The sequence below is a fragment of the Flavobacterium ardleyense genome (genome assembly GCF_042686085.1).
GTDB classification, from domain to species: Bacteria; Bacteroidota; Bacteroidia; order Flavobacteriales; family Flavobacteriaceae; genus Flavobacterium; species Flavobacterium ardleyense.
Genome location: NZ_JBHUOL010000021.1, coordinates 57,672 through 143,227, shown reverse-complemented (window position 1 = coordinate 143,227; position 85,556 = coordinate 57,672). Strand labels below are relative to the sequence as shown.

Below are 85,556 nucleotides of genomic sequence, written 5' to 3'. Positions count from 1 at the left end.
AGAAATGGAAGTCACCTTACAAAAGCAAAGGTTGTTTTAGTTTTAAAACGAGTTATTACAGCCATTATTACGGCTTTAATGAAAAAGAGTTACCAATTGCAACCTAAAAAATAGTGTACCGTAGAACGAAGGTATTGAAGTTTACAAGAGCTTTTAAAAGCAAATTGTGAAAAAACAAGGTTTTTTCACAGCCTGACGTCGTTTTGCGGCTAGCCGAAGCCACAAAGATTTAAGACTAACCATTTCAAATATAAACAAATTTTTGAATTATTAAGAAACTTTCCAAAAATAGACCAAGCGTTTGTGGTTTTAGCTAACCGCTGTGTGTGCCCTGCATCCGCAGGACACACTCTGTAGTGTCGATTTAAAATTCGAAAATACAAATTTTCGTATTAAGAATCAAAATTATGGAGTGTTATTTTTCTAGAAGGTGTAAGTCCTTTCCCGAGAAATCGGGACAAGCATGGGCGGACTAAAAATTCGAACCATTAGCACGTCGCAAGGTGGTTTATCGTGAGCTATGCACTGAAGGAAGCGCAACGGCAAAATCCGGTACTGACGAACAGAAATGTCATATGAGGCAAGTTAAAACGGATAAGCGTCCACAGCAACGTAACGTCCAAAGATTACCAAAGTTTTAATTTGTAGATGATGCAGGAATTGGAGGAAAGAAAAAGCGGTTACCAGGGGAGATCTTGACAACTACGAGTTGGTTAGGTCAAGAAGTCAGCAGAGGTCATAGTACTTGTGGTAAACGAGGTGCAAACAGAAATTGCACAGGTCTCACAAGCAAGGAAGGACTGAACGTAAAGAGGTTTTCAATGGCTAAAAGAATCGCAAGATAGCTTTAGCTAACGAAAACAGATTGAAATAAAACTAAGATGATTGAACGCGTAGTACATCCTTATCAGCTTGAAAAAGCATTGCGTCACGTTATTGCTAACAAAGGTAGTGCGGGAGTCGATGGCATTTCTGTGGGTGAAATTCGCAATATATTCACTGAAATGAAACTGCAATTTATCGAGCAAATCAAAACAGGAAACTATCAAGTTCAACCGATCTTAGGGATTAAAATTCCAAAAGGAAACGGGAAAACCCGATTATTAGGTATTCCTACAACAACCGAGCGGGTATGGCAACAAAGCGTGGCACAAAACCTTGCAGTACTATTTGAATCCGAATTTAACGCCCACAGTTATGGATTTAGACCCAATAAAAATGCCCGACAAGCCGTTGGACAAGCACGGGACTACATCCATCAAGGGTTAAATCACATTGTAGATACGGACTTGAAGAATTTCTTTGACGAAGTAGACCATTGTTTGTTACTGAATTTAGTGTTCCAAAAAGTCAAATGCAAAACCACGATGCAACTCATTCGGAAGTGGCTCAAGGCACCCATTAAAATCAACGGAAAACTACAAAAACGAACAAAAGGCGTTCCGCAAGGAAGCCCATTAAGTCCGTTACTGTCAAATATTTTGCTCCATCAATTGGACAAAGAATTGACAAGAAGAGGACACAAATTCGTTCGTTATGCCGATGATTTTAGTATTTATTGCAAAAGCCATAATCAAGCGAAAGCTATTCAAGTTGCTGTTGAGAAGTTCCTAAAGAACAAGCTTAAACTAACAGTCAATCAAGAAAAGAGCGGTGTTAGAAAACCCGTTAACTTCACGATTTTAGGCTTTAGTTTTGTTCCTGTTTACAAAAAAGGGAGCAAAAATCAATACCAATTAGTAGTAGCAGAAAAGGCATGGAAACGACTCAAGGAACGGCTTAAAAGCATTACCCGAAAAACCACACCAGCAAAATTTGACGAGCGAATAACTAAGATAAAAGAAGTGCAACGGGGATGGTTAACCTATTTTCGAGGTACAAAAATCATGGGAAAACTGCGAGATATAGACGGCTGGCTACGCAATCGACTACGCTACTGCATTTGGCACGACTGGAAAAAACCCGAACGAAAGAGGAAAAACCTCATACGATTGGGCATTGACCACCACCACGCTTATGCTTGGAGCAGAACGAGGAAAGGAGGGTGGGCAATCGCACAAATCCCAATTTTAGCAACGTCCATAACTTTAAAACGCTTGAAGAAAAGAGGATGCCTATCTTTGACCGAACTTTACATCCAGCTCAATCCTTCTCTTTGCGAACCGAGTAGTACAGCCTGTCCCTATTTTTATCGGAGTGATTTGTGGGCTCGGTGGTGTTAGAGGCTCTCCCTGCTAGTTTCTAGTGGGGCAGTCTACTCGGTGTGGCAATGTTATCTGTATTCAATCTGCCTGGTCAATTTGTATTTATAATCATAACCACTACCGCTTTCTTTTTTATAAAATGTTTTGGATATCCAATTTCCATTTTCATCATATTGATAAGTATAAGCATTATGTTCTCTAAGATAATAATCAGGATTTTCATCAATAAATAACAAAAATGATTTTATATTTTCCTCATCATTTCCAGATGGTAATTGAGACGTGTGTTTTAAATATTCATTTAATACAACTACATCCCCTTGTAAGTTGTATTGATAAATTTTTGGATTTATATAAATTAAAACACCTTCAGTATAGTCAAGTTTTATTTCTTTTACTAATCTACTTGATGCATCATAAATATATTTGGTAATCCATGTAATATACTCTGAGTTTATTTCTTTTTTCTCTATTCGAATATTTTTGGTGTTATATTTATACGTGAATAATGTATTTGATTCAATTGTCGAATTATTCTTTAAATTAAGAATCTCGCCTTTTTCATTATATTCATGAGGGTTTTTATATATTTTTGAAATTATTTCAGTTAAATTATTTTTATCATCATAGATGAAGTTCAATTCATTTTCATAACCGAATCGTTGTAATAATAAATCGTTTTTATAAATTTCTTTTAAATTAAATGATAATTCCATTTCATTTGGAATGTCATTTTGGTTATTCCACCAATATCTCTGTATAAATAGTTCTTTTTGTTGGTTTGGTTTATCTTGGTAATAATATGTGTCAATCCCTTTTCTGTTTCCGTATTGTAACATTGACCGATCTTTAGTTCTTCCAATGGAATCTATGTTATAGGTGCCAGTTCTATAAAAATTAAGAAATATTGATAGTGATTCCTTGTAATTTTCGCTTTGGCTATCATAATCAAAATTAGTGTAACTAATTCTTGAAGGAGTTCCAATTATAAAATGGTTATCATTTATGCTTTTTTCAATCCAATTTTCAAGTCCTTCTAGATGTCTTAATTCAATCTCTTGCGAGTATGATTTCTGGAATAGAAGAATTATTATTAACAAAACAAACTTACTTTTCATGTGTTTTTTTAAATATTGCTTAACGTAGTGCTTGTTGCGCAACTATCAAATATACCTAAAAATATTTGGATAAAACGATGTTTTTTGTAATTTTAATCACGCGAGGAAAAAAGAATTTTGCACCTCAATTATTCGTTTCGGTTTCCAGAATCCATGTAACGTCTTTGTAGGTTCTTGCTCCCCTCCTTCGGAGGGGTTGGGGGAGGCTTCCGCAATACACTTCCACACAGTTTGTCATCCTGAAAGGATTCCACGCAAACCACTTCCAGAATCTACTTCATATCTTATTTAGGTTGTTGCTCACCTCCTTCGGAGGGGCTGGGGGATGCTTCCACAACCCACTCCCACACAGTTTGTCATCCTGAAAGGACCCCACACAAACCACTTCCACAAACTATTCCCGTCTAGTTTGTCATCCTGAAAGGATCCCACGTAAACCACTTCCACAAACTATTCCCGTCTAGTTTGTCATCCTGAAAGGATCTCACGCAAACCACTTCCACAAACTATTCCCGTCTAGTTTGTCATCCTGAAAATATCCCACGCAAACCACTTCCACAATGCACTTCAAATTAAAACTTAAAACTTACAACCGTCAACTTACAGCCAACAACTTAATACATTACCTATAAGAGACCCTTGACAGGGTGACAAGATTGTGGGTAACTTTAGTACAAGTGAAATCCGCACCCTTTCACACAAACTATTCCCGTCTAGTTTGTCATCCTGAAAATATCCCACGCAAACCATTTCCAGAATCCACGTAATGTCTTTGTAGGTTCTTGGTCCCCTCCTTCGGAGGGGTTGGGGGAAGCTTTTTCCACAAACTTGTCATCCCGACATCGGAGGGAACCCACTCGTATCTCCACAATCCACTTCCGCAATCCACTTCAACCTACAACTTACAACCTACAACCTACAACCTACAACATTACCCATAAGAGACCCTTCACAGGGTGACAAGATTGTGGGTAAGTTTAGTATAAGTGAAATCCACACCCTTTCACACAAAGTTTCGACACACAGTTTGTCATCCTGAAAGGATCCCACGCAAACTACTTCCAGAATCCACTTAATGTCTTTGTAGGTTCATGCTCCCCTCCTCCGGACGGGTCGGGGGAGGCTTTTCCAAACCACTTCCACACAGTTTGTCATCCTGAAAGGATCTCACACAAACCACTTCCACAAACTATTCCCGTCTAGTTTGTCTTCCTGAAAGGATCCTACGCAATCCACTTCCAGTATCCACGTAATGTCTTTGTAGGTTCTTGCTCCCCTCCTTCGGAGGGGTTGGGGGAGGCTTCCGCAATCCACTTCCACACAGTTTGTCATCCTGAAAGGATCCCACACAAACCACTTCCACAATCCACTTCAACTTTCAACCTACAACCAAAAACACCAACAAACACGTTTTGATGGCGTCCTTGACGTATAACTTAAAGAAATATTTGCGATTTGTCGTTAAAAAATCCACACAACATTTGCAACAAATGCAACTAGAATTGCAGAAAGCACACAGCTTACTCAAAACGCATTTTTATGACCTAAAAATAGACTTTTTAAGCAGTTCATATTTTTTCTAAAAACGACACAAAACGTAAAAACCAACCTCGCTTAAATGTCTTTAAATGTGGTTGGTTTTATTGATTTTATCAAGAAATTTGATTTAAAATGATGTTGTGCAACGGTCACCACTGTTCTGTGTTCGTTGTTTTTTTAAACCGATATTGGATTAACAGTTACTTGTCCACCGACTGCTTTTAAAACTTTTACAATTGTTGAAAATTGAGGTTTAGCTCCGTCAGATAGTGCTTTGTACAAACTTGGTCTACTTAATCCTGATTTTTCAGCAATTTTAGTCATTCCAATTGCTTTAGCAACATTTCCGATTGCCGTAATTAAGTCATTTTCGTTTCCGTTTTCTAAAATTTCATTTAAATATTCAGCAACCATTTCGTTACTATCTAAATAGTCGGCTATGTCAAATTTTGATGTTTCCATTTTCTAATTTTTTAATAATTTACAAATTTCCTTTGCCTTTTCTATGTCACTTTGTTGAGATGATTTGTCACCACCAATTAGTAAAACTATAATTTTTCCGTCTTTTTCCTTGAAATAAACTCGATAACCTTTCGCATAGTTTATTTTAAGTTCTTTTATACCGTCTCCAACTGATTCGCATTCTCCAAAATGTTCATCTTGTTCTAATTTTTGTACTCTCAATAAAATTTTCGCTTTGGCACGCAAATCTTTCAATTTTCTCAACCATTTATCAAATTCTGATGTTTTTTCAATAAAGTACTTAATTTAACTGTATTCATTCGGATACAAATTTAGTGATTTATTTTGGTTTGATTGTAAAAGATTTTCTGTTTTTTAGTTTTTTGCGGCAAAATGTCGCCCAACGCATATTTACACAAACCATTAAATTTTAAAAATCCGTAAACACTTGCTTTTTAAATGGTTATAAAAATACAGTCAAAAAAGCGATATTCGTGCTATTTTTTAAAATATAAATTCTTTACGAATATAATTGAAATTTTTATAGTTATCGAAATTTTATTTTACTACTTGTTCTTCTTCCAATCATCCTTTTTAGTACTATCCATTTTGGTCCTCTTAGATTTGGCTATAAAGCATAAAAAAGATGTAAAAGCATCTTTTTTATTTATTTTTCATAAAATTCAATTCATTACTTTATATTAGAGTTCTCTTCGATGAACTTATCAATATCAATTTCTACATTTAAAATTTTAAACTTCTTTAAGTTAAGAGCTTTTAAATGGAAGATAAATTTTTCTAAAGTTGGATTAGCTTCTCCTCTTTCAATTGTACCGATAAAGTATTTAGTCAAACCAATATTTTTGTCAGCTAGTTCTTGTTGAGATATATGCAAATTATCATACTCAGAACTTGGAGTGTTTTCTCTAAGTTTTCTTAACTCGTTTCCTAATTTTTCTTTTTCCGTCACTTTTTTATTATCTAATGATAAAATTCACTCTTCTTCATGAAATAAATGGTATGATATATCATACTATTAAATATTTTTTATTATGTTTGTATGATAATTACATATAAAATGTAATTTTGCGATTCTTCATTTTAAATATTGAAGCATTCGCTTTGAATCTCGCGTCGAAAAACTGGTAATTTAAGCAACGAGAAGATAAGTACGATGCTCACGTCTATGGGCGTGGGCTCTCTTATTGTTGCACGGTATACCAGTACCTTCGGCGCATTAAGTTGAGTTCCACGCTTTTTTTATGCCCTTAACTCACCCAATTCTTAGCCTTGTTTCCATTTTAAAAATTTCGCAAGCAAATCATTTTTATTGATTTAGTTAGTTGGAAGGGCATTGCCTGCGCTCAGCTGCAACAAGCAACGGCAATGGATCTTCCTAAATTTTAAACCCTGAAAAAAACAATGCGTATGGTGTAGCAATCAACTTAATGCCTAATAGCCTAAAAGGCACTAAAACTAAGGCGAAAAAAAAGGCCCTCTAAATCTTCTTGGCGGACGAATAGAGGACCGGACTAAACAAAACTAATGTTTCATTTAACTAATCAAAAGTATGAATAAAAATTCATTTTTTAAACGATTGGGTGCACAACTACTGCCTCAATATGTAACACTGTTGCTGCTCTGCTGGGCATCAGTAGGTTACGCACAAACCGCAACAATAACAGGAACGCTAACAGATGCTATGGGTGTTTTGGTCGGGGCTACGGTTCAGGTAAAAGGCAGCAAAACAGCCACGCAAACCGATTTTACTGGAAAATATACCATTAAAGCTGCACCAAAGGACGTACTGATTTTCTCATTCTTAGGGTACAAAACCATAGAACAACTTGTAGGAGAGCAACAAATAATAACGGTCCAACTCACGGAAGATACCACGATGCTCAAAGAAGTTGTGGTAAATGCCGGATACTACACGGTTAAAGAGAAAGAACGAACGGGTAGTATAGCAAAAGTAAAATCCAAAGAAATAGAACAGCAACCCGTTGCTAATCCACTAGCAGCGATGCAAGGAAGAATGACTGGCGTGTATATTACTCAAGAATCTGGAACTGCAGGAGGGGGTTTCAAAATCAGGGTGCGGGGTACTAATAGCATTAGAAACGAAGGAAATGAACCCTTGTATATTGTAAACGGTATGCCATACGCAGCTCAAACCTTGGGGAATACCAGTTTAATAGCAGGGATTCTACCCAATACTAATAATCCTTTAAACAATATTAACCCAGCGGATATTGAAAGCATTGAAGTGTTAAAAGATGCTGATGCAACAGCAATTTATGGTGCAAGAGGCGCAAATGGGGTAGTGTTGATTACAACTAAAAAAGGGAAACAAGGAAAAACACAATTCACAGGGCAGGCTTTTACAACGGTGGGTACCGTAACAAAAAAGATGGATTTGATGAATACTAGCCAGTATTTGGCTATGAGACGAAAAGCTTTTGTGAATGATGGGATTACTAGTATTCCCACAAATGCTTATGATATAAATGGGACGTGGGATGAAAACCGATATACCGATTGGCAGAAAGAACTAATAGGAGGTACATCCATCATCAATAGTATGCAAGGAACAGTATCGGGAGGCAGTGGTCAAACGCAATACCTCATCGGGGGAACTTTAAGAAATGAAACTACGGTGTATCCAGGTGAAAACGTTTACAAAAGAGGAGTAATAAATACACACATAAATCACGTTTCTGATAATAATAAATTTAATGTACAATTGAGTGCTAATTATAGCGCAGATAAAAATACATTGCCAGGGGTAGATCTTACTCGGTATGCTTACACTTTAGCACCAAATGCACCAGCATTGTATCACGATGATGGCACACTAAACTGGGAAAATGGCTCTTTCGAAAATCCACTAGGTTTTTTAAACTCAAAATACCAATCGAACACGAATAATCTAATCTCAAATCTTCAATTAGGTTACAAGTTGCTGCCGAATCTAGAATTAAAATCTAATGTAGGCTATACGGACACCCGAATAGTAGAACGCAGAACAATCCCAACCACAATGTATAATCCATTTGATGCAATTACAAATGACAGGGCTACTTTGTACTTAAACAACAGCAACAGACAGTCATGGATTATTGAGCCACAAGTAAACTGGAATTACAATTGGAATAAGCTAAAACTGAATACATTAATTGGTACTACTTTCCAAAGGGACTTAGCGCAACAATTAGTGCAATCGGGATCAGGTTTCACTAGTAATGCACTAATCAATAACTTAGCGGCAGCAAGTATCAGAGAAATAATTAATCACGATGAAATTATTTACAAGTACAATGCTTTTTTTGGAAGATTCAACTGCAATTGGGACGAAAAATATATAATAAATTTCACAGGTAGAAGGGATGGTTCAAGTCGCTTTGGTCCCGGAAATCGTTTTGCGAATTTTGGAGCAATAGGAGCTGCTTGGGTATTTTCAAATGAAGAGTTTATTAAAAATAATATAGAAGTAATAAGTTTCGGAAAACTAAGAGCAAGTTTTGGAACAACAGGAAATGACCAAATAGGAGATTATCAATTTTTAGATACTTATAATAGTACAGCAAACAATTATCAAGGGACTATTGGCTTGCAACCCACCCGATTATTTAATCCTAATTTCGGTTGGGAAACCAATAAAAAGATAGAAATAGCTTTAGAAGTAGGGCTTTGGAACGACAAGGTTTTTTTTACCACTGCTTATTTTTCAAATCGCTCTGCTAATCAATTAGTGGGTGTGCCACTTCCAGCAACAACAGGCTTTCCTACAATACAAGCTAATTTTGACGCAACCGTTCAAAACACTGGGCTTGAAATCGACTTAAGAACAGTAAACATAAGCAATCAGAATTTTAAATGGGTAACAACAGTAAACTTTACTCAACCTAAAAATGAGCTAATAGAATTTAAAAACTTGGAGGGATCTACGTATGCTAATTCATTAGTAGTAGGACAACCTTTAAACATTATAAAATTATACAACCTCACTGGTTTTGATCCAATTTCTGGAGCCTATCAATTTCAAGATTATGATAACGACGGACAAATTGCAGCACCAAATGACCGCCAAGTAATTGGCAATTTAAATCCAGAATGGTTTGGAGGGCTAGGCAATCAAATTAGCTATAAAAATTGGGAAGTAGATTTTCTATTCCAATTTGTAAAACAACAAGGGAGAAATTTTGGTTATTTCTTTCCAGTGGCAGGAAGTTTTTCAAATCAACCAATAGATGCTCTAAATAATTGGTCAGAAAATGGTGCTAACGCAACTTCCCAAAGCTACACTTCAGGAGCTAATGCACCTGCAATGCAAGCCTATTCCCGTTACATCGATAGTAATGGAGTTTTAAGTGATGCTTCATTTGTAAGATTAAAAAGCGTTAGTCTTTCTTATAATTTACCAAAGCAATGGACAAAATCATTTTCAGGACGTATTTATTTACAAGGACAAAATGTACTAACATTTACAAAATACCAAGGGGCAGACCCCGAGAATCAAACTTCAGGATTTTTACCTACACTTAAACAATGGACACTTGGTGTGCAATTCAATTTATAATCTAATACAATCAACTTATGAAAGCAATATATAAAATGACATGGCTTACAATTTTTACTGTAATGTTTTTAGGCAGCTGTGATAGTTTTACAGAAATTAATGTGCCACAATCACAACTTGTAGGACCTGTTGTATTTGAGGATGTCAATACAGCCACGGCAGCTGTACTAAACTGTTATGCGAGACTTCGCGAAGAAGGAATGATAACAGGAACCGCCTTTGGTTTGTCACATATTATGGGAAATTATGCAGATGAACTGTCTTTCTATGGAAGTAATGCCACTTTTCAAAGTTTCAACGACCATACAATTGTGCCTAGCAACTCTTTTATTGCAACTCTTTGGAATTCAAGTTATAGCCAACTGTACGATGTGAATTCGATTATCGAAGGTTTAGAAGCTACTAATGCAATCCCACAAATGGAAAAAGATAAATTAATGGGGGAAGCTTTGTTTTTAAGAGCTTACATTCATTTTTATTTAACCAATTGCTTTGGAGAAATTCCATACATCACTACTACGAACTACCTGCAAAATGCAATAGTTTCTAAAAACAGTTTAGCACAAATCAAGCAATACATAGTACAAGATTTAGAAGATGCAGAAGCATTGTTGCCTTCAAATTATCCATCAGATGAGCGTGTTAGAGCTAATAAAAATGTGGCGAAAGCTATGCTAGCTCGTCAATATTTGTATGTGGACAATTGGGAACAAGCAGAATTATATGCAACGGATGTGATAAATAGTGGGGCTTACAGTTGGGAATTGAATATTCCTAACGTTTTTTTAAAAGAGAATCCTGGTATAATCTGGGTCTTACATCCGGGTATTGCAGGACTTAATACTAAAGATGCAAGAACATTTGTTTTCTCGGCGGGACCACCAATTAAACCTGCTTTGGCACTAGATATAGTTAATGCTTTCGAACCAAATGATTCTAGAAAAACCAATTGGACACGAACGATTGCAAATGGATCTCAATCGTGGAACCATAGTTATAAATACAAAAAAACATTAAATACAGGTACATCACAAGAGTATACTATTTTATTTCGTTTGGCAGAAATGTACTTAATAAGAGCAGAAGCAAGAGCAGAACAATCTAAAAATAGTGAAGCCCTACAAGATCTTAATAAAGTACGAAATCGAGCAGGACTTCCTAATAGTTTGGCTACCACAAGAGAAGGAATTATAGAAGCTGTCATGCAAGAAAGGAAAGTTGAATTATTTACGGAACAAGGGCATCGCTGGTTCGATTTAAAACGTACCGCAAGAGCTGCGGCAGTATTAAGTCCTATCAAGCCAAACTGGCAAAATACGCAGGTGGTTTTTCCAATTCCTGAAGCGGAATTACTGCGAAATCCTAATCTTTTACCACAAAATGGAGGATATTAAATGAAAAAAACAACCCTAGATAGAAAGATCATTTTAATTATTTTCCTAGGTTGCCAATTGGCTTTTGGTCAAAGTACAATAATAAATAGTACTGAAAAAGGCTATGAGCGCTGGCATACTTTAGAAGAAGAAAATGTGGCACCCAACGGTAAATGGATAACTTTTGTAGTACGTTATGAAAACGGTAACGATACTTTGGTAGTAAAAGAAAGTAAGGGCAAAAAGCAGTTTGTTTTTCCAAACAGTGTCAATGGGCAATTCAGTTCCGATTCTAAATGGTTTACATTTCTAAATAGTACCAATCAGCTATTAGTTTTTAATTTAGAAAAATGTACTAAAGAGGCATTCAAAGAGGTTAAGAAATATCAAATAGATCAACTTGCCAAAAATATTGCAATACGTACAAACAACGATACTTTAATGATAATGCAATTAAAAACCAAAAAGCTACTTCATATACCAAAAGTAAAAGAGTTTGAGTTTAGTCCAAAGGGGGATTTAGTGGTGTTAAAGGAAACATCGGTGGTGCTTTTTGCCGCAGATAATCCTTTTCTCGAAATACCCGTTGCTACGAACATATATGGCTTTAAAAATGTAGTTTGGAATCAAAACAAAGGATTTGCTTTTCTTGAAAATCTTGAAGTAATCGCTAGTACCAATCAAAATCATAAAATTGGATATTACGATTTAGCAACAAAAAAGTATTACACCATTCAGGCTAATGATTTTCCTGAATTAAAAGGGAAAAGTATAGTCAAACCTTTTGGTCAAAAAGGGATAGTGCTAGAGCTCCATGAGGATAAAGTATTTTTTTACTTTAACAACAGAGAGAAAGCAAAAAAAGAGGAACTGAAAATGGAGGTTTGGGAATATGACTCACCTCTTGAATATCCATCGCAGATAACGGAAGGTGATTTTGAAAAAAAAGACAAATTAGCAGTTTGGTGGCCACAAAAGAATAAAATTAGTTTACTAGGTTCAAAGGATAAGCCAAAAACAGTTTTTTGTCCTGACAGCAATTATATAATATCTTTCAATCCGTTAGATTACGAACCTCAATACGAACTTTCGGGTCCAGTGGATGTTTATTTAACTGACTTAAATTCGAATGAATCCACTTTGTTATTAAAAAAACAAGCACAAAAAGTGCAAACCTTTGGAGCATCATCACAAGGAAATTACCTGCACTATTATAGAGATCAAAATTGGTGGGTTTACGACATTAAAAAGAAAAGGCACACAAACATCACAAAAAAATTACCGTATCCAGTTGAAAACTTCAAAAATGACGAAGCGGGACCTAAGTATGGTTTTGGGTGTGCAGGTTGGTCATCGGATAACAAACACATTTTTATTTATGACGAATATGACATTTGGAAAATTTCCCCTGATGGTAAAGAAAAAGTAAGAATTACAAACGGAAGGGATTCATCGACCGTTTTTAGAATTGAAGAAGATTTGTATGTTAATAAGTGCTATCGAGGGAGTGTAGAGTTTTTAACGTACACGTTTGATAAAAAGGAAGGAATTATCATTGTGGCATTAGACAAAAATAAAAATTGGGGATATTATCGTTGGACTGAAAAAGAAGGTATAAACAAAATCATTCACAATAATTCGAAATCAAGCAGAATTAAAACCACTGCCAAAAGTCAGGAAATGATTTGGATTGAAGAAGATGTAACAACTCCTCCGAGAGTAGTATTTAAATCAAAAAAAGATATTAAATCAAAAGTAGTCTATCAGTCTAATAAGCATTATACAGAATTCGGATTAAGAAAAGCAGCATTAATTCAGTATAAAAATTCGAAGGGAGTTTCATTAAATGGAGTGTTGTACTATCCTATAGGGTATGATGAAACTAAAAAATATCCCATGATTACTTTCATCTATGAAAAATTATCGCAAAGACTTCATCAATATGAAAATCCAACGCTTTATAATCCAGGTGGTTTTAATATAGCAAATTACATGCAGGACGGGTATTTTGTTTTATTTCCAGATATTGTTTATGAGGTGGGAAATCCTGGACTTTCGGCAAAGGATTGCGTGGAAAGTGCAGTGAATGAAGTTTTAAAAATGAATCGAGTTGATAAAAACCGCATAGGAATATATGGGCATTCTTTTGGAGGATATCAAGTGGCCTCTATTATTACACAGACAGATATTTTTAAAGCAGCTGTAATGGGTTCAGGTATAACAGATTTAAATAATCTTTATGTGCAAATGAATTGGTCATGGAGTAGAACACAAGCATGGCGATTCGAATCACAGCAAATGCGTATGGGATCGAATCCATTTGAAAACAGTGAAGGGTATAAAAATAACTCTCCAATTGCTAATGCAGCCAGAGTAAATACCCCTGTTTTAATTTACACCGGTAAAGAGGATTATAATGTAGATTGGAATCAAAGCATTTATTTTCACATGGCATTAAGACGATTGAAGAAGATAAACAAACTGTTACTTTTTCCAAAGGAAGGCCATACAATCAATACACAAGAAAACCAAGTGGTGCTAACGCATGAAATAAAAAAATGGTTTGATTTTTATCTAAAAGAGTAGTAAAAGAACAATGCCGGAGATTTATTTCCGGCATTGAATTACTAGTATACATTACAAATTAATGTTTTCTATAAAGTGGTTCAGGACAAGCAGTTCCAGCTGCGTTTAAGCGATAAAGCAACTGACCACTTTCTTGACATTTTTGAACATCAAATATAGTGCTACATACTGTAGATGATTCCTCACAAGCACCTGGGACAACACCTATCATGTCAACATTCATACTTGAATCTTTCGGAGCTTCATTGAAAGCGAAAGCACCAAAAACGGCTAATAATAAAGTAGCCATCGGTAAAACGGATTTTAAAATTTTCATAATATCATAATTTAAAGTTATTGATCTACTCTTTTACAGGTTTTCGATCGTTACCCTGACACTGCAGTATGAGTTTATTTCTAAGAATTAGAATGGTGATTTTAGTTGATATACAGTCAAATATTGACCATTTATAGCTATTATTTTAGAATCAGATATCGAAAAATTACGCAATGCCTTACCTTTTTGATGAGGTATATAAAAACTAAATTGATAGCTTCCATTTAAAAGGGAGTAAACATCTATAGTAGAGGAAGTGTTCCAGGTATCTTTTGGTTCATAATTTCCAATGATGCCACTTTGAATCAGTACATAATCCCTTGAGCACGTAGAGTTTTTATTTACAGTTAAAGGTTGCGCAGCCAATACTTTTCTGTTTTTTTTCTTCAATGTCACAGTTTTTACTTGCGCGATTTCAGTTTGGTCAATAGTTTTATAGTTTAAATGGGACTTAAAGCTTGGTGAAATAACTATAAATTCATTTCTATAAAAATAGGTATAGACTAATTGTTTATTAGCAGAATTAAAGGTCATAATCCCGTCAGTATCAAAAACACCATCTACTTGTTTTTCTAATATTTTTGGATATAAGCTCACATTTACGGAATCTTTCTTATTGATTAGGCCTAGTACATTTTCATTTGTAGAATTACTTAAGGCTTTTATGGCAATAGTTGAAGAATCTATAGGGATCATGTGAGTGAAATAGGCAACATTATACAACCACTGACTGGCCTTCCAATTAGTTATTGAACCTCTAAAGACAACAGAGGTTGTGCCGTCATAAAAATAAAAGTAGGGACCAGCCACAAGTAATTTTAAAGAATGAAATCTTAAATTGCTTGTAGGTAAGTTAATAATGTAATTTTCTTGTTGATAGGTATGAATATCTATCACTTTAACAGATAACGGCGCAGTAACATTACCCAGATATATTTTGCCCTCTTGAAATCCAGCAAGGTAATAGGAATTATATTGTAAATCCATTTGCCCTGCTAATTCAATAGGATGGTGTGGATAGTGTCTAATAAAATGCTGTAGGGCTACTTTTTCTTCGTCAGTTCTAAAATATTGAAGAGTAACGAACCCCAGACTAATAACAAACAGAGTTAGTAAAATTTTAAGTTGTGATTTGACGGGTATAGTTTGTTGAGTACCATATATTCGGATAGCTATTATAGCCAATATGACAAATAAAATATTGAATAATAGATGTGCTTCCCAGCCCATTTTTTCTAATATACCACCGCATGAACAGGGGATATAATCACTATATGTGATAAGAATGAACAAATAAATTGAAAAAGAGGTCATCAAACCAAAGGCACCATACAGACCAATTACTTTTGTTTTTGGAAAAAGGAGTAAGGACGCTAAAACTAATTCAAGGACCGGAATACCGTAAGATATGGAGAGTACAAATTCTCTAAGCATTGGCGATTGCCCAAGTTGCACTTGAAAATTTTCAAAATCCAACAATTTACTAACTGCAGCATATACAAAAAGTAAGATATAAAGCAAACAAATAAGCTCCAAAATTATAAACCGTATGTTAACTGATAGCCGCATCTCGCAATTGTTTTAATTTAATAAAGTAAAGTTCACATTTAAAAAATTTAAACAGTTGTCTAATCGGGAAGGTTTTTTGTCTAATTTGGATAAAATTTTTTGATAGCTATTTTTTAAGTTGAAAGCCTCAATTAAAAGTGCGGGGCACTTCCTTCGGTGAAACACCAAATTGTTTTTTAAAAGACTTAGAAAAAGTCGGATAATCTCCAAAACCATTCATCGATGCTATATTTTTTAAAGGTATCGAGGTTTCTTGAATCAACAAAAATGCTCTTTTCAAACGCTCAACCGTATAAAATTTATAAATACTGGTTTTGAAAAAATAACGAAATCCATCTTTCAATTTATACTCATTAGTACCAAAATACCGTGCTAATTCTTTCAAAGAAGGTAAAGGCTCTTCTAAATGAGCGAGAATATAATCATATACTTTTTGAATCAAATAGGTGTCTTCCTTTCTGGATTTTGGAAGTTTGTCAAATGAATCGCTATTTTTTTCCGCGATTGGATAAGCTAAATTTTGAGAAATTGATGTTATAAAACTCAAAATTAGTTCATCACGATTAATCAAGGAGGTAATAGAGCAATCCGCAACAATTAGTAATTGATCTTTAGTAATGAATTGAAGTGATAATATTCTTTGTTTTAAATTTGCATCATCAACAACAGCTTGAATACAACTTAATTTTTCATAAGAATTAGGTGTAATAAAATGCTGTAGAGAAGTACCTAACAGATCATATTCTTTATAGCCCAGCAGGGTAATTAAGGCAGGGCTAAAGCTTTGTATAGTAAGCATTTTGTTCAAAACTAAATTGGTATTCGTTAAGATACAATAGGTATTGTGTGGATTTACATATCCAGAATAAAAAATAGTCTCTTTCATTTCTTCAGCTACCATATTTACTAAAACAACCAAGGTTTCTAACTCGTCATCATACAAGCTTAAGGGAATTCGATTACTAAAATTCCCTCTAGCCATTTCAAACAACATTTGATGTAAAGCTGCTAGACGGTGTTGATTGTATTGTTTTTCCATAGTGCTAATTTACTAACGTTTAGAGGTATTGTTTCAGGAAATTAATAGCGTCGGCTTCGCCAGTAAAGAGTTCAGTGGGTACTGTGGGCTTGCTAATCTGCATATAAAAAGTACTAATAGTAATGGAAACTCTCTGGTGTACCAACAAACCAACGGCTTTTGTTAATAGGGAGCCTGATTGAGCTAAATAATCTCGACCAGCTTTATCAGTTTCAATTATCCCTCGCGTATCACAAAGCACAGGATAGGACTTGTCATTTTGAAACTGAATGCGTGCAGCAACAACTTGCTTTGCAACATCTAGATTAATAATGACATCGGATTTATATTTAAAAAAGAGAATACCACTTTCTATCCAAAAGATGGCGTAATCATTCTCATAAAGTGCATGAGCTGCAATCATGTTTTATGGAGTTTTGGTGTTAAAATTTAGCAAAAATAAGAACAATATTAATTATTATAATTGTCAATTTGGGATAATTTGGTGTAAAAAAGTTAATTCCTTGTCAATTTGGGAATTTTGTTTGTCATAAATGGAGTAATAACTATTCTAATGCAAATCATATCAAAATTTATAATGAATTTTAATAAAATAATCTGAATTACAGCTATTTATTAAAAAAAATAACCAAATCTAACAAACAAAAAATGGCAAAAATCAAACACAACAATTTCATCGACACAGTGGACGATGTGCTTTCTGACGCAAAAGATGCAGGAATTTTACACCTAAATGCAGAAGATAAAAAACTAACGGGCAGGACAATTCAAATCAAAGGAAAAGAAATGTATCATTTTGGTACAACGGGTTGCCTATGCTTGGAACAAGACAATAGCAATAAAGAAGCAGCCAGTCAATCCATAAAAAGGGCAAATGAACTAAATTTTCCTCAAATCGATTTTGGTGTTTCAGCGTCTTTCGAAAAAAGAAAACTAGGTGCTGTAATTATTCCAAAAGTTGCCTACATACAAGCGCGCGATAATTATACTATGGAAGTAATGTATACGACACAAAACGACTATAAGGCTTTATTGTAAAGTGAATTAACCTATCTATAACCTAATTTTCTTATGATGTTTAAAAAAACAATAGAATCATTTAATACCAATTGCAACGAAATTTTAGAATCTAATGATACAATGCTCACTAAAGCTACTAAAGGAATTATCTTGTGTAACGAAGCATTATCACTTTTAAAAGATGTAGTCGATAAGCGGGACTTTAATACGGTTCCTGAAGAGATTGAATTCTTTAAAAACAATAAACCAGTTCCAATGAGTTTATTGATTTTCTTTACCGAAATTCGGTCGTGTGAATTGAGGATGCCTAAAGCAGGAACCAAGTATAAAGTAGATTTTTTACAAAAAGAGCTTAGAAAAATAAATAAGTTTTTTTATAAAAATGCAGACTTTGTGCATTACATGGAACAGGGGTATAGCTATTTAGATCATCAGTTCTTTACCCGAAACCATCGAAATAATTTCCCATTCACTCCAATGACGGATTATTATCAGTTTCCAGAATTTTCTACAGCTCAAGATATGCTGTGGGCAAAAGTAAAAGCAATGTACCGGTTTATACATTATATCCGTCAGGCCTTAAAACGCTTAAAAGTAGATGATGCCGATATTTTTGAAGAAAAGAAACATAAAGTAATCGTCTGGACAGGACCGAAAACGGCATTGACTGAATTAATTTATGCCTTATTTTCTAATGGAGCCATCAACCATGGTGCTGCCGACATCAATGCGATTACTTCAGCATTTGAAGACTTTTTTAATATAAAATTGGATAATGTATACAAAACATACACAGAAATCAAGGCACGGAAAAGTAGTAAGACTAAATTTTTAGAGGAACTAACACTCAACTTGCAACAAAAAATGGCAAGAGAGGATATCGATTAAATACGTAACTACGAGAACGAAAAGCAGTAAAACCTAATAAAAAATAGGTATTTACTGCTTTTTTTTTGCACATATACACATAATAGTAGTGAAGTAGTTGATTGTTGCTTCAGAGTATAATGCAAAGGCTACCAAATCAAAACTAAGAAGTCAGATGCAGTCTGACTTCTTTTATTTTTAGTGTTAAATTTTATCGGTACTACGAAGCGTATTGGGATAAATTCAGATAAAATAGAAGGTATTTTGCAAGCATAAAACAAGTAGTAACAATTAAAATCTAATCCTATGACACTAGCAATCTTAACAAAAGAGGATCTTCAAGAATTCAAAACGGAACTTCTAGCAGATATAATGAAAATTGTAAAAGCTGATGATAACACAACATTAAAAAAATGGTTGAAATCAAAAGAAGTAGTCAAACTGCTTAACATTTCCTCAGGCACACTTCAGACCCTCCGCAGTAACGGAATACTAACCTTTTCAAAAGTAGGTGGAACATATTACTACGCGAATGAAGACATTGAAAAACTAATGAACAGCACAAAAAAAGCAGCAAACCTAAACCTATTCCGTTAATCCCAACTTTAAACTCTTAAACGTTTAAACTTTTAAACTTTTTTTTAATGAACTACATCAAACACCTAACGGGCTTCTTCGAAAAAGTAAGTACCGATTACGACCTCAACCCAACACACATTAGCCTATACATGGCCATTTTTCAACAGTGGAATCAAAACCGGTTTCAAAACCCAATCAGCATTTCAAGAGATGAACTCATGCGCATCAGCAAGATAGCCTCAACCGCAACCTATCACAAATGCATTAAAGAGTTAAACGAAAGGGAGTACGTCAGCTATAAACCATCATTCAACCCATTTAAAGGATCAATTTTGGAAGTACGCAACTTAGATTTTTACACCAAACCGGTTCCTAAAAAGGAATTAAAAAAAGGGACAAACGAATCAAAAAATGAACAGGTAATTGAACAAGTACTAAACAAGAAGCAAACAAGTACTAAACAACTACCTTATATAAACATAATAAACAATGAAAACAGTTTAAACATAGATAAGCAAGAAGTTTCAAAAATTGAAAAAGAAATAAATTCACAAAATTTAATTTTTGAAGAGGGTATAGAGTCAGATTTGAAATTTGAAGAAGAAAAAAAATTGCGCGAAAAAAAGAACAGTACTGCGGATGTCAATTCGAGCGATAGCGGGTCGCAATTTTTCGAAATAGAAAAAACTATTGCAAAAAACCTAAAGCCGGTACTCGACCAAACAGAAAGCTATTTCCTGGAAAATGGTTTTTCGGAAATCGAAGCGCAAAAATTTTACAATTACTTTGAAAGCAATGGGTGGTTGGTAGGCGGGAGAACCAAAATGAAAGATTGGCAAGCCGCCGCAAGAAATTGGATGTTAAACGCAAAAAAGTTCTCCCAAAATGAAAACAAAAACGCTACCCTGTCAGTTCGAGCGGAGTCGAGAACCGTTAATTTAAATCCAAAACACCTTCACGTAACAAATCAAAAAAATTATGGAGAAGCACTTTAAAAACATCCAAGATACTTACGTCATTCAAAACGGAGTCAAAGGCTATAACTTTGAGTATTGCCTAAATTTTATTGAGGTTCAGGGGAAAATAAAATATGGACGTTACTTTAAAATTGATACAAACGACTACAACGCCATTCTCAAGTTAGTCATTTATGCCATTAGAGACGAAAAAGCAGCACAGGATTTAAAGATAGACCTCAATAAAGGTATTTTATTGACGGGGCCAATTGGATGCGGAAAAACATCTATTATGGCTTTAATACGCCCTTTTTTTTATGCGAAACAAGATTATAAAATTAAAACCTGTCGTGAAATATCGTTCGAGTTTGCTAAAAATGGTTTCGAAGCCCTCCAAAATTATACCCAAAAAGAACACCAACAAGCGCGATTGCCCGGCTACTGTTTCGACGATTTAGGAGCCGAACAAAACATAAAACACTACGGAAACGACCTCAATGTAATGGCAGAAATCATCATCTCACGCTACGAAGATTTTGTCCAAAATCAATCCATATCCCACATCACCACAAACCTCTCCGCCAGTGAAATCGAAGCCCTCTACGGCAACCGCCTCCGCTCCCGAATGAGATCAATGTTTAACCTAATCACCTTCAGCAATGAATCCAGAGACAAAAGATAATTGCTCAATATAGCATAGCATGATTTGGTGATGCCACTGTTTTGTCATACTAAGCTTGCCGAAGCAACTCCTACGAAGTAGACCAACCGTTTAAGCACAGCTTAAAACCACCGTGACAACCGACAACCGATAACAACAAAAATCCGTTCAACCCGCGCTTGAAAATCCGCTTCATCCGCGTGCCGATAAAGTGCAACATAAAATCCAGAAAAAATGGACAAATAACTAAACCCTCGTCAACAAAAAACAATCTAAAAATTCTGGAGATGTTTGCAAGATAACGAAAAAACACTTTTTTTCGCAATAGCAAGGGGCCTTAATGAAGAAGAAGTGATGAAAAACTTTGATAGAAACCTCAACTACATCTTAAAAAGGTTAACGCTTGCACTAAGGGATGCAAAGGAGAATGATAACAAATTTAACCTGTTTTTCTCAGCAAGGTTCAATAGGACATTATTCCCAAAACTTAACAGCAATAAAAGAATATGCACAAAAATTAAAACATTTTATGATTCATTCATTTATTAAACCTTATTCAGTTGAAAAGGATACTTTTTTAAATGAAAGTAGAACTAAAAAATTGAAAAATGCACAGATAAAATTGGAGGATTATAACACAGTTTATGACGCTCAAAATAGTGGTTGTAGCATCTGGTGGATTTTGTCATTCCGTTTTTACGAATTACTAATTTTAAACACGAATTTTCGGCTAAAGCTAAACTAATGATGGAGGAACTCTAAGCAGAGGTCAAGCAAATGTGGAAGCGCTAAAACTTAAAGCAATTTAACGAGAATATAAAGCTCATTTATTATTTGCGCAAGGCTATTGTAAACCGTGTTAGTAATAAATAAAAGTAGGAAACAAAAAAAGCCTAGTCTAAATTTAGACTAGGCTTATACCCACTCGGCAAAGGTGACCAATTAGAACCGAGTTTATTTTTTCTTTGCTGTAAAGCGCCTTAACAACAACGTTACAGTAAAGCTCACAACTGCTCCAACAAAGGCCAAAACCATGGTTCTTAAGACATCAGCTGAGGTTAAATTAGGAATAACACTCAAAGCCAAGCCGCCAACTGTTCCAGTCTTTAAAGATAACGAATTGTCCACTCCGTCCAGCAGACTTGGTGGAACTTGTTTACTATCTTTCATCAGTTGCTTGTTGTTTTTTTGCGCTGTCTTCAACAGTAATTTGACTTACTGCAGATAGAACACCACCAACAACGGCTGCATAACCAGCGACAGACACGACAACAGCTGGCAAAACTACTGGAGCGGCAACAATACTGCCGCTTACTGCTAATAAAGCCAGTCCAATGGTACGAAGTACTTTAAAAAATTTTGGTGTGGGTGCTTGTGCACGTTCTAATACATTCATATTTTCTCTTTTTTTGTCATCCTGTTAAGGAGCTATTGAACAATCAATTCTACAATTTCTTTTCGGTCTAAAGCAGTATAGACAAGGTCTTTTAAAGCGGTAAACGCTTTTCTTGACATCAAGCCTAAACCAGGACCAGAAAGTTTTGTTACGGGACCAATACAACCTTGCAATTCTTTAAGCGCATTGTTAGCTGGATGAAACAGAATATATTTTCTATCGGAAACATCCATTACTTCTAAATGCCACTTATATTTGACGCTGTATCGCTTTCTAATAAAATACCTCCCTTCCGGAATGCAGGAAACGCCTCCTTCATTTTTCTTCCAAGGCAATTCAATGGTGTTACAAATGATTTTGCCCTCACATGGGAGAATTCCGTTGGTTCCTTCAGGGAAATAAGTTCTTGTTAAAAATAAAATCATTTTTCTAAATTCTAAATTCAGAATCTAAATTTTATCTTACACGCCAGATACCTTAGCAATCGATAATGGGTTAAAAGATCCGTTTTTAAGCGGATACATTTGCCCATTGATCTCTTGGTAAAACTCAAGCCCCAATGTTAAAAACAAGGGTTTAGTAGAGTTCGCAGTAACCACGTTCACTTGACTAATTGCCGTTGTTGGTGTTGAATCCCAAGGTAAAATTGCAGTTTCAGACGTAGCTAAAACAAAAGTTTCTGCCTCAAAATCCACAGCTGCACCTCCAGAAATAATCTTAAAGTGAGTAGTTCCACTCGGAGCTGCCAACATATTTGCTGGAACAAAGGACGCAACATCCACTTTAATTTCGCCCGTAACGCGGTCAATGCTTGCCACAAAAGGGGCGTACAGTGAAGTGCCCAACTTCCCACGGATATTGAATTCAAAACCAAACAACAATTCGGCTTCTCCATCAACCACGTTTCTTAATCCTCTTACACTAATCAAATCGGCCTGTATAACTTTTATCATACTTTGCGTCAAACGACTCACCATTCTGCCATCCGCAGCATTCAAAAGCAACGGTCTAAAAGCGGTTCTCAAAAGCTTTCCAGCTTTCCCTGCTCTACCAAACTCTGAACCATTCTCACGCGTCCGCTGAAACGCAGGATCACTAGCAATTCTACTAGCGTCGATGCCGCCTTTTTCTCGCGCTAAATGTCCGTCTTGGGTTTTGTAAAAGGTAATATCCCCGATAGTACCTTTTAACTTAATTATGCCTTTCTGTCTAGCCATACCATTTAAAATTTAGAGTTAACATTCATTTTTTTTAATCAACTATTCAAACCAGGTTGCAACACTTTATAAATCATTGACAATGCAAACTTGCAAAACAAATCAAAGAACAAAACGGCGTGCTATACCAGATGTCCTATAGTGACATAGTTGTCTTAAAATGTCTCAAAAACAGAATGCTAATCGATGTTAAAGACAACGCTTAATGAAGTAATTTTAACCTATCTTATAGCTAACTCAAAAAAAAGTATTAAGTATGAGTCAAACATCAAAAAGAGTGTGTATCTATCCGAAAGATATTCAATGCATTACAGGTAAAAGTTATCGACAAAGCACAAGAATATTAAATCAGATAAGAAAATCGTTTAGAAAGCCTAGAAAAAGCCTTGTGAGCATAGAAGAGTTCTGTTCTTATACTAGTTTAAATATTGAACATGTGGTCAGAGCAATTCGCGACTAATGGTCACTTATTGAACAAGTTTGTATCGCTTTTATGCTGTTGTTTGTCTATCTGTAACAGAATCAAAAGAAGCTAAAACGGAATAAAAGCTGAAGGGTACAAATCGGGCTACTTTAAAAAAGCTAGGAAATATAGGGGGTGTAGCGTTGAGTTCGACGCCCATCTTCTTATTTTACTTAATTTTTCTATTCCATTCGAAATTACGCGCGCTTTTATTGGACTTATAGGCGAAATAGTGTATTTTTATAGCATAAAATAAAATCCCCCAGATTTTTATGAGTAAACACGAATTTGCAGCGCCTGAACCAAAGCTTGATGAACATCAAGAATGGGATGCTGTTATCGAAGCCAAACATTCCCTTTTCGCTATTAACTTTAAAGAGTTATGGCATTACCGCGATTTGCTGGTTTTGTTTGTACGTAGGGATTTTGTAACTGTTTACAAGCAAACCATTTTAGGACCACTGTGGTTTTTTATTCAGCCGATTTTAACCACTATTACATTTACTATTATTTTTGGGAATGTAGCGCAATTATCTACCGATGGTGCTCCGAAAGTAGTATTCTATATGGCGGGTATTACGCTTTGGAATTATTTTTCAACCTGTCTTACTTCAGTTTCAGGAGTCTTTAATGCCAATGCTGGAATTTTTGGAAAAGTCTATTTTCCTCGATTAATTATGCCGTTGACCATTGTCATTTCGAATTTAATGAAATTTGGAGTGCAGTTTTTATTATTCATCTGTTTTGTTTTGTACTTTGTTTTTCAAAATCAAATTCAACCGAATGTCTGGATCTTAGCACTACCTTTAGTTATTGTATTTATGGCGTTAATTGCTATGGGAATTGGTTTGATCTTATCGACCATGACTACGAAATATAAGGATTTGAATCAATTGATTTCTTTTGGAATGCAGTTGTTTATGTATGCCACACCAGTAATTTATCCAAGTTCTGCGATACCAACAGATTATCAGTGGCTTGTGAACATGAATCCTTTAGTAGGATTGTTTGATTATATGCGCTATGCCTTTTTAGGAGTGGGATCATTTGCTTTTTCAGATTTTATTTATCCAGCAGTTTTTTCGATAATAGTATTATTTTTTGGTATCTTAGTATTCAATAAAGTACAAAAAACGTTTATGGATACAGTGTAGGAAGTCTCGCCGAGACCCTCCGAACGAGTAGAGTAAATTGCGGAAGTAGATAAGGTTGAGGATAATGCAATTAAATTTATTTATAATGCCTTATACATAATACCCTTATTCCGTTAGGAATCTTTCCACTGACTTATATGCCTTATATGTTTAAAAAAATAGATTATTTAAATCAGTGTTGCGTTTGAAGTTGATAAAAATAAAAAATGAGTAAAGTAGTTATAAAAGCCGAAAACATTTCAAAACAGTATCGTTTAGGTCTTGTGGGAACAGGTACCGTGCGAGACGATATGAAACGCTGGTGGCATAAGGTGCGCGGCAAGGAAGATCCATTTCTAAAAATTGGAGAAGCAAATGATCGCAGCAGCAAAGGCGAAAGTGATTATGTGTGGAGTTTGCGCGACATCAATTTTGAAATCAATCAAGGAGATTCTGTTGGGATTATTGGTCGCAATGGTGCTGGAAAATCAACTTTGTTAAAAATATTGAGTCAAGTTACACAGCCGACTACTGGGAAAATATATACCAAAGGTAGAATTGCCTCGTTACTAGAAGTAGGTACTGGTTTTCATCCCGAAATGACAGGAAGAGAAAACATCTATCTAAACGGTGCTATTTTAGGTATGCGGAAGCACGAAATCACCCGTAAATTTGATGAAATTGTAGCTTTCTCAGGAGTTGAACGCTATATTGATACACCTGTAAAGAGATATTCTTCTGGAATGTATGTGCGTTTAGCCTTTGCAGTAGCAGCACATTTAGAATCTGAGATTTTAATAGTAGATGAAGTCTTAGCGGTGGGTGATGCTGATTTCCAAAAGAAATGTTTAGGAAAGATGAATGATGTGAGTAAAGGCGAAGGGAGAACGGTTTTGTTTGTGAGTCATAATATGGCAGCTATTCAAGAACTTTGTTCTAAAGCAATTATATTAGAGAATGGAACGGTAAGTCATTATGGAGGTGTCGGAAAAAGTATTGATCTTTATTATCAAACGCTTCAAAAGGATAATTCAACTAAGATAAAGTTTGCAATAAAATATAAGGATGATATTAAACATTGGAAAATTGATGAAAAACTCGAATTAAAATTAATTTTTGAAAAAAAATATATAGGATATTTTGTTGATATTGCTTTTTATGACAAGAATAGTGTTAAACAATTTTCATTAGAAGGGAAATACACAAAAAAAAATGAACTTCAGTTAAATGATAATTCCGAAATAAATTTAATTATAATTAATCCTGGATTTGTTAATGGAAGTTTATCAGTAGATATCGGTTTAAAGAAAGACCATTATTCTAATTATGAATTATTAGAAAGTAGCATCGGGAATATAATTACAGAAGAAATATCTCCTTCTTCAATAATTAACGGTATGGTTTTACCCAAAATATATATATATGAAAATGAAATTGACAGAACAAAACTATTGGGTTAATGCTCAAGGGAATATTAATTTAAATCTTGCTGATAATAATCCTATTAAGGTTTGGATAGAAAACAATTTTAATTTTTCCAAAATAAATAATTGTATCGAAATAGGTTGTTTTCCTGGAAGGTATTTAACAATTTTCGGGAATCAAGGCATAGAAGTAAATGGCTTGGATTTTATCCCAGAAATAGAAATGTTAAAGACTGTTTTTGAAAATAACAACTATTTAGCAGGGCATTTTATAAATGCTGATTTTACCAATTATAATCCAAAGAAAAAATATGATTGTGTGGTTAGTTTTGGTTTTATAGAGCATTTTAAAAACTGGAATGTTATATTTGAGAAGCATATTGACTATGTAAATGAAAATGGATATATAATAATAGAGGTTCCAAATTTTAGAGGATTTTTTCAACGTTTACCACGTTACTTATTTGATTTTGAAAATTATAAACGGCATAATATTGAATCAATGAATATAGAAAGCTGGAAAAAAATTCTTATCAAGCATAATTTTGAGATAGTTAATGCTGAATATTTTGGAGGTTATGAACTGTGGAATGAAAATAATAATAAAAACAGATTTTTTCTTACATTAAAATTTATTGTTGAAAAAGCATTGTTGAAAATCAAAAGATTAGTGTATCCGAACATTTCTGATCATAGAAATTTCTCTTCGTATATGGGTATAATAGCAAAAAAAAATGTTTAAATTCTATAAATTTATTTTCTTTTCGATTCCCTACCATCAAATTGGTGGTGCAGAACGTGTACACCTAAATATTATTAAATCTTTGAAAAATAAACCTTTTGTTTTTTTTGATAATTGTAATTCGGAGGAAATTGGACAAGAATTTAAAGATAGTGCTTATTGTTTTTCAATAAAATCTAATAAAAGTAAAAAATATGCACTGCAGTTTATTCATGTAATTTCTGTTGTGTTTAGGGTGACCCTTTTTGGTTGTAATACAGTTACATTTTATAATTTCATTGGAAGTCTCAAAGGAAAAGTTAAAGCAATAGATTTAACACATGCATTTTCATTTCCAGAAAAAGGCATGGAAATTACTTCCTTGCCTTTTGTTGATTTAATCGACAAAAGAGTAGTTATTAATGAAAAAACAAAAAAAGATTACGAAAATTTATATAAAGAAAACCATATCGATTTAAAATTGTTAGAACGGATAGTAATTATTCCAAATGGCATATTAATTTCAGATTTTGAGAACACTATTGAAAGTCGATTTGAGAATTTTACCATAGGTTTTGTCGGTAGAAATTCGCAAGAAAAACGGCCTGAATTATTTTTTGATATTGTAAGAAATTTAAATTGTAAAGCCAAGGTAATTGGTGATAATTTTGAAATTTATAAAAATGATTTTCCAAAGGTTACATATTTTGAGAATTGTAATATTCCAAAAACCATCAGAGAAGAATTTTCTACAATTTCAGTACTAATTGTTTCTTCATCACGTGAAGGATTTCCTTTGGTGATAATGGAAGCAATGGAGCTTGGAATTCCAGTTATCGCAACAGATGTAGGTAATATTGCTGAACATGTTATAAATGATAAAAATGGTTTCGTTGGTCCAGTTGACGCAAAAGAGTTTTTAAACTTCTCTAGTTTTCAGATTAAAAAACTCATCAACAATAAGGAATTATACGTTTCTTTGTCAACAAATGCCAGAGAATATGCAGTTGTCAATTTTAACATAGAAAACTTTAAAATAGAATATAGAAAATTATTTTATGAGTAATCCCTTGATCTCCATAATCGTTCCCTGCTACAACCAAGCCCAGTTTTTACCCGAGGCTCTGCAATCGGTATTGGATCAAACCTATGAAAATTGGGAATGTATTATTGTCAATGATGGAAGTCCTGATAATACCCACGAAGTAGCTCATGAATGGTTAGCAGAAGATTCTCGATTTAAATACATTCAAAAACTAAATGGAGGTTTAAGTAGTGCTAGAAATGCTGGCTTAGATGTAGCTATTGGTGATTATATTCAGTTTTTGGATAGTGATGATGTTTTGAACAAATTCAAATTAGAAAAATCATTCAATAGCATTAATGTAAATAACGCAAAATTAGTTGTCTCAAATTTTGAAATGTTTACAACAGAGTTAACTATAACCAGCAAACCATACTGCGTTTTAAAGCAAGAATACTTAAATTATAAATCTATTTTATATGATTGGGATGTGTTGTTTTCGATACCAATTCATTGCGGGCTTTTCAAGCAATGTTTTTTCAATAATTTTAGATTTCCGTTGGAGCTTAAAGCAAAAGAAGATTGGATAATGTGGATATCAATTTTTCAAACCAATCCTAATTACGTTTTTCTTAACGAAACTTTAGTTCTATATAGAATTCATTGCAGCAGCATGACAAAGGATTTAGATTTAATGCAGGAAAATCTTTTAAAAGCGTTAATTTATCTCAAAAATCATTTGAACATAGTAGATTTTGAGCAGTTATTTATTTGTAAATTCAAAGCGATGTATTTACAAATAACTACTTTAGAAACAGAGATTAAATTTCATAAGAATAAATTGTCTGTGTTGAAAAATTCAATTACATTTAAGTTGGCCATCAAAATCGTTGCTTTTTTAAAAGTGATAGGATTCTTAGGTTTTTTAAAATTTATTAAAAAAAAACCTTATAATTTATGTTAGCAATTATCATCCCGTTTTATAAACTAACTTTCTTTGAGGCTACTTTACAGTCGTTAGCCGATCAAACAGATAAGCGCTTTAAAGTCTATATTGGCAATGATGCCAGTCCAGAAGACTGCACTTTTTTGCTTAGAAAATATGAAGGAAGTTTTGATTTTAAATACCATCGTTTTGAAAAAAATATAGGAGGAGCTACTTTAACAAAGCAATGGGACCGCTGTATTGCTTTATCAAATAATGAAGAATGGTTGATGGTTTTATGTGATGATGATACACTTAATAAACACTGTATTGCAGATTTTTATAAAAACATGCCATCAATAATTAATTTTAGATGCGATGTAATACGTTTCGCAACTATAACATATAATGAAAAGGATGAACTTTTTTCTAGTCTTTATACACATCCCAAAATCGAAAAGAGTACTGATTTTTTTTACAGAAAGCTAATGGATCAAACACGAAGTTCATTGTCCGAATATATATTCAAAAGAAATAATTACGAACAACATGGCTTTAAGCATTATTCTTTAGCATGGCACTCTGACGACCGAGCTTGGCTTGAATTCTCAGGTTTTCAAAACATTTACACTATTAATTCATCAAGTGTTAGCTTTAGAATAAGCGAAGAGAATATTTCTAGAGCTAATTATAAAACAGAAGAAAAGATAAATGCCAAGGTGGATTTTTATAGATTTATTGTTTTCAAGCATATTAATAAATTTCGACGATTCCAACGAAGAGATATATTGTTGCAATATGAACAACTAATTTATAAAATAAATCAGGTTGATTCTATTTTCTTTTGTAGAGTAAAATTTTTATTTTTTGCAAATTTTTATTTTTTGCAATCAATAAAATTCACAAGACGTGTAGTAATATATTTAAGAAAAAATGTCTAAAAGTCCAGCAGTTTCAATTATAATTCCTGTCTATAATAGAGCAAATTTATTATCTTTTACACTGGATAGTATTGTTAAACAAACATTTACTGACTGGGAATGTATACTAGTTGATGATCGAAGTATGGATAGCTCTTTTAGTCTTATTAAAGAATATCAGATTAAGGATAATCGTTTTAAAGTTTATAAAAGACCTAGTAAATTAAAAAAAGGTGCGAATGCGTGTCGTAATTTTGGATTTACCAAAGCTACAGGCACCTATATAAAATGGTTTGATAGTGATGATATCATGTTGCCTAATCATCTAGAAATTGCCCATGATACATTAATCAAAAATCAGTTAGACTTTGTTGTTACGGAAACAATAAATTTTGATCACGAAACTAAAGAATTATTAGATTCTCCAAATACATTGTATAAAGCGAATGTTGATTTTACTGCAGAAAATATTGCATTATATAGGATAGGATGGATTACAGATGATTTTTTAGGACACAGAAAAATAGTAACAAATATTGTATTTAATGAATCAATAACTGACGGAGATGAATATAATTTTTTCATTAAAGTATTTCAGCAACATTTAAATGGTATTTTTATAAAAGAAGTAGTAACACATAGAAGATTACATAAAGATTCGATTTCAATTAAAAATAAACTAGACAAGACAAATTACATGTTAATTTTTGCTAATTTAAAACTTGAAACTGCAAAAGATTTGATGGTGTATAATGATCTAAGATTAATAAAATGGTTTTTATCTGGATATATGCAAGTTTCATTTGATTTAGCACTAAAAAAAAAGAAAACATATAATACTGATGAAGGATTCAAAATGATTTGTAAATACTTTTCTTTTAATAAAGGTATTGCTTTTTTCCTCGCTTTTTATCTAGCGTATTATTTCAAGAGAGGATATGTAATTATGAAATATGCACGAACTTAATAGTTAATCAAAATGAATTTAGTTTCCATAATTATCCCAGTTTATAATCAGGAAAAATACTTAACAGAAACATTAAATTCTGTTTTAAGCCAAACATATTCTAATTGGGAATGTGTTTTGGTTAACGATGGAAGCAGTGACAATTCTGTTAGTATTCTAAGCGAATATGTTTCTAAGGACAATCGTTTTGTTTTTATAAATTCTGAAAACAAAGGGGTTAGTAGTGCTAGAAATTTGGGATTGAAGCGTGCAACAGGATATTTTATTTTATTTCTAGATGGCGATGATTTAATTCATCCCGATAAAATTACTTTAGCAATTTCTAGTTTTCAGAAAAATATTAATTTAGATATCGTATTTAATTGCACTAATTATTTTCAAAACACTGTTGATAATACTTTATATCCCATAACATTAAATTCTAATTTGCTTAATTTTAATGATTTATTGTTGTTTTGGGGCGATAGAATAATAATCCCAATTCATAGCGCCATCATTAAAAAAGATTTGTTTGATGGTATTGAATATAATTGTGACCTTACGGCCCAAGAAGATTGGTTAGTGTGGTTGCGTTTGTTTCAGAAAAATCCAAAAACATTGGTTTTGGATAGTGTATTAAGTTACTATAGAAAACACAATGAAAGTCGAACACAAAGTCGTTCATTTGAAGAAGATCATTTTAAAGCAATGGAGATTTTCGAAAAATACATGGATTTAGAAAGTTATAAATCACTACTGCTACATCAAACAAAAAGATATTATAAAAGAGCTTACGATAATGCAAATAAATTAAATGAAATAAAAAGAAGCAAAACATTCAGAGCTGCATTTTTTGTAAAAAGTAAGCTAAAGAAATTTAGATTGTTATCTATAATTAGTTTTTTAAGCGCTAATTTTTTTAAAGATGAAAAATAATTTAGCCATAGTAATTCCATATTATAAAATAGATTTTTTTAAAGAAACGTTAGATTCTTTAAAAAATCAAACCAATAAAAATTTTAATGTTTATATCGGCAATGATGCCAGCTTAAATAATCCAGAAGAATTATTGGCTACTTATCTAGATAAATTAAATATAACCTACCATTATTTTGACAAAAATTTAGGTTCTAAGTCTTTAGTGCAACAATGGAATAGATGTTTAGCTTTAGTGCAAAATGAAAAATGGTTAATGATTCTTGGTGATGATGATGTATTAGCGAGTAATGTTGTAGCTTCTTTTTACGAAAATATAGAAGAAATTGAACTTGAAGGAAGTTTAGTAATTCGTTTTGCTTCAGAAGTAATTAATGAAAACAGTAAAAAAATAACTACTGTTTTTACACATCCAGAAAAAGAAAATGGTTTAGCTTTTTTGGAAAGGAAATTAAAGGGAGGGACAAGAAGTTCCTTGTCAGAATATATATTTAATAAAAAGGAATTGTTAAAAATCGGGATTAAAGATCTACCGCTAGCTTGGTATAGCGATTTACTTTTAGTAATAGAGTTAAGTGTTTTAAATCCGATATTTTCTATTGATAAAAGTGTAGTCTATTTTAGAAATAGTGGTCAGAATATTACCAGTAGAAAGGATAATCTAGTAAAGAAAAATGAAGGGACATTTGGTTTTTATCTTTATCTGATTCAAAACTATCAAAAGCAGTTCTCAAATTCGTTTTTAAAGGTTTTATATTTTAATTTAGAAAAAACAATTTTAGACAATAAAAGACAATTACAATTTTGGATTAAAATCTTTAATTTGTATGTTGTGAATGGTAGATTTTTGCAGTTTGCCTCCTTACTTATTAAAGCAATAAAAAGAGTGTTATGAAATTTTTAATTTTAGCTCAAGATTTACGACTATCAGGTACTAGTGAAGGAATCGTTTCTAGATCTTTTCTAGGTAAATTAAGGCAAATCTATCCCGAAGCCATTATAGATGTAGTATATCTTAAACAGTACGATTCGCAAGATGAATTACATTTGTTACCAGTAGATTCTATCGAAACTCATGTTTTGAATTTAAAGATTCCATTTATAACCAAGTGGTTGAATAAAATTTATTGGCGCATATTTCATGTTTCTTTAAAAGAAGAATACATACATAACGTCTATTCTTCAAAGATTTCTAAAGTAGATTATAAAAAATACGATCATATTTTTATTAGAAGCGCTGGTTTGGAACATGAAATTATATTAGGATGTCATAATCTGCCTATTTTAAAAAATGCTATTGTTAATTTTCATGATCCCTATCCCTTGTTTTGGTATCCAGGTTCAAGAACTAAATTAACAAATTTAGAAATGTTTCGCATGAAAAAAATGGAAGAAGTTGTTTCTCAAGCTAAAACTTGTTGTAGTTCGGCACATTACATGTCAAATGATTTACAGTTTTTATATGATGCCCACAAGAAATTTTATACTTTGCCACATCAATATGTTAAAGATGTTTTCAATCTTTCAGACACAAATGAAGTTCGTTCAAAACAAAAAAAGGTTACGATTTCTTATCATGGTTCATTAATGTTTGGACGTAATGTAGAAGTTTTGTTAGACGCTTACAAAAGTTTAATTGAAGAAAATCTAAATTTTAAAGAAAATACAGAATTTGTTTTACGAATGAAAGGTGATGGAGTTAATGCCATAAAAGCAAAGTTTTCTAACGATTCAAATATTATAATTTTAGATACATTAAATTTTTCTAATTCATCAAATGAGCAAATTAATATTGCAGACATCAATATTATTTTAGAGAATGGGCCAATATATTGCAATATTTTAGTTGGTAAAGCTGCTTTTTTAGCGGCAACGTGTAAACCTGTATTAACGCTTTCTCCTGAAAGAAGTGAATTGAGAAACGTTATTCTTGATGAAAAATATATTGCAGGTCATAGTAATAAAGAAGAAATAAAAAATAAATTAGAATATTTAATTAATAATCGATTGATTTCTAATAAATTAGTATATCCGTTTGGAGATTATTTCTCAGATGATAATTTTAAAACATCTTTGAATAAAATTCTTAATAATTCTTAGCATTGACGGCTGAATTTATAAAATTAGGAATGCAAAATAAATTTAAAAAAAAATATGAGAGTAGGAATAAATCCTCAAAAAGAGGAAAGAAAAATTACGATGAATACTCATCATAGAATTATCGTAGTAGTTTATATACCAAATGAAGAAGGTTTTTATCAAAATTCTCTAGCTGTTTTTAAAATGTGTTTAGATTCTATTATAGCAACAACTAATCCTAATATTGCAATAACGGTTGTTAATAATGGTTCTTTTGTGAAAGTTTATAATTTATTAAACTTATATTTAAAAGAAAAAAAGATTGATACTTTAATTTCTCACAACACTAACATTGGAAAAATTGATGCGCAAATTGGAGCAGCAAGAGGTTCGAGAGAGAAGTACATTACTTTAACAGATGCTGATATATTATTTGTAAAGGGCTGGCAAGAGCGAGTTGAAGAGGTTTTTTGTGCATTTAAAAATGTGGGTTCTGTTTCTCCAATCCCAATTCGCACAGGTTTGTATGCTGGAACTAGTTCAGTTTTAAAACAAATTTTATTAAGAAAGTTGAATTTTAAATTTATTGAAATACCAGACAACCACATCAATTATAATAAGTTTTTAGAAAGCATTAATTGGGATTTAGAGCAAAATGATGAGGGTAAATGGCCAGTTATCGAAAATTATAAAACTAAAGCAGTTGTTGGCAGCGCACATCAAGTTCTAACAATCGATAGAGATATATTATTTTCAACATCTCCGTCAAACCCTTCTTTAACATTGGTAGGCGGAAATTCAGAGCATAATTATATCGATGTTCCAATAGATAAATCAAATAAACTTAGGTTATCAACGTACAATAATTTTGCATTTCACATCGGCAACAATCTAGAGGATTGGATGGTAGCTATTCAGAAAAAAAATGTAGAAGATCAACATATTAAGTTTAATCGCGTAAAATTAGAACTGCAATCTGATGATTTATTCAATACCAAAATAAATGACAAACTATATGGTTTAAGAAAAATGATTATAAAAAAAGTGTTTTCAATTCTATACAAATCATAATGAGCAGGTCTTTCTCACTTCTAATAACTACAAAAAACAGACTTGAAGCGCTTAAAATTACACTTCACAAAATAGATTTTTTATTACAAAGAGAAGATGTTGAGTGCCTATTATATGATGATGGTTCTACTGACGGAACGGTGAAATTTATTGAAACAAATTATCCTTATATAAAACTTTTTAAAAATAAAACCTCTCTTGGCTTAATTCACAACCGTAATGTTTTATTAAATCAATGTAAAGGGGATTATGCTATTTCCCTTGATGATGATGCCCATTTTTTATCTGATTATGTTGTAGAAAATATTGTTGCTTACTTCGAAGCACATCCAAATTGCGGAGTAATTGCTTGTCGTGTTTTTTGGGGTTATGAAATGCCTTTAGAAATACAGACAAACGAATTACCGACAAGAGTAAAAGGTTTTGTCGGTTGTGCTCATGTATGGAATCTAATAGCTTGGCACGATATTCCTAATTATCCAGAATGGTTTGTGTTTTATGGGGAAGAAGATTTTGCTAGTTTTCAATTGTTTAAAAAGCAGTGGGAAGTACATTACGTACCTCAATTATTAGTACAACATCGCGTCGAAGTAAAATCTCGGAAAAATGATAAAGACTACGCACAACGTCAACGTAGAAGTTTTCGTTCCGGCTGGTATTTGTATTTTCTATTCTATCCATGGAATAGTATCCCTAAGAAAATAGCCTACACTTTATGGATGCAATTAAAAACGAAAATTTTTAAACGAGATATTCGAGCAGCAAAAGGATTAGGATTAGCAATTTTAGATGTTATTGTGAATTTTCCAAGATTAATGAAAGAAAGTAATAGAATCACTTCAAAAGAAATGGAAAATTATAATAACTTAGTACCTACTAAAATTTATTGGAACCCGGAAAATGAAAAATAAAACCATCGCCATCATCCCAGCCCGAGGAAATTCCAAGCGATTGCCTGGGAAAAATAGAAAACTTTTAGGAGGTATTCCTTTATTAGCGCACAGTATCATCTATGCACAACAGTATGATTTTATTGATGCAATTTATGTGACTACAGATGATGAAGCAATTAAACAAATTGCGCTCGATTATGGTGCTAAAGTAATCGATCGACCAGCAAATATTTCAGGTGATTTTGAACCTACAATTTCTGCGATGAAACACGTCTTAGCGTCCATTGAGCAAGATATAGAAAATGTAGTGTTGTTGCAACCAACAAATCCATTACGTCCGGAGGATTTATTGCGTGATGCCTTTAATCTTTTCCAAGATAAACAACTAGACAGTCTGTTTACTGTCTCAAGAAATTGTCAGAAGCTAGGCAAAATTATAAGTAATAAATTCATTCCGTCCAACTATGATATTGGGCAACGTAGTCAAGATTTAGAACCTTTGTACTACGAAAATGGTTTGCTTTATATAACAAAAGCGAGTGTAATTCAAAATAATGAAATTATTACTAAAGATGCTTATCCTTTAGAAATAAATCATGCCTTTGCTTCAGTAGATATTGATACCCAAGAAGATTTTGACTACGCAGAGTATTTGCTTGAAAATAATAATAATAAATAACATATGGATAAATCTAAAATTGCTATATTATCTACAGTTAATAACTTTTTATTATATGAAAAAAGTTCGTCATTGTATCCTTTTAAGATTCAGTCTTATGTGTTTGATGGCAGAAATGGTATGTTTGGAATCTATAGTATTCTTTACATGATGAAAATTTTCAAAAATAAAGAAATTGATTGGTTAGTTTTAATGGATGAGGATGCTTTATTTATAGATTCGGATTTAATCTATCCTATTATTGATAAGATGAAAAAGGATAATTACATAATAGCAGGTGTAAGAGATGGGGGTTCTTTACCAGAACGTTCAGGCAGTCCTTACGCCATGAATCCGTTTTTTTCAATTATAAATTTTAAGGAATTGAAAAAAATATGGAATAAAAAGGAAATGCTTAAAAATCATTATATAAATGAAGATGAGTTTAATGATGATTTATCTACATTAAAATATCCATTTAATAAGATGAGTATGAGCGAGCCTTATTACTGTTTCTATTTTTGGTTAAAAAGGAAGAATCAAAAAATGCTGTATTTGGAAGTTGATTTGCCTTTTGACGATGATAAAATAACGAATGTTGTTTATGATTTAAATAAAAAGGCAATATTGTATCATACTTGGTTTTCAAGGGAATATGGTGATATCAGAGGAAGACATACTAATAGAATTGATAGGGTGTTTAATGTCTTTGAAAACACAAATGATTCTGTAACCCCTAACAAAATTTACAAAGACTCATTGTTTCCGTTAAAAAATTGGTTTAGAAGGTTAAAAAAAAACCTATTAAAAAGAGTAATGAAAACAGGGTTCTTTTCATATAAATCAAATGTTGTGTAAATAAGCTATTTTTCATTTATTTATGAAAATCGTTTGCTTTCAATCGAGATTTATAAGCTTTTTATAAAGATTTTCCATACCGATAAAGATTAGAGATGTTTTTTTAAACTTCATTGTTTACAGATATTTAAAGTTGCTCACTTAAACTTATAAAAAATGAAACCTTACATAGAAATCGCAGGCCGAAAAATAGGGCAAGACTTCCCGCCCTTAGTCATTGCAGAAATAGGAATCAATCACGAAGGTTCTTTGCAAGTCGCCAAAGAAATGGTCGACGGGGCCCATAGAGCAGGAGTTGAGGTGGTCAAACACCAAACACATATTGTAGCAGACGAAATGAGCGGTGCGGCAAAAAAAGTAATTCCAGGAAATGCCAATGTTTCTATTTATGAAATTATGGAGCGGTGCTCTTTAAATGAAGCAGATGAATTGGAATTAAAAAATTACGTAGAAAGCAAAGGCATGATTTTTATTTCCACACCTTTTTCTCGAGCTGCAGCCGAACGCCTAAAAAAGTTTGATATTCCTGCCTATAAAATTGGCTCAGGAGAATGTAATAATTATCCCTTATTAGAACACATCGCCACGTTTGGTAAACCAATCATTTTGAGTACCGGCATGAACACCATTGAAAGTATTCGGAAAGCCGTGGCTATTTTTGATAAACATAATATCCCTGTTGCGTTATTGCATACTACAAATTTATATCCCACACCGATTCATTTAGTACGTTTTGGTGCAATGCTGGAAATGCATCAGGCTTTTCCTGATAAAGTTTTTGGTTTGTCTGATCATACTTTGAATAATAATGCTTGTTTAGGTGCAGTGGCGTTGGGTGCATCTATTTTAGAACGCCATTTTACGGACCACATGCATCGCACTGGACCCGATATTGTGTGCAGCATGGATGAAGAAGCCACTAAAGGATTAATTGCAAACAGTTCTGAAATGGCGCTAATGCGAGGAGGTACAAAAAAGCCAGCAGATGAAGAACAAGTTACTATTGATTTCGCATTTGCAACAGTTTGTTCCATAGCACCAATTCAAAAAGGAGAGTTCTTGACTAAAGAAAATATTTGGGTAAAACGCCCAGGGACTGGTAAGATTTTAGCCGAACATTTTGAAAGTTTACTAGGTAAAAAAGCCACTAGAAATATAGAACATGATGAACAGTTGGATTTTAATGATATTGCTTAATTACTAGAATACTTAGCAATCAATTTAGACCTAACAGGTTTTAAAAACCTGTTAGGTCTCGTGCTTAAAAATGTATTAAAAAATCTTACATTTGTTTCATTCTACTACAAGATCTTAAAGATGCCAAAAAAAATACTATTCCTCACAGGTACACGTGCCGATTTTGGTAAAATAAAATCCTTGATTCAAGTTTTGGAAACGCATCCCGAATTTGAGCCTTTTATTTTTGTGACGGGCATGCACCTGCAAAAAGAATACGGTTATACTTTACTAGAAGTAGAGCGTTGTGGTTTTTCAAATATTCACACGTTTGAAAACTATACACACGAAACGACCATGGACTTAACCTTAGCCAAAACCATTGAAGGCTTGTCTGCTTATGTGAAATCATGTCTTCCTGATATGATTATTATTCACGGCGACAGAGTAGAAGCCTTAGCCGGAGCCATAGTGGGAAGTTTGAATAATATATTAGTAGCACATATCGAAGGCGGCGAAGTATCAGGAACAATCGATGAGTTGATTCGGCATTCCACCAGTAAAATGAGTCATATTCATTTTGTGTCTAACGACGCAGCTAGCAAAAGATTGGTACAAATGGGTGAATCAAGCGAATCTATTTTTGTAATAGGTTCTCCAGATGTAGATATCATGTTTTCAAATACTTTACCCGATTTAGAAACGGCAAAAGCTTATTATGAGATTTCCTATAAAAATTATGCTGTGGCTATGTTTCATCCGGTAACTACGGAAGCCAAAGCCATGCAACAATATGCGGATAGTTTTGTAGCCGCGCTGCTTCAAGATAATCACAATTATATTGTAGTTTTTCCTAATAATGATTTAGGAAGTCAGGCTATTTTAAAGACCTACCATTTATTAAAAGACCATCCTCGTTTTAGAGTTTTTCCGTCACTGCGTTTTGAATATTTTTTAACATTATTAAAAAATGCACAATTTATCATAGGCAATAGTAGTGCTGGGATTAGAGAAGCGCCTTACTATGGGTTGCCCGTCATAAACATCGGAACAAGACAACAAAATAGAACAACAAATTCAAGCATTATCAATACTTCCTATAATTCAGAAGATATTTTAAATTCTTTATCACTTATTGATAAGCAAGAAATAAATCCAAATATTTTTGATTACGGTCAAGGAAATAGTGCTCAATTATTTTTAGAATCGCTTTTAAATGCAGATATTTGGGAGGTGAGTCATCAGAAACAATTTAGAGATTTTTAATTAATCTAGTATGATACAGAAAATCAAAACAATTTACAAAAGGAAAATATCTTACAATCAAAGAATTTTAATCAAATATAAAATAAGATCGTTTATAGCAATTTTTTATTTTTTTGATTTGAACAAAATTGCGAGGGTTCAGAGGACTGATAAAAATGATTTTCACTTTTACACCCAACATTATCATCACCACTTTAAAAAATTTCGATTTAAAAAAATCAAATTTTTAGAAATTGGTGTTGGCGGATATGATAATGAAATTATTGGCGGACACTCATTAAGGATGTGGAAAGTTTATTTTCCATTTGCTAAAATATTTTCGATAGACATTTTTGACAAGTCAAAATTACAAGAAAAAAGAATTAAAATTTTTAAAGGCAGTCAGGTTGATCAGGAATTTTTAAAAAAAGTGACAAATGAAATAGGAGAGTTAGACTTAATTGTGGACGATGGGAGTCATATTAATAATCATGTAATTGAAACTTTTGAATTTCTTTTTCCAAGACTTAAAGTTGGTGGATATTATGTAATTGAAGATACGCAAACATCCTATTGGCAAGACTATGGAGGGACTTCCGAAGATTTTTCAAGAGCTGGTACAATATATAAATATTTTAAAGACAAAATAGACTGTTTAAATGCGGAGGAATTTATTATAAAAGATTATAAGAAATCTTATTTTGATAAGTATATCGTGTCAATGCACTTCTATCATAATATGATTTTTATAGAAAAAGGCATAAATAATGAGAAGTCAAATAAAGTGAGAAATAATCAATTTTTTTAATGTTAACATTTTTAAAACTTGGACACAAAGGAAATTTGGGAAATCAATTGTTTCAGATAGCTTCAACAATGGGATTGGCTAAGCAGTATGGGCACGACTTTATTTTCCCTAAATGGCATTATTCTAAATATTTTGATTTCAATTTTAATGATAATTTAAGCCATGATGATTGGATGATTCTAAATGAAGAAAAATTTAATTTTTATGAATGGAATATCTCGAAAGAAAATTTTTCTATTAATGGCTGGTTGCAAACGGAATTGTATTTTAAAAATATTGATATTAAAAGTGTTTTTAAGTTTAATGAGCAATTTGAAAAACAGGTTCTATTTAAGAGGGAAGAATTATACAGTAAACCAACTATTTTAATAAGTGTAAGAAGAGGAGATTTTGTCAATAGTGAGGGCTATTTTCAATTATCATATAAATATTATTTTACGGCCCTTATTAATCATTTTCCTGACTTTAATAATTATAATATTATTTTCACTAGTGATGATATTAATTATTGCAAATACCATTTTTCTTTTTTGGAAAATGTTTTCTTCTTGGAAGGTTTAAATGCAGTAGAACAATTAGCTATAGCTACTAAATTTGATCATTATATAATAAGTAATTCAACTTTTTCATGGTGGTTAGCTAGATTAGGAGAAAATGAAAAAACGAAAGTAATATGTCCAGTAAAAAATTTCAAAGGTAGTTATGCTTCTAAATATGATGAGAAAGATTATTTTCCTAAAAGATGGATCCGTCACAATGAAAAAGAGTTTAAAATCCCATTGAAATACTATAAGTTATTCTTTAAAGGAGAATTATTTAAATATAATCATACACTAATTAATTTCTTTAAAAATAAAGTTCGCAAAACTAAAAAGAAGATAAAAAAAATTATTCAAAATATTTAATTCTTTTGATTTGATGAAAAAAACAGGAATTGTTATCACAGACGGAGTAGGCTTTCGCAATTTTATCTTAAGTGATTTCATTGCTGAAGCAGAGCAACAATTTACTAAGGTTGTCATTCTTTCTTGTTTACCAAAAACAGCTTACGAGGATTTAAATTTACAATGTGATATTATAGAATTAGAGGTTTATGAAGAGTCTTTTTTAACTTGGTTTTTCAGAAAAACGAAAGAGGTTGCACATTTACAGTTGCATAGAAAAGGGAATTTTGGAATCACCGACAATTTTAAAATCAACAATTCAAAAGCTAAGACACCGAGAGGATTTGCTACTCGAGTTATTTATAAAGGAACTTTCTTCTTTAATAACGAGAAATGGATAGCAAGATATAACAAATTGCAACAGCTAAGTTTCAGACAGCATACAACTACAAAAAAATATTGCGAGTTACTTAATAAGCTAGAATTAGATAGTTTGTTTTTTACACACCAGCGTCCTCCTTACATCGCTCCACTAGTTTTCGCAGCTGCGCAAATGAACATTAAAACAATCGCTTTTATCTTTAGCTGGGATAATTTAGCTTCAAAGGGTAGAATGGCCGCTGCTTTTGATTATTATCTCGTATGGAGTGATTTGATGAAAAAAGATTTATTAAATTTTTACACAGCCATCCTTCCAGAGCAAGTAGAAATTGTAGGAACACCTCAATTCGAACCGTATGTGTTGCCTCGTTATGGTTATAGTGTTGCTGATTTTTATAAGCGTTTTGAATTAGACGATCACAGACCTACGCTATTATTTAGTTGTGGCGACGTATCCACCAGTCCAAATGACACCGTATATATTGAGAGTATTGCAGCTGCTATTACTAATGATGAATTTGCTACAGCTGTGAACCTATTAGTAAGGACTTCTCCTGCGGAAGAACCGAAACGTTTTGCATACTTAGCTGAAAAATATCCTTTTATTAGATGGAATTATCCACAATGGGTACAAGCACGCGCCAATCATCAAGAAGCCTGGTCACAAAGATTACCAACAATTGCAGATGTAAATGATTTAAAATCAGTTTTAGAACACACAGCTGTGAATATAAATATGTTATCAACTATGAGTTTGGATTACATGATCTTTGATAAACCTGTTATCAATACGGTTTTTGGAGATGAAATAAATGGACTTGCCAATGATCAACGTTTTTTGAAGTATGCACATATTGAACATGTGACCAACTCTGGTGCCACCTACTTAGCATTAAATAATAATGATTTAATTAATGCGATTAATGAAGCGCTAAAAAATCCATTTGCAAAGTCAGCCCAACAAAAAGACTTGTTAAATTTGCAAATTGGAGCATCTTTAGAAGGTACAAGTAAAAGAATAGCTAAAGCTTTATACAGATGGAGTTGAAAATAAAAAAAATAGCGGTGCTGTGCGATTACCATCTGTCAGAAAAAAGAGTCGGTGGTATGGATCGTTTTTTTTGGTTGTTTGACGCTGCATGTAAGCAATTAGGACACGAGGTTACTTGGTTTTTCCCTAATAATGAAAGGCATTGTGACTATATAAATTTTAATAGTATAGCAGCTAATGGAAAAAGTATTGAAGCAACTTTTTTAGAGGAAAATCAAAAATTTGATTTAATTTTTACTCATTTTTTAGAGCTTTGCACGCCTTTTTATAAGCAGGTAAAAAAACAGAAATTGGCAAAGCAAATAATCGCAGTTGATCACAATCCAAGACCCTTTGAAGGTTATCCGATAAAAAAAAGAATTCAAAAAAAGATTAAAGGCTGGTTTTATGCTTCATATATTGACCTATTTATAGGAGTTTCTAACTATACGGTTGAAGCAATTTTAAAAGATTTTGGACAAGGATTAAGTAGTAAAACCATAGTTATTTATAATGGCATTGAACAGCAACGGTTCACCAAGAGAAGGAACAGAGCAAAAGTAAAGCCCACTTTTTTAGTCGCTTGCCATTTGCGGTTTTCAAAAGGAATACAAGATTTAATTGAAGCAGTTTACTTAGTACCAACAGCTATTCAAAGTCACATTAAAATTGATGTTTACGGAGAAGGAGCTTATCAGATCGATCTAGAAAAAAGAATTGCAAATAAAAATCTAGTTGCAAATTTTATATTCAAAGGGAGTGTTTCAAATTTATACGATGTATATCATAAATACGATTATTTACTACAACCTACGCACATGGAGTGTTTTAGTTTGGCTATTTTAGAAAGCTTGAGTGCCAATGTTCCTGTGATCACAACGCCTGTAGGTGGAAATGAAGAAGTAATACAAAATGGCAAGAATGGTTTTATTATACCCGTTCAAAATCCAGAATGTTTAAGTCAATTGATACAACAGTTGTATCTTGGTGAAAAAGGGATAGTAGAAGAAACGTATTCTTTAATCGAAGAACAGTTTTCAATTGAGAGAATGGTTCTTGATTATTGCAATCTGATAAATAAATAATAAAACTATGAAAATAGCATTTCTTACACCTGAATATCCGCACACACGAACTGGAATCTCTGGAGGTATTGGGACGAGTATAAAAAATCTAGCAGAAAGTTTAGTTAACCTCGGACATTCTGTTCGAATTTTAGTTTATGCACAAAAAGAAGATGCTGTTTTTGACGATGGAAGTGTAGTGGTGCAACAAATTAGAAATGTAAAAATAAAAGGTTTATCTTGGTTTTTTACTAGAAAAAAAATAGAAAAAATTATTAATGAATTGTATAAAAATAAAGAAATTGATATCGTTGAAGCTCCAGATTGGACCGGTATCACCTCTTTTATGCAGCCAGAAAATTGCCCAGTAATAATTCGATTAAATGGCAGCGATACCTATTTTTGTCATTTAGATAAACGTCCAGTTAAATGGTGGAATAGGTTCCATGAAAAAAGGGCGCTTGTGAAGGCAAATGGACATATTTCTGTGAGTCAATTTACAGCTGATACTACTAATAAACTATTTGGATTGGCTATTCCTTTTACTATTATTCCAAATGGAATTAATGTCGATAATTTTCGAAGAGATCAGTTGATAAAGAAGGAAGATGATACAATCCTATACTTCGGCACTTTGATTCGGAAAAAGGGAGTGCTGGAATTAGCTTCTATTTTCAATAGTATAGTTGAGAAAAAACCAGATGCACGATTGATTTTAGTGGGAAAAGACACAAGGGATATCGTTTCAGGAAATAATTCTACATGGAAAATGATGCAAGAAATATTTTCGCATAATGCGTTAGAACAAGTTGAATACCTAGGTGGTGTTTCGTATGCAGAAGTGCGCGAGTACATAGCAAAGGCAGCTGTTTGTGTTTTTCCTAGTTTTGCCGAGGCATTGCCCGTTTCTTGGCTTGAAGCAATGGCAATGGAAAAAGCGATTGTGGCTTCAAACATTGGCTGGGCACAAGAAATGATTGAAACAAATAAAGAAGGATATCTGGTTGATCCTAAAAGCCATGAAAATTTTGCAACGGCTATAATTCACTTATTGGAAGATGAAAATCAAAATACTATCTTTGGTAGCAATGCAATGTTGAAGGTGAATAGCGTTTTTAATAATAGAACTATAGCTGAAAAAAGTGTTATCTACTATCAGTCTTTTTTAAATATGTAACGATGATCGAATTTAAAACTTTTACCAATTCTAAAGGGGAAAATATATTTTATACAGGAGATCCCAATTTTGATAAATTGGAAACTTTGTCATTAGGCGCAGGAGATCTTTGGCACAGTTCATTTGAGCAAGGATACAAAAATGCTTTTCCAGAAATTGTGTATTTTGCTGTTGTTTACTTTTGGTACGTAAATGATTTTGATAATCTCGATGAATGCGTAAGCTGGAGAGTTAATCCCAAAGCTTTTGCAATTCGAAAAACCGCTTGGGACGCTTTAAACGGTTTTGATTTGGAAATTTTAAATCCGTCCTTACAGGCATTAGATTTTGGATATAACTTTTTAAAAAATTCTGGAGGTATTCCCTTGTATGTAAAAGGTTTGTTTAATGATACGAAATCGAGTATTATGAACATTAGTGCATATGATCGACATGTATTTTTTAGAAAAAACTTTAAATTAGACCATGCAATTTATATGAATTTCAGAAAGGGTTTCTGGAAATTAGATGAATGGATTGCGTTGTATAAATCGAAGAGATTTAAATTTCGTAATTCATATAATATAATTTCTCCTAGGCCCTTGAAAGAATTGGAAGGAAAACCTACTGTGAGTTATATAATTCCAACAATGTTGCGTCAAGACTTTACTTTAAACTTATTACAAGATTTAAAAAACCAGTCTTACTTACCTTCTCAAGTTATTGTAATCGATGCTACGCCAGAACATCAAAGAGATACTTCTTTGTATGTTCCTGAAGATTATCCTTTTGAAGTTGTCTTTAAATGGCAAAATTCTAAGGGAAGTTGTAGAGCGCGCAATGAAGCTATTGAATTATGTGATGGTGATTACATTATGTTTGGTGATGATGACATTAGATTTTCTTCAAATTTTATTGAAAATCATATTCGCTTACTACAAACCTATAGTGCAGAAGCTTGTAATGGATTAGATATTCGAGCTGATCATCAGAAACAGGATTTACAGGATTTAGAAAATAAACTAAAACTTTTAGGAAATAAGAGATGGAAAGTGGGGGCAACTCTTAACTTTAGTAATGCCAATTCTTGTGTTAAAAGAGAACTCGTTAATCAATTGGAAGGAAATGATATAAACTTTGATGGAGGTTACGGTGAGGATAGTGATTTCGGCATTTCCTTAATCAAAACAGGAGTTTCTGTACTTTTTAATCCTTTTTCTGCAAACTTACATTTAAAACCTCCTTTAGGAGGATATCGTTTTTGGGGAATTCAATCTAAAAAGACCGGAAAAAAAAGAACAAAACAACCATGGGAATTGGACAAGCCTGTAAAGTATATTCGACCTGTTCCGAGTCCAACTATGATGTACTTGTTTTTAAAACAATTTAATAAAAGTTCAGTCAGAGAATATTTTTTTAAGTATTTTGTGTTTTACTTTTCAAAAGGGAAAGTTTGGGACTTACCCCTAAAGATAATAAAATTCCCCTACCGTATTTTACAATATAGAAAGTCAGTACTTTATGCTAAAAATTTAATGAAATTAGGAAAAAGAACAGTTTAATATAATGCAGTTTACATTAATTATTTGTACATATAAACGTGCTATGCCGTTGCTTCAATTGCTTAATTCGGTAAAAGAACAAACCTTGTATCCAAATGAAATCATTATTGTGGACGGTTCGTCAGATGATGCTACAAAGGAAATGCTGGAAAATACCATTTTTAAAGATGTACACTATTATAAAGTTCTTCCTGATGAGCGTGGTTTAACCAAACAGCGCAATTATGGAATAGCAAAAGTGGATGCGAGCAGCGAAGTAGTTTGTTTTTTAGATGATGATACTGTTTTAGAAACCAATTATTTTGAAGAAATTATTAAATCGTATGCAATCTTCCCAGAAGCTTTAGGAGTTGGAGGTTATATATCGAATGAAACAATTTGGCAAAAAGCAACAACAACCTATCAGCCAAAAATAAATGAATTTTATTATGACGGTTGGAAACGAAAAGAGGGTTCTCGTTTTGTCTGGCGAAAAAAATCGGGTTTAGATAGTAATCTTCCACCCGGATATTCGCCAGAATTTTCTCATGGTAGAAGTGTGGGGTTTTTACCACCGTCGGGAAAAATATATGAAGTAGAACAGTTAATGGGCGGAGTTTCTTCTTTTAGAAAAAGTGTTTTTAAAGAATTTCAATTTTCAACATACTTCGAAGGGTATGGATTGTATGAAGATGCTGATTTTACCTTACGTGTATCCAAAGCAGGTAAATTATATCTAAATACAAATGCACAATTAAGCCATTACCACGATGCATCAGGAAGACCGAATCAGTACCAATATGGTAAAATGGTAGTAAGAAACGGATGGTACGTCTGGCGAGTAAAATATCCAATTCCTTCGTTTAAAGCAAAGCTAAAATGGCACGCAATTACTATTTTATTAACAGCTATTAGAGCTACAAATATATTTACTACCTCCAAAAAGAAAGAAGCGCTTACGGAAACAATGGGTAGAATAGCAGGTTGGTTTTCTTTGTTAGTGTCAAAACCTAAAGAGTAAAACCACCCAATCCACTTCCACAAACTTGTCATCCTGTAAGGATCTCACCCAATCCAATTCCACCCAAACTTGTCATCCTGTAGGGTGGATATACTAATTTAGCTTCCAGTTAAAGTTAAGAATAAAATCTTATTTTTAACATATGAAACGAGAGAGAAAAATTTATGATCCTGCTTTTAAGACAAAAGCAGTCCAATTAAGTAACGAGAGGGCTAATATTTCAGAACTCGCTAGAGAACTGGGCATAAAAGTCACCATGCTTTATAAATGGAGAAAAGAATATGAAGAATTTGGAGAAGGAAGTCTTCTGGGAAAGGAAATCTCAAACTAACACCAGAGCAGGAGAATATTCACGAATTAGAAAAAAAGTTAAAAGATGCAGAGCTAGAACGTTATATATTAAAAAAAGCAATCGGCATTTTTTCCAAGAGCGGTCGATGAAATATACATTCATTAAAAATCATGAATATCTATTTCCGATTGAAAAAATGTGTAAGGTTTTAGAGGTTGGTTCCAGTGGATATTATAAATGGAAAAATAAAGCTTTTTCCAATAGAGCACTTAGAAAAAACGAAATAAAACAACAGATAATATCCATTTATTTCGCTTCAAAACAGCGATATGGTAGCCCAAGAATTACCATCGAGTTAAATGCATTGGGTTACAAAATTTCAAGGATAACCGTAGCAAAATACATGAGAGAGCTTGGGTTAAGAAGTAAATTAAGTAAGAAATTCAAAGTTACAACCGATTCAAAACACAATTATTTAGTGGTAGAAAATGTATTGAACAGAAACTTTATGGTCACCATTCCATCAAGAGTTTGGGTGTCTGACATAACGTATATTCAAACTAAAGAAGGATTTATATGATCGAAAAATGATTGGATGGAGTTTAAGCAATGGAATGAATACTGATGACCCGAGCGATAGCGAACAGGCGAAGCAAACAACTCTTGCAGCATGGAAAATGGCGATCAGAAACAGAAGCGTTCAAAAAGGATTGATTTTTCATTCTGATAGAGGCATTCAATATGCAAACAAGAAATTTGCTAATACAATTGAATCTTATGGCATCATCAGAAGTATGAGTAGAAAAGGAAACTGTTAGGATAATGCAGTGGCAGAAAGCTTTTTTAAATCTTTAAAAACCGAATTAATTTATGGAAATAAGCTTATAACGAAAGAACAAATGAAACTAGAAATCTTTGAGTACATAGAAATTTGGTACAACAAAAAAAGACGACATGGTGCTTTAAATTACAAAACAATCGAAGAATTTAATAATCAAAATGATATTTACAAAAATGTCGCTTAACTTAAACTGTAATTTTTATTTGCATATCTAACAAAATGTTATTAACAATACATTCAGTAATAGATTAGTTTAATTAAGAAGAATTCACTACACACTTTATGCTGTATAGAGTATTCATTTTTACTAAAATAATAACTTAACTCCATAAATAATTTTCTACTTTCAAAGACAAAATGTATATACATGGATAGGTAGAAACAAAAACCCAAAAGAAATTATTTAGATTCATTACAACTGCTATTGAAAAATGAAATATAAAACCAACTATAAAAAAACCAATTGCAAACTTAGAAGAAAAAATTGTTAGTGGAGCTAATAATTGAAAAATAATTGCGGTATAATTTAATAATCTAGATATGAATTTATTTTTTATTAAAAAACTATAATATATCTCATTCCCAAAAAAATCAGTACTTAGTACTTGTTCAATTGCAATTCCTTTCATCCATGATTTGCTTTTTAGTTTATTATAACCAGTAAAAAAATATGACAAAATTGAAATAGTTCCTATAAAATATAAGCTATAATTTTGGATATCTTTGGAATTAAAAAAATTAAAGTAAAAGGAAATCCCAAGTAATATTGTTAAAACAAATCTATCAGCAATGCTGAAAAAGACATCATTTCTCAAATGAATTAGTAACTGAATAATAAAAATAATGCAAATTAAAAATGATAATGGTTTTAAAAAAATAATTAACATCGCTAAAATCAATCTAATCAAAATAATTAATCTTAAAGATGGAAAGCTTAATAATATCTTAGTAAATTTTTCATTTAGTTTATAACTAAACAATATTGTATCCGCAGGATAAACATATAATGATGAAAAATTATCTTTATAATCATTAATTCTAATAAGGATATTAATTGAATCTAATATTACATATATTAAAATAAACAATACAGTCGTTTGGATGTTTAAAATTTCATTCATTTTATTTTCTTAACTGCACATTTTTTAAAAGATAAATTTTAGTATTTTCTTCTTCAAAAATACTATTGTTATGTTCTACAAAAATAATTTGTCTAAAAATTGTCTCATTATTTTTTTTTAACTTTAAAACTTCAAATTCAATCCTTCTATAGAATCTACTTTTAAAGATTTGTTCTTCCGGTGCATTTGTCAAAATCATATGTTCAATTCCTTTAATATACCAAAAAATTAATTGGAACTTTGGATTTTCAAAATGCCATAATGCATGTTTTATTGATGGTCTTTCATAATACATAAATTCAAATAAATTTGATGAGCTTTTATTTGAATAGTAATCTCTAAAAAATATTCTAGTATTTCTTTTAATTGGTTTAGGAGAAAATACTTTAAAAACAGTTATAAATAATAAAGAATGAAACTTTCCGTCCTTATGAGACTTTTCATTTGAATTATAGAAAATTGTTGTTAAAATAATGAAAATATAAATAATTAAAACAAATAATTCCATAAACTATTTTTAGACAAATAATATATAATCGGATAACTAGAAACGAAAACCCAAAAAAAATGATTTAAACCCATAGAAAAAGCTATACTCAAATGGAATAAAAACAATATAGTTAAAAAATAAACAGTAAGCTGAGGATTTATAAACAATACAATTATAAATGAAAGTTGAACTAAAATTATAACCCAACTAATAATTATAGATATAAACTTATTATTATATAATAATTTCTGAAAAGTAGAATTTCCAAATGTTTCACTATTTAAAACCAACAAAAGAGCATCTCCATTTCTCCATTTTTTTGATTTTATTTTATGGAATCCAGTAAAAAAATAGGATAGTAACATTTGTACTGAAATAAAAAAAACTGTCAAAGAAGCTATATTAGAATTAATATTAAAACTGATTATCAACAAACCAAATAATATTATATTTTGCATTTGATCAGCACCAGAAAGGCTATAAATATTTCTAAGATTAAAAATTAATTGGATAATGAATAATAGTAAAAATAAGGACCAGTGGAATGATAGAAGTAATAAAAGCAAACAAATTAATCGAATAATCATTAATGCAAAATATCCTTTAAAACTAAATAGATAAGGTAATCTTTGATAAATATTTTTAAAATATTTTCTTTTATCATGAATAAGTTTATCATATTGAAATAATCCAACTGTGTCACTATATAATTCTTTTTTTAAAAAAAAATTCAAAGTATCAAAAACTAAACCAACACTTAGGATAATAGAAGATAACTTAAAAGCTATAACAAGATTAAATTTTTCTAATACCATTTTTATTATACTTAATATCAGTGACAAATACTATTAATTCTTCACGCTTTACAAGGTGACCATATGTTTCTACAACAATCAGTTGTCTAGTTATAATGTTATTAGTAATCCTATAGTTCCTTATATAGTTTTTTAACATTATGGTTTTAATGTCGAAAAAAAACATTAAATCAATTTTTTTCTCCCTATACTTATAAACATCTTTTGAAACTAAGGATAAAAATTTCTGTTCTCTCATTTGCCCTTTCCATAAAAAATTTTTAGTCTTATTATTAATCCAATCAATTTCAATTAAATCACTTATTGAACCATCAAGAAATTTATCTCTATAAAATATCTTATAATCTGAATATTTAGGATTTGGAGCAAACAATTTCCAGTTTGGTATGAGTGCAAAAATATCATATTTTGATAGTTTAAAAATGCTTTTATCAAACTGTTTAACAATTGTAAGAAAAATCCAAATAGTATATAATAGAATTAAAAAATAAAACATTATTTATTCATTTTATTAATATACAAACAACTAATTTTAGAAGCTAAATTGTCTATATCATCAATACGCATATTAATTAAAATAACTATAACTAATTTTGATTCTGGATAAATTCTCATAGAAGATCTGCTACTATCATATCCGCCATTATGACCATAAAAAAAATTCCCATTTATATCTTTTGTAGATGTAAAACCAAAACCATATCCAGTCTTTTTTTTATCTGATAATTTTTGTGAAGTTATAAGCTGTAATAAACTTTCTTTGTTTAAGAGTCTATTAATAAATAAAAAAGAATTTCCAAATTTCACTAAGTCTTCAGAAGTAGACAAGTAACATCCAGATGCATACTTAAATGTACAATCTAGGCATGGTGCAATACTAAAATCATTATCTTTGTATAAATAAAATTTGGAAGAATTTTCATCATAATTGCCATTATCAATTATGATTCCTTCTAGATTGAGAGGATTTAAAATGTATTTTTTATGACTAGAAGTTATATCTTCATTAGCAACTTTTTCGATTAATAATCCTAATAATTTATAACCATAATTACTATAACTAAATTTAGATAATGGTTTAAACAATAAATCATCATTTTTAAAAACTCTATTGAAATCTTTTTTATTGTAAATATTATCACAACTGATTTTTTCTTCACTAGGTATTCTCTTTATTCCAGAGACATGACCGCCTACTTGTTTGATTGTAAAATCATACTGCTTTTTTGGCAGACTATCTAAATAAAAATATACACTCTTATCAATATCTATTAGATCTTGCTCAGACATTTTTATAATTGTTGCAGCGGTTAATGTTTTTGTAATACTGGCAATTCTGAATTTTGTTGTAGAAGGATCTACAATAATTTTATTTTCGATATCAGCATAACCAAATCCTTTTGAAAAAATCAAAGTATCATTGTAAGAAATTGATACAGACATTCCTGGTACATTCTCTTTTTTTATAAAGTGATTTATTATTTTTTCAGTCTTTACGTTTGTTGACTCAAATGAATCCTGAGCAATAGAAAAGTTAATTGAAGCTAAAAATATTATTACAAATTTTGATGACATACAATATGTGAAAATTAAGTATTTTCTAAAAACTAATTAATAGACAGGTTTTCTTTCTCTCGGTTTTGGAAGTAATTTTTTTATAGGCAAATTATTTTTAATATTATTTCTTATAATAGTATCAATATTTATGTCTATATCAATTTCATTAGACAATTTTATATTATTAGAAATATTTAAGTATCTTACACTAGAACAACTTATTTGAATCTGAACTAGTTCATTATTTGAAATATTAATTTTTTCAAGTTTACAATTTTGATCCAAAAAAGATATGTTAAAATTTGTTAATTTATTATAAGAAAGATCTATTTCGTTTAAATTGATTTTAGTATTATTAGATTTTAAATCTAATCCAAAAGACTTTGCAGAATTAAAAATCTCAAAAAGTTTAATCCTGTTATTATTAGCTTTTAATTTTTCTATTTTTTTTGGCAAATAATTTAAAGGAATACTGTCAAGATAATTGTAAGATATGTTTAGAACTTTAATTTGGTACTTTGATAAATCAGGAAGCACATCTAAGTTTTGATTTGATAAATCAAGACTATCGATTATTTGCCTTTGATTTAAAGTAACTAAAATTTCCTCTACATTCTTTTTTTTAAAAACCTCACTTGATATATTAGGATCTTCGATTTCTTTTTTTTCTTTGATACAGGAACTTATAATAACAAGAAATAATGTAATACTTAAAAATTTAATACTTTTCATAATAAGGTTTTTGCTACTTAATAAAAAGATGCCTTTTGGGCATGCTTTTTATTGACCAAATAAATGGCCATACTGTTCAATAAATAAATCATATTGATCTAACTGATTTTGGTATAACTGTGGCCAGTTTGGACCATTTGGAGTACTTCCATCAGTATTAGTTTCATCTCCATATTGTTGTGCATTATTTTGAAGTTCCTGTAACCAAGATTCCATATTATTTTTGGTGTTTTGTAATTGTAGCATATCTTCTAAAACCTCAAAAACAGCATTATTAAAAACTTGTTGTATTTCAATACTATCTTCCATAAATAGATGAGAAGCAGCTGCGGCATTTTGATTATGTGAGAATGTTGATCCATTGCCAGAAGCATTAGGGGTAGTTGTTATAAAAATATCAACAAAATCTTGAGTATAACCATTATTTAAAAGCCATCCTCTTGCTAAACCTAGTTGATCACTCGTAACATTTGCCATCATATTAGAAGGATCTGCACCTATATGTTCTAATGCATTAGCAAGGTTATTATAATGTTTCAAGTGCATAGATTCATGAAGGGTTACATGCGTTAAATACATGACTTCTCTCATGTTTTCAGTTATACCACCCATATTTGCAATAAAACTTAAATCAAATCCATCTGTTGTTCCTGAAGGGGCCCATTGCCATCCGTCTTGTTGAGCAAAATTTGAATTAAAGTTAATCACATAATTTGGGTATAAGTAATCATGGGTAGCAGCTCCTGTACCAGAAGACATATTTTGAAGCCCGATCGTCAAAGCTACTTGACGTAAATTTACATTTTTCAAAACACTTTCAATGACTGAATTCGATTGTAATACAAAATTTAGTTGATCAGTAAATTCACCTGCTGGTGTGTTAATATAAAGTGTATTGTTACTTAAATTCATGCCATCTAACAACGTAGCAGGGACTGTAAAAACAGGCACTGTACTGCTCCCTGAGCCTGTGTTGTTTCCTCCAGTTTGTCCTTCATCTTGGTAGCTACCATCATCTTGATAACCATCATGACTAACATCTAAATCAAGTGAATTGTCATAATCAAGTGGATTTGGATCAAGGTCAAAATATGGTGTTTTTAAATCATAACCACCATAAGCATCATCATAACTTCCTCCGAGCAAAATTTTTGAATAATTCTCATCAATTTTTGGTAATTTAAGTTCCAGTTCCTTTAGATTTAATTTTTTCATTTAATTATTTTTTTAGCAAAAATAACTTTTTTAATAGAATAATAAAATTTAATTTATTATTTTTTGTTCATAAAAATCATACAAAGTAAGTTTTCTCAATTGATATCTATTTAACCAAATAGATTTTAGGTTGTTTAAATAATCCACTTTTATTGTTTCTTCATTGAAAAGTTGGTAATCAAAATCAGACAATGTTATTCTATTAAATTCATATAAATTTTTCACTACTTCTAAGTTTTTTTGCATCAATTCTAAATTTTGCAAAAAAATATCATTCTGATTTTTTAATGAATTCATGTAGTTAACTGTTTGAATTACTCTCAAATCTAAATCTTCGGAAGTGATTTTTAAATTATTATCTAAAATTTCTTTATTTTCTTTTGCAATAATCATTTTCCTTTTATTTTCATTCCAATTTAAAATAGGTATTTTTACATTTAAATTGGCAAACTCTCTTTTAGATGGTATTTCATATAAACCATCTAAAGAATTATTTACACTATTTGCTCCATAAGCTAACTGTAAATTAATTTGAATACCTCTTTCGCTTTTTGCTTTTTTATAATCTCTTTCTGCTTCAAGAAGTTTTGTCTCAAAATAAATATCAATCCCATATTTTTTAATCCGCTCTTTTAGAAAATTTATATCAAATTCTAAAAAGCCAAAATCTTCTGGTTTTAATAATGTAAAAGTCGAACTATTAAAATTTAAAATATTCTTAAATTTATTTTTTTCCGCGTCATATTGATTATTTTGTTGTTCTAAACCAATCTTTAACTGGTTTAAAGAGATTTTTTCTTGCAATAGGTCTGCTTCTAAAATTCTTTCGTTTTCGTATAAAGATTTTAAGTTTTTTATTTTCTCTTCCTTTAAATTTATATTTTTAGTTGTTAGTTCTGTTTTTAATTGTAGCACTAGAATATCAAAATATCGTTCAATAAGTTCTATTTTTAAATCTTCAATAGCTCTTTTCTGTTCCATTTGATTGAAGCTATAGTTAGATTCGTTTATTTTTTTCATCCATTTAAATTGATTATAACCATTTATAGGCTGAATAAGTCCTATATTAAACCAATTACTAGAATACTCCACTTGACTTCTGGTTAGTAAGTCAACTCTGTTTAATGAACTTTTTATATTAAAATAGCCACCGCTAAAAAAAATGGGTTGGCTTATATCAAGAACTACAGATGAATTTGCTTGTTTTCTATCAATAAATACATTATCTCCATTTGGCTGTGTTATAACATTTATAGAATGATCATAATTAGGAACGTTCAGCTCTAATGACAATTTGGGCAAAAAATTATTGTTGATAATATTATAGCCTTCATTTTGTATAATGCTATTTTTTTGTATAGTATTGTACTCATCAGTATTATAAATTAAAGTTTCTAAAATTTCTTCAATAGAAATTTCTTTTTGACTATAAATTTCAGTTACTACAAATATGAATAAAACTACAAATACTTTAGACAATTTCATGGGTAAATTAGATATTAAAGAAAAGTTAATTAATACATTTTTAAAAGAAAATTTTAAAAATGAGGCAAATATACTTCTTTTTGGAAGTAATATAGAAGGATATAATGAAAATTCTGATATAGACATTTTGATAATCTCTAGTCATTTTAACGCTTTTACTAAAGAAACTTATTATTTTAAGAATCAATCATTTGATGTTATGATTGTTCCACTTTATGAGATTAATGCATATTTAGAAAAAGATAAATTCATAAAGGTTTATATTGATATTTTTACAAAAGGCAGAGTAATATCTGATAAAGATGGTGTTTTAAAAAAAATAATTTCGCAGATTAAAAAGGCTGTAATTTCTGAAAACAAATTTTTATGGAAAAATCAAATAGAAAAAAATATATCTTTTTTTATTGGCAAAATGTCTAAGTCAAAAAATATTTATGAAGCTGAAATATATTTTAATAAAGTTTCTGAAAACATTTATACAAGAAGGCTTTTAGATTTTGGAATTTGTAATATTGATAGTTCAAAGCACTTAGTTAATAAAATCATAGATTTAGACCTTTCTTTAGTTGAAAAACTATACAAACTCAAGAAAAAACTAATGCAATTACAAAATGTTTCAATAATTATTAATGAACTAGAGAAAATATTAAATTTAAACAATATTTGGTATAAAAATTATTATAGTAACAATTTAGTTTTGTCGAAAATATACGAAGATAGAATGATTATATTTGTCGAAAACAACTCTAAAATAATAAATAAAATTGAGCGTTTCTTAAGAAACAAATCAATCAATTATTATTGTTTTTCAATTGACAAGTACAATATTAATAATGAAGGGAATTATTATGTTATTCTTGAAAAAAAAGAAATACTTAGAGACTTATTAATACCTCAATTACGGGAAACTTTTTTTAATGATGATGATATAATTGAAAATGATTCAAAAATCATATTTCCATATCAAATGGATATGAAAACTCATATAGGTGTCTCGGATAATAATATTTTTATTGAGCTTGAAAAACTATTTTTATTAATTAATGCTATTAAAAAAGAAAATGGAATAGTATTTTATATATTTTTTGATGTTTTAAAAAAATTAAACTCAAATGTTGTAATTGAAAATTTAATTTATATTTTTGCGGGAAAATCAATTTTATTAAATAATACAGGTAATCTTGATAAATCATTGAGCTTTCTTATTGAATTAAAAAATAAATATTACAATAAAAAAATTTCAATTTCAAGCAAAGAAGTAATATTATATAAAAAAAGCATTGAGAATACAAATGATATCATTCCAAAAGAGTTTGAAAATTTAAAAAATCAACTAAATAAAGTTTCTTGTTTAATTTCAAAGGAGGATGTCTCAATTATTTATGGGGTGACAAATTCAATTTTCAATATATTTGAAATTAAAGATTATCAAAAACCTTATATAATTACTATTGTGAAAAAAATATTAAACAATGAATCTTAAAAGGTTTCCTTTCTACAAACAACTAGATACTAAAGATTGTGGTCCAGCATCCCTTCAAATAATATCAAAATATTATGGTAAATACTTTAATCTTGATTTCCTAAGAGATCGATGCGGAGTTAACAAAGAAGGAACTTCAATTCATTTACTTTGCAAAGCAGCAGAATCAATTGGGTTTAAAACACTACCTGTAAATTGTTCCTACAAACAATTGCACCAAGAAGTTCCATTGCCATGTATTGTGCATTGGAGAAAAAAACACTTTATTGTCGTTTACAAAGTAAAAAAATATAAAGTCTATGTTTCTGATCCTGAAATAGGACTAATCACATATTCAAAAAAAGAGTTTGTGAATGGTTGGTTGGCACATTTAAGAGAACCTAATGCATGGAGAAAAGGAAAATTAATTGCTTTAGAACCTACAGATAGTTTTAAGGAAAATAAAAATATGTCTGAAAAGACATCTGGATATAATTTATTAAGCTACTTAACATCTCATTTAAAACCGTACAAAAGTCAGGTACTGCAACTTTTTTTAACAATGCTATTTATTACATTGTTACAATCAGTTTTTCCAATATTAACACAGTCTATTGTAGACATTGGAATTTCTACAAAAGATATTAATTTTATTCAAGTGCTCCTATTAGCAAATATTGTATTAATAATAAGTACTAGTATCGGCAATTGGATTAGGACCTCTATTAATACTCATATTGCTTCAAGAATTAAAGTTTCCCTTCTCTCTAATTACATTATAAAACTTTTAAAATTACCTGTTAGTTTCTTTGAGAATAAACTAATTGGAGATATTCTTCAAAGAGTAATGGATTATGAGAGAATTGAGACTTTTATGTTAAATTCAGCTTTCACTATTATATTAGCTATACTTAATTTAACAGTATTTTCAACTATTCTAATAATTTATGAACCTAAATTATTTTATATTTTTATTATAGGAAGTGCTTTGTATGTATTATGGATTTTACTATTCTGGAATATTAGAAAAAAAATGGATTTTCAATATTATAGTCTAATAGCTCTTAATCATAGTCATTGGATAGAAATGATAAATAATATTCAGGATATAAAAAATAATAATTATGAACAAGGGAAGCGTTGGAAATGGGAGAAAGTACAGGTTAAATTATATAATGTTAGTATTAAATTATTAGGAATAAATCAAAGTGAACAACTTGGCTCTAACTTAATAAATACACTTCGAGATGTAGGCTTGACTTTTTTATCAGCCTATTTAGTCATTAATGGAGAAATGACGATCGGAATGCTTGTAGCAGTACAATTTATAATTGGTCAATTGAAAAACCCTATTAACGAAATTGTTGCTTTTATTAGATCCTATCAAATGGCAATGATTAGTTATCAAAGAATGGGAGAAGTTGATAGAATTCCAAAAGAAGAAGATATAACACTCACAGAAGATACTAAATATTTTTTTCCAAAAGAAAGGTCAATACTTGCAGAAAATATTAGCTTTCAATTTGGTAAAGGCTCAAATGTAATCTTAAAAAACCTTTCTTTATTTATACCTGAAGGAAAAATAACTGCAATAGTTGGTTCAAGTGGTAGTGGAAAATCTACTTTAATAAAAATTTTATCTAGAATTTATAATCCTGTGAGTGGAAAATTATATGTTGGCGGACAAAATATTGAGAATATTGTTTTAAAAGATTGGAGAGATAAAATAGGAGTTGTTACTCAAGAAACAAAACTTTTTAAAGATTCAATATTAAATAATGTTGTTTTAGGACAAAATGAATTTGAAGAGGAAAAATTTTTGAAAGCAATTAAAATAGCAAATATTGAGTACGAAATAACGCAATTACCATTAGGTTTTAACACATTACTTGGAGAAAATGGTATTGGTTTAAGTGAAGGTCAAAAACAACGAATTCTAATTGCAAGAGCTGTATATAAAAATCCTGACTACTTTTTCCTAGATGAAGCAACAAACAATCTAGATTCTAAAAATGAGAAAATAGTAATGGAAAATTTAATGAATGAATTTGAAAATAAAACGGTAATAATTGCAGCTCATAGATTAGGTACTATAATGAATGCAAATCAAATAGTAGTGATGGATAACGGAAGAATTGTAGAATTAGGAAGCCATAAAGAACTAGTTAAAAAAACAGAGGGTATTTACTATAACCTATTTAAAGACCAATTCACTCAATAATTAAATGGAACAAGAAGAACAAAAATTAAAAAAATACTCTGAGGAATTTAGAGATATTATTGATAGATTTCCAACAAAAGTAAATTATTATTTGTTTTATTTTTTGGCCTTAATTATAATTGCAATGTTGGCGTTTGGTTTAGTCATTGAGTCACCTGATATAGTTTTTGCAGAAGTTAAAGTTACGGCTAAAAAACCACCTATAACATTGGTTGCAAAAATAAATGGTAAAATAAAATTAATAGCTGATAATATAAATAACAATGTTTCAAAAGATGAATATATTGCCATAATAGAAAATAGTGCAAATGAAGAGCAAATTAAAATATTAAAAGATTCTTTAGGAAATTTTAATTTTAAAACCATTCCTGACTATGAGGATTATACTTTTGCATTAAGTTATAATATCGGAAATATTCAAGAATATTATTTCAAATTTCTTAAAACATTGTATGAGTTAAATCAGTACAAAAGGAATAATGTTTATGATATTGAAATAGAATCATTAAACAATCAATTAACGAAAATAAAGGAATCGATATCAAAAAGTAATGAAATTATAACGTATAAAAATGAAAACATTGAAATTTCTAAAGAAAAAAACAAAGTAGATTCTATCTTATTAAGTAAAGGAGCACTAATAAAATCAGAGTTTGAATTATCAAGAAAACAACTTTTAAAAGAAAAGGACGATAAAGCTTCACTAGAGAATTCTATAATAAAAGATAGACAAACAATTATATCATACTTAAACAAATCAATTAGTCTCAATGTAGAGAAAAATCAAACTTATGATCAATTAATTATTAGTTTGTTTACTAATTATCAAAATATATTAATAGCAATTCATGATTGGGAGTCTAATTATACTTTCAAAGCTCCATTTGATGGAAGTTTTGAATTACTTCGATTTATCTCAAATGGTGAATTTGTAAATCAAGGAGAACCTATTTTTAGTATTCTCCCTGCAAACAATAAAATAATTGGTCAAGCTTTAATGCCAATTAGTGGTGCAGGAAAAGTGAAAAATAATCAAAAAGTTATTATAAAATTAGACGCTTATCCTTATCAAGAATTTGGAAATCTGGAAGGTTCAATAAAATCTATTTCATTGATTCCTACTCAAAATTTACATTTAGTAAATATCGAAATACCAAATGGATTAGTTAGTAATAGTGGTTATAAACTTAATTTTAGTAAAGAAATGACAGGTCAAGCGGAGATAATTACTGAAAATAAAAAATTAATATCAAGAGTATTTGAAAAAATCAAACATGCTTTTGACCGAAAAAGAAATACTGAAATCATTCCAAAAGAAGAAAAAAAAGCTGAATAATTTTATGAAGAATAAACCACTACATATAGCTATAGATATAATCAATGAGAATTTTCAGAGTGCAACTACTGCATACTTAACTAAATCGATAAACAATAATTACGTCAAATCCATCCAAGTCATAATAATTAATGAAATATATGATTATTTTACATTTGAGCATTTTAACAATAAAGGATATGATGTTGAAGTAATTTTTTTACCTAAATCAATATTATTTTTTACAGAAAAACATATAGATTTTATACAAGAACACGATTTGTTTAATAGTATTTCGAAGGGAAAAATATTAAGAGACACGAATTCAATTGGAGAAAAACTACAACAAATGTATGAAGTAATAAGTGCTTCATTATTATCATTGGAACCAAGTAATACTTATAAAAAACTATTTAAATTATCTAGTTTAATAAGTGAGTTTGAAAATGCCCATAGTAAAGTATCAATCTTTATCCTTAAAAATAAAATAGTAGGTAAAATAAATGGACTACTTAAAAACCATTTAGGTAATTCAAATCAAATCATTAAATTAGAAGATAGTTTTTCAAATAGCACTTTATTTTTAGTAGAAGTAAAATCAATTTTAGAAAGTCTAGGAGGTCCTGTAACATTTTATTCTGAAAATGATATTCTAAATAATATTGTTGAGAATGAATTTTCATTACTAATTGAAACTGGATTTACCTATGATGACTTCATATCGCTCTTTCTAATACATTTACTAGGTAAATTAAAAGCAATTACGCATAAAATTAAATTTACATTTAAACTATTAAATGATAATCAATATTTAATTACTATTTGGACAGAAAATGAAATAATTAAGAATCATATCATCCCAACATTAAATCAAATTTTTACTTCAAATACAGAGCTTTATAATAATTTAAAACCAAAATATCCTTATCATAATAAGACGCAACAAATTAATGATTTACTAACAGACACATCATTTACTAAAGAGCTTCAATTAATTTTTTCTCAATACATTTTAGAATTAAAGCTAAACGAAAACGAAGAACTATCAGAAGGATATAGATTGTCATTAGGGATATTCTTTTCTATTGAGATACTTCAAGCTTTATTTCCAAATAAAGACATTGTTAAAAAAATAACCAACTTACTCTTTGAAGAATGGCTTTCCATGTCTTACGAAACTTCTAATACAAATTGGAATGATTTAGAACTGCAAAGTTACAAAGTAGTTAATGATCTTGAAAACCTATATTTAGCCCAATTCGAAACACTCAATTCAAATTTTGGAGATTCAATTAAAAATTGGGAATATACAGATGAATCAGGTTTAGAATTAGAGCAAATTTGTAAAAAAATTTACAATTCATATAATACTAATTCTATTTTTAATTCAAGTTTAAGCAATAATAACATTATTGATGGATTTAATAATAGTATTCAAATAATCCTTTTTGAAGTTTTAAGTATTCTTGGAATTACAAACTACAATAAAACATATATCATTTACGATATTAATCGACTTTTACATGAAGCTTAATTTAAACGAACTTTTAGAGTTAACTAAAAACACACATATTTGTTTTGAAAAGCATCCAGATGAAGACTTGTATATTTTTGGATATTATAATGGAGGTATTGACAAACCAAATGTTTGGAACGAACTAACTAAAATGTGTAGAGGACTAATTGTAGATAAAGAAGGAACTATTTTAGAAAGACCATTTGAAAAATTTTGGACTTACAGACAATATATGTCCGAAGACACATTATTGTTAAGTGAAAATAAAATGCAAAAAATACCAAATGTTCCATTCAGAATCTATGAAAAAGTAGATGGTTCAATGGCGACAATGTACTGGATTAAGGATACACCTGCACTAGCAACCCAAAGATCATTTACTAGTCCGAAGGCAAAAAAAGCAACCGAAATTTTACATAAAAAATACAGTCATACTTTTAGTAAATTTAATAAAAAATACACCTATATATTTGAAGCGGTCTATCCTGAAACATCTATTTTAATAGATTACGGCAATCAAGAAGAATTATATTTAATCGGTGTAATTGATAAAGAAACAGGTAAAGCAATAGCAGTGCCCGATATAGGTTTTCCAATGTGTAAAGATTTGACTCCACAATACGGGCACATAAAAAATTATGAAGATTTATCTAACTTGAACATAACAAACTTAGAAGGATTTGTAATTCAATACGAAAACGATTTAAGAATAAAAATAAAGTTTCCTTGGTACAAAGAAATGTCTTCTATGAAAGATAAATTGATAAGAGGTATAAAAAACGCAAACTTAAATCAAATCTTATTAATGCAAAAAATGGGAATTGAAATTCAAAATTTATCAAATATTCAGGTTTGGGAGTGCTTAAAAAATGGAGATAAAGAGCTTTATGAAATTAAAGCCAAATTAACAGTTTTTCATTATACTGCGGGTGTAGAGTTTTGGTTAAAAGAACAAGTAGATTTAATTTTAACGAATAAGGATTGGGATAAAGAAAAACCACAACAAAAAATTGATTTTAAAATTGATTTAACTTTCGAAACAGAAAACAACTTAGATGTTATGATGTGGAATTGGAAAGATCGATATCTTAACATGCTAGGTTAACATGCTTATAAGTTCTGGTTTAGCAATCTTCATCAACGATAAAATACTTTTAGTCAAACCCAAAGGACTAGAAGAAGGTTTCTATTCCATTCCAAAAGGTTTGGTAGAAAAAAATGAATCCATTCTTGATGCAGCTATTAGAGAAACCTATGAAGAAACAGGCGTTTTAATCTCTGAAACTCAAATTGATAAAACACCTCATATTTGTAACTATTTATCAAATACTGGAAAAATTACAAAAAGAGTTTATTATTTTGTAGTCAAAATAGAAAGTAGTGAACTTATAAAAACGGGAAAAATTGATTTTTCAGAAATAGATAACTATGATTTATATGATAGACAAAAAGCAGAAAAAGTAATCTATTGGAAAATGTTGAGTATTTTAAACCACCTCAGCCCTTCAAAATTTTCACCAAAAGAATTATTACTGCTAGAACAATTAAAAATTGTTAAGAAAGTAAAACATCCAGTATATCCTATCTTCTTATATAATTATACCGATAAATGCAAGCAATTCCATTTTTGGAACGATACAACATTATGGTGTAGAGGTCTTGTATTAGACACAAATGGGAATATAATTGCAAGACCCTTTAAAAAATTCTTTGAAGAGCATCAATTATATGATGAGTTTAAACCTTCACAATATAAAGCTAAGATATATGAGAAAATAGACGGAGCATTAGGTATTATGTTTTTTTATAAAGGGAAACTTATTTTCTGTAACAGACAAAGTTTTAAATCTAGACAAGCTGTTGTAGCTTCAGAAATATTCTATAAAAAACATGCAAAGCAATTAGATACACTAACGCAGCACAATAGAACTTACTTATTTGAAATTGTGTATCCAAATAATAGATTTGTAGTCAATTATGGTATAGAAGAAGATTTATACTTATTGGGGATAATGGAAAACAGTACAGGAAGAAAAAGCAAAGAACAAACATCTTTTAAAACACCTCAATTAAAAACAAAAAATGCAATTTTTGATAAAAAAAACGAAGGATCAGTTATCCATTTCGAAGATGATTTTAAGTTAAAAATTAAAACAGACTCCTTTAAGAAAAGATACCTTGAGATAGAACAAATAAAAACGAATATTTCAAAAAACACTACCTACCTAAAAAATAACGCTAATAGAGAAAATTGGAATGTCGACTACAATAAATTATACAATATTTTTTTACGAAAATATTTATTACTTTACCTACAATATTACAAAGAGGATAATAATTCTGAGCAAAAAAATATTAAAAAAATAACTTTTAGAAAGGTTTTTCCAGGATAAACTACTTTAGTCATGAATACTCTTTTTATTATTACAGCTAAAATTTTCTTATAAATATAAAAAGTTTTTAAATCTCTATTTTTTAATTTTGGTTGACTAGATGTTATTTTAGCCCCTTATAAGTTCGGAGTGATATTTTAAATTTCAAATAGTAGATTTGAGATATGAAATACAAGAAATGGAGTTTAGAAGAAAAGCTAGAAATCCTATGCTTTTCAGAAGAGTTAGGAATCGTTGAAACTTGTCGTAAATACAGTTTTAGCACAGGTACTTTGTATAGTTGGAAGAAGAAACACGAGAAGCATGGGGAAGCTGGTTTAAAAGTAACTTATGACACTAGTAGTAAAGAACTAAAACAAGCTGAGGAAGAAAACAGAATTCTACGCAAATTATTAGCTAACAAGGAAATTGAACTAGAAATCAGTCGTGAACTTTTAAAAAAAAAGTTTGGAACATCCGATCCAAGAAAGATTTAGTTGATCGTATTTTTAGTAAACATAAGATTAGTAAAGCCCAAATCATTGCTATGGTAGGTATTGTTCAAAGTAGTTATTACCGAAGACCAACCCTTGGTAGAAAAGGAAATAAGCCTAGTAAATTTACTTATATTAAATCTAAAGGACTGGTGAGTCAAGATATTGTAATTGATTCTGTTAAAGGTATTTTAAGTAATGAGTTTATTGACTGCGGATACCGCCTAATGATTTCTTACTTACAACGAGATGGTTATTTAATTAATCATAAAAAGTTGTACAGGATTATAAAAGAAGAGGGTTTGTTGAAATTAGAAAACCGAATAAACAGAAGTGGTTCGGGCCGTAAATTTGTAAAATATAGAATAGTAAATACTGTTAAACCTTTTGAATGTTTAGAAATGGATATAAAGATGGTTTGGATTCCTGGTGTAGGTAAAAACGCTTATTTACTATCAATCATAGACGTTTATACCCGTAGAATATTAAAAGATTACTTTGCTTTCTCAATAAAACAGAATAAAGTAATAACATTTCTATCTGATTTATTTTCAGAATATCAATACCCTAAAAGTGTTGTTATAAGAAGTGACAAAGGAAGTCAATTTATTGCTAAAAGTGTTCGTGAATACCTTGGATTAATAGGAGTTCAGCAAGAATTTGCACATGTAGCTACACAATAACAAAATGCACATATTGAAGCCTACCACGGAATAGTAAAAAAAGAAGTTTTTAAATGAGTTGATTATGGGACTTTTGGAGAAATTGAGCTAATACTAAAAAAATATGTGATTTTCTATAACACTACTAGACTACATGGACTTTTAGGACGCATTACCCAAATGGAAAAATGGAACCATGATAAACATCTAATTTAAATAAAAAAATTAAGCGAATAATTAATAATCGAAATTTAGAATAATACTCTTGTTTTATAGGGGTCAAAACAGAGGTTTACTAAAAACACTGTAAATCCTTATAAAATATAAGTTTAATATAACCCTGTAAGGATCTCACCCAATCTACTTCCACAGTCGACTTTCGCAAACAACTTTTTGTTGCCTATATGTGGGATCCCTCCTTGGGTCGGGATGACAAGATTGAGTGTAGGTGTTGCGTTGAAAAAATTCGTTGGTATTGTCCAGTTTTCAGTCTCAAATTGTCATAAATCCACTTCCTTCTCTAACTTCCACAATCAACTTCCACAAACTTGTCATCCTGTAAGGATCTCACCCAATCCACTTCAACAAACTTGTCATCCTGTAAGGATACCACCCAATCCACTTCCACAAACTTGTCATCCTGTAAGGATCCCACCCAATCCACTTCCCCAAACTTGTCATCCTGTAAGGATCTCACCCAATCTACTTCCACAAACTTGTCATCCTGTAAGGATCTCACCCAAACCACTTCCACGAACTTGTCATCCTGTAAGGATCTCACCCAATCTACTTCAACAGACAACCCACAACACTCATCTTTTGAATTTATCATTCCAAAACTCTAACGAAGGATTGAGTTCCTTAATTAAGTTTATTTTTTTCTCTCTTGATAAGTTTTTAATTTATTTTTCTCTTTCGATAGCCAATTGAATCAAAGAAAATTTTTCAAAATAAATTAGATAATGACTGTTATATCGTGCAGTAAAACTCTTTGGATTAAATTTTGTTTCGTGTTGCCATAAACGTAATTTCAAATTATTGGTTACTCCTGTATACAATACGGTTCTATTTTTATTGGTTAAAATATAAACATAAAAAGTGTAAATCCCTTCAGTGTATTCGATCATACTTTGTTGTTTTTTAACGTTTAGCTTCTGTTCAATTATAAATCAGGAATAAATTAGTAATCTAAAAGTAATAATTTTAAACTAAAACATAAAAAGTATTATTATAAACTTGTTATTTCCCTTAATCTTCGGGAATAATCCCACCCAAACCACTTCACCCAAACTTGTCATTCCGTAGGACACAAGCGCAAGCGAACTGGCGAAGCAATCTCTTATAATAGCAATAAGCGTTGTGGAAAAAGTTTGCGTGAGATCCTTTCAGGATGACAAACGTTGGGGTTAGCATTGTGCATTAATAAACTTCACTCAAACTTGTCATTCCGTAGGAGCCCCACCCAAACCACTTCCCCAAACTTGTCATCCTGTAAGGATCGCACCCAATCCACTTCATCTGATTTCCCTCCTTCGGAGGGGCTAAGGGAGGCTCTTTCCTCAAACTTGTCATTCCGCAGGACACGAGCGTAAGCGAACTGGCGAAGCAATCTCTTATTATAGCAATAAGCGTTGTGGAAAAAGTTTGCGTGAGATCCTTTCAGGATGACAAACGTTGGGGTTAGCATTGTGCATTAATAAACTTTACTCAAACTCGTCATTCCGTAGAAATCCCACCCAAACCACTTCCCAAAACTTTTCATTCCGAAGGAGTTCCACCTAATCCGCTTCCACAAACTTGTCATTCCGGAGGAACCCCACCCACAAACCACTTCCACCCAAACTTGTCATCCTGTAAGGATCTCACCCAACCCACTTCCACAAACTCGTCATTCCGTAGAAATCCCACCCAAACCACTTCCCAAAACTTTTCATTCCGAAGGAGTCCCACCTAATCCGCTTCCACAAAATTGTCATCCTGCAAGGATCTCACCCAATCAACTTCCCCAAACTTTTCATCCTGAAAGGATCTCACGCAAACCACTTCCACAAACTTGTCATTCCGTAGGAACCCCACCCAAACCATTTCCACCCAAACTTGTCATCCTGTAAGGATCTCACGGAATCCACTTCCACAATTTTGGTTCCTGCTCCCCTCCTTCGGAGGGGCTGGGGGAGGCTCTTGTATCTCACCCAATCCACTTCAACAGAAAACAAACAACAGACAACCTTTCTCCAGTCCACTTCAACCTTTCCACAATCCACTTCAACAGAAAACAGACAACAGACAACCGACAACAAAAAAAGCCCTTTAAACTAAACAACATCAACCAAATGCAGCACATTAAAAGCCCCATTCCGAAGCGGATACTGCACGCCATTCACTTCCTGAAAAAATTCAATTAGCAACAAATACAATTGTGAACCACTTCCTACAGGAACCGATGCGGGTGCCAACGTAATACTATATGTATTCATATCCAATACTGCATTTTCAATAGGACTATACTGCGTATCAAATTTCCCAGTAGTGAAATCCAAGTTAATAAACGCACTGCGAAAAGAAACATGAGTAGCACCTTCAGGAACATTCAAATGTTCTAAGGGAACAAAGTCTGGAATACTAACAATCCCTGTAATAGTATCCAAACTATAAGGCGCATGAAACACAGCTTGTAAAGCAGCACGATTATTAAAATCGAACCCTTTTAACAACTGCTTACCAGCTACATTTAAAATTCCTTCACCCACTATGCGTTGACCTCTAGCCGAAGTGCCGTCGAGCTTACGTACCTTACTCAAGATGCCCAACATTCGACTGCTCACGCGTGGATCTTTTGCACGATGCAGCATAGTACCAATCGCAGTACGTAATAATTTACCCGATTGAGCAGTAGAACCAAATTCTGCAATATTCTCTCGGGTACGAATAAAAGCAGGATCATTCATAATTCTACTTTTTGAGACACCACCTTTGGTACGCACCAAATGTCCATCTATCGATTTGTAAAAAGTCAGGCCGTCTAACGTACCTGTAACTTTTAAAAAGGATTCTTGTTTTGCCATGATAATTAAAATGTAAAGTTTAAAAAATAAAAAATAATTTTGAACTAGGCCTTAATTCAATTCCAAAACTAATACACTATTGATTATCAAAAAACTAAGTGGTTCCGTTAGTGTTGATATGAGCCAGATGAGCACATCATTGTCCATTTAAAACGCCCAACTTTGTCATTCCATAGGAACCCCGCCTAAACCACTTCCCCCTCAAACTTGTCACCCTGTAAGGATCTCACCCAATCCACTTCCACAAACTTGTCATTCCGTAGGAACCCCACCCAATCCACTTCTTCCCAAACTTGTCCTCTTGTAAGGATCTCACCCAATCCACTTCCCCAATTTTGGTTCTTACTCCCCTCCTTCGGAGGGGCTGGGGGAGGCTCTTGTCATCCCGAAGGAATCCCACCCAATCCACTTCCACAATTTTGGATCTTACTCCCCTCCTTCGGACGGGCTGGGGGAGGCTTACCCATACAAACCCCATACATACCCCAAGCATAACTAAAACCAATACGTAGAATCAAAACCCTAATAGTAAATTTACTTTTCAACAATTTTAAAAATTAAAAACAGCTGATTTTGATTCATTTTGAATAACTGTGAGGAAGAGGGATTCGAACCTAAACAACAAAGCGACACAAAACAACACAAGCTGTTTGTGTTGAAAAAAAGTTATCAACATGCCGAAAAAATACCGGAATAGGTCAAATAAAAAAGTTGATTTAAATTAGTGGAATAATGGAATAAAAAACACCAGAAATGGAAATCACTAAAAAATTATGGCAAGATTAATTATTAAACCAAAAGACGTTGAAATCATTCTAATTGTAAGTCCAGGTTACGCCAGAAGACTAGTAAGGCTAATTAAAAAAGCATACAACAAAGAGAAACATCAAAAACTAACAGTAAAAGAATTTTGTAGGTATCTAGCTTTGGAAGTGCAAGAAGTGGTCAACGAATTAAATGAGTTTTACAAAAAAAAATAATACAGTTGTTCTAAGCTTAAATTGTATATTTACTCTTTGAAACACAAAAATCAATAAATGAAGTGTTGGAGTCTTATTGCATCAGATTATAAAAAATATAAAAAATATGGTGGAAATTTTATTTCTATTTTATTTTTCACACAAGGGTTTTGGGCTATTGTCCAATACCGTTTAGCCCATGCAGTTTATAAAATGCGAGTTCCAATTTTAAAACAAATTTTACAGTTTGTTTGTTTGATAGGGCAGAAGGGAATTGAAATTACAACCGGAATATCAATTCCCGCCTCGACTGCAATAGGACATTCATTTTATATCGGACATTTTGGAGGAATCATTTTAAATGCAAAGACCCAAATTGGTGATAATTGCAACATTTCTCAAGGAGTTACTATTGGCGTTTCTGGTGTAGGCGATAAAAGAGGTGTGCCAAGTATTGGAAACAATGTATATATTGGAGCAAATGCGGTCGTGGCTGGCAATATTGCTATTGAGTCCAATGTTTTAATTGGAGCGTGTAGTCTCGTAAATTCAGACGTTTCAGCAAACAGTGTGATGTTAGGTGTTCCCGCAATCAAAATTTCTGAAAAAGGAGCAGAAGGATATATTTGATATGAATAAATTAGTAGTAGTTTCTGCAGCGCCTCTGATTTTAAAAAATGAGAAGTATTTCTTATACAGTCCGTATGAAAAGGAAATGCAATTATGGGCCAAACATTCCGACGCTATTCAATTCTGTTGCCCTGTTTGGACAGCGGATAAAAGTTTGTTGATCGCACCCGTTTCTTTCCCAACTTTGAACCCTATCGTATTAGAAGATTTTGATACTACTTATGCTAGTAGTATAATCAAAGCCATACCCTTCGTATTTATAAATACCTTTCGTATTTACAAAGCAATGGCACAAGCAGATCACATCCATTTGCGTTGCCCCGGTAATATGAGTTTATTGGGCACTTTAGTGCAAATTGCGTTTCCTAAAAAGAAAAAGACTGCTAAATATGCCGGAAATTGGGATCCGAAAAGCATTCAACCTTGGAGCTATCGCTTGCAAAAATGGATTGTAAGCAATACATTTTTGACTAAGAACATGCAAGCTTTAGTTTATGGCGAATGGCCCAATCAAACCAAGAACATCAAACCTTTTTTCACCGCCACTTACAGCCAGCAGGAAAGTAAGGATTTAGAATTTAGAAGTAAGAAACCCGAACTTAAAGATGAAATTAAATGTCTCTTTGTTGGAACATTGTCTAAAGGAAAGCAACCAATATATGCTATTCAACTAGTAGAAAAACTGAGTAAATTAGGTAAAAAAGTTTCTTTGGATGTTTATGGCGAAGGGATTTTGAGAAATGAAATTGAAGCTTACATTAAAACACACGAGCTAACGGATATAGTTACATTAAAAGGCAATCAAACCAAAGAAAATATAAAAGAAGCTTATCAAAAAAGTCATTTTCTTATTTTGCCTTCAAAAAGTGAGGGTTGGCCTAAATCAGTAGCAGAAGCTATGTTTTGGGGATGTGTTCCCGTAGTAACGCCTGTTTCTTGTGTGCCCTACATGCTCGATGCTGGAAAACGAGGATTATTATTAACCGAAGAAATTCAAAAAGACACCAATGCTTTAGAAGAGCTAATAGGTAATCCAACAGACTACCAACTAAAAAGCAAAGCCGCTCAACAGTGGTCCCAACACTACACCACCGATTTGTTTGAAGAGGAATTGAAAAAACTTCTAGGAGTGTAGTACAACAATTACCACCACTTCAACTAACCACTAACCACAAACCACTTCCTCACAAACCACGAAAAATAACTATTGTACCAACTAATCCTTTTGCCTATTTTTACCACTTAAACAGGATATGATTTGACAACCAAACAACCTACGCGAATTGTACAATTAATCGACAGTCTTGAACCTGGCGGTGCAGAACGTATGGCTGTAAGTTATGCCAATGGATTAGGGAATTTAGTTTCTTTCTCAGGATTGGTTGCAACTAGAGTAGAAGGGGATTTAAAATTTAAAATTAATAACCAAGGTACTTATTTGTTTTTAAAAAGAAAGAAAACGATTGATTTTAGTGCATTGTTTAAATTTAGAAAATATTTGGTGCAAAATAAAGTCGATATTGTACACGCTCATAGTACTTCCGTTTTTTTTGCATTTCTAATTAAGATTCTACTGCCAAGAATTCAGATTATTTGGCATGATCATTATGGCAATAGTGAATTGCTACAAATAAGAAAAAATAAGATTTTAAAATTCATTTCCTTATTTCTTTTCGGAATCATTTCTGTAAATAGAAATCTTGAAAACTGGGCTAAACAAAACTTGTATTGTAAAAACTTAATTTATTTGCCAAATTTTACCACTCAAGAAAATGAGGAGGTCGTCAGTAAGACAAAATTAAAAGGAATAGACGGTAAAAGAATCCTTTGTTTGGCCAATTTAAGACCGCAAAAAAACCATCAGTTATTAATTGAAGTTGCAGAAGAATTGTTTAAAATACACCCTGATTGGACATTTCATTTAGTAGGCAAAGACTTTGATGATAGTTATTCGAAAGAAATTAAGGCAATGATATCGGCTAAAAACTTACACGATACTGTTTTTTTATACGGTTCTAAAAATGATATTTCAAGTATTATTAGTCAATCTTCTATAGGCGTTTTAACTTCAATTTCTGAAGGACTACCAGTAGCTTTGCTAGAATATGGTAGAGGGAATCTTTCCGTTGTTTGCACTGATGTGGGTGAAGTTTCAACTGTGATTAATTCAGATGAAAGTGGTGTTTTAGTAAAAAGTAATGATGCGATAAGTTTTTTAAAAGCATTAATATACCTAATTAATAATCCTACTGTAAGGAGTAGTCATGGTCAAAAATTATTCGAAGAGAGCTGTAATGTTTATGCGGAACAACCAGTATTAAATAAATATCTTAAATGGATCTATGAAAGATAATGCAACTTCACTCTATATAAAATGGATCCTTATTCATATCGGAATAGGTGGGGCTGTTTTCGTTTTGCCTTTCCTCGCTAAGCTATACGCCATTCTTATTGTGTTGGTGGGTTTTAGATATGTAGTACGTACAAAAAACCATAATAATGAAGCGTTATATGTTGCTGCTTACGTAGTGGGCGCAGAAGTATTTTTGCGCATGACTGAAGGTAATTTCTTTGAGCAGTATGCCAAGTATATGGTGATGGCGATTCTGCTGTTGGGAATGATCTACCGTGGTACTTCCAAGAATTCTTGGATTTATGTGATTTTTGGATTTTTGTTGTTGCCTAGTGCTGTGCTATCCTTCTATACTTTAAACTTTGAAACCGATATCCGTAAAGCAGTTACTTTTAATATAGTTGGCCCAATAACTTTGATGGTTTCTGCTATTTATTGCTATCAAAGAAAGGTCACCTTCAAACAAGTGTTGAATATAATCGATATGTTAGCCTATCCTTTAATGGCTACTTTGGTGTATATGTTTGCCTACACGCCTAGCATAAGAGATGTTGTAACTAGTACCGAATCAAATTTTGAAACTTCAGGAGGTTTTGGACCGAACCAAGTAGCTACAATATTAGGACTGGGTATTTTTTTGTTTTTTATTAAAATTGTACTGCAATCAAAAAACAATAAAATCTTATGGATTAATGCTGTTTTTTTCTTGGTCGTTACGTTTAGAAGTATCGTCACTTTTTCAAGAGGTGGAGTGCTGACTGGTTTTGTTATGATTATTGTAGTAGTATTACTATTGTTGTTTTACACAAAATCGTATGCCAAATCAAAAATAAGTATCGTCGTTTTTATGGGGGTTTTTGCATTGATTGGTGTTTGGACCTATAGTTCTGTCCAAACAGGAGGACTGATTGATAAACGTTACGCTAATGAAGATGCAAGAGGAAGAGTGAAGGCAAGTCAATTGACGGGAAGAGAGGTGTTAATTGAATCGGAGATAAATATGTTTTTAGATAATCCCATTTTTGGAGTGGGTGTAGGGAAAAATAAGGAATACCGTTTAGAAACTACAGGTGTTAATGCAGCCTCTCATAATGAAATCACGAGGATGTTGGCTGAACATGGGCTGTTTGGATTGTTTGCTTTACTCATATTGCTTTTTACGCCCATGATACTGTACCTCAATAATAAACAGAATATCTTTGTTCTTGCGTTTCTAATATTCTGGCTCTTAACGATCAATCATGCCGCCATGCGATTAGCAGCGCCAGCTTTTGTATACGCACTATCACTATTAAAAGTATCTTTTACAGATGAAAATCAAAATCCTGTATCTAGGGAACAAACTAGCTAAACACGGTTATAACAAAACTACCATAGAAACTTTAGGCCCAGCACTAGAGCAGGAAGACTATGTGGTTTATTATAGTTCAGATAAAAAGATGTTTTTTTTCCGCCTGATGGATATGGTGAAAGCAGTGTTTTTATACCGCAATAAAGTTGATTACGTTCTTATTGATACCTACAGTACCAAAGCTTTTTGGTACGCCTTATTTTCCAGTCAAGTAGCAAGACTCTTAAAACTGAAATACATTCCTATTTTGCACGGCGGTAATTTACCCCAACGATTAAAAAACAATCCCTATTTAAGTCGTTTGATCTTTCAGAACGCCTATAAAAATGTTGCACCTTCAGCGTATTTACAAAATGCATTTGAAGCATTTGGCTATAGCAATATAGTGCCGATAGCCAATGCGATTTCGATAAAGGAATACGCATTTCTAGAACGGATTTCTTTTGAACCTAAATTGCTTTGGGTAAGAGCCTTCGCGGCAATTTATAATCCTAAAATGGCAGTAGATGTGTTGCTAAGTTTAAAGCAAAAATATCCAAATGCAAGTTTGACAATGGTGGGTCCAGAGAAGGATGGTAGTTTACAGACTACTAAAGAGTATGCGCAATCTAAAGGTGTCACTATTAATTTTACAGGCCAACTTCCCAAAGAAGCGTGGTTAAAACTGGCTACGGAACATAACATTTTTATCAATACCACCCATTTTGACAACGCACCAGTTAGTGTTATGGAAGCTATGGCTTTGGGAGTGCCAGTAGTGAGTACAAATGTTGGTGGAATCCCTTACTTAATTCAAGATGAGTTAGATGGGTTTCTCGTAGGTGATAATCAGGCAACAGAAATGGTGGATAAAATCATAAAGTTGATCACGAATCCAACAGCTAATAGGGTTATGGTCAAGAAAGCCAGAAAAAAAATGGAGCTGCTAGATTGGAAAATAATAAAACACCAATGGCGTAATTTATTGAAATAGAAAACCGACTTTTTTCGTAAAAATCTTACTTTTATTACGTACTTTGCATACAATCTTAACCTAAAGCATGCGAAAATCTAAAAGAATTCATTTTGAAATATCCGAACGTAAAATTCTTTTACGAGGCATGGATGTGGCATTTGTAATTGTAATTTTAGTATTAATCGGGCATTTCTTCCAGTTTAATTATTTTGAATTTTCTTCTACTAATTACTATTGGACAATTGTACTAGCGCTTTATCTTAATTTTTTTGGCACCATCTTCGAAATGTACAATTTGCAGGTGGCAAGTAATCGCTTCCAAGTCACAAAGAGTATTGTCTTAACAACAGCGCTAACGACTTTGTTTTATTTGTTAACACCTGTTTTTACACCAGTTTTACCCTCAAATCGTTTGCAAATTATATTGTTTTTCTTTGCAATTTTAATAGCATTATTGATTTGGCGCAACTTCTATATCATCTTTTTAGCCTCTAATCGGTTCGTGAAGAAAGTGCTGTTTATTGCAAGTAGTAAAGAGATCGATGCCTTAGTGACGGAATTGTTTTCCGTAAATCCGCACTACGTAGTGGTCGGTTATATTGCAATTGATGAAGATCCGGAAGAAACTCAAATCGATTTAGTGGATGAAACCCAACTTGAAGAATTTATTCACAAGAATTATGTATCGGAAATTGTGGTGACACAAATCAAAGACAAGCATAATTCGGTAGCCTTATATACTGAATTATTACATCATTTAGAGCGTGGCGTAGTGATAAGACAATACAAAGAAGTATATGAAAACAATACATACAGACTACCTATAGATTTTGAAAGTAAAGAATTATATAAATTTTTTCCTTTCAGCAGAAGCAATCAAAATAAATTATATGGGTATTATAGCCGTTTAATGGATGTTGTTTTTTCGATTATCGGTTTATTTATTTTCATAGCGTTAGTCCCATTTATTTGGTTTATAAACCTGTTCGCAAACAAAGGCTCCTTTTTTTATGCACAAGAGCGCGTGGGTAAAAACGGATTCCCTTTTATCATTTACAAGCTCAGAACAATGGTGAAAGATGCTGAAAAAGACGGTGCTGTTTTTGCAGTTACAGATGATATTAGAATTACACCTTTCGGTAAGTTTTTAAGAAAAACGCGTATTGATGAATTACCACAATTTATTAATGTCTTAAAAGGCGACATGGCAATAATAGGTCCAAGACCAGAACGACCAGTATTTGTAAACGAAATTGCTGCAAATGTCCCGCTATACCAAACACGACACGTAATCAAGCCCGGACTAACCGGTTGGGCACAAGTGAATTATTCCTACGGAAGTAACCTAGAAGATAGCTTGATGAAACTTCGATACGATCTGTATTACATCAAACACCGCAGTTTGTTTTTAGATATTAATATAGTGTTGAAAACAATGAGTACGGTTTTGTTCTATAGAGGACAGTAGGAGTGATCAGTGGTCAGTAGTAGTGTTCAGTTTTCAGTGTTCAGTTGAAGTAGATTCCGATGAGGTTTCTTAATAAAAATCACCCACAATCTTGTCATCCTGTAAGAATCTCATAAATTTGACTCCGGTTTTTGTTGTTTTCAAGTTAATTATTGCCATCACTAGGGTGTGAATAAGTTTTGTAATTTTGAATTTGCTCTTCTTTTAAAACTTATCTGACTTATATGTTTTAAGTTGCTCTTATTTTTTTCTTGTTTTCCAAAACTAATCTTCCTAACCAGAAGCCATTCAAAACAATAAAAGGCCACACAATTTCCAAGTGGATTTTGTTCAGCATATAGGCTAAATAGACGAATAGCATTTCAATACAAATTTTCCCCCAAAGTATGATTTCATCTTTATTTTCTTTGGCATAATACCAAGCGAAGACTAGGTGTAAAGTGTTGAAAAGTAAATAACTCCACTTCGGTGTTGTAACAGAAAAAACGCGAAAGCAATTTCTTTTTATTTTTAAAATTTCTTAAAACTGTGTTGCTCTTTTCTTAGAGATTGAACTTACGTATTAAAATAATCACCTCTTAAACCTGTTTTCTACAACTAATTTACCAATCCAGTAGGCATTTAAAACCATGAAAGGCCAAACGATTTCCAAGTGAATTTTGTTCAGCATATAGGCTAAATACACGAATAGCATTGCGATGCAAATTTTCCCCCAAAGTATGATTTTATCTTTATTTTCTTTGACATAATACCAAGCGAAAACTAGCAATAATGGGTTGAAAAGTAAAACGTTGTAATTCCACATAATTTCTTCATGAAGCGAATAGAATCCGACTAAAGAGAAGAAAATTCCAAACAGACCAACAATTATAAGATAGGTAATTTTCAACCATTTTTTGTTCAGAACCACCAATAGTATTAATGCGCCCATTAGTGAGTAAATAGAGTTCAGCAGATTAAAAGGTAATTCTGTTTTCTTTGCTTCTAGAATGGTTTTGTTTGATTGTTCTAATGGTTGCCCGTTTACTTGAGTAGCGGTAATTGCTCTTTTGAATTCATAAGGTAAAAACAATCGGGTTGCAGGTTGGTCTACTTTAGCGCCAAAAATCAACTGAATTCCCAATTTCATATAGAAATCTGTCATATAGGGATATAAGATTTCACGATAAGATTGGTCAATTGCTGCAGCTTTAATATATTCAGCTCCAAGCGTAGTGTTGATTTTATCAGCTACCATAGTAGTGCAATTGCGATCGATAAACTTATAGGTGTAATAGCGGTCTTCGCTGTAAACCGAAGTGTTTAGTTGTTGAAATAGCTGGTTGATTTGCTTTGGGTTTAACCACAATTCTTGTTCAATTATTTCTCTATTTTCCACTTGGTAGTTGTACTGAAAAGCAGCAAAAGAACCGTTCGTTACAAAATATTGCAAGTCTCCTTTTACGAACTTTCCAATAAAGTTAGGCGTGCTAAAATCAAAGGCGCCATAATTATAAACCACATCAACGTCATTGCTTACGTCTTGAATCCTAATGCCAGTATGTCCGTACATTGCATAAGATTCTGGTCCGGTGCCACAAGTTAAAATACTAACTTTTGCCTCGTTTGATAGGGTTAGGCTTTGGGCGAAACTAAAAAATGACGTTAAAATGAATAAAGTGGCAAGTAGTTTTTTTATCATCAGGTGATTTATTCAAGTTGAAATAGAAGCTGAAACGAGTTTAGCTTGACAAAGTTATTAAATAAATCTGAATGAAACTCTTAATTGTAATTATCTAAACAACTCCCAATCTACTTTTAAAGAAAATATGTTGGAATATAAAGCAGCGCTTTGATCGCCCAAATCGGTTAATGCGTAATCAATTTGGATACCTTTGTATTTGAACCCAATACCAATATTAGGTTGGAAACTAAGTTTTTTAGAGTCGTCAATTTGGGTAATTTGTTGAAAGTTTCCTACACCACCTCGCAAGTATACCAAATCTACATACCCAAATTCTAAACCTAAAGCAGGATCAATACTTACTGTATTTGTTGAAATAATATCGTTAGTTCGCGCAAATTGCATGTTTAAATTCCCGGCTGCTAACAAACTGTAATCGTATCGAATAATCCATTTTTTCGACATGCCTAGTTGGGCTTTTGGTAATGTAATTTCGCTTGTTTCGGGTAATTCTTGATTTTGTCCAGGAATCGCATCTGCAATTTGTTGGTATTTTTTCTTGTCGATGGTCCACGTATTATAAGTAGTTGTAATATCGCGCACCATTAATCCAAATTTCCAATCTTCTTCATCGCTAATATATTGAATCCCTAAATCGAATCCAAAACCCCATGAATTAGCAAAATCACCAATAACTCTTCGGATTACTTTTGCATTCACACCATAATTTAAGCCTTCAATAGGTAAACTTCTGGCATAAGAAACGGTTAATCCGTAATCAGCTGTAGAGAATAAAGAGATGCGATTGTAGTCGATGTTTCCTTGACTGTCGATTAATTGTGTAGTATTTAAAATATCATCAACTCCAAAGCGAATTAACGAAATTCCAACAGCACTTCGGTCGTCTATTGGCATTGCAAAACCAGCATAATCGTATTGCGCAATGTTTGCAAAATAATTCGCATGCATTAACGCAAACTGTTTGTCTCCTAACTTCAATAAACCCGCCGGATTCCAATAACCCGAATTCACATCGCCTGAATGCGAAACAACAGCGTTAGACATGCCCAAAGCAGCAGCATCAACACCAATATTCATGAATTCATTCGAATACTTTCGAACGGTTTGTGCGTAGTTTAGACTTGAAAAACAAACTAAAAATAGGATAACTGTTTTTTTCAACGCTGATTTTTTTACAAAGATGAAATAAATTTCTCAATTAGTAAACTCTAAAAGTATTAACTTATTGTATTACATTTGCTGTAAATTATTTAAGCGCTTTTTGAAGGCATTTCTAATCATAATTTATATGCAAATTAAAAAATACATTCCAAACACTATTACATTACTTAATCTTTCCAGTGGTTTATTGGCCGTTATTGCCATTTTTAAAGGATATTATGACGAAGCTTTTATTTTCGTTTGTTTGGGTATCTTTTTCGACTTTTGGGACGGATTTTTTGCCAGAAAATTTAATGTTTCAGGTGAATTAGGATTGCAATTGGATTCCATGGCAGATATGGTGACAAGTGGTGTTGTGCCAGGTTTGATGTTGTTCAAGTTGTTTGAAAACCTACAAATGGACAGTTCTTCTCCGTATTTTTTAACGGAAGAAAGTTGGTATATGGGGTTTGTACCCTATTTAGGATTTATAGTTACCTTGGCTTCTGCCTATCGCTTGGCAAAGTTTAACATTGATACCCGTCAGACCGATTCTTTTATAGGTTTGCCAACGCCTGCTAACGCCTTGTTTATCATGAGTATTCCAATGATTGAATACGCTGGAACTTACGAATGGCTGATGATGGTGCTAAATAATCCGTTTGTTTTATTAGGAATTGCTATGTTGAGCGCCTATATGTTAAATGCTGAAATTCCGTTATTTTCTTTAAAAGTCAAGGACTTCAGTTGGGCAAACAATAAACTGCAAATGTTCTTTTTAGCCGTGTCAATTGTAATGTTAGCGCTTTTATCATTTACAGCCTTACCGTTTATCATTTTATTCTATGTGATTTTATCGGTAATCAATAATGCGTTTTTGATTAAAAAATAATGGCACGCCCTGTAAAAAGAAAACGTCCTGTTAAGAAAAGTAAATCGAGTTTTTCAGGAAAGACTTTTTGGTTGATACTCTCCTTATTTCTTTTTTTTGTCATTGGGATTGGTATCTTTAAATTTCGCGATGGTATGCTCTATTATTTAGGTTTTAAAACCGATAGTAATGTAGTAGAATTATCTGCCGAAGAACGAAAATTAGCTGATATTCGAATCTACGAAGTGCTTCATCGGCATGATGAAAAAGCATTTGGTTTCGATGTTTCGGAATACCAAAGCACCATCAATTGGGAAGAAACCTATAGTATTGATGAATCTTTTGAATTATCCTTTGTTTTCGTTCGTGCCACAGCCGGAATTAATAAGTTAGATCGAAGATTTAAAGAAAATTGGAAAGGAGCACACGAACGCCAACTAATTTGTGGAGCTTATCACTATTATCGTCCCAACGAGAATTCCATCGCGCAAGCGGCAAACTTTATCAAACATGTAAAGCTGGAGAAAGGCGATTTACCACCCGTTTTAGACATTGAACAATTACCCAAAACACAATCAATTGATAGCTTAAAAGTAGGCTTACGAAGATGGTTGCAAATTGTTGAAGCGCATTATAAAGTAAAACCTATCATTTATTCAGGTGAAAGTTATTACACCGACTTCCTGAAAAAAGAGTTTAAGGAATATCCGCTATGGATTGCCAATTATAACTTTTGGCGCAATGATTTAGAACCCGATTGGCTTTTTTGGCAATTCACAGAAAAAGCCCAAATAAGAGGAATAGAAGGAATGGTAGATGTAAATATTTTTAATGGTAGCAAAAATAGGTTACTGTTGAAATGTATTCAGTAGTTTCAACAAAAATGCTTTGATAGTTTAAAATTTCAATAAGATTGCTTTGTCATGCTGAACTCGTTTCAGCAACTATAAATGTACCGAAACGAATCCTAGATTTCCGGACATTATCACTATTACTTAACTTTCTATGTTTAAATAATTGATTTATTTGTCATGCTGAACTCGTTTCAGCATCTCTAAAAATGTCGAAACCACTCCTGAATTTTCGTATAGTATCACTATTGGTTAATGTTCTATAAAAAAAACGCCATCAAATTTTTAGCTTGACAGCGTTTCTTTTAAGTATAACATGACGCTTTTGTAATGCTGAACTCGTTGCATCTATAAAATTTACTGTTCCAATTCTGCTTTCGGTGCATTGAAATCAATCTTCGTTTTTCGCAATTCGAAGTTCTGACCTAAATAAACTCTTCGCACCATTTCATCTTCTACTAATTCTTCAGGCTTTCCGGCTTTTAGAATTCCTCCTTCAAACATCAAATAGGTTTTATCGGTAATCGCTAAAGTTTCTTGTACGTTGTGGTCGGTAATTAAAATTCCGATGTTTTTATTTTTTAATTGGGCTACAATTCGCTGAATATCTTCTACCGCAACCGGGTCAACTCCTGCAAAAGGCTCATCCAATAAAATAAACTTTGGATCGGTCGCTAAAGCACGAGCAATTTCAGTACGACGACGTTCTCCTCCAGAAAGTAAATCCCCACGACTGGTACGAATATGTTCCAAAGAAAATTCGTGAATTAACTCTTCCATTTTTGCAACTTGTTCTGCTTTTGAAAGCGTAGTCAATTGCAAAACACTTAAAATATTATCTTCAATGCTTAATTTTCTAAATACCGAAGCTTCTTGCGCTAAATAGCCAATTCCGTTTTGTGCACGTTTGTACATCGGAAAATCTGTAATATCCATATCGTCTAAATAGATATTTCCACTATTAGGCTTTACCAAGCCTACAATCATATAGAATGAAGTCGTTTTTCCAGCACCATTCGGACCTAATAAACCAACGATTTCTCCCTGATTCACTTCTACCGAAATGCCTTTAACTACGCTTCTTTTTTTGTAAGTTTTAACTAGATTTTCTGCTCTAAGTTTCATATTATGATTATAGGTTTAAAAGCATTCGTTTACAAATAAACAAATAAACGTTTAAAGAGTTCAACAAATTAACAATATTTTATTTCTACCAGCCCGTTACTAGTAAGTTTTTAGCTGCTTTTAAAGAGCATTTTTGATATTTTGAATAGGCCAATGCTGCTCTATTTTGTATTTTCTCGTTCGACTCGTTTTGGATATAGCCGCTTATAGCATCATGGATAGTATAAGCTTCTGGACACATTAAACCAGTTGTCCAAACTAGAGGATTTACATTAGCATCGACTAAATGAGGTTTGAAGTACGACTTACTATAACAAGCAAGAATGATCACATCTCTTGTTTTGTTGTCGGTGTTTTTAAAAGTTTCTGTCAATTCAAAATCCATTAGACCATCGTGACCAATATAAGCGACTAGATCCGAATTGCCTCCAATGCCAATGTTTTTATCTTCAATATGTAAAACTTCTTTTTTATTTCCGGCACTACTTCTGAGAAAATCTTGAGTACATTCTTTTATATACTGACCATTATAAGCGTCAGCTACTAAATAATAATTCTTTGTTTTATGCTTAAAAATCAAGCGCTCTATGATTAGTGAATCGATTTTTTGCGTTTTAATCAACTTCCAATCGGCACTTTTTTTGAAATAGGTACTTATCCCATAACCACAACCCCAATATAAATTATTTGGAGCATCTTGTCCGTTACCTATTTTTGCAGGAACAGGAACGATACCTTGATATTTATTATCGCAAAGCGCCACATAAATATGAATTGTTTTGGTTAATGTGTCAAAATTTATAGCGTTTGTTGGTGCTATATTTGCTTTGATGTCATCAGTATAAGTTGCCACAGTAGCAATCTCTAGCTGATTGTCTGACTGTTTTTGGCAACTAAAAAAGATGAAACAAGTTAGCACCAACAAACTAAATCTCTTCATATTTAAAAATATTTATTAAATAAAAATTATACTATTTCATTTTATTAACCACTGACTACTGAACACTTTCCTCTAGCGCTTCCCAGAATTCGTACGCTCTTCTTAAATGTGGAATTACAATTGTTCCACCAACTAAAGTCGCAATTCCCATTGATTCCATCATTTCTTCTTTAGTAACGCCTATTTTATGAGCAGTTTCTAAATGATATTTGATGCAATCGTCACAACGTAAAACAGCTGAAGCTACTAAACCTAATAGTTCTTTTGTTTTTACATCTAATGCGCCTTCCATGTAAGCATTCGTATCTACATTGAAGATTCTTTTGATTACTTTGTTGTTATCCGCTAATAATTTATCGTTCATTTTAGAACGGTAGTCGTTGAATTCTTTTACTAAATCTGCCATTTTATTTATTTAATTTTTCGTTATTTTTTACAACATAAGCACTGATAAAGATACTGATTTCATATAAAATCATAATCGGGATCGTTACGATAATTTGGCTCACCACATCCGGAGGAGTAATGATTGCAGCAACAATCAACACAATAACCAAAGCGTATTTGCGATATTTTCTCAAGAAAAGAGGTGTTACTAATCCAATTTTCGATAAGAAATAAATGATAATAGGTAATTCGAAAATCAAGCCACAAGCAATTACTGCTGTTTTGATCATTCCGGTATAGCTTTCTAAGTTGAATTCATTGATAATATCTTTACTTACCGAGAATGTTCCGAAGAAATAAACGGACAGCGGCACAATTACATAGTAGCCAAACAAAACTCCCGTAAAGAATAGTAGCGATGAAACGATGATAAATGCGGCTGCGTTTTTCTTTTCGTTTGTATACAAAGCCGGACTAATAAAGTTCCAAATTTGCCACAATACAAACGGGAATCCTACTATAAATCCTGCTGTAACACAAGTCCAAATCATGAAGGTAACTTGACCGCTCATGTTTGTGTTTTGAATTTTGAAAGGCATTTCGGCATTGCAAATCGCCTGGTCTTCAAAATTGAAATATTGCGTTACTTGGCAAAAGAACTTATACGTAATGAAATCAGGGTTCTTTGGCCCAAATAAAATTTCATTATAAATAAAATCGCTAAAGAAAAAAGCAACTCCTGCTAATAGTAAAATAACAGAGATACTTCGTATTAACAGCCAGCGTAATTCTTCGAGATGTTCTAAAAATGACATCTCACCTTTGCTTTTCTTTTTTGTCATTATACAATTCCTTCTTTTAAAATATCGTGTAAATGTAAAATCCCTTTGTATTCGTCATTGTCAATTACCACCAATTGGGTAATTGAATTATTTTCCAAAACGCTTAAAGCTTCAGCGACTAAGATATTCGAATTAATATTTTTTGGGTTTTTAGTCATAATGTCTTTTGCTGTTAAATCAGAGAATGTATCGCGATCGTTCAACATTCTTCTAATATCACCATCTGTAACTATTCCAATAACTATGTTATTTTCGATAACTGCCGTAACTCCCAAGCGTTTTTCGGAAATTTCCATAATCACCTTTTTGATCGATGCATCTGGAGCAACAATTGGTTTATGAGTAGTATCCAGCATATCTTTAACACGAAGCAATAATTTTTTACCCAAAGCGCCTCCAGGATGATAAATGGCAAAGTCTTCCGTCTTGAAGTTTCTTAGTTCCATCAAACATACTGCAACAGCGTCACCAAGTACTAATTGAGCAGTTGTACTATTTGTAGGTGCC

The 85,556-nt window shown here is 31.9% G+C and carries 83 protein-coding genes (1 of these 83 only partly in view); 54 read left to right on the top strand and 29 right to left on the bottom strand.

All coding sequences use genetic code 11. From position 1 onward, the window contains the following. Window positions 1-881: 881 nt before the first annotated feature. A complete protein-coding gene (gene ltrA / locus ACFSX9_RS13840; protein WP_379808692.1) occupies window positions 882-2,222 on the top strand; it encodes a group II intron reverse transcriptase/maturase in 1,341 nt (446 codons plus the stop codon). A gap of 50 nt (window positions 2,223-2,272) precedes the next feature. On the opposite strand, the gene ACFSX9_RS13835 is transcribed toward ltrA, so the two are convergent. The 4 genes from ACFSX9_RS13835 to ACFSX9_RS13820 form a co-directional block, all read right to left on the bottom strand. Further along, window positions 2,273-3,322: a hypothetical protein gene (locus ACFSX9_RS13835; protein WP_379808690.1), complete on the bottom strand. Its 1,050-nt coding sequence runs from the start codon at window positions 3,320-3,322 to the stop codon at window positions 2,273-2,275. 1,716 nt (window positions 3,323-5,038) lie between these two features. Then, a complete protein-coding gene (locus ACFSX9_RS13830; RefSeq protein ID WP_379808688.1) occupies window positions 5,039-5,323 on the bottom strand; it encodes an addiction module antidote protein in 285 nt (94 codons plus the stop codon). Window positions 5,324-5,326: 3 nt separating this feature from the next. Continuing rightward, entirely contained in the window at window positions 5,327-5,587 is a 261-nt protein-coding gene (locus ACFSX9_RS13825) for a type II toxin-antitoxin system RelE/ParE family toxin (RefSeq protein ID WP_379808686.1), read from the bottom strand. Between the two features lie 427 nt (window positions 5,588-6,014). After that, window positions 6,015-6,293: a helix-turn-helix domain-containing protein gene (locus ACFSX9_RS13820; RefSeq protein ID WP_379808684.1), complete on the bottom strand. Its 279-nt coding sequence runs from the start codon at window positions 6,291-6,293 to the stop codon at window positions 6,015-6,017. Window positions 6,294-6,893: 600 nt separating this feature from the next. On the opposite strand from ACFSX9_RS13820, the gene ACFSX9_RS13815 reads away from it, so the two are divergent. From ACFSX9_RS13815 to ACFSX9_RS13805, 3 genes are read left to right on the top strand one after another with little or no spacing between them, the layout of a single operon-like run. Next, window positions 6,894-9,902, top strand: coding sequence for a SusC/RagA family TonB-linked outer membrane protein (locus tag ACFSX9_RS13815; RefSeq protein WP_379808682.1), 3,009 nt, complete (start codon window positions 6,894-6,896; stop codon window positions 9,900-9,902). 17 nt (window positions 9,903-9,919) lie between these two features. After that, the gene (locus tag ACFSX9_RS13810; RefSeq protein WP_379808680.1) at window positions 9,920-11,296 is read left to right on the top strand and encodes a RagB/SusD family nutrient uptake outer membrane protein; all 1,377 of its coding nucleotides are present in this window, start codon (window positions 9,920-9,922) and stop codon (window positions 11,294-11,296) included. Then, window positions 11,297-13,861, top strand: a complete 2,565-nt coding sequence (locus tag ACFSX9_RS13805; RefSeq protein ID WP_379808678.1) for an alpha/beta hydrolase family protein — start codon at window positions 11,297-11,299, stop codon at window positions 13,859-13,861. Window positions 13,862-13,919: 58 nt separating this feature from the next. On the opposite strand, the gene ACFSX9_RS13800 is transcribed toward ACFSX9_RS13805, so the two are convergent. From ACFSX9_RS13800 to ACFSX9_RS13785, 4 genes are all read right to left on the bottom strand, one after another. After that, entirely contained in the window at window positions 13,920-14,177 is a 258-nt protein-coding gene (locus tag ACFSX9_RS13800) for a DUF6520 family protein (protein WP_379808676.1), read from the bottom strand. 87 nt (window positions 14,178-14,264) lie between these two features. Then, the gene (locus tag ACFSX9_RS13795; RefSeq protein ID WP_379808674.1) at window positions 14,265-15,746 is read right to left on the bottom strand and encodes a MauE/DoxX family redox-associated membrane protein; all 1,482 of its coding nucleotides are present in this window, start codon (window positions 15,744-15,746) and stop codon (window positions 14,265-14,267) included. Window positions 15,747-15,873: 127 nt separating this feature from the next. Continuing rightward, window positions 15,874-16,785, bottom strand: coding sequence for a helix-turn-helix domain-containing protein (locus ACFSX9_RS13790; protein ID WP_379808672.1), 912 nt, complete (start codon window positions 16,783-16,785; stop codon window positions 15,874-15,876). Between the two features lie 19 nt (window positions 16,786-16,804). After that, entirely contained in the window at window positions 16,805-17,188 is a 384-nt protein-coding gene (locus ACFSX9_RS13785; protein WP_379808670.1) for a DUF7793 family protein, read from the bottom strand. Window positions 17,189-17,433: 245 nt separating this feature from the next. Here ACFSX9_RS13785 and ACFSX9_RS13780 point away from each other — a divergent pair, with 245 nt between their 5' ends. The 6 genes from ACFSX9_RS13780 (at window position 17,434) to ACFSX9_RS13755 (ending at window position 21,417) form a co-directional block, all read left to right on the top strand. After that, on the top strand, window positions 17,434-17,823 hold the full coding sequence (locus ACFSX9_RS13780; protein ID WP_379808668.1) for a hypothetical protein: 390 nt from the start codon (window positions 17,434-17,436) through the stop codon (window positions 17,821-17,823). A 33-nt stretch (window positions 17,824-17,856) separates the two neighbouring features. After that, window positions 17,857-18,693, top strand: coding sequence for an RteC domain-containing protein (locus ACFSX9_RS13775; protein WP_379808666.1), 837 nt, complete (start codon window positions 17,857-17,859; stop codon window positions 18,691-18,693). Window positions 18,694-18,978: 285 nt separating this feature from the next. Continuing rightward, complete coding sequence (locus ACFSX9_RS13770) at window positions 18,979-19,269, top strand: helix-turn-helix domain-containing protein (protein WP_379808664.1); 291 nt, start codon at window positions 18,979-18,981, stop codon at window positions 19,267-19,269. Between the two features lie 47 nt (window positions 19,270-19,316). Continuing rightward, window positions 19,317-20,246, top strand: a complete 930-nt coding sequence (locus tag ACFSX9_RS13765; RefSeq protein ID WP_379808662.1) for a transcriptional regulator — start codon at window positions 19,317-19,319, stop codon at window positions 20,244-20,246. Then, window positions 20,230-20,889 carry a P-loop NTPase family protein gene (locus ACFSX9_RS13760; protein WP_379808660.1) on the top strand — a complete coding sequence of 220 codons (660 nt, stop codon included), beginning with the start codon at window positions 20,230-20,232 and terminating at the stop codon, window positions 20,887-20,889. The genes ACFSX9_RS13765 and ACFSX9_RS13760 overlap by 17 nt, the downstream gene beginning before the upstream one ends. Before the next feature lie 270 nt (window positions 20,890-21,159). Next, window positions 21,160-21,417, top strand: a complete 258-nt coding sequence (locus tag ACFSX9_RS13755; RefSeq protein WP_379808658.1) for a hypothetical protein — start codon at window positions 21,160-21,162, stop codon at window positions 21,415-21,417. 405 nt (window positions 21,418-21,822) lie between these two features. On the opposite strand, the gene ACFSX9_RS13750 is transcribed toward ACFSX9_RS13755, so the two are convergent. From ACFSX9_RS13750 to ACFSX9_RS13735, 4 genes are read right to left on the bottom strand one after another with little or no spacing between them, the layout of a single operon-like run. After that, window positions 21,823-22,038 carry a hypothetical protein gene (locus ACFSX9_RS13750; RefSeq protein ID WP_379808656.1) on the bottom strand — a complete coding sequence of 72 codons (216 nt, stop codon included), beginning with the start codon at window positions 22,036-22,038 and terminating at the stop codon, window positions 21,823-21,825. Further along, window positions 22,028-22,264: a hypothetical protein gene (locus ACFSX9_RS13745; protein WP_379808654.1), complete on the bottom strand. Its 237-nt coding sequence runs from the start codon at window positions 22,262-22,264 to the stop codon at window positions 22,028-22,030. The genes ACFSX9_RS13750 and ACFSX9_RS13745 overlap by 11 nt, the downstream gene beginning before the upstream one ends. Window positions 22,265-22,296: 32 nt before the next feature. Further along, window positions 22,297-22,689 (bottom strand): DUF5675 family protein, encoded by a 393-nt coding sequence (locus tag ACFSX9_RS13740; RefSeq protein ID WP_379808652.1) that lies wholly within the window; start codon window positions 22,687-22,689, stop codon window positions 22,297-22,299. 36 nt (window positions 22,690-22,725) lie between these two features. Then, the gene (locus ACFSX9_RS13735) at window positions 22,726-23,481 is read right to left on the bottom strand and encodes a hypothetical protein (protein ID WP_379808650.1); all 756 of its coding nucleotides are present in this window, start codon (window positions 23,479-23,481) and stop codon (window positions 22,726-22,728) included. A gap of 735 nt (window positions 23,482-24,216) precedes the next feature. Here ACFSX9_RS13735 and ACFSX9_RS13730 point away from each other — a divergent pair. The 27 genes from ACFSX9_RS13730 (at window position 24,217) to ACFSX9_RS13600 (ending at window position 49,155) form a co-directional block, all read left to right on the top strand. Then, entirely contained in the window at window positions 24,217-25,098 is an 882-nt protein-coding gene (locus tag ACFSX9_RS13730) for an ABC transporter permease (protein ID WP_379808648.1), read from the top strand. A 206-nt stretch (window positions 25,099-25,304) separates the two neighbouring features. Beyond that, the gene (locus ACFSX9_RS13725; protein WP_379808646.1) at window positions 25,305-26,537 is read left to right on the top strand and encodes an ABC transporter ATP-binding protein; all 1,233 of its coding nucleotides are present in this window, start codon (window positions 25,305-25,307) and stop codon (window positions 26,535-26,537) included. Further along, complete coding sequence (locus ACFSX9_RS13720; protein WP_379808644.1) at window positions 26,500-27,243, top strand: class I SAM-dependent methyltransferase; 744 nt, start codon at window positions 26,500-26,502, stop codon at window positions 27,241-27,243. The genes ACFSX9_RS13725 and ACFSX9_RS13720 overlap by 38 nt, the downstream gene beginning before the upstream one ends. Next, window positions 27,236-28,288 (top strand): glycosyltransferase family 4 protein, encoded by a 1,053-nt coding sequence (locus ACFSX9_RS13715; protein WP_379808642.1) that lies wholly within the window; start codon window positions 27,236-27,238, stop codon window positions 28,286-28,288. The genes ACFSX9_RS13720 and ACFSX9_RS13715 overlap by 8 nt, the downstream gene beginning before the upstream one ends. Further along, window positions 28,281-29,210 (top strand): glycosyltransferase family 2 protein, encoded by a 930-nt coding sequence (locus ACFSX9_RS13710; RefSeq protein WP_379808640.1) that lies wholly within the window; start codon window positions 28,281-28,283, stop codon window positions 29,208-29,210. The genes ACFSX9_RS13715 and ACFSX9_RS13710 overlap by 8 nt, the downstream gene beginning before the upstream one ends. After that, window positions 29,204-30,112: a glycosyltransferase gene (locus ACFSX9_RS13705; RefSeq protein ID WP_379808638.1), complete on the top strand. Its 909-nt coding sequence runs from the start codon at window positions 29,204-29,206 to the stop codon at window positions 30,110-30,112. Before ACFSX9_RS13710 ends, ACFSX9_RS13705 begins: the two co-directional genes overlap by 7 nt. Then, window positions 30,105-31,058 carry a glycosyltransferase family 2 protein gene (locus ACFSX9_RS13700; protein ID WP_379808636.1) on the top strand — a complete coding sequence of 318 codons (954 nt, stop codon included), beginning with the start codon at window positions 30,105-30,107 and terminating at the stop codon, window positions 31,056-31,058. Before ACFSX9_RS13705 ends, ACFSX9_RS13700 begins: the two co-directional genes overlap by 8 nt. A 12-nt stretch (window positions 31,059-31,070) precedes the next feature. Further along, entirely contained in the window at window positions 31,071-31,973 is a 903-nt protein-coding gene (locus ACFSX9_RS13695; RefSeq protein WP_379808634.1) for a glycosyltransferase family 2 protein, read from the top strand. Beyond that, window positions 31,963-32,868 carry a glycosyltransferase gene (locus tag ACFSX9_RS13690; RefSeq protein ID WP_379808632.1) on the top strand — a complete coding sequence of 302 codons (906 nt, stop codon included), beginning with the start codon at window positions 31,963-31,965 and terminating at the stop codon, window positions 32,866-32,868. The genes ACFSX9_RS13695 and ACFSX9_RS13690 overlap by 11 nt, the downstream gene beginning before the upstream one ends. Continuing rightward, the gene (locus tag ACFSX9_RS13685; protein ID WP_379808630.1) at window positions 32,865-34,073 is read left to right on the top strand and encodes a glycosyltransferase family protein; all 1,209 of its coding nucleotides are present in this window, start codon (window positions 32,865-32,867) and stop codon (window positions 34,071-34,073) included. The genes ACFSX9_RS13690 and ACFSX9_RS13685 overlap by 4 nt, the downstream gene beginning before the upstream one ends. A 54-nt stretch (window positions 34,074-34,127) precedes the next feature. Then, complete coding sequence (locus tag ACFSX9_RS13680; protein ID WP_379808628.1) at window positions 34,128-35,123, top strand: glycosyltransferase family A protein; 996 nt, start codon at window positions 34,128-34,130, stop codon at window positions 35,121-35,123. Beyond that, a complete protein-coding gene (locus tag ACFSX9_RS13675; protein WP_379808626.1) occupies window positions 35,123-36,034 on the top strand; it encodes a glycosyltransferase family 2 protein in 912 nt (303 codons plus the stop codon). Before ACFSX9_RS13680 ends, ACFSX9_RS13675 begins: the two co-directional genes overlap by 1 nt. Then, complete coding sequence (locus tag ACFSX9_RS13670) at window positions 36,024-36,695, top strand: acylneuraminate cytidylyltransferase family protein (RefSeq protein ID WP_379808624.1); 672 nt, start codon at window positions 36,024-36,026, stop codon at window positions 36,693-36,695. Before ACFSX9_RS13675 ends, ACFSX9_RS13670 begins: the two co-directional genes overlap by 11 nt. A 3-nt stretch (window positions 36,696-36,698) precedes the next feature. Beyond that, on the top strand, window positions 36,699-37,532 hold the full coding sequence (locus tag ACFSX9_RS13665; protein WP_379808622.1) for a hypothetical protein: 834 nt from the start codon (window positions 36,699-36,701) through the stop codon (window positions 37,530-37,532). Window positions 37,533-37,688: 156 nt separating this feature from the next. Beyond that, entirely contained in the window at window positions 37,689-38,729 is a 1,041-nt protein-coding gene (locus ACFSX9_RS13660) for an N-acetylneuraminate synthase family protein (RefSeq protein ID WP_379808620.1), read from the top strand. Window positions 38,730-38,849: 120 nt separating this feature from the next. Beyond that, window positions 38,850-39,974, top strand: a complete 1,125-nt coding sequence (gene neuC, locus ACFSX9_RS13655; RefSeq protein WP_379808618.1) for a UDP-N-acetylglucosamine 2-epimerase — start codon at window positions 38,850-38,852, stop codon at window positions 39,972-39,974. Between the two features lie 118 nt (window positions 39,975-40,092). Further along, a complete protein-coding gene (locus ACFSX9_RS13650) occupies window positions 40,093-40,761 on the top strand; it encodes a CmcI family methyltransferase (RefSeq protein ID WP_379808616.1) in 669 nt (222 codons plus the stop codon). Continuing rightward, window positions 40,761-41,666, top strand: coding sequence for an alpha-1,2-fucosyltransferase (locus tag ACFSX9_RS13645; RefSeq protein WP_379808614.1), 906 nt, complete (start codon window positions 40,761-40,763; stop codon window positions 41,664-41,666). The genes ACFSX9_RS13650 and ACFSX9_RS13645 overlap by 1 nt, the downstream gene beginning before the upstream one ends. A gap of 13 nt (window positions 41,667-41,679) precedes the next feature. Continuing rightward, on the top strand, window positions 41,680-43,074 hold the full coding sequence (locus ACFSX9_RS13640) for a hypothetical protein (protein ID WP_379808612.1): 1,395 nt from the start codon (window positions 41,680-41,682) through the stop codon (window positions 43,072-43,074). Next, window positions 43,065-44,141, top strand: coding sequence for a glycosyltransferase family 4 protein (locus ACFSX9_RS13635; RefSeq protein WP_379808610.1), 1,077 nt, complete (start codon window positions 43,065-43,067; stop codon window positions 44,139-44,141). Before ACFSX9_RS13640 ends, ACFSX9_RS13635 begins: the two co-directional genes overlap by 10 nt. 7 nt (window positions 44,142-44,148) lie before the next feature. Next, the gene (locus tag ACFSX9_RS13630; RefSeq protein WP_379808608.1) at window positions 44,149-45,297 is read left to right on the top strand and encodes a glycosyltransferase family 4 protein; all 1,149 of its coding nucleotides are present in this window, start codon (window positions 44,149-44,151) and stop codon (window positions 45,295-45,297) included. A 2-nt stretch (window positions 45,298-45,299) separates the two neighbouring features. Further along, window positions 45,300-46,838 carry a glycosyltransferase family 2 protein gene (locus ACFSX9_RS13625; protein WP_379808606.1) on the top strand — a complete coding sequence of 513 codons (1,539 nt, stop codon included), beginning with the start codon at window positions 45,300-45,302 and terminating at the stop codon, window positions 46,836-46,838. A gap of 4 nt (window positions 46,839-46,842) precedes the next feature. Beyond that, a complete protein-coding gene (locus tag ACFSX9_RS13620) occupies window positions 46,843-47,838 on the top strand; it encodes a glycosyltransferase family 2 protein (RefSeq protein WP_379808604.1) in 996 nt (331 codons plus the stop codon). 142 nt (window positions 47,839-47,980) lie between these two features. Beyond that, window positions 47,981-48,169 carry a transposase gene (locus ACFSX9_RS13615; protein ID WP_379808602.1) on the top strand — a complete coding sequence of 63 codons (189 nt, stop codon included), beginning with the start codon at window positions 47,981-47,983 and terminating at the stop codon, window positions 48,167-48,169. Window positions 48,170-48,275: 106 nt separating this feature from the next. Further along, on the top strand, window positions 48,276-48,710 hold the full coding sequence (locus tag ACFSX9_RS13610) for an IS3 family transposase (protein WP_379808600.1): 435 nt from the start codon (window positions 48,276-48,278) through the stop codon (window positions 48,708-48,710). 7 nt (window positions 48,711-48,717) lie between these two features. Further along, window positions 48,718-48,948: a DDE-type integrase/transposase/recombinase gene (locus ACFSX9_RS13605; RefSeq protein ID WP_379808598.1), complete on the top strand. Its 231-nt coding sequence runs from the start codon at window positions 48,718-48,720 to the stop codon at window positions 48,946-48,948. A 9-nt stretch (window positions 48,949-48,957) separates the two neighbouring features. Continuing rightward, the gene (locus ACFSX9_RS13600) at window positions 48,958-49,155 is read left to right on the top strand and encodes an IS3 family transposase (protein WP_379808596.1); all 198 of its coding nucleotides are present in this window, start codon (window positions 48,958-48,960) and stop codon (window positions 49,153-49,155) included. 136 nt (window positions 49,156-49,291) lie between these two features. On the opposite strand, the gene ACFSX9_RS13595 is transcribed toward ACFSX9_RS13600, so the two are convergent. The 8 genes from ACFSX9_RS13595 to ACFSX9_RS13560 are packed head-to-tail and all read right to left on the bottom strand — an operon-like array spanning window position 49,292 to window position 56,380. Further along, window positions 49,292-50,092, bottom strand: a complete 801-nt coding sequence (locus ACFSX9_RS13595; RefSeq protein ID WP_379808594.1) for a hypothetical protein — start codon at window positions 50,090-50,092, stop codon at window positions 49,292-49,294. A 1-nt stretch (window position 50,093) separates the two neighbouring features. Further along, on the bottom strand, window positions 50,094-50,600 hold the full coding sequence (locus tag ACFSX9_RS13590) for a hypothetical protein (protein ID WP_379808592.1): 507 nt from the start codon (window positions 50,598-50,600) through the stop codon (window positions 50,094-50,096). Then, entirely contained in the window at window positions 50,582-51,397 is an 816-nt protein-coding gene (locus ACFSX9_RS13585; RefSeq protein ID WP_379808590.1) for a hypothetical protein, read from the bottom strand. Before ACFSX9_RS13585 ends, ACFSX9_RS13590 begins: the two co-directional genes overlap by 19 nt. Then, a complete protein-coding gene (locus ACFSX9_RS13580; RefSeq protein WP_379808588.1) occupies window positions 51,378-51,893 on the bottom strand; it encodes a hypothetical protein in 516 nt (171 codons plus the stop codon). Before ACFSX9_RS13580 ends, ACFSX9_RS13585 begins: the two co-directional genes overlap by 20 nt. Beyond that, window positions 51,893-52,972 (bottom strand): serine hydrolase domain-containing protein, encoded by a 1,080-nt coding sequence (locus tag ACFSX9_RS13575; RefSeq protein WP_379808586.1) that lies wholly within the window; start codon window positions 52,970-52,972, stop codon window positions 51,893-51,895. Before ACFSX9_RS13575 ends, ACFSX9_RS13580 begins: the two co-directional genes overlap by 1 nt. A gap of 36 nt (window positions 52,973-53,008) precedes the next feature. Then, the gene (locus ACFSX9_RS13570) at window positions 53,009-53,686 is read right to left on the bottom strand and encodes a leucine-rich repeat domain-containing protein (RefSeq protein WP_379808584.1); all 678 of its coding nucleotides are present in this window, start codon (window positions 53,684-53,686) and stop codon (window positions 53,009-53,011) included. 48 nt (window positions 53,687-53,734) lie between these two features. After that, window positions 53,735-54,901, bottom strand: coding sequence for a hypothetical protein (locus ACFSX9_RS13565; protein WP_379808582.1), 1,167 nt, complete (start codon window positions 54,899-54,901; stop codon window positions 53,735-53,737). A 48-nt stretch (window positions 54,902-54,949) separates the two neighbouring features. Then, window positions 54,950-56,380 (bottom strand): TolC family protein, encoded by a 1,431-nt coding sequence (locus tag ACFSX9_RS13560; RefSeq protein ID WP_379808580.1) that lies wholly within the window; start codon window positions 56,378-56,380, stop codon window positions 54,950-54,952. On the opposite strand from ACFSX9_RS13560, the gene ACFSX9_RS13555 reads away from it, so the two are divergent. The 8 genes from ACFSX9_RS13555 (at window position 56,352) to ACFSX9_RS13520 (ending at window position 66,449) form a co-directional block, all read left to right on the top strand. Then, window positions 56,352-57,869, top strand: coding sequence for a nucleotidyltransferase domain-containing protein (locus ACFSX9_RS13555; protein WP_379808578.1), 1,518 nt, complete (start codon window positions 56,352-56,354; stop codon window positions 57,867-57,869). The two genes, ACFSX9_RS13560 and ACFSX9_RS13555, sit on opposite strands and share 29 nt — an antisense overlap. Next, entirely contained in the window at window positions 57,859-60,069 is a 2,211-nt protein-coding gene (locus ACFSX9_RS13550; protein ID WP_379808576.1) for a peptidase domain-containing ABC transporter, read from the top strand. The genes ACFSX9_RS13555 and ACFSX9_RS13550 overlap by 11 nt, the downstream gene beginning before the upstream one ends. Window positions 60,070-60,073: 4 nt before the next feature. After that, window positions 60,074-61,405: an HlyD family efflux transporter periplasmic adaptor subunit gene (locus tag ACFSX9_RS13545; RefSeq protein ID WP_379808574.1), complete on the top strand. Its 1,332-nt coding sequence runs from the start codon at window positions 60,074-60,076 to the stop codon at window positions 61,403-61,405. A 4-nt stretch (window positions 61,406-61,409) separates the two neighbouring features. Next, window positions 61,410-62,918 (top strand): hypothetical protein, encoded by a 1,509-nt coding sequence (locus ACFSX9_RS13540; protein ID WP_379808572.1) that lies wholly within the window; start codon window positions 61,410-61,412, stop codon window positions 62,916-62,918. Continuing rightward, window positions 62,908-64,005 (top strand): RNA ligase, encoded by a 1,098-nt coding sequence (locus ACFSX9_RS13535; protein WP_379808570.1) that lies wholly within the window; start codon window positions 62,908-62,910, stop codon window positions 64,003-64,005. The genes ACFSX9_RS13540 and ACFSX9_RS13535 overlap by 11 nt, the downstream gene beginning before the upstream one ends. Before the next feature lies 1 nt (window position 64,006). Then, window positions 64,007-65,293, top strand: a complete 1,287-nt coding sequence (locus ACFSX9_RS13530; protein WP_379808568.1) for an NUDIX domain-containing protein — start codon at window positions 64,007-64,009, stop codon at window positions 65,291-65,293. 164 nt (window positions 65,294-65,457) lie between these two features. Next, on the top strand, window positions 65,458-65,769 hold the full coding sequence (locus ACFSX9_RS13525; RefSeq protein ID WP_379808566.1) for a transposase: 312 nt from the start codon (window positions 65,458-65,460) through the stop codon (window positions 65,767-65,769). Between the two features lie 50 nt (window positions 65,770-65,819). Next, window positions 65,820-66,449, top strand: coding sequence for a DDE-type integrase/transposase/recombinase (locus ACFSX9_RS13520; RefSeq protein WP_379808564.1), 630 nt, complete (start codon window positions 65,820-65,822; stop codon window positions 66,447-66,449). An 881-nt stretch (window positions 66,450-67,330) separates the two neighbouring features. Here the strand turns inward: ACFSX9_RS13520 and ACFSX9_RS13515 are convergent. Together ACFSX9_RS13515 and ACFSX9_RS13510 are read right to left on the bottom strand one after the other, a co-directional pair. Beyond that, a complete protein-coding gene (locus tag ACFSX9_RS13515) occupies window positions 67,331-67,555 on the bottom strand; it encodes a GIY-YIG nuclease family protein (protein ID WP_379808562.1) in 225 nt (74 codons plus the stop codon). A 1,188-nt stretch (window positions 67,556-68,743) separates the two neighbouring features. Next, window positions 68,744-69,493, bottom strand: a complete 750-nt coding sequence (locus ACFSX9_RS13510) for a hypothetical protein (protein WP_379808560.1) — start codon at window positions 69,491-69,493, stop codon at window positions 68,744-68,746. Between the two features lie 773 nt (window positions 69,494-70,266). Between ACFSX9_RS13510 and ACFSX9_RS13505 the strand changes: the two genes are divergently transcribed. The 7 genes from ACFSX9_RS13505 to ACFSX9_RS13475 all read left to right on the top strand — a co-directional run bounded on the left by ACFSX9_RS13505 (window position 70,267) and on the right by ACFSX9_RS13475 (window position 77,209). Then, window positions 70,267-70,473 carry a hypothetical protein gene (locus ACFSX9_RS13505; protein WP_379808558.1) on the top strand — a complete coding sequence of 69 codons (207 nt, stop codon included), beginning with the start codon at window positions 70,267-70,269 and terminating at the stop codon, window positions 70,471-70,473. 57 nt (window positions 70,474-70,530) lie between these two features. Next, the gene (locus ACFSX9_RS13500; RefSeq protein ID WP_379808556.1) at window positions 70,531-71,082 is read left to right on the top strand and encodes a serine O-acetyltransferase; all 552 of its coding nucleotides are present in this window, start codon (window positions 70,531-70,533) and stop codon (window positions 71,080-71,082) included. A gap of 1 nt (window position 71,083) precedes the next feature. After that, window positions 71,084-72,217 (top strand): glycosyltransferase family 4 protein, encoded by a 1,134-nt coding sequence (locus ACFSX9_RS13495; RefSeq protein ID WP_379808554.1) that lies wholly within the window; start codon window positions 71,084-71,086, stop codon window positions 72,215-72,217. 123 nt (window positions 72,218-72,340) lie between these two features. Continuing rightward, window positions 72,341-73,435, top strand: coding sequence for a glycosyltransferase (locus tag ACFSX9_RS13490; protein WP_379808552.1), 1,095 nt, complete (start codon window positions 72,341-72,343; stop codon window positions 73,433-73,435). Next, on the top strand, window positions 73,425-74,786 hold the full coding sequence (locus ACFSX9_RS13485) for an O-antigen ligase family protein (protein WP_379808550.1): 1,362 nt from the start codon (window positions 73,425-73,427) through the stop codon (window positions 74,784-74,786). The genes ACFSX9_RS13490 and ACFSX9_RS13485 overlap by 11 nt, the downstream gene beginning before the upstream one ends. Beyond that, window positions 74,746-75,759 carry a glycosyltransferase family 4 protein gene (locus tag ACFSX9_RS13480; protein WP_379808548.1) on the top strand — a complete coding sequence of 338 codons (1,014 nt, stop codon included), beginning with the start codon at window positions 74,746-74,748 and terminating at the stop codon, window positions 75,757-75,759. The genes ACFSX9_RS13485 and ACFSX9_RS13480 overlap by 41 nt, the downstream gene beginning before the upstream one ends. A gap of 67 nt (window positions 75,760-75,826) precedes the next feature. Then, window positions 75,827-77,209: an exopolysaccharide biosynthesis polyprenyl glycosylphosphotransferase gene (locus ACFSX9_RS13475; protein WP_379808546.1), complete on the top strand. Its 1,383-nt coding sequence runs from the start codon at window positions 75,827-75,829 to the stop codon at window positions 77,207-77,209. A gap of 571 nt (window positions 77,210-77,780) precedes the next feature. On the opposite strand, the gene ACFSX9_RS13470 is transcribed toward ACFSX9_RS13475, so the two are convergent. Beyond that, window positions 77,781-78,890: a lipoprotein N-acyltransferase Lnb domain-containing protein gene (locus tag ACFSX9_RS13470; RefSeq protein ID WP_379808544.1), complete on the bottom strand. Its 1,110-nt coding sequence runs from the start codon at window positions 78,888-78,890 to the stop codon at window positions 77,781-77,783. A 90-nt stretch (window positions 78,891-78,980) separates the two neighbouring features. Further along, window positions 78,981-80,054, bottom strand: a complete 1,074-nt coding sequence (locus ACFSX9_RS13465) for a putative type IX sorting system protein PorV2 (protein WP_452124588.1) — start codon at window positions 80,052-80,054, stop codon at window positions 78,981-78,983. 127 nt (window positions 80,055-80,181) lie between these two features. On the opposite strand from ACFSX9_RS13465, the gene ACFSX9_RS13460 reads away from it, so the two are divergent. Together ACFSX9_RS13460 and ACFSX9_RS13455 are read left to right on the top strand one after the other, a co-directional pair. After that, window positions 80,182-80,925: a CDP-alcohol phosphatidyltransferase family protein gene (locus ACFSX9_RS13460; protein ID WP_379808542.1), complete on the top strand. Its 744-nt coding sequence runs from the start codon at window positions 80,182-80,184 to the stop codon at window positions 80,923-80,925. Continuing rightward, entirely contained in the window at window positions 80,925-81,776 is an 852-nt protein-coding gene (locus tag ACFSX9_RS13455) for a glycoside hydrolase family 25 protein (RefSeq protein ID WP_379808540.1), read from the top strand. The genes ACFSX9_RS13460 and ACFSX9_RS13455 overlap by 1 nt, the downstream gene beginning before the upstream one ends. Before the next feature lie 336 nt (window positions 81,777-82,112). Here ACFSX9_RS13455 and lptB read toward each other — a convergent pair whose 3' ends face one another. The 5 genes from lptB to ACFSX9_RS13430 all read right to left on the bottom strand — a co-directional run. Continuing rightward, window positions 82,113-82,880: an LPS export ABC transporter ATP-binding protein gene (gene lptB / locus ACFSX9_RS13450; protein WP_379808538.1), complete on the bottom strand. Its 768-nt coding sequence runs from the start codon at window positions 82,878-82,880 to the stop codon at window positions 82,113-82,115. A gap of 85 nt (window positions 82,881-82,965) precedes the next feature. After that, a complete protein-coding gene (locus ACFSX9_RS13445; protein ID WP_379808536.1) occupies window positions 82,966-83,820 on the bottom strand; it encodes a hypothetical protein in 855 nt (284 codons plus the stop codon). A 55-nt stretch (window positions 83,821-83,875) separates the two neighbouring features. Next, a complete protein-coding gene (locus tag ACFSX9_RS13440; RefSeq protein ID WP_379808534.1) occupies window positions 83,876-84,226 on the bottom strand; it encodes a carboxymuconolactone decarboxylase family protein in 351 nt (116 codons plus the stop codon). Between the two features lies 1 nt (window position 84,227). Beyond that, a complete protein-coding gene (tatC, locus tag ACFSX9_RS13435; RefSeq protein ID WP_379808532.1) occupies window positions 84,228-85,049 on the bottom strand; it encodes a twin-arginine translocase subunit TatC in 822 nt (273 codons plus the stop codon). Beyond that, window positions 85,049-85,556, bottom strand: the 3' portion of a protein-coding gene (locus ACFSX9_RS13430) for a KpsF/GutQ family sugar-phosphate isomerase (RefSeq protein WP_379808530.1). Its footprint extends 458 nt past the window's final position; only the last 508 of its 966 coding nucleotides appear in the window; its start codon lies off the right edge, out of view — the gene reads right to left on this strand; the stop codon is at window positions 85,049-85,051. Before ACFSX9_RS13430 ends, tatC begins: the two co-directional genes overlap by 1 nt.

What these genes read in the sequence shown, in the direction of transcription:
- ltrA (WP_379808692.1), top strand. Translation starts at nt 882, where the DNA reads ATGATTGAACGCGTAGTACATCCTTATCAGCTTGAAAAAGCATTGCGT.
- ACFSX9_RS13835 (WP_379808690.1), bottom strand. Translation starts at nt 3,322, where the DNA reads ATGAAAAGTAAGTTTGTTTTGTTAATAATAATTCTTCTATTCCAGAAA.
- ACFSX9_RS13830 (WP_379808688.1), bottom strand. Translation starts at nt 5,323, where the DNA reads ATGGAAACATCAAAATTTGACATAGCCGACTATTTAGATAGTAACGAA.
- ACFSX9_RS13815 (WP_379808682.1), top strand. Translation starts at nt 6,894, where the DNA reads ATGAATAAAAATTCATTTTTTAAACGATTGGGTGCACAACTACTGCCT.
- ACFSX9_RS13810 (WP_379808680.1), top strand. Translation starts at nt 9,920, where the DNA reads ATGAAAGCAATATATAAAATGACATGGCTTACAATTTTTACTGTAATG.
- ACFSX9_RS13805 (WP_379808678.1), top strand. Translation starts at nt 11,297, where the DNA reads ATGAAAAAAACAACCCTAGATAGAAAGATCATTTTAATTATTTTCCTA.
- ACFSX9_RS13800 (WP_379808676.1), bottom strand. Translation starts at nt 14,177, where the DNA reads ATGAAAATTTTAAAATCCGTTTTACCGATGGCTACTTTATTATTAGCC.
- ACFSX9_RS13795 (WP_379808674.1), bottom strand. Translation starts at nt 15,746, where the DNA reads ATGCGGCTATCAGTTAACATACGGTTTATAATTTTGGAGCTTATTTGT.
- ACFSX9_RS13790 (WP_379808672.1), bottom strand. Translation starts at nt 16,785, where the DNA reads ATGGAAAAACAATACAATCAACACCGTCTAGCAGCTTTACATCAAATG.
- ACFSX9_RS13785 (WP_379808670.1), bottom strand. Translation starts at nt 17,188, where the DNA reads ATGATTGCAGCTCATGCACTTTATGAGAATGATTACGCCATCTTTTGG.
- ACFSX9_RS13780 (WP_379808668.1), top strand. Translation starts at nt 17,434, where the DNA reads ATGGCAAAAATCAAACACAACAATTTCATCGACACAGTGGACGATGTG.
- ACFSX9_RS13775 (WP_379808666.1), top strand. Translation starts at nt 17,857, where the DNA reads ATGATGTTTAAAAAAACAATAGAATCATTTAATACCAATTGCAACGAA.
- ACFSX9_RS13770 (WP_379808664.1), top strand. Translation starts at nt 18,979, where the DNA reads ATGACACTAGCAATCTTAACAAAAGAGGATCTTCAAGAATTCAAAACG.
- ACFSX9_RS13765 (WP_379808662.1), top strand. Translation starts at nt 19,317, where the DNA reads ATGAACTACATCAAACACCTAACGGGCTTCTTCGAAAAAGTAAGTACC.
- ACFSX9_RS13760 (WP_379808660.1), top strand. Translation starts at nt 20,230, where the DNA reads ATGGAGAAGCACTTTAAAAACATCCAAGATACTTACGTCATTCAAAAC.
- ACFSX9_RS13750 (WP_379808656.1), bottom strand. Translation starts at nt 22,038, where the DNA reads ATGAAAGATAGTAAACAAGTTCCACCAAGTCTGCTGGACGGAGTGGAC.
- ACFSX9_RS13745 (WP_379808654.1), bottom strand. Translation starts at nt 22,264, where the DNA reads ATGAATGTATTAGAACGTGCACAAGCACCCACACCAAAATTTTTTAAA.
- ACFSX9_RS13740 (WP_379808652.1), bottom strand. Translation starts at nt 22,689, where the DNA reads ATGATTTTATTTTTAACAAGAACTTATTTCCCTGAAGGAACCAACGGA.
- ACFSX9_RS13735 (WP_379808650.1), bottom strand. Translation starts at nt 23,481, where the DNA reads ATGGCTAGACAGAAAGGCATAATTAAGTTAAAAGGTACTATCGGGGAT.
- ACFSX9_RS13730 (WP_379808648.1), top strand. Translation starts at nt 24,217, where the DNA reads ATGAGTAAACACGAATTTGCAGCGCCTGAACCAAAGCTTGATGAACAT.
- ACFSX9_RS13725 (WP_379808646.1), top strand. Translation starts at nt 25,305, where the DNA reads ATGAGTAAAGTAGTTATAAAAGCCGAAAACATTTCAAAACAGTATCGT.
- ACFSX9_RS13720 (WP_379808644.1), top strand. Translation starts at nt 26,500, where the DNA reads ATGAAAATGAAATTGACAGAACAAAACTATTGGGTTAATGCTCAAGGG.
- ACFSX9_RS13715 (WP_379808642.1), top strand. Translation starts at nt 27,236, where the DNA reads ATGTTTAAATTCTATAAATTTATTTTCTTTTCGATTCCCTACCATCAA.
- ACFSX9_RS13710 (WP_379808640.1), top strand. Translation starts at nt 28,281, where the DNA reads ATGAGTAATCCCTTGATCTCCATAATCGTTCCCTGCTACAACCAAGCC.
- ACFSX9_RS13705 (WP_379808638.1), top strand. Translation starts at nt 29,204, where the DNA reads ATGTTAGCAATTATCATCCCGTTTTATAAACTAACTTTCTTTGAGGCT.
- ACFSX9_RS13700 (WP_379808636.1), top strand. Translation starts at nt 30,105, where the DNA reads ATGTCTAAAAGTCCAGCAGTTTCAATTATAATTCCTGTCTATAATAGA.
- ACFSX9_RS13695 (WP_379808634.1), top strand. Translation starts at nt 31,071, where the DNA reads ATGAATTTAGTTTCCATAATTATCCCAGTTTATAATCAGGAAAAATAC.
- ACFSX9_RS13690 (WP_379808632.1), top strand. Translation starts at nt 31,963, where the DNA reads ATGAAAAATAATTTAGCCATAGTAATTCCATATTATAAAATAGATTTT.
- ACFSX9_RS13685 (WP_379808630.1), top strand. Translation starts at nt 32,865, where the DNA reads ATGAAATTTTTAATTTTAGCTCAAGATTTACGACTATCAGGTACTAGT.
- ACFSX9_RS13680 (WP_379808628.1), top strand. Translation starts at nt 34,128, where the DNA reads ATGAGAGTAGGAATAAATCCTCAAAAAGAGGAAAGAAAAATTACGATG.
- ACFSX9_RS13675 (WP_379808626.1), top strand. Translation starts at nt 35,123, where the DNA reads ATGAGCAGGTCTTTCTCACTTCTAATAACTACAAAAAACAGACTTGAA.
- ACFSX9_RS13670 (WP_379808624.1), top strand. Translation starts at nt 36,024, where the DNA reads ATGAAAAATAAAACCATCGCCATCATCCCAGCCCGAGGAAATTCCAAG.
- ACFSX9_RS13665 (WP_379808622.1), top strand. Translation starts at nt 36,699, where the DNA reads ATGGATAAATCTAAAATTGCTATATTATCTACAGTTAATAACTTTTTA.
- ACFSX9_RS13660 (WP_379808620.1), top strand. Translation starts at nt 37,689, where the DNA reads ATGAAACCTTACATAGAAATCGCAGGCCGAAAAATAGGGCAAGACTTC.
- neuC (WP_379808618.1), top strand. Translation starts at nt 38,850, where the DNA reads ATGCCAAAAAAAATACTATTCCTCACAGGTACACGTGCCGATTTTGGT.
- ACFSX9_RS13645 (WP_379808614.1), top strand. Translation starts at nt 40,761, where the DNA reads ATGTTAACATTTTTAAAACTTGGACACAAAGGAAATTTGGGAAATCAA.
- ACFSX9_RS13640 (WP_379808612.1), top strand. Translation starts at nt 41,680, where the DNA reads ATGAAAAAAACAGGAATTGTTATCACAGACGGAGTAGGCTTTCGCAAT.
- ACFSX9_RS13635 (WP_379808610.1), top strand. Translation starts at nt 43,065, where the DNA reads ATGGAGTTGAAAATAAAAAAAATAGCGGTGCTGTGCGATTACCATCTG.
- ACFSX9_RS13630 (WP_379808608.1), top strand. Translation starts at nt 44,149, where the DNA reads ATGAAAATAGCATTTCTTACACCTGAATATCCGCACACACGAACTGGA.
- ACFSX9_RS13625 (WP_379808606.1), top strand. Translation starts at nt 45,300, where the DNA reads ATGATCGAATTTAAAACTTTTACCAATTCTAAAGGGGAAAATATATTT.
- ACFSX9_RS13620 (WP_379808604.1), top strand. Translation starts at nt 46,843, where the DNA reads ATGCAGTTTACATTAATTATTTGTACATATAAACGTGCTATGCCGTTG.
- ACFSX9_RS13615 (WP_379808602.1), top strand. Translation starts at nt 47,981, where the DNA reads ATGAAACGAGAGAGAAAAATTTATGATCCTGCTTTTAAGACAAAAGCA.
- ACFSX9_RS13610 (WP_379808600.1), top strand. Translation starts at nt 48,276, where the DNA reads ATGAAATATACATTCATTAAAAATCATGAATATCTATTTCCGATTGAA.
- ACFSX9_RS13605 (WP_379808598.1), top strand. Translation starts at nt 48,718, where the DNA reads ATGATTGGATGGAGTTTAAGCAATGGAATGAATACTGATGACCCGAGC.
- ACFSX9_RS13595 (WP_379808594.1), bottom strand. Translation starts at nt 50,092, where the DNA reads ATGAATGAAATTTTAAACATCCAAACGACTGTATTGTTTATTTTAATA.
- ACFSX9_RS13590 (WP_379808592.1), bottom strand. Translation starts at nt 50,600, where the DNA reads ATGGAATTATTTGTTTTAATTATTTATATTTTCATTATTTTAACAACA.
- ACFSX9_RS13585 (WP_379808590.1), bottom strand. Translation starts at nt 51,397, where the DNA reads ATGGTATTAGAAAAATTTAATCTTGTTATAGCTTTTAAGTTATCTTCT.
- ACFSX9_RS13580 (WP_379808588.1), bottom strand. Translation starts at nt 51,893, where the DNA reads ATGTTTTATTTTTTAATTCTATTATATACTATTTGGATTTTTCTTACA.
- ACFSX9_RS13575 (WP_379808586.1), bottom strand. Translation starts at nt 52,972, where the DNA reads ATGTCATCAAAATTTGTAATAATATTTTTAGCTTCAATTAACTTTTCT.
- ACFSX9_RS13570 (WP_379808584.1), bottom strand. Translation starts at nt 53,686, where the DNA reads ATGAAAAGTATTAAATTTTTAAGTATTACATTATTTCTTGTTATTATA.
- ACFSX9_RS13565 (WP_379808582.1), bottom strand. Translation starts at nt 54,901, where the DNA reads ATGAAAAAATTAAATCTAAAGGAACTGGAACTTAAATTACCAAAAATT.
- ACFSX9_RS13555 (WP_379808578.1), top strand. Translation starts at nt 56,352, where the DNA reads ATGAATAAAACTACAAATACTTTAGACAATTTCATGGGTAAATTAGAT.
- ACFSX9_RS13550 (WP_379808576.1), top strand. Translation starts at nt 57,859, where the DNA reads ATGAATCTTAAAAGGTTTCCTTTCTACAAACAACTAGATACTAAAGAT.
- ACFSX9_RS13545 (WP_379808574.1), top strand. Translation starts at nt 60,074, where the DNA reads ATGGAACAAGAAGAACAAAAATTAAAAAAATACTCTGAGGAATTTAGA.
- ACFSX9_RS13540 (WP_379808572.1), top strand. Translation starts at nt 61,410, where the DNA reads ATGAAGAATAAACCACTACATATAGCTATAGATATAATCAATGAGAAT.
- ACFSX9_RS13535 (WP_379808570.1), top strand. Translation starts at nt 62,908, where the DNA reads ATGAAGCTTAATTTAAACGAACTTTTAGAGTTAACTAAAAACACACAT.
- ACFSX9_RS13530 (WP_379808568.1), top strand. Translation starts at nt 64,007, where the DNA reads ATGCTTATAAGTTCTGGTTTAGCAATCTTCATCAACGATAAAATACTT.
- ACFSX9_RS13525 (WP_379808566.1), top strand. Translation starts at nt 65,458, where the DNA reads ATGAAATACAAGAAATGGAGTTTAGAAGAAAAGCTAGAAATCCTATGC.
- ACFSX9_RS13520 (WP_379808564.1), top strand. Translation starts at nt 65,820, where the DNA reads ATGGTAGGTATTGTTCAAAGTAGTTATTACCGAAGACCAACCCTTGGT.
- ACFSX9_RS13515 (WP_379808562.1), bottom strand. Translation starts at nt 67,555, where the DNA reads ATGATCGAATACACTGAAGGGATTTACACTTTTTATGTTTATATTTTA.
- ACFSX9_RS13510 (WP_379808560.1), bottom strand. Translation starts at nt 69,493, where the DNA reads ATGGCAAAACAAGAATCCTTTTTAAAAGTTACAGGTACGTTAGACGGC.
- ACFSX9_RS13505 (WP_379808558.1), top strand. Translation starts at nt 70,267, where the DNA reads ATGGCAAGATTAATTATTAAACCAAAAGACGTTGAAATCATTCTAATT.
- ACFSX9_RS13500 (WP_379808556.1), top strand. Translation starts at nt 70,531, where the DNA reads ATGAAGTGTTGGAGTCTTATTGCATCAGATTATAAAAAATATAAAAAA.
- ACFSX9_RS13495 (WP_379808554.1), top strand. Translation starts at nt 71,084, where the DNA reads ATGAATAAATTAGTAGTAGTTTCTGCAGCGCCTCTGATTTTAAAAAAT.
- ACFSX9_RS13485 (WP_379808550.1), top strand. Translation starts at nt 73,425, where the DNA reads ATGAAAGATAATGCAACTTCACTCTATATAAAATGGATCCTTATTCAT.
- ACFSX9_RS13480 (WP_379808548.1), top strand. Translation starts at nt 74,746, where the DNA reads ATGAAAATCAAAATCCTGTATCTAGGGAACAAACTAGCTAAACACGGT.
- ACFSX9_RS13475 (WP_379808546.1), top strand. Translation starts at nt 75,827, where the DNA reads ATGCGAAAATCTAAAAGAATTCATTTTGAAATATCCGAACGTAAAATT.
- ACFSX9_RS13470 (WP_379808544.1), bottom strand. Translation starts at nt 78,890, where the DNA reads ATGATAAAAAAACTACTTGCCACTTTATTCATTTTAACGTCATTTTTT.
- ACFSX9_RS13460 (WP_379808542.1), top strand. Translation starts at nt 80,182, where the DNA reads ATGCAAATTAAAAAATACATTCCAAACACTATTACATTACTTAATCTT.
- ACFSX9_RS13455 (WP_379808540.1), top strand. Translation starts at nt 80,925, where the DNA reads ATGGCACGCCCTGTAAAAAGAAAACGTCCTGTTAAGAAAAGTAAATCG.
- lptB (WP_379808538.1), bottom strand. Translation starts at nt 82,880, where the DNA reads ATGAAACTTAGAGCAGAAAATCTAGTTAAAACTTACAAAAAAAGAAGC.
- ACFSX9_RS13445 (WP_379808536.1), bottom strand. Translation starts at nt 83,820, where the DNA reads ATGAAGAGATTTAGTTTGTTGGTGCTAACTTGTTTCATCTTTTTTAGT.
- ACFSX9_RS13440 (WP_379808534.1), bottom strand. Translation starts at nt 84,226, where the DNA reads ATGGCAGATTTAGTAAAAGAATTCAACGACTACCGTTCTAAAATGAAC.
- tatC (WP_379808532.1), bottom strand. Translation starts at nt 85,049, where the DNA reads ATGACAAAAAAGAAAAGCAAAGGTGAGATGTCATTTTTAGAACATCTC.